Annotated in this window: 95 protein-coding genes and 5 pseudogenes (1 of these 100 cut by a window edge); 40 read left to right on the top strand and 60 right to left on the bottom strand. The window is 72.8% G+C overall.

What is annotated here, in order from left to right; genetic code table 11:
* A protein-coding gene (locus AB0H53_RS17095; protein ID WP_362113131.1) for a TipAS antibiotic-recognition domain-containing protein crosses the window boundary here: on the top strand, positions 1–299 show its 3' portion. Its footprint begins 106 nt before the window's first position; the window shows 299 of its 405 coding nt (coding positions 107–405); its start codon lies off the left edge, out of view; it ends in the stop codon at positions 297–299.
* Positions 300–670: 371 nt separating this feature from the next.
* On the opposite strand, the gene AB0H53_RS17090 is transcribed toward AB0H53_RS17095, so the two are convergent.
* The 9 genes from AB0H53_RS17090 to argJ all read right to left on the bottom strand — a co-directional run bounded on the left by AB0H53_RS17090 (position 671) and on the right by argJ (position 11,189).
* Positions 671–1,801 carry a chitinase gene (locus tag AB0H53_RS17090; protein WP_362113128.1) on the bottom strand — a complete coding sequence of 377 codons (1,131 nt, stop codon included), beginning with the start codon at positions 1,799–1,801 and terminating at the stop codon, positions 671–673.
* 52 nt (positions 1,802–1,853) lie between these two features.
* A complete protein-coding gene (locus AB0H53_RS17085; protein WP_362113125.1) occupies positions 1,854–2,444 on the bottom strand; it encodes a lytic polysaccharide monooxygenase auxiliary activity family 9 protein in 591 nt (196 codons plus the stop codon).
* A gap of 795 nt (positions 2,445–3,239) precedes the next feature.
* Positions 3,240–4,112 (bottom strand): TauD/TfdA family dioxygenase, encoded by an 873-nt coding sequence (locus tag AB0H53_RS17080; RefSeq protein WP_362113122.1) that lies wholly within the window; start codon positions 4,110–4,112, stop codon positions 3,240–3,242.
* Complete coding sequence (locus AB0H53_RS17075; RefSeq protein WP_362113119.1) at positions 4,109–5,383, bottom strand: asparagine synthase-related protein; 1,275 nt, start codon at positions 5,381–5,383, stop codon at positions 4,109–4,111. Before AB0H53_RS17075 ends, AB0H53_RS17080 begins: the two co-directional genes overlap by 4 nt.
* Positions 5,384–5,511: 128 nt before the next feature.
* Positions 5,512–6,309: an enoyl-CoA hydratase/isomerase family protein gene (locus AB0H53_RS17070; RefSeq protein ID WP_362113116.1), complete on the bottom strand. Its 798-nt coding sequence runs from the start codon at positions 6,307–6,309 to the stop codon at positions 5,512–5,514.
* A 101-nt stretch (positions 6,310–6,410) separates the two neighbouring features.
* Positions 6,411–7,643, bottom strand: a complete 1,233-nt coding sequence (locus AB0H53_RS17065; RefSeq protein WP_362113113.1) for an MFS transporter — start codon at positions 7,641–7,643, stop codon at positions 6,411–6,413.
* Positions 7,640–8,893 (bottom strand): ATP-grasp domain-containing protein, encoded by a 1,254-nt coding sequence (locus AB0H53_RS17060; RefSeq protein ID WP_362113110.1) that lies wholly within the window; start codon positions 8,891–8,893, stop codon positions 7,640–7,642. Before AB0H53_RS17060 ends, AB0H53_RS17065 begins: the two co-directional genes overlap by 4 nt.
* Positions 8,890–9,993, bottom strand: coding sequence for a GNAT family N-acetyltransferase (locus tag AB0H53_RS17055; protein ID WP_362113107.1), 1,104 nt, complete (start codon positions 9,991–9,993; stop codon positions 8,890–8,892). Before AB0H53_RS17055 ends, AB0H53_RS17060 begins: the two co-directional genes overlap by 4 nt.
* 41 nt (positions 9,994–10,034) lie before the next feature.
* Entirely contained in the window at positions 10,035–11,189 is a 1,155-nt protein-coding gene (gene argJ / locus AB0H53_RS17050) for a bifunctional glutamate N-acetyltransferase/amino-acid acetyltransferase ArgJ (protein ID WP_362113106.1), read from the bottom strand.
* 263 nt (positions 11,190–11,452) lie between these two features.
* Between argJ and AB0H53_RS17045 the strand changes: the two genes are divergently transcribed.
* The 3 genes from AB0H53_RS17045 to AB0H53_RS17035 are packed head-to-tail and all read left to right on the top strand — an operon-like array spanning position 11,453 to position 14,680.
* Positions 11,453–12,154, top strand: a complete 702-nt coding sequence (locus tag AB0H53_RS17045; RefSeq protein WP_362113103.1) for an NRDE family protein — start codon at positions 11,453–11,455, stop codon at positions 12,152–12,154.
* A gap of 11 nt (positions 12,155–12,165) precedes the next feature.
* On the top strand, positions 12,166–13,563 hold the full coding sequence (locus AB0H53_RS17040; protein ID WP_362113100.1) for an aldehyde dehydrogenase family protein: 1,398 nt from the start codon (positions 12,166–12,168) through the stop codon (positions 13,561–13,563).
* Positions 13,564–13,576: 13 nt separating this feature from the next.
* On the top strand, positions 13,577–14,680 hold the full coding sequence (locus tag AB0H53_RS17035; protein ID WP_362113097.1) for an AMP-binding protein: 1,104 nt from the start codon (positions 13,577–13,579) through the stop codon (positions 14,678–14,680).
* 543 nt (positions 14,681–15,223) lie between these two features.
* On the opposite strand, the gene AB0H53_RS17030 is transcribed toward AB0H53_RS17035, so the two are convergent.
* Positions 15,224–15,802, bottom strand: coding sequence for a Type-2Aa cytolytic delta-endotoxin (locus tag AB0H53_RS17030; protein WP_362113094.1), 579 nt, complete (start codon positions 15,800–15,802; stop codon positions 15,224–15,226).
* A gap of 152 nt (positions 15,803–15,954) precedes the next feature.
* Between AB0H53_RS17030 and AB0H53_RS17025 the strand changes: the two genes are divergently transcribed.
* Positions 15,955–17,070: an AI-2E family transporter gene (locus AB0H53_RS17025; protein ID WP_362113091.1), complete on the top strand. Its 1,116-nt coding sequence runs from the start codon at positions 15,955–15,957 to the stop codon at positions 17,068–17,070.
* Between the two features lie 143 nt (positions 17,071–17,213).
* On the opposite strand, the gene AB0H53_RS17020 is transcribed toward AB0H53_RS17025, so the two are convergent.
* From AB0H53_RS17020 to AB0H53_RS17000, 5 genes are all read right to left on the bottom strand, one after another.
* Positions 17,214–18,041, bottom strand: a complete 828-nt coding sequence (locus AB0H53_RS17020) for a tyrosinase family protein (RefSeq protein WP_362113088.1) — start codon at positions 18,039–18,041, stop codon at positions 17,214–17,216.
* Between the two features lie 18 nt (positions 18,042–18,059).
* Positions 18,060–18,473 carry a tyrosinase cofactor gene (locus AB0H53_RS17015; RefSeq protein ID WP_362113086.1) on the bottom strand — a complete coding sequence of 138 codons (414 nt, stop codon included), beginning with the start codon at positions 18,471–18,473 and terminating at the stop codon, positions 18,060–18,062.
* A 504-nt stretch (positions 18,474–18,977) separates the two neighbouring features.
* A complete protein-coding gene (rocD, locus tag AB0H53_RS17010; protein ID WP_362113083.1) occupies positions 18,978–20,240 on the bottom strand; it encodes an ornithine--oxo-acid transaminase in 1,263 nt (420 codons plus the stop codon).
* Positions 20,237–21,055, bottom strand: coding sequence for a dimethylargininase (gene ddaH, locus AB0H53_RS17005; protein WP_362113209.1), 819 nt, complete (start codon positions 21,053–21,055; stop codon positions 20,237–20,239). The genes rocD and ddaH overlap by 4 nt, the downstream gene beginning before the upstream one ends.
* A 174-nt stretch (positions 21,056–21,229) precedes the next feature.
* Positions 21,230–21,757 (bottom strand): Lrp/AsnC family transcriptional regulator, encoded by a 528-nt coding sequence (locus tag AB0H53_RS17000; RefSeq protein WP_362113080.1) that lies wholly within the window; start codon positions 21,755–21,757, stop codon positions 21,230–21,232.
* Between the two features lie 209 nt (positions 21,758–21,966).
* On the opposite strand from AB0H53_RS17000, the pseudogene AB0H53_RS16995 reads away from it, so the two are divergent.
* Positions 21,967–22,172: pseudogene (locus AB0H53_RS16995) on the top strand (ABC transporter ATP-binding protein); the annotation flags it as partial.
* Between the two features lie 227 nt (positions 22,173–22,399).
* Here AB0H53_RS16995 and AB0H53_RS16990 read toward each other — a convergent pair.
* From AB0H53_RS16990 to AB0H53_RS16960, 7 genes and pseudogenes are all read right to left on the bottom strand, one after another.
* On the bottom strand, positions 22,400–22,624 hold the full coding sequence (locus AB0H53_RS16990; protein WP_362113077.1) for a hypothetical protein: 225 nt from the start codon (positions 22,622–22,624) through the stop codon (positions 22,400–22,402).
* 13 nt (positions 22,625–22,637) lie between these two features.
* Positions 22,638–25,960 (bottom strand): annotated as a pseudogene (locus tag AB0H53_RS16985) (RHS repeat-associated core domain-containing protein).
* Positions 25,961–26,348: 388 nt separating this feature from the next.
* The gene (locus AB0H53_RS16980) at positions 26,349–27,158 is read right to left on the bottom strand and encodes a TetR family transcriptional regulator C-terminal domain-containing protein (RefSeq protein ID WP_362113074.1); all 810 of its coding nucleotides are present in this window, start codon (positions 27,156–27,158) and stop codon (positions 26,349–26,351) included.
* 115 nt (positions 27,159–27,273) lie between these two features.
* Positions 27,274–27,546 carry a DUF3253 domain-containing protein gene (locus AB0H53_RS16975; RefSeq protein WP_362113071.1) on the bottom strand — a complete coding sequence of 91 codons (273 nt, stop codon included), beginning with the start codon at positions 27,544–27,546 and terminating at the stop codon, positions 27,274–27,276.
* Between the two features lie 797 nt (positions 27,547–28,343).
* Positions 28,344–29,522 (bottom strand): Cmx/CmrA family chloramphenicol efflux MFS transporter, encoded by a 1,179-nt coding sequence (locus tag AB0H53_RS16970; protein WP_362113068.1) that lies wholly within the window; start codon positions 29,520–29,522, stop codon positions 28,344–28,346.
* A 355-nt stretch (positions 29,523–29,877) separates the two neighbouring features.
* On the bottom strand, positions 29,878–30,387 hold the full coding sequence (locus AB0H53_RS16965; protein WP_362113065.1) for a serine hydrolase: 510 nt from the start codon (positions 30,385–30,387) through the stop codon (positions 29,878–29,880).
* A 106-nt stretch (positions 30,388–30,493) separates the two neighbouring features.
* Positions 30,494–30,586: pseudogene (locus AB0H53_RS16960) on the bottom strand (serine hydrolase); the annotation flags it as partial.
* Positions 30,587–30,805: 219 nt separating this feature from the next.
* On the opposite strand from AB0H53_RS16960, the gene AB0H53_RS16955 reads away from it, so the two are divergent.
* Complete coding sequence (locus AB0H53_RS16955; protein WP_362113062.1) at positions 30,806–30,958, top strand: hypothetical protein; 153 nt, start codon at positions 30,806–30,808, stop codon at positions 30,956–30,958.
* Here the strand turns inward: AB0H53_RS16955 and AB0H53_RS16950 are convergent.
* Positions 30,928–31,503 (bottom strand): GNAT family N-acetyltransferase, encoded by a 576-nt coding sequence (locus AB0H53_RS16950; protein ID WP_362113059.1) that lies wholly within the window; start codon positions 31,501–31,503, stop codon positions 30,928–30,930. The two genes, AB0H53_RS16955 and AB0H53_RS16950, sit on opposite strands and share 31 nt — an antisense overlap.
* Before the next feature lie 669 nt (positions 31,504–32,172).
* On the opposite strand from AB0H53_RS16950, the gene AB0H53_RS16945 reads away from it, so the two are divergent.
* Positions 32,173–32,706: a choice-of-anchor C family protein gene (locus AB0H53_RS16945; RefSeq protein WP_362113206.1), complete on the top strand. Its 534-nt coding sequence runs from the start codon at positions 32,173–32,175 to the stop codon at positions 32,704–32,706.
* 223 nt (positions 32,707–32,929) lie between these two features.
* The gene (locus AB0H53_RS16940) at positions 32,930–33,496 is read left to right on the top strand and encodes a putative immunity protein (protein ID WP_362113056.1); all 567 of its coding nucleotides are present in this window, start codon (positions 32,930–32,932) and stop codon (positions 33,494–33,496) included.
* Positions 33,497–34,011: 515 nt separating this feature from the next.
* Here AB0H53_RS16940 and AB0H53_RS16935 read toward each other — a convergent pair.
* From AB0H53_RS16935 to AB0H53_RS16925, 3 genes are all read right to left on the bottom strand, one after another.
* Positions 34,012–34,281, bottom strand: a complete 270-nt coding sequence (locus tag AB0H53_RS16935) for a hypothetical protein (protein WP_362113053.1) — start codon at positions 34,279–34,281, stop codon at positions 34,012–34,014.
* 100 nt (positions 34,282–34,381) lie between these two features.
* Positions 34,382–35,191, bottom strand: a complete 810-nt coding sequence (locus AB0H53_RS16930; RefSeq protein ID WP_362113050.1) for a PRC and DUF2382 domain-containing protein — start codon at positions 35,189–35,191, stop codon at positions 34,382–34,384.
* Positions 35,192–35,480: 289 nt separating this feature from the next.
* Complete coding sequence (locus tag AB0H53_RS16925; RefSeq protein WP_362113047.1) at positions 35,481–35,711, bottom strand: hypothetical protein; 231 nt, start codon at positions 35,709–35,711, stop codon at positions 35,481–35,483.
* A gap of 365 nt (positions 35,712–36,076) precedes the next feature.
* Here AB0H53_RS16925 and AB0H53_RS16920 point away from each other — a divergent pair, with 365 nt between their 5' ends.
* The 4 genes from AB0H53_RS16920 to AB0H53_RS16905 all read left to right on the top strand — a co-directional run bounded on the left by AB0H53_RS16920 (position 36,077) and on the right by AB0H53_RS16905 (position 39,355).
* Positions 36,077–36,586, top strand: a complete 510-nt coding sequence (locus AB0H53_RS16920) for a hypothetical protein (RefSeq protein ID WP_362113044.1) — start codon at positions 36,077–36,079, stop codon at positions 36,584–36,586.
* An 82-nt stretch (positions 36,587–36,668) separates the two neighbouring features.
* Complete coding sequence (locus tag AB0H53_RS16915) at positions 36,669–37,511, top strand: DUF4097 family beta strand repeat-containing protein (protein WP_362113041.1); 843 nt, start codon at positions 36,669–36,671, stop codon at positions 37,509–37,511.
* Positions 37,512–37,589: 78 nt separating this feature from the next.
* Positions 37,590–38,567 carry an ATP-binding cassette domain-containing protein gene (locus AB0H53_RS16910; RefSeq protein ID WP_362113038.1) on the top strand — a complete coding sequence of 326 codons (978 nt, stop codon included), beginning with the start codon at positions 37,590–37,592 and terminating at the stop codon, positions 38,565–38,567.
* Positions 38,564–39,355: an ABC transporter permease gene (locus tag AB0H53_RS16905; protein WP_362113035.1), complete on the top strand. Its 792-nt coding sequence runs from the start codon at positions 38,564–38,566 to the stop codon at positions 39,353–39,355. The genes AB0H53_RS16910 and AB0H53_RS16905 overlap by 4 nt, the downstream gene beginning before the upstream one ends.
* Positions 39,356–39,609: 254 nt before the next feature.
* Here the strand turns inward: AB0H53_RS16905 and AB0H53_RS16900 are convergent, their stop codons facing one another.
* The 3 genes from AB0H53_RS16900 to AB0H53_RS16890 are packed head-to-tail and all read right to left on the bottom strand — an operon-like array spanning position 39,610 to position 41,870.
* Positions 39,610–40,317: a phenylalanine--tRNA ligase beta subunit-related protein gene (locus AB0H53_RS16900; RefSeq protein ID WP_362113032.1), complete on the bottom strand. Its 708-nt coding sequence runs from the start codon at positions 40,315–40,317 to the stop codon at positions 39,610–39,612.
* A gap of 39 nt (positions 40,318–40,356) precedes the next feature.
* A complete protein-coding gene (locus AB0H53_RS16895; RefSeq protein WP_362113029.1) occupies positions 40,357–41,004 on the bottom strand; it encodes an FMN-binding negative transcriptional regulator in 648 nt (215 codons plus the stop codon).
* 29 nt (positions 41,005–41,033) lie between these two features.
* On the bottom strand, positions 41,034–41,870 hold the full coding sequence (locus AB0H53_RS16890; protein ID WP_362113026.1) for an EamA family transporter: 837 nt from the start codon (positions 41,868–41,870) through the stop codon (positions 41,034–41,036).
* A gap of 117 nt (positions 41,871–41,987) precedes the next feature.
* Between AB0H53_RS16890 and AB0H53_RS16885 the strand changes: the two genes are divergently transcribed.
* The 7 genes from AB0H53_RS16885 (at position 41,988) to AB0H53_RS16855 (ending at position 47,617) form a co-directional block, all read left to right on the top strand.
* A complete protein-coding gene (locus AB0H53_RS16885) occupies positions 41,988–42,572 on the top strand; it encodes an XRE family transcriptional regulator (protein WP_362113023.1) in 585 nt (194 codons plus the stop codon).
* 237 nt (positions 42,573–42,809) lie between these two features.
* Positions 42,810–43,262, top strand: coding sequence for a hypothetical protein (locus tag AB0H53_RS16880; protein WP_362113020.1), 453 nt, complete (start codon positions 42,810–42,812; stop codon positions 43,260–43,262).
* Positions 43,263–43,500: 238 nt separating this feature from the next.
* The gene (locus AB0H53_RS16875) at positions 43,501–44,151 is read left to right on the top strand and encodes a CatB-related O-acetyltransferase (protein ID WP_362113017.1); all 651 of its coding nucleotides are present in this window, start codon (positions 43,501–43,503) and stop codon (positions 44,149–44,151) included.
* 145 nt (positions 44,152–44,296) lie between these two features.
* On the top strand, positions 44,297–44,542 hold the full coding sequence (locus tag AB0H53_RS16870) for a DUF3072 domain-containing protein (protein WP_362113014.1): 246 nt from the start codon (positions 44,297–44,299) through the stop codon (positions 44,540–44,542).
* Positions 44,543–44,845: 303 nt separating this feature from the next.
* The gene (locus tag AB0H53_RS16865) at positions 44,846–45,694 is read left to right on the top strand and encodes a YwqG family protein (RefSeq protein ID WP_362113011.1); all 849 of its coding nucleotides are present in this window, start codon (positions 44,846–44,848) and stop codon (positions 45,692–45,694) included.
* A gap of 259 nt (positions 45,695–45,953) precedes the next feature.
* A complete protein-coding gene (locus AB0H53_RS16860; protein ID WP_362113008.1) occupies positions 45,954–46,415 on the top strand; it encodes a hypothetical protein in 462 nt (153 codons plus the stop codon).
* A gap of 287 nt (positions 46,416–46,702) precedes the next feature.
* Complete coding sequence (locus AB0H53_RS16855) at positions 46,703–47,617, top strand: GNAT family N-acetyltransferase (RefSeq protein ID WP_362113005.1); 915 nt, start codon at positions 46,703–46,705, stop codon at positions 47,615–47,617.
* Between the two features lie 192 nt (positions 47,618–47,809).
* Here AB0H53_RS16855 and AB0H53_RS16850 read toward each other — a convergent pair whose 3' ends face one another.
* Positions 47,810–48,811: an NAD(P)/FAD-dependent oxidoreductase gene (locus AB0H53_RS16850; protein ID WP_362113002.1), complete on the bottom strand. Its 1,002-nt coding sequence runs from the start codon at positions 48,809–48,811 to the stop codon at positions 47,810–47,812.
* A gap of 97 nt (positions 48,812–48,908) precedes the next feature.
* On the opposite strand from AB0H53_RS16850, the gene AB0H53_RS16845 reads away from it, so the two are divergent.
* Together AB0H53_RS16845 and AB0H53_RS16840 are read left to right on the top strand one after the other, a co-directional pair.
* Positions 48,909–49,523 carry a helix-turn-helix transcriptional regulator gene (locus AB0H53_RS16845; RefSeq protein ID WP_362112999.1) on the top strand — a complete coding sequence of 205 codons (615 nt, stop codon included), beginning with the start codon at positions 48,909–48,911 and terminating at the stop codon, positions 49,521–49,523.
* 87 nt (positions 49,524–49,610) lie between these two features.
* The gene (locus tag AB0H53_RS16840) at positions 49,611–50,798 is read left to right on the top strand and encodes a low temperature requirement protein A (protein ID WP_362112996.1); all 1,188 of its coding nucleotides are present in this window, start codon (positions 49,611–49,613) and stop codon (positions 50,796–50,798) included.
* Between the two features lie 315 nt (positions 50,799–51,113).
* Here AB0H53_RS16840 and AB0H53_RS16835 read toward each other — a convergent pair whose 3' ends face one another.
* The gene (locus AB0H53_RS16835) at positions 51,114–52,223 is read right to left on the bottom strand and encodes an LAETG motif-containing sortase-dependent surface protein (protein ID WP_362112993.1); all 1,110 of its coding nucleotides are present in this window, start codon (positions 52,221–52,223) and stop codon (positions 51,114–51,116) included.
* Between the two features lie 412 nt (positions 52,224–52,635).
* Here AB0H53_RS16835 and AB0H53_RS16830 point away from each other — a divergent pair, with 412 nt between their 5' ends.
* Positions 52,636–53,040 (top strand): hypothetical protein, encoded by a 405-nt coding sequence (locus AB0H53_RS16830; protein WP_362112990.1) that lies wholly within the window; start codon positions 52,636–52,638, stop codon positions 53,038–53,040.
* Between the two features lie 211 nt (positions 53,041–53,251).
* Here the strand turns inward: AB0H53_RS16830 and AB0H53_RS16825 are convergent, their stop codons facing one another.
* From AB0H53_RS16825 to AB0H53_RS16790, 8 genes and pseudogenes are all read right to left on the bottom strand, one after another.
* Positions 53,252–53,473, bottom strand: a complete 222-nt coding sequence (locus AB0H53_RS16825; protein ID WP_362112987.1) for a Trm112 family protein — start codon at positions 53,471–53,473, stop codon at positions 53,252–53,254.
* Positions 53,460–54,371: a hypothetical protein gene (locus tag AB0H53_RS16820; protein ID WP_362113203.1), complete on the bottom strand. Its 912-nt coding sequence runs from the start codon at positions 54,369–54,371 to the stop codon at positions 53,460–53,462. Before AB0H53_RS16820 ends, AB0H53_RS16825 begins: the two co-directional genes overlap by 14 nt.
* Positions 54,372–54,379: 8 nt before the next feature.
* Positions 54,380–55,108: a class I SAM-dependent methyltransferase gene (locus tag AB0H53_RS16815; RefSeq protein WP_362112984.1), complete on the bottom strand. Its 729-nt coding sequence runs from the start codon at positions 55,106–55,108 to the stop codon at positions 54,380–54,382.
* 13 nt (positions 55,109–55,121) lie between these two features.
* Positions 55,122–56,444 carry a condensation protein gene (locus tag AB0H53_RS16810; protein ID WP_362112981.1) on the bottom strand — a complete coding sequence of 441 codons (1,323 nt, stop codon included), beginning with the start codon at positions 56,442–56,444 and terminating at the stop codon, positions 55,122–55,124.
* The gene (locus AB0H53_RS16805; RefSeq protein WP_362113200.1) at positions 56,441–60,862 is read right to left on the bottom strand and encodes an alpha-(1->3)-arabinofuranosyltransferase family protein; all 4,422 of its coding nucleotides are present in this window, start codon (positions 60,860–60,862) and stop codon (positions 56,441–56,443) included. Before AB0H53_RS16805 ends, AB0H53_RS16810 begins: the two co-directional genes overlap by 4 nt.
* Complete coding sequence (locus tag AB0H53_RS16800) at positions 60,859–61,584, bottom strand: class I SAM-dependent methyltransferase (protein WP_362112978.1); 726 nt, start codon at positions 61,582–61,584, stop codon at positions 60,859–60,861. Before AB0H53_RS16800 ends, AB0H53_RS16805 begins: the two co-directional genes overlap by 4 nt.
* 364 nt (positions 61,585–61,948) lie before the next feature.
* Positions 61,949–63,073 (bottom strand): annotated as a pseudogene (locus tag AB0H53_RS16795) (glycosyltransferase family 4 protein); the annotation flags it as partial.
* Positions 63,074–63,283: 210 nt separating this feature from the next.
* Complete coding sequence (locus AB0H53_RS16790) at positions 63,284–64,261, bottom strand: DUF3068 domain-containing protein (RefSeq protein ID WP_362112975.1); 978 nt, start codon at positions 64,259–64,261, stop codon at positions 63,284–63,286.
* A 176-nt stretch (positions 64,262–64,437) separates the two neighbouring features.
* Here AB0H53_RS16790 and AB0H53_RS16785 point away from each other — a divergent pair, with 176 nt between their 5' ends.
* The 3 genes from AB0H53_RS16785 (at position 64,438) to AB0H53_RS16775 (ending at position 68,571) form a co-directional block, all read left to right on the top strand.
* On the top strand, positions 64,438–64,590 hold the full coding sequence (locus AB0H53_RS16785) for a hypothetical protein (RefSeq protein ID WP_362112973.1): 153 nt from the start codon (positions 64,438–64,440) through the stop codon (positions 64,588–64,590).
* Between the two features lie 6 nt (positions 64,591–64,596).
* Positions 64,597–65,844 (top strand): helix-turn-helix domain-containing protein, encoded by a 1,248-nt coding sequence (locus tag AB0H53_RS16780; RefSeq protein WP_362112970.1) that lies wholly within the window; start codon positions 64,597–64,599, stop codon positions 65,842–65,844.
* Positions 65,845–66,174: 330 nt separating this feature from the next.
* Positions 66,175–68,571 carry a SpoIIE family protein phosphatase gene (locus AB0H53_RS16775; protein WP_362112967.1) on the top strand — a complete coding sequence of 799 codons (2,397 nt, stop codon included), beginning with the start codon at positions 66,175–66,177 and terminating at the stop codon, positions 68,569–68,571.
* A gap of 265 nt (positions 68,572–68,836) precedes the next feature.
* Here the strand turns inward: AB0H53_RS16775 and AB0H53_RS16770 are convergent, their stop codons facing one another.
* Entirely contained in the window at positions 68,837–70,549 is a 1,713-nt protein-coding gene (locus tag AB0H53_RS16770; RefSeq protein ID WP_362112964.1) for a dihydroxyacetone kinase family protein, read from the bottom strand.
* Between the two features lie 298 nt (positions 70,550–70,847).
* Between AB0H53_RS16770 and AB0H53_RS16765 the strand changes: the two genes are divergently transcribed.
* The gene (locus AB0H53_RS16765; RefSeq protein WP_362112962.1) at positions 70,848–71,645 is read left to right on the top strand and encodes a hypothetical protein; all 798 of its coding nucleotides are present in this window, start codon (positions 70,848–70,850) and stop codon (positions 71,643–71,645) included.
* 199 nt (positions 71,646–71,844) lie between these two features.
* Here the strand turns inward: AB0H53_RS16765 and AB0H53_RS16760 are convergent, their stop codons facing one another.
* Entirely contained in the window at positions 71,845–73,884 is a 2,040-nt protein-coding gene (locus AB0H53_RS16760; RefSeq protein ID WP_362112959.1) for a pectinesterase family protein, read from the bottom strand.
* Positions 73,885–74,217: 333 nt separating this feature from the next.
* Positions 74,218–75,219 carry a nitronate monooxygenase gene (locus AB0H53_RS16755; RefSeq protein WP_362112956.1) on the bottom strand — a complete coding sequence of 334 codons (1,002 nt, stop codon included), beginning with the start codon at positions 75,217–75,219 and terminating at the stop codon, positions 74,218–74,220.
* Positions 75,220–75,647: 428 nt separating this feature from the next.
* Here AB0H53_RS16755 and AB0H53_RS16750 point away from each other — a divergent pair, with 428 nt between their 5' ends.
* Complete coding sequence (locus AB0H53_RS16750; protein WP_362112953.1) at positions 75,648–76,067, top strand: subtilase-type protease inhibitor; 420 nt, start codon at positions 75,648–75,650, stop codon at positions 76,065–76,067.
* Positions 76,068–76,571: 504 nt separating this feature from the next.
* On the opposite strand, the gene AB0H53_RS16745 is transcribed toward AB0H53_RS16750, so the two are convergent.
* Positions 76,572–77,423, bottom strand: a complete 852-nt coding sequence (locus AB0H53_RS16745) for an aldo/keto reductase (protein WP_362112950.1) — start codon at positions 77,421–77,423, stop codon at positions 76,572–76,574.
* Between the two features lie 788 nt (positions 77,424–78,211).
* Here AB0H53_RS16745 and AB0H53_RS16740 point away from each other — a divergent pair.
* The 3 genes from AB0H53_RS16740 (at position 78,212) to AB0H53_RS16730 (ending at position 82,939) form a co-directional block, all read left to right on the top strand.
* Positions 78,212–78,934, top strand: coding sequence for a VOC family protein (locus tag AB0H53_RS16740; protein WP_362112947.1), 723 nt, complete (start codon positions 78,212–78,214; stop codon positions 78,932–78,934).
* 1,020 nt (positions 78,935–79,954) lie between these two features.
* Positions 79,955–81,217 carry a lycopene cyclase family protein gene (locus AB0H53_RS16735; protein ID WP_362112944.1) on the top strand — a complete coding sequence of 421 codons (1,263 nt, stop codon included), beginning with the start codon at positions 79,955–79,957 and terminating at the stop codon, positions 81,215–81,217.
* A 141-nt stretch (positions 81,218–81,358) separates the two neighbouring features.
* The gene (locus tag AB0H53_RS16730) at positions 81,359–82,939 is read left to right on the top strand and encodes an FAD-dependent oxidoreductase (RefSeq protein WP_362112941.1); all 1,581 of its coding nucleotides are present in this window, start codon (positions 81,359–81,361) and stop codon (positions 82,937–82,939) included.
* Positions 82,940–82,974: 35 nt separating this feature from the next.
* Here AB0H53_RS16730 and AB0H53_RS16725 read toward each other — a convergent pair whose 3' ends face one another.
* From AB0H53_RS16725 to AB0H53_RS16710, 4 genes are read right to left on the bottom strand one after another with little or no spacing between them, the layout of a single operon-like run.
* Positions 82,975–83,982 carry a DUF5914 domain-containing protein gene (locus tag AB0H53_RS16725; protein ID WP_362112938.1) on the bottom strand — a complete coding sequence of 336 codons (1,008 nt, stop codon included), beginning with the start codon at positions 83,980–83,982 and terminating at the stop codon, positions 82,975–82,977.
* Positions 83,979–85,010 (bottom strand): phytoene/squalene synthase family protein, encoded by a 1,032-nt coding sequence (locus AB0H53_RS16720; RefSeq protein WP_362112935.1) that lies wholly within the window; start codon positions 85,008–85,010, stop codon positions 83,979–83,981. The genes AB0H53_RS16725 and AB0H53_RS16720 overlap by 4 nt, the downstream gene beginning before the upstream one ends.
* Positions 85,007–86,497, bottom strand: a complete 1,491-nt coding sequence (gene crtI / locus AB0H53_RS16715; RefSeq protein ID WP_362112932.1) for a phytoene desaturase family protein — start codon at positions 86,495–86,497, stop codon at positions 85,007–85,009. The genes AB0H53_RS16720 and crtI overlap by 4 nt, the downstream gene beginning before the upstream one ends.
* The gene (locus AB0H53_RS16710) at positions 86,494–87,852 is read right to left on the bottom strand and encodes a polyprenyl synthetase family protein (RefSeq protein WP_362112930.1); all 1,359 of its coding nucleotides are present in this window, start codon (positions 87,850–87,852) and stop codon (positions 86,494–86,496) included. The genes crtI and AB0H53_RS16710 overlap by 4 nt, the downstream gene beginning before the upstream one ends.
* 659 nt (positions 87,853–88,511) lie before the next feature.
* Here AB0H53_RS16710 and AB0H53_RS16705 point away from each other — a divergent pair.
* Positions 88,512–89,075: a sigma-70 family RNA polymerase sigma factor gene (locus tag AB0H53_RS16705; protein ID WP_362112927.1), complete on the top strand. Its 564-nt coding sequence runs from the start codon at positions 88,512–88,514 to the stop codon at positions 89,073–89,075.
* Between the two features lie 266 nt (positions 89,076–89,341).
* Here the strand turns inward: AB0H53_RS16705 and AB0H53_RS16700 are convergent, their stop codons facing one another.
* The gene (locus AB0H53_RS16700) at positions 89,342–90,067 is read right to left on the bottom strand and encodes a dienelactone hydrolase family protein (protein WP_362112924.1); all 726 of its coding nucleotides are present in this window, start codon (positions 90,065–90,067) and stop codon (positions 89,342–89,344) included.
* A gap of 422 nt (positions 90,068–90,489) precedes the next feature.
* Between AB0H53_RS16700 and AB0H53_RS16695 the strand changes: the two genes are divergently transcribed.
* Both AB0H53_RS16695 and AB0H53_RS16690 read left to right on the top strand, forming a co-directional pair.
* Positions 90,490–90,918: a VOC family protein gene (locus AB0H53_RS16695; RefSeq protein WP_362112921.1), complete on the top strand. Its 429-nt coding sequence runs from the start codon at positions 90,490–90,492 to the stop codon at positions 90,916–90,918.
* Between the two features lie 350 nt (positions 90,919–91,268).
* The gene (locus AB0H53_RS16690) at positions 91,269–91,622 is read left to right on the top strand and encodes a VOC family protein (protein ID WP_362112918.1); all 354 of its coding nucleotides are present in this window, start codon (positions 91,269–91,271) and stop codon (positions 91,620–91,622) included.
* Between the two features lie 70 nt (positions 91,623–91,692).
* Here the strand turns inward: AB0H53_RS16690 and AB0H53_RS16685 are convergent, their stop codons facing one another.
* The gene (locus AB0H53_RS16685; protein ID WP_362112915.1) at positions 91,693–92,175 is read right to left on the bottom strand and encodes a hypothetical protein; all 483 of its coding nucleotides are present in this window, start codon (positions 92,173–92,175) and stop codon (positions 91,693–91,695) included.
* Between the two features lie 214 nt (positions 92,176–92,389).
* On the opposite strand from AB0H53_RS16685, the gene AB0H53_RS16680 reads away from it, so the two are divergent.
* Positions 92,390–92,866 (top strand): hypothetical protein, encoded by a 477-nt coding sequence (locus AB0H53_RS16680; protein WP_362112912.1) that lies wholly within the window; start codon positions 92,390–92,392, stop codon positions 92,864–92,866.
* Between the two features lie 224 nt (positions 92,867–93,090).
* Here the strand turns inward: AB0H53_RS16680 and AB0H53_RS16675 are convergent, their stop codons facing one another.
* Positions 93,091–95,187: an MMPL family transporter gene (locus AB0H53_RS16675; RefSeq protein ID WP_362112909.1), complete on the bottom strand. Its 2,097-nt coding sequence runs from the start codon at positions 95,185–95,187 to the stop codon at positions 93,091–93,093.
* Positions 95,188–95,331: 144 nt separating this feature from the next.
* Between AB0H53_RS16675 and AB0H53_RS16670 the strand changes: the two genes are divergently transcribed.
* Positions 95,332–95,778, top strand: a complete 447-nt coding sequence (locus AB0H53_RS16670; RefSeq protein WP_362113197.1) for a MarR family transcriptional regulator — start codon at positions 95,332–95,334, stop codon at positions 95,776–95,778.
* A 109-nt stretch (positions 95,779–95,887) separates the two neighbouring features.
* Here AB0H53_RS16670 and AB0H53_RS16665 read toward each other — a convergent pair.
* The 4 genes and pseudogenes from AB0H53_RS16665 to AB0H53_RS16650 form a co-directional block, all read right to left on the bottom strand.
* Positions 95,888–96,124: pseudogene (locus AB0H53_RS16665) on the bottom strand (GyrI-like domain-containing protein); the annotation flags it as partial.
* Positions 96,125–96,162: 38 nt separating this feature from the next.
* Complete coding sequence (locus AB0H53_RS16660) at positions 96,163–96,462, bottom strand: hypothetical protein (RefSeq protein WP_362112906.1); 300 nt, start codon at positions 96,460–96,462, stop codon at positions 96,163–96,165.
* Positions 96,463–96,835: 373 nt separating this feature from the next.
* The gene (locus AB0H53_RS16655; RefSeq protein ID WP_362112903.1) at positions 96,836–97,579 is read right to left on the bottom strand and encodes a class I SAM-dependent methyltransferase; all 744 of its coding nucleotides are present in this window, start codon (positions 97,577–97,579) and stop codon (positions 96,836–96,838) included.
* A gap of 203 nt (positions 97,580–97,782) precedes the next feature.
* Positions 97,783–98,043 carry a hypothetical protein gene (locus AB0H53_RS16650; RefSeq protein WP_362112900.1) on the bottom strand — a complete coding sequence of 87 codons (261 nt, stop codon included), beginning with the start codon at positions 98,041–98,043 and terminating at the stop codon, positions 97,783–97,785.
* 550 nt (positions 98,044–98,593) lie between these two features.
* Between AB0H53_RS16650 and AB0H53_RS16645 the strand changes: the two genes are divergently transcribed.
* Positions 98,594–100,354 carry an NlpC/P60 family protein gene (locus AB0H53_RS16645; protein ID WP_362112897.1) on the top strand — a complete coding sequence of 587 codons (1,761 nt, stop codon included), beginning with the start codon at positions 98,594–98,596 and terminating at the stop codon, positions 100,352–100,354.
* Between the two features lie 228 nt (positions 100,355–100,582).
* Here the strand turns inward: AB0H53_RS16645 and AB0H53_RS16640 are convergent, their stop codons facing one another.
* Together AB0H53_RS16640 and AB0H53_RS16635 are read right to left on the bottom strand one after the other, a co-directional pair.
* Positions 100,583–101,341 (bottom strand): carbon-nitrogen hydrolase family protein, encoded by a 759-nt coding sequence (locus AB0H53_RS16640; RefSeq protein ID WP_362112894.1) that lies wholly within the window; start codon positions 101,339–101,341, stop codon positions 100,583–100,585.
* Positions 101,342–101,437: 96 nt separating this feature from the next.
* Entirely contained in the window at positions 101,438–102,328 is an 891-nt protein-coding gene (locus AB0H53_RS16635) for a LysR substrate-binding domain-containing protein (protein WP_362112891.1), read from the bottom strand.
* A 131-nt stretch (positions 102,329–102,459) separates the two neighbouring features.
* Here AB0H53_RS16635 and AB0H53_RS16630 point away from each other — a divergent pair, with 131 nt between their 5' ends.
* Both AB0H53_RS16630 and AB0H53_RS16625 read left to right on the top strand, forming a co-directional pair.
* A complete protein-coding gene (locus AB0H53_RS16630) occupies positions 102,460–103,362 on the top strand; it encodes a DMT family transporter (RefSeq protein WP_362112888.1) in 903 nt (300 codons plus the stop codon).
* Between the two features lie 249 nt (positions 103,363–103,611).
* On the top strand, positions 103,612–103,881 hold the full coding sequence (locus AB0H53_RS16625; RefSeq protein WP_362112885.1) for a hypothetical protein: 270 nt from the start codon (positions 103,612–103,614) through the stop codon (positions 103,879–103,881).
* Positions 103,882–104,029: 148 nt separating this feature from the next.
* Here AB0H53_RS16625 and AB0H53_RS16620 read toward each other — a convergent pair whose 3' ends face one another.
* The 4 genes from AB0H53_RS16620 to AB0H53_RS16605 all read right to left on the bottom strand — a co-directional run bounded on the left by AB0H53_RS16620 (position 104,030) and on the right by AB0H53_RS16605 (position 111,169).
* Positions 104,030–104,380, bottom strand: a complete 351-nt coding sequence (locus AB0H53_RS16620) for an SH3 domain-containing protein (RefSeq protein WP_362112882.1) — start codon at positions 104,378–104,380, stop codon at positions 104,030–104,032.
* Positions 104,381–104,537: 157 nt separating this feature from the next.
* Positions 104,538–108,443: a helix-turn-helix domain-containing protein gene (locus tag AB0H53_RS16615; protein ID WP_362112880.1), complete on the bottom strand. Its 3,906-nt coding sequence runs from the start codon at positions 108,441–108,443 to the stop codon at positions 104,538–104,540.
* Positions 108,444–108,869: 426 nt separating this feature from the next.
* Positions 108,870–109,514 carry a trypsin-like peptidase domain-containing protein gene (locus tag AB0H53_RS16610; RefSeq protein ID WP_362112877.1) on the bottom strand — a complete coding sequence of 215 codons (645 nt, stop codon included), beginning with the start codon at positions 109,512–109,514 and terminating at the stop codon, positions 108,870–108,872.
* A gap of 644 nt (positions 109,515–110,158) precedes the next feature.
* Positions 110,159–111,169, bottom strand: a complete 1,011-nt coding sequence (locus AB0H53_RS16605) for a questin oxidase family protein (protein ID WP_362112874.1) — start codon at positions 111,167–111,169, stop codon at positions 110,159–110,161.
* Positions 111,170–111,414: 245 nt separating this feature from the next.
* Here AB0H53_RS16605 and AB0H53_RS16600 point away from each other — a divergent pair, with 245 nt between their 5' ends.
* The gene (locus tag AB0H53_RS16600; protein ID WP_362112871.1) at positions 111,415–111,687 is read left to right on the top strand and encodes a hypothetical protein; all 273 of its coding nucleotides are present in this window, start codon (positions 111,415–111,417) and stop codon (positions 111,685–111,687) included.
* Positions 111,688–111,775: the final 88 nt, after the last annotated feature.

Genomic DNA, 111,775 nt, shown 5'->3' with positions numbered 1-111,775 from the left:
ACCAGGACTGGGACCTCCTCTACAGGGAAGTCGCTGCCCGCCTGGACGACTCGCTGCCGGGAGACCAGCACATACAGGAGCTCGTCCACAGGCACTTCGGGATAGCCTGCCGCTTCTACACCCCCACCAAAGAGGCATACATCGGTATGGCGCTCCTCTACGCGGAGGACGCACCCATGAGGGAGTTCCACAATGCCTATCACCCCGGAATGGTGGAATTCCTGGGTGAGGCGATGAGGATGTACGCCGAGCGGGGTGCCGGTTTCTCCTCGTGGGGCCGGGAGGCCGACGCCGCCTGATCCCGCCTGATCCCCGTGTCTCGTCCAGTGGTTGGTCGTGGGCTGCCGCACGTCGCGCGCATCCGCTCGCGGTTGCCCGGGTGCGGAGCGCGTCGGAGTTCGGAACGGGCCGAGGACCCGCCGGGTCCGTATCAGCCCAGCACTTCCCGGAGCCAGGACCTTCCGCGTGTCGCAGTCGGCTCTTCCTGGGCGCTTCCCCGGTCGCCCGGACCACCTCGGTACCTCCGACCTCGTCCACGACCCGGGCGTCCGCGGTCCCGGACAGCGCGCGGTGGGATCTTGACGGATCCGAACGCGCCCGCGCCGGGGCCTTCCCGCCCCCGCCCGTACCGTCACGGGCGGGCGGGGGGGGCGGGGGCGGACGGCGGGGCTCAGCGGCGCTGGAGCGCCTTGACGTTGTCGCCGAAGGTCCATCCCCGGGAGCCGTCCCAGTTGATCGACCAGGTCATCAGGCCCTTCAGCCTGCCGCCATGGGCGTTCCAGGCCTGCGCGACCTGGGAGGGCGCCATATGGCCGCCCCCGGCGCCCGGTTGGGCGGGCAGCCCGGGGACCTGCTTGTCGAGGGGGACCCTGATGGTGGTGCCCTGCACGGTGAGGCCCCGGTCCAGGCAATCGGTCTGGGCGGTGAACCCCCGCACGGTGCCCGCCTCGTAGGAGTCGCCTGAGCATCCGTACATGCTGCCGTTGTAGTACTGCATGTTGAGCCACCACAGCCGGCCGTTGTCGGCGTACTTCTTGACGACCGGGAGGTACGCGCCCCAGATCGAGCCGTAGACCACGCTGCCGCCGGTCACGTACGCCGTCTCGGGTGCCATGGTCAGCCCGAAGTCGGGTGGCATGGCGGCGAGTACGCCGTCGATGATCCGGATCAGGTTGCTCTGGGACGGCGAGAGCCGCTTGATGTCGCCGCTGCCGACCAGGCCGGTCTCGATGTCGATGTCGATGCCGTCGAAGTTGTTCGCCTTGAGGATGGGGACGACCGTCTGCACGAACCGGTCGGCGACGGCGGCCGAGCCGAGGTCGATGCCGGCGGTCGCGCCGCCGATGGACAGCAGCACGGTCAGGCCGGCCTCCTTCGCCCGGCACACCTCGGCGGGGGTGGGCACCCGCACGGTGGCGTCCATGCCGTCCTCCCACAGCACGGTGCCGTCGGAACGGATGACCGGAAAGGCCGCGGTGACGACGTTGTAGCCGTGCGCGGGGATGCGGGCGTCGGTGATCGGGGTCCAGCCGAACGGGGGGTGGACGCCGTTGGCGGCGCCGTCCCAGTTCTCCCAGTAGCCCTGGAGCACCTTCCCCTGGGGACGCGGCTTGGTCGCGCAGGTGGCGGAGGCGGAGGGGTGAGCGGACGGGGCCCCGGCGGTGGCCGGGGCGGCGCCGAGCAGCCCGAGGGCGAGCGCGGTGGCCGCGAGAACGGCGGCCACCGGCCGTGCGGCGCGCGTGCCGCCGGCCCCTGACGTCCTCGGTGGCGTCGTCCGCGTGGTGCGTCGGAGTCGGAACATGGGGAGTCTCCCTTCTACGGTCCCGGTGTGCGGGCCTGGTCCGCGGCCCGGCTCAGAACCGCACGTCGGAGCAGGCGTAGAAGGCGTTGCCGGTGTCGGCGATGGTCCAGACGCCGAGGACGAGGTGACGGCCGGTCTTCTGCGGCAGTACGCCGGTGTGGCTGACCGTGGCGCCGGGGAGCCGGCCGCCGAAGGGCACCGTGAGGAAGGGCTGCGGGTCCAGGTCGGCCCGGGTCAGCGGCTTGGTGGGGTCCCAGCCGTCCCTGGTGACGTAGTAGCGGAAGTCGGTGGTGGCGTGGCGTGCGGTGATCCGCCACACGAAGGTGTGGTTGCGGCCCGCCGTCAGGGCGGTCGCGGGCCATGTTCCGCCGCGTGGGTCGTCCAGCTCGGAGAAGCGGGCGTTGCCGCCCGCGCAGATCCGTCCGTCGGCCGGGCCGCGGCCGGGGAAGCCCTTGGGCCCCTCCACACTGGGCGGCTCCCACTGGATCTGCCCGCAGTCACGGACGGTGCCGTTGCCGCACAGCTGCTGCCGGCTGACGGGTGAGTCGGTGTAGCCGTGGCCCTGGGCGGTGCCGGCGGTGGCGAGGAAGGTGCCGCCGAGCAGCCCGAGGCCGAGGAACAACGAGGTGAGCTTCCGCTGCATGGTGCGCTCCTGTGATCCTGGAGTTCCGGGTGGGGGCCGGACTTGGTGCTCCGGGTGCGCTGCCGGGTGGAGCGGCGGGAGTGGGGGCGGCAGCGCAGGGATGCCCGGAGGACGGTCGCCCGCTGCGGTCTGGACCAAGTATGAGGCTAGGCCCGCCGGTTCGACATGTCCATACCAATCCCGGGCTCCGGGCCGAGCCAGCCGGAAAGGGTGAGGGCCGTGCGCCGGCGGCACGCCGGCCGGGACGGTCACCGAGACACGCAGTTCGCGCGGCGGCCGCAACAGAGCCGTACGGCGGGCAGCCCGACGGCGCGGGCACGACGCGCGGCGCGAGCCGGCCGTACGGCGGCACGGCGGGGCCCAGGTCGGGTGGCGCCCGCCCCGGGACGGCCGTCACGATCACGAGAGCGCCGGTGCCGCGGGGCGGGGAGGGCTGGGCGGTGCCGGGCCGGGCGGCCCCCGCGCGTCCGGCCCGATCGGCGCCGGCAGTACGGGCCGCGGCCCCGGTCGTGGTCCACGTCCCGCTTGCGGCCCCCGCCCTTCCGGCCCACTCGCCCCACGGGGTCGCGCGGGAGCCGCGTCCGGTCAACCGGCGCGGCAGGAAGCCGTCGCGAGCCCCGGCCGCGCGGGCGACGGCCCTGATCCCGCCATGGCCCGGCGACCGCGCGCCCGTTCCTCCGGCCGGCGGCGCCGCCGCGCGTGCCCCTCCGGCGGCACGGCGACAGCGCCGCCGGGCTGTGTCACCACACCCGCGACCCGGCTCGGCCTTCGGCCGCCCCGGGCATCAGCGGGTGGTCACACCGGGCTCACCTCGTGCACGGCCCCGCCCGTGATGGCTCCCGGCGCGCCCGCCACCTCCGCCAGCGTCACCTGGCCGCGCAGCAGTTTGCGGCTCGCCGAGTCGGCGAGGCCGCGCCTGCCGTGCAGCGTGCGCTGGTTGTCGATGACGACGAGATCGCCCGCGGCCCAGCGGTGTTCGTAGAGGTAGCGGTCCGCCGAGAGGTGCGCGCGCAGGGCGGTGAAGAAGCGCTCCGACTCCTCGGCCGACACGTCCGGCACCCGCACGTCCCAGCTCGCCAGCGCCTCGTCGGCCTGGAACGGGAGGGCGAGGTTGAGCGACTTCACCCGGCCGTAGTCACGGAACGTGGGTATCCGGTACCACCCCTCGGGGACGCTCGTGAAGTAGCCGCGTTCGGTCGCCATGTACTCCAGATGGCCGCGGTCGAGCACCGCGCGCAGGTCGTCGGGCAGTTCGTGCCACGCCTTGATCTGGTCGCACACCAGGGTCGCGCCGTCGGCCCTCAGCTCGCGCACCTCGGCGGCGTACAGGACGATCAGGTCGACCTGCGTGCCGAGGAGGACCCCGTCGGTGTGCAGCGGGAGGCCACCGCGACCCGTGATCACCTTGCCCTCTTCCCGGGTGCCGTCCAGGTGCAGGATGTCCGTGAACCCGTACCCGACGCCGTCGTTGTCGTCATAGGAGACCTTGTCGCCGAGGCCCGAGACGAACTCGCGGAACCCCTCCTTGGTGAACCTCTGGTCCTTCACGACCGCGACGCCGGACCGCAGCGCGAGCTCGCGCACGGTTCTCGGGTCGGCCTGGGTGCCGTCGTCCCACAAGGCTCCGAACCCGGAGGGGGTGAGCGCTGAAACACCGGACTGGGTCATCGTGTACCGCCTTCGACGCTGATGAGGTGTTGGTGGGAACCGCCGGCCACCTGGGCGACCGCACGGTCGTAGGCCTCACGGCCTGTCAGGGAGGCCAACGGGTTGTGCACCGCGGTGGCGATCTGCGAGGCGAGCAGGGCGCGGTGGACGAGTGCCGTGCCGCCGGGCACACCGGTGTGGGCGTCGATGAGCCGGGAGAGGTTGGCACCGAGCCCATTGCCGTGGTGGATCGCGGTCTTCCGGCGCCACGCCACGTCCTCGGGCAGCAGTGCCCGAGCCGCGAGCCGCAGGTGGCCCTTCTCCCTGCCGCGGAACGTCTTCACGGCCGGATCGGTCGCCAGCGCCGCGTCCAGCACCCCGGGGTGCCAGTACGGGTGTGTCAGCCGGTGGCCGCGTCCGTCGCCGAGCGCCCAGGTGAACTCCGACGAATAGCGGGTGCGGTGCATCGCTTCTCGCACCTTGGCGCCGATGTCGCCGTCGATCTCGTCGGTCGTCGCCATCCCGGAGTTCAGCAGGTCCGAGCCGTAGCCGGTGAACAGCAGCCGTTCCGCCGCGTACCCGCCCCGGCAGAACGCGGTCAGCGCGACGCCGATCGCGATCGTCTCCGGCTCACCGTGGCCGAACGCGCGCACCGTGGCCGGAAGGGCCGCGACGATGTCGTCGGCCCCCAGTGCCGTACGCCGCAGGTCGAGCCCGACAGCTCGCGCGGCCTCGGCCGCGTGCTCGTATTCGTCGCCCCACTCGGTGCCGATGGTGTAGGCCGTTGCCGGTGTGCCGGACTCGGCGACCAGTGCCGCCACGAGCCCGGAGTCCACTCCCCCGGACACCAGTACACCGGCGTTCTTCTCCGTGGACAGGGCATCCGCGATCGCCACGCGCAACGCGTCCACCTGGGCCTCGCCCGCGAGCAGCGCGTCGTGGAACCTGATCGGCGGCTCCACGAGCTCGGACCGTCGGGTCCGGGTGCACTGCCACGTCCCGCCTTCCGGCCGCAGGTCCAGTTCGACCAGGTGCTCCAGGCGCTCGACGCCGACGACCGAGGACAAGGGTCCGCAGTGGACACCGATGTCGTCCCGCAGCGCCGCGGCCGTCCCGGTCAGCGACGCGAAGGCCGCAGCGGTCGTCGGCAGGTCGGTGCCGAGGACGAACCGGCCGGTCGCCGCCTCCGCCGCGAAGTACACCGGGGTGGTGTTCTGACCCGACACCGCGACGCGCACCCGGTCGGGCTCCAGGTGGATGGACGTCCCCGCCGCCTCCACGGCGAAGGTCATCCCGTCCCCACCGGGAACGGGCGACCACGCTGACGTGTGCGCCCGCACGCTGCCCAGTGCGACGGGTGACAGGGCCTCGTCGAAGCCGGGAATCGGGCAGTTCGACACCACAAGCCACGGCGTGCCGGTCATCGGCCCACGCCGGCCAGTTCGGAACCCGCGCCGATGACACGGTTCATCCTGCGCTGCGCTTCCCCGGCGGCGAACGCCGCCCGATGGGCCAGTTTCCCGGCCACCCTGGTCCGCTCCAGCCCTTCGATGTAGCTCGCGTTCAGGTACGGCTTCGTCGTACGGAAGCCCGCCGCGGTGAATCCAGCGGCATGCTCGGCGTGGCGCAACGCGGCGTCCCGGAGGTCTTCCGCCGGAACGACCTCGTGCAGCAGGTTGTCCTGCTCCGAGCGTCCGGCGTCCCATTCCGCACAGGACATCAGCATCTTCTGCATCACCGCCCGGCCGACCACCTTCTCCAGCATGAAACCACCGAACGTGCACGCGATGCCGAGTTCGAATTCCGGCATCTTGAGCACGCAGCGGCTGCTGCCGATCCGGTAGTCCGCGGTGAGCGCTATCTGCAGGCCGATGCCGATCGCATAGCCGTCGATCGCCGCGATCAGCGGCCGGTCCAGCCGGAGCGCCGCGATGTAGAGATCGGTCACCTGGTCGATCCATGCGTCGACCTCGTCACCACCGGTGAACTTCGCCGTCTCGTGGAAGCTGCCGCCGACACCGAACGACCGGCCGAGGCCGCTGAACAGGACCACCGAACGAACCCGGTCATCACGTCCGAACTCCGTCAGCAGCCGGGTGAGCCCGGCCATGCGCGGCATGGACCACGGGTTGTGCCGATGCGCGTCGTCGAACTCGACCAGCGCGACCCCGTCCGTCACGGTCACACCGAAGTCGAACGATCCGTAGTCGTGGGTCATCACAATCTGCCTCCAGGTTTTTCTCGAATGCTTGCGCAGGGGAAATCGGCAGCAACAGCCAGTGGCGCCGGCAGGCGCCTGTCAAGCGACGTTCGGGGTGGTCACTGTTTTCCCCCCGTGCGTGCCAGGAGCAGTGGGCGCGCGGCCACCACGGCGACGGAGGTCGCCGCCGTGAGCGTGGCCATGAGCCACCACAGCCCGGCGGGGGCCGAGTCGAGCGTCGCGGCCACCACGAACGGCACCAGCGCGCCGGAGATCCCGGTCGCGACCTGGTTGAACGCCAGGAACGAGCCGAGTTCGGCAGGTGGCGGCAGATCGGTGAGCAGGGCCTGACGCGCGTGCGTGGTCGCCAGTTCGCCGCACGTGTAGACCACCATGCCGAACACCAGCAGGACGACCAGCGCGGTTCCGGTCAGTGCTCCGGCCAGCGCCATGGTCACCAGGAAGAGCGTGCCGAGCAGTGTGCCCGCGACGAGCACCGAGGTGTTCCCCCAGCGCTCAAGCGTCGAGGTGAGCGGCAGCTGGAGGACGATCAGCAGCCCGGTGTTGACAGCGAACAGCGTGCCTGCCAGCCAAGCGGGCGCACCGAGTGAGCCGACGAGGTAGGCGGACATGCCGGTCTCCACCGCCAGCGCGACCAGCCACAGCGCGGAGTTGAACGTGACGGCGGCGAGGAACGGCCCGTCGCGCCACGGTCCGCGACTCGGCCGCGCGCGCTCGGCGGGCGGGACCGGTGCCGGTCGCAACGGCCACAGCATGATCCCCGCGACGAGGAAGCTGGCGGCGTTGGCCAGGCCGAGCCACACCAGTGCCGCCTCACCGCCGACGATCAGAGTGCTGCCCAGCATCGCGCCACCGCCGATGCCCGCGTTGAAGACCGTACGGGAGAGCGCGAGCCACCGGTTGCGATCGCCCTCCGGTGCGAGCGCGACCGCGAGCGCGGGTGACGCCGCCTGCTCCGCCCGGTTGCACAGCGCGATGACGACACTGAACAGGGCGAACGCCGCGACGTCCCGGATCGTCACGTACCCGGTGAACCCGGCGGAGCGCAACAGCGACGCCGCGATCAGCACGGGTCTCGGGCCGATCCGGTCGATCAGCCGCCCGACCCAGAACATCCCCGGCAGGGCGGCCAGCGCCGTGACGGTCAGCACCAGACCCACCTGCGTGAGCGGAATGCCGAGCAGGGCGGGGAAGAACAGGAGCGTGTACGGGTAGAACACGCCGGTGCCCACCGCGCTCACCAGGTGGGACAGTCCGAAGGTGACCACTCCGCGCCCGTGCGGCAGTACGGCCCGTAAGCCCTTGGGCGGTGAGGTGTCCGTGGCGTTCACGGCAGCACCTCCACCTGTATCTGGCCGAGCGCGGCGTCGGCCAGCCGCACCGTCTCGGCCGCGTGGGTACCGACCGCGACGATCCGGCCGATCACGTCCATGTTGCTGGTGGGGCACCGGACCTCGTCCCCCACCGCGGCCTCCAGCTCCACCTCGATGCCGTCGGCGACCCGGCGGGCCAGCTCGACTCCGCGCACGGCGTGCACGGTTCCCGTCGCACCGGCCGTGACACACCGCGACGCGGCCGCCCGGTTCCGCACGGGTGTGACGTCGGCGGGCAGGCCGGCGTGCATCCGGACCACCTGGAGCGGCAGGTCCACCCCGGTGGCCTCGGCGATCAGCCGGGTGATGTCCGCACCGGCCGGCCGCGCGTTGATCTCCACCAGCTTCGGGCCGGTGGTGGTCACCTTCAGCTCGACGTGCGCCGCGCCGAAGTCGTGCCCGATGGCGTCCAGCGCGGCTTCCGCGATCTCGGACGCGTCGCGGGTCACCGACGCGGGGAGCGTCGACGGGAAGCTCTGGCCGAGTTCGACGAAGTGCGGGTGGGCACCGAGTACCTTGTCCACCACGCCGAGGGTCCTGCGGCGCCCGTCGACCAGCACGGACTCCACGCTCACCTCGTAGCCGACCAGGTACTCCTCGACGAGTGCCCCGACGGGCTTGACCTGACCCCGGAAGTCGCGCTCGTCCGACGCCAGCGCGCGGAAGTGCTCCCGCACCTCGTCGGCGTCCCGGCACAGCCGCACACCGATGCTGCCCGCCTCGGTGGCGGGCTTGACCACGCACGGATAGCCGATGTTGCCGGCTTCGGCGACCGCGGCCTCCTCGGTGGCCGTCCAGGCGAACAGCGGCGCGGGCACCCCGGCCTCGGCACATGCCCGCCGCGTCCCGAGCTTGTTGCGGGCCCGGTGCGCCGCGTCCGGCGACAGCCCGGCCAGCCCGAGCTCCCCGGCGGCCTCCGCGACCACGCCGACGCTGTAGTCGGTGAACGTGCACATGCCGCGTACCTCGCCCATGTCCGCCGTGGAATGGGCGGCGGCCACCACAGCGGCGGTGTCACGGGTGTCCGCCCGGACCACGTGGTCGGCCAGGTCACCAGGTCCGATCGACCCGCGGGGCCCGGCGTAACGACCGGGGTCCCTGGTCACGAAGACGCTGCGGAGGCCCAGTTTCCGCGCCGCGACGAGGGGACTCAGCCCGAAGTGGGAGAGCTGGGTCTCCACCACCAGGAAAACGCCCTCGTGGTTCACCCGCGCCGTCCCAGCGGCAGCACGTGGCAGGTCAGCCGGCTCGACCCGCAGCCGCGGGATCGCTTCGCGGTGTCGCTGCCGATGCCGTACTGGATGGCCGCGACTCCGAGCTCGGCGGCGCGTTCCACGGCGAAGTAGTAGAGGAGCTCGTAGTAGAGCGGCACCTTGCCGAGGAACCCGTAGTCGAAGCCGCACTGCCGGGCGTACCACTGGTCGCCGCGGCGGAGCATCAGCGCGAACCCGCGTACGTCGCCTCCAGCCCGGCCGAGCAGCACCGACGCGTCGTCTCCGAACCGGGCGGCGGCGGTGCCGATGGCCGCGGCGGACCGCTCGGCCGGCCAGGTCAGCCCGTACTTGGCGAGCAACCGCACCTCCAGTTCGGCCAGTCGGCCGACGAGGTCCGGCGTGACCGGCTCGTGGGTGACCTCCAGGCCCGCCCCGCGCACCTTGCGGCGTTCGCTGAGCACGCTCAGCCGGCGTTTGCGCGGCAGTGCCGCCGCGTACGCGGGGAATCCGGCCGGGTCGACCGGCAGCCAGTGGTAGTTGCCCGAGGTGAACGAGGAGTAGTCCCGGTCCCGCAGCACCCCGTCGAGCACGGTGTCCCGCTCGTCGACGTACGGGAACGAGACCGACGCGCAACCGGTGCCGGCGGCCAGTTCCTCGGCCTCCGCGACCAGCAGCTCGACGTCCTGGCGCGACGCGTGTTCCGGCCCGGCGGCGTGCAGCACGCGTGTGCGGCCGACGTGCCTGCCCCCGGAGTGGACGGTGGGCAGCAGCGCGCCCGCACCGCCCTCCAGCCGCCGCAGGAGGCCGGCCGCGCCGTCGAGGCCCTCGTCGGCGCAGCGGTCGAGCAGGTGGTCGACCCGCCCGGACACCCACGGCACGTCCGCCGTCGCGAGCGCCGTGGCCAGCGCGGCGACCGGCTGGCCGCCGCGCCGCACGCACAGGTACCGCATCGGCGTCCGGGCGGTCTCCTCGGCCACCCGCAGCCAGCGGTGGGACAGGAACAGGTCGTCCGGACCGACCAGGCCGTCCCAGTCGTCCACCGGTATGTCCGCGGTGTGCTCCCAGCGTATGAGGGCGTTCTCGCCGCTCTGCATGATCCCCCTGACCCTTGCCGCCTGCTGCCCGTCGGAATACGTCAGGTCGTGTAGTCGGCGTTGATCCTGATGTATCCGTCGGTGAGGTCGCAGCCGTAGACGGTGAACTCACCCGACGCGATGCCCAGGTCGATGGTGATCAGGACCTCGTCGCCCTTCAGATGCGCCGTGGCGGCGGCCAGCACCTCGTCGCTCGAGGGCGCCGGGTAGGTCTCCACGTCACCGAAACGGATCACCACGTTCGCCGGGTCGATGTCCAGGTCGTCCTCGCACTTGCCGATCGCCATCGCGACACGGCCCCAGTTGGGGTCGGCGCCGTGTACGGCGGTCTTCACCAGCGGTGAGTTGACCACGGTCTTGCCGACCCGCTTCGCCTGCGCGTCGTCGCGCGCGCCGACCACCCGAACCTCGATCAGCTTGCTGGCACCCTCGCCGTCGGCCGCGATCTCCCGTACCAGCCGCAGGGCGGCCTGGTACAGCACGGCCTCGAACGCGGCCTCGTCCACCGGGCCCGCCAGGCCGTTGGCGAGGATGACGGCGCTGTCGCTCGTGGAGGTGTCGGTGTCGATGCTCAGCGCGTTGAACGTCCGGTCGACCACCCGACGGAACACCCGGTCCAGCACCGGCTGGTCCAGCCGCGCGTCGGTGAAGAAGAACGCCAGCAGCGTCGCCATGTTCGGCTCGATCATGCCGACGCCCTTGGCGATGGCGGCGACGGTCGCGTCACCGCAGGGCAGCACCACGTGCTTGGCGACTGTGTCGGTGGTCATGATCGCCCGCGCGGCCGCCTCCAGATCCGCTTCCGGAAGCGGCCATGGGAGCTTCGCCAGCCCGGACCGGACCCGGTCCATCGGGTACTGGCGCCCGATGACCCCCGTGGACGCGATCAGCAGCTCCTCGGGCGCGAACCCGGCGGCCTCGGCGACGGTGGCGCGTACCTCACGCGCGTTCGCCATGCCCTCGGCACCGGTGGCGACGTTGGCGTTGCGGGCGACGACCACGACACCGCGGGCCGTGCCGGCGGCCGCCGACTCGCGGCTCAGCGTGACACTGTGCCCGACGAACCTGGACCGCGTGAAGACCGCCGACACCGCGGCGGGCACGTCGGACAGGACGACGGCGAAGTCGTCCGCCTCGTCCTTGATTCCCAGTGCCGCTGTCCGGCTGCGGAAACCTCGTGGGCCCGGTGACGACATGACGTCGTGTCCTCTCATCTGGCGCGTCGGGGAACTCGCATGGGAATACGCATATGCACTGCCATGAATGACGATACCTCAAGCCGCATCCCTGTGCGGGAACCAAAGCCTGAAGAGCGCCGGCAATACCGGTGATGAGGGTGACAGTTGACGCAACAACACTGAGGGCACTGTGACGGGCACCACACAGGCTGGACAGGTTGCTGCATAAGCATGCACTGTCGGACCCGAGAAGAAAGATCACCGGCCGACGGGGGCAGCTGATGTGCACCATATTCCTCCGCGTCCGCGCGCGCCCGGACGCGACCGTCGTGCTGGCAGCCGTGCGGGACGAGTTCCTGGACCGGCCGTGGGCGCCACCGGGCACGCACTGGAACGATCCGCACCTGACCGGCGGGCTGGACCTCGTCTCCGGCGGCACCTGGCTCGCCGTGCGCACCGACCGGCCCTCGGTCGCGGTGCTGGTGAACGGTCCCGGCGAGCCCCCGGGCGAGCCCGGCAGCCGGGGCGTGCTCCCCCTGCGGGTGCTCGACCGGGGAGAGCCGACCCGGCACGACGTCACCGGGCTGCCGGGCTTCCACCTGCTGCACGCCGAACCGGGCCGGGCACGGCTGGTCAGCTGGGACGGGCGCGAACTGTGCGCGGCGGACGTGCCCGAAGGCGACCACACGCTGACCTACGGCGGACTCGACGACCTGGGCCATCCCCGGGTCCGCCGCTTCCTCCCACGGCTGGCCGGCCTCACCGACGGCGCGTGGCCGACCCTGCTCGAAGACCCGGAGCCCTTCCCCGCCGCTCAGGAAGCCCTGCTCGTCGACCGGATCGAGGGGGGCCGGCCGTACGGCACGACGTCGGCGGCGCTCGTCTCCATCAGCCGGGACCGGCTCACCTACGACTTCACCGCAGATCCGCGGAACCCCGGCGCCTTACGCCGGGTGACCGACCGTGTGCTCAACCACCGTTAGGGAGAATCACTGTGTCGCAACCGTCACCCACCACCCGGGAGCCGGTGCCCGCCGTGCCCTCCTGGGTGGGCGCCGAGCCGACCTGGTCGTCCGCCCGCCCCGCCGAGCTGCTCGGCTGCCGGGGCGAGGTCGTCGCCACCGTGGACCACGCGAGCCGCCTCGTGCAGCAGCGGATGGTGAACCGCGCCAAGGCAGCCGTCGCCGCGATGCGGTCCATCGAGGACGACGAGTGGTTCGCCCTGTTCCGCCGCGCCGCCGAGATCGTCCGGCACCGGATCGAGAGCGGCGCGCTCGCCGATGAGCTGGCCGCGCTCGCCTCGGCCTGTGGTCTGCCGGTGCGCCGGGCCACCCGCGGGATCCTCGCCGTCGTGGACCAGATGCTGTACCTGGACAAGATCATGGCCGTGCAGTCACCGGACGGCACCACCGCCCCGTACCGCACCGGCCACACCGGGCGCGGGTGGTCATGGCTGCCCGCCGGGCGCACCGCGATGGTCAGGGTGCCCGCCAACTTCCCGACGATCGCCATCGAGTGGCTGCAGGTCCTCGCCAGCAGGCGGCCGACCCTGGTCAGTACCACGAGGCACGACCCGTTCGTGGCGGCGATCTTCGTCGAGGCGCTCTACGAGGCGGGGCTGCCCGACGGTGCCGTGTCGGTCTGCCACGACAGCGCCGAAACCTTCCACCGGCTGGCGGACCAGGTCGTGTGGCCGGGTGAGCAGTATCCGCCGGGTCTCGACCCGACCAGGCTGAAGCTCTACCACTTCGGCCGCAGCAAGGCCGTGCTGCCGCGGGATCCCGGTGACGACACGTGGGTGCGGCTCGCGCGGCTCGCGTTCCAGGGGTGCGGGCGGCTGTGCACCAACGTCAGCAGCATCGCGGTCCCGTGGTCCGCGCACGAGGCGGCGGAACACCTCGCGGCGAAGTTCGCGGAGTTCCCGGTGCTGCCCCTGGCGGATCCGGCCGCGAACGTCCCCGCGTTCACCGACCCCGACGACTGGAACTACGTGGCCGGGCTGGTCGAACGTGAGATCGCGGCGGGAGCGGAGGACGTCACGGCGCGGCTGACCGGCGTTCCGCTGCGGGTGGAGCTGGACGGGACCCGGTTCCTGCGCCCCACCGTGTTGCGGGTGGAGCCGGACTCGCCGCTGGTCCGCATGGAGTTGCCGTTCCCGTTCGTCACGGTGACCGAGGTGCCGCGCGAGGAGCTGGCGCACACGTGCCGGCAGTCGCTCATCGTGTCGCTCACCGGTGAGGACGCCGAACTGCTCGACCAGCTCGTCGCCGAGCCGTCCATCTCCAAGGTGTTCCACGGCGAGCAGTTCGACCGGGGGTACGACCCGATCGACCCACAGGAGGGCTACCTCGCCGACTTCCTCTTCCAGAAGAAGCCCGTACTCCCCAACTGACCTGGAGACGCTCATGGTGAACCCACCACCGCTGCACGCCGTGTCCGACGAGCACGTGCGCACGATCGTGCGACGCCACCTGCACCCAGAGACCGGGTCGCCGTTCTGGTTGGAGCGCGACCGCAGGCTGGGCGCCAACGCCTACTCCCGGGTGGACGGGTGGGCGGCCGCCCAGGAACTGCTGGCCTTCCGCGACGACGCCGACCAGGAGATCTTCGAGGAGGCGAGCCGTCGCCGTCCCGCCGAGGACTTCATCCCGGCCGACGTCGTGCACGGCGACGACTTCCTCTGGGCGGCGCAGACCGGCGGTACGACCGGTCTGCCCAAGCACGGCACCTGGGGCGGCGCGTACTGGAAGCACGTGCGCGACTTCTCCGACTACGCCATGGACACGCACGGCATCCCGCGCGGCTGCAATTGGCTGTACATCTCGCCGATGGGCCCGCACACCATCGGCAGGCTCGTCGTCGACTGGGCGGAGACCCGGGGCGGCATGTGCTTCTCGATCGACCTCGACCCGCGGATCGTGAAGATCTTCGGTGAGGAGGGCATGACCGCGGCGTACGACCGGTACGTCCAGCACATCTGGGACCAGGTGAACGCGGTACTGGAGTCCCAGCGCATCGGCGTCATCTACGGGACCGCCCGGCTGCTGGAGATGCTGCCCGAGTACGTGGACGCCAAGCTGCTCAAGGACGTTCGGGGAGTCGTACACGCGGGCACGACCATGCCGGTGCAGTCGCACAGGTTGCTGCGCGAGGACGTGTTCCCGGACGTGCCGATCCTCGGCATGTACGGCTCGTCGACCACCAGCATCAGCTGGCAGAAGCCGTTCGAGCCGGAGGACGAGCACCGGCTGGTCTACATCCCGAGCTCGCCGTGGGTGACCATCGACATGGTCGACGACGACAAGGTCCCGGTCGCCTTCGGCGAGGAGGGCCGGGTGCGGGTGTGGCGGCTCACCGACGACCAGCTCCTGCCGGGCTTCCTCGAACGCGACCGGGCCCGGCGGGTGGAACCGTACGGCGCGGCCGCCGAACTGTTTCCGTGGCCGTGGATCGGTGACCCGTTCAGCCCGGAGTTCACCGAAGGCAGGCGGGTGGAGGGCGTGTACTGACGGCTGACCTGGAGCGGTGGGGCGGCGGGACCGTCGCGTCCCGCCCGGGCCGGGCAGGCGATCAGCCCGGTGCCGACCGAGCGGGCGTGACGGCCCGGTTCGCCGACGGCAACGTCTTCGACCGGTGGGCGGGCAGCACGCGGGTCACGGCGGTGGGGACAGCCGGGGACGGCACGGATCGTTGCGGATGTGGCCGGCGCACCGGTGGCCAAGGCCCTCCCGGCTTGCCGGTGGCGGCTGCCACAGCGGCGCCCCGACGGCCTCGGAGGGGTGCCGCCCGTCGGTGCCCGTCTGCTCAGGGGCCCGGCGCGGCGGGCCGTAGCGGAGAGCGGGCCGGCGCGGTTCGGACCGCGTGGCCGGCGAAGCGGCGCGGGTCCGCAACGATCGCCGTCGCGGCGGGTGCCGCTGTCGTCCACGCTGCCGCGGAGGTGCGCGGCGGGGACGGCCGGCGCGCCGCGTCCGCCTCGTCGATGGAGGCGCTGCTCGCGGCCGGAACGGCCCGGGACGGCGGGCCGGTACGGGGCGTTGCCCGCGGGGCGGCGGTCAGGCCGCGAGGTGGAGCTCCTGGCGCACCACGATCGCGTTGAGCCGGATCGCGTACGGAGCGATGTCCTCCACACCCAGGCGGCCGACCCCGGCCTTGTCGAGGCCGACGGTCACGTCGATGCAGAAGGCGATGGCGTACATGTGCGTGCCGGTCTCCTCGTCCTGGAGGGCGAAGAGCAGGTCACGGTAGTAGCCGGTGCGCTCGTCCGACTCCTCGTAGTACGACAGTCCCGGCTCGCCCTCCTGCGCGGCGAGGCCCGTGAAGGCGCGGGTCAGCTCCCGCTCGATGGTGTCCCAGAACGCGGCCGTGGCGAACGTCTCCGGGAGGGCCTGGCGGACGGCCTCCCGCAGGGAGAGGACCATGACGTGGACCGGTGCGGTCTCCTGAAGGCCCCAGCCACAGACCATTTTGACGATCTCGCTGTCGGGTATGGCACCGACCGCCTTCCGGATGTTGCCGAAGTCGAAGCCGACGGTGGCCGGGGCGATCGCCTGCTGGAACGTGCGGTCGATGCCCCGGGCCTGGTCGAGGTGGTCCGGCCCCACCTCGATGACCGTCTTGAAACTGGCAGCCATGACGGGCTCCTCCTGTGCCGTGCTGTGCGAGCACCCGTGGTGGTGTCGCCGCGGAGGGGTCAGTATGCCGGTGAGCCGGCGGCTGCCGACCCGCGAGGGGGATCGGCGGCAGCGTTACCGGAGTACGCCCGGAGCGCCCATAGGGTGGCCCCATGTCTGCCACGCTGAACTCCAGAAAAGCCGCCGCCGCGCTGCGGGCATCGGCGCGTGTCTCCGTCGAGTTGCTCCTGGTCCTCGTCTCGGTCTCGGTGGCCCTGTGGCTTCTGGGCCGGATGTGGTCGGTCGTCTGGCCGCTCATAGTGGGACTGCTCCTCACCACGCTGACCTGGCCCCTGGCGCGCCACCTGCGTCGGCGCGGCTGGCACCCCGCCCTCGCCGCGTCGGTGGTGACCGTGCTGTTCCTCCTGGTCGCCTCGGGCATCGTGGCGTTGATCGCGGTGCCGGTGGCGTCCCAGTCCGGTGAGCTGGCGGACGGCGTGGTCGAAGGCATCCAGAGGCTGCGCGAGTGGGCCGCCGGGCCGCCGCTGCACATCGGCGACGACCAGATCACCGGCGCCACCGACGCCGCGACCGATCGCCTGCAGAAGGGCGTCGGCAGCATGGTCACCACTGTCGTCACGGGCGTGAGCACCGTGTTCAGCGGCCTGGTCACCGCCGTGCTGGCGCTGTTCCTGATGTTCTTCTTCCTCAAGGACGGCCCGCGGTTCCTGCCGTGGCTCGCCCGTCAGCTCCCCGGCAGGCTCGCCACCGACGTCCCCGTCGTGGCCGCGCGCGGCTGGGAGACCCTGAGCGCGTTCGTGCGTTCCCAGGCCTTCGTCGGCCTGCTCGACGCCGTCTTCATCGGCCTCGGCCTCTGGATCCTGGGGGTGCCGCTGGTGCTCCCGCTCGCCGTGCTGACCTTCGTCTCCGCGTTCGTGCCGATCGTGGGTGCCCTGTTCGCCGGTCTGGTGGCGGTGCTCATCGCGTTGGTCTCGAACGGCCTGACCGACGCGCTGATCGTGCTGGCGATCATCGTCGTGGTCCAGCAGCTGGAGGGCAACGTGTTCCAGCCCATGATCCAGAGCCGGGGACTCGGCCTGCACGCGGCGGTGGTCCTGCTCGCGGTGACGCTGGGCGGCAGTCTCGCCGGCGTCGTGGGCAGCCTGCTGGCCGTACCGGCGGCCGCGCTGATCGCGGTGGTCTGGAACTACGTGCGTGAGCAGCTCAGCGACCCGCCGTACGAGCGGAAGGCCGCCACGACGGACAACGGGGCCGCCGTCCCGTCGTGACGTCCGTGCGACCACGGCGAGTCGAACCCTCGCATCCCCACGGGCCCGGTACGGCGGGTACGGCCACGGCCGGCCGCCGTACCGGGCCCACCCCGTGCAAAAGCGCCCACTGCGGTCCGGGGCGCTCGGGCACTGGGGCGGGGTCAGGCCGCCGTGTCGTACGTGTAGTGGCGGGTGTGGTCGAGCATGTCGGCGGGCGTCACGTCGTTCCAGGGACGCATGGTGTCGTTCAGGTCCACGACGTTGGGCGTGCCGGCGGCCGGCAGGTACACCGAGCGGGGGTGGCGTGCCTGCCAGTCGGCCCAGAGCTTGTCGATGAAGGCGTGGTGCAGCCAGAAGACCGGGTCGTTCGGGGAGACTCCGGTGCCCATCTGGCCGCCGACCCACATGTGGACGCGGTTGTGCAGGTTGACCCCGCGCCAGCCCTCCAGGTGGTTGCGGAATCCGTCCGACGCGCTGTTCCAGGGTGCGGTGTCGTACGTCTCCATGGCGAGGACCGAGTCGACCTCCACGCGGGTGGGGAGCTGCCGGCCGCCCGCGCCGAGCGCTCGGCGCAGGAAGTCGCGCTGGTCGACGCGGACCGTGACCGTCCACCGGCTGCCGGTCCGCGCGAACGGGCCGTCCATGACCTGCCCGTCCCTGCTCCGGCCGGTGCCGCCGAGGAAGTCGGGCGCCCACAGGGAGGCGCTGGGGGTGCGGGCCGCCGTCCAGTCCCAGTACGGCAGGGCGACGGTGGGGTCGACGGCCTGGAGGGCCCTCTCGAACTCTATGAGGAATCTGCGGTGCCAGGGCAGGAAGGACGGCGAGCGGTGACCGACCCGGTCCCCGCTGTCGGTGTCGCTCATGATGAAGCCGTTGTGCGTGGTCACGAAGGTGTCGTACTGCCCGGTGCGCTTGAGTTCCAGCAGGGCGTCGACGAGGCGTCGCTTCTCGGTGGCGGTGAGCTGCGCCTGGTTCTTGCGTACGGTCATGGTGGTACGGCTCCCGGATCAGGCGGTGGCGACGGCGAGGGGGACGAGTGCGGAGCCCTGGAGCTCCAGGACCGCGGCGCGGGCCACGGCGCGGGGCGTGGCGAACGGCTCGTAGTGGTTGATCACGCTGATCCAGGTGCCGTCGGCGTTGCGCATGACGTGCAGTTCGCGGCCGTCGACGAGGACGGAGTAGCCGGCCTCGTGGTGCCCCCCGTGGTGTCCGCCGCCGTGCGGTACGGGCCGGCCCTGGATGCGGCGGCCCTTGAACACCTCGTCGAACGGTCCGGGTGCGGCGGCGGCCGCCGCCCGTCCGGACCGCGGCGCGGTCCTCGTCGTACGCGCCGGGTCGGCCGAGGCCTGGCCGGTGGCGGCGAGGCCGAGAGCGGCCCCGGCGGCGACGCCCAGGGCATGGCGGCGGGTGATTCTGGACATGGAAAACCCCCAGATAACGCAGTGGTCGGATGGAACCGGGGGTTGGTCAGGCCCCCGGCACATGCCATGGCTACCTGGGTGTGAGGAAGGGGCGAAATCGCATCGAACAGGTTGGTCCTGAAGCGGACATGTCCCCATACGTGGTGCAGAGTTGAACAAAGTTGATCTTGCTGTGCGGCACTTCGCACCGCCACGGAGGCGAACATTCCGCGGCGACCGGGATGTTTTTAAGAAGTATTTACTGACGCGGGGCGACTGGTGTGGCCCACCTCACGTCAGCAACCTGTCTGAAAAAAGCCCCTCGGTGGGCGGTCCCGACCGGGACCGCCTCCCCCGACGCGCGGGTACCCGGCCACCGCATGACTGCCGCTCCAGGCTCTGCTCGCACCGGACCCGGCCCTCCGGACGGCGCAGCCGCTCCAGGGCATCGCCCCGGGCCGTACACCCGTGCACGCCGGAACGGCCGGGCGCGGGTGCGCGGGTGGGCGGGCCTGGGCGCCGTGGTCAGGCCAGGGCCTTCTTCAGGGCCCCGAGCGCGAACCGCAGCTCTTCCTCCGTGATGGTCAGCGGTGGCGCCAGCCGGACAGTGGAGCCGTGGGTGTCCTTCACCAGCACGCCTTCGGCCAGGAGGCGTTCGCTGATCTGCCTCCCGGTACCGAGCGCGGGATCGATGTCCACGCCCGCCCACAGCCCCCGGGCACGGTAGCCCGTGACGCCCTCGCCGGTGAGCGCGGCCAGACCGCGGTCCAGCACGTCGCCCAGTTCGGCCGCCCTCCGCTGGAACTCACCCGTGGCCAGCAGGTCGAGGACGGCCGAACCGACCGCCGCGGACAGCGGGTTGCCGCCGAAGGTGGAACCGTGCTCCCCGGGCCGCAGCACGGAGAGCACGTCGCGACGGGCGACGACCGCCGAGACCGGAACGATGCCGCCGCCCAGGGCCTTGCCCAGGAGCAGCATGTCCGGAACCACCGATTCGTGGTCGACGGCCAGCGTGCGGCCCGTACGCCCCAGGCCCGACTGGATCTCGTCGGCGATGAAGAGGCACCCCGCGCGCCGAGTCAGCTCGCGGACACCGGTGAGGTATCCCTCATCGGGGATGACGACGCCCGCCTCGCCCTGGATGGGCTCGATCAGCACGGCGGCGGTCGTCTCGTCCACCGCGGCTTCGAGTGCGGCCAGGTCGTTGTACGGGACGACACGGAAGCCGGGTGTGAAGGGCCCGAAGCCGGCGCGGGCCGTCTCGTCCGTCGAGAAGCTCACGATCGTCGTCGTGCGACCGTGGAAGTTGCCGTCGGCGACCACGATGGTGGCCCGCTCCGGCGTGACGCCCCTGACCTCGTACGCCCATTTGCGGGCCACCTTGACGGCGCTCTCCACGGCCTCGGCGCCGGTGTTCATCGGCAGCACCATGTCCAGGCCGGTCAACTCCGCCAGGCGCTCGGCGAACCCGGCCAACCGGTCGTTGTGGAAGGCGCGCGAGGTGAGGGTGAGTTCGTCGAGCTGGCGGTGTGCGGCGTCGATGAGGGCGGGATGGCGGTGCCCGAAATTGAGGGCCGAGTAGCCGGCCAGCATGTCGAGGTAACGGCGGCCCTCGACGTCCTCGACCCAGGTGCCCCGGGCTCGGGCGACGACCACGGGCAGCGGGTGGTAGTTGTGCGCGAGCACCGGGCCCTCGGCGCGGATGAGCTGCGCCGACGAGCGCTTCTCGCACGCGGTTCCGGACGCGGCCGGGGAAACGGAGACGGCGACGGGGGCGGGGCTGGTCATGAGCGGATCTCCAAGGTGCAGCACTTGATGCCCCCGCCTGCCTTGCGGAACTCCGACAGGTCGACGGGGACGGGAACGTATCCACGGTGGGCGATCTGAGCGATGAGGCCGTGGGCCTGTGGGGCGACGAAGACATGACGGCCGTCGGAGACGGAGTTGAGGCCGAACGCCAGGGCGTCTTCCTCGTCGGCGATGACCGCCCTCGGATAGAGCCACCGGAGGACCTCGCGGGTACCGGGAGAGAACGCCTCGGGGTAGTAGGCGATGTTCCCTTCGCCCCCTCCCCCGCCGTCCCGCTCATCGCCTTCGGCGCCCTCCTCCCCGAGGAAGAACAGTGCGGTGTCCAGGTGGTAGAAGCGGGGATCCGTCAGCTCGAGGCTGATCGTCGGCCGGCCGAAGAACTCCTGCACCTCGCGGTGCGCGGACCTCTGGGTACGGAAGCCGGTGCCCGCCAGCACGAAGCGGCCGGCCGGCACGATGTCCCCCTCGCCCTCGCAGACCGACGCGGGCTGGCGGACGTCGTACCGGGCCTCCTTGAACCAGGTCTCGTACGCGAAGGACTCCGGCCGACGCTCGGGCGCGTGGAAGAAGGAACCGAAGACCCGGCCCCCCACGATCACCGCCGCGTTCGCCGCGAACACCATGTCGGGCAGGTCCTCGACCGGAGCCACCGTCTCGACCGTGTGGCCGTGGTCGCGGTACGTCCGGACGAGAGTCCGCCACTGGTCACGGGCGAGCGCCAGGTCGACCGGGTCGTCGGTGTTCATCCACGGGTTGATGGCGTAACGCACATCGAAGTACCGGGGCTCGCACATCACATAGCGCCGGGGGCGGCTACGGAGGTGCGAGGCGGGTCCTACGGGCACAGAGGATCCCTCCGCCTTCTGCGGTGCCGATGGGGGGTGCTCCCAACCGTAGAAAGCGGCCGGTACTCACGACAAGGAGGAAGAACTGCGAGTGCGCGCAGGAACGCTGCGTGCACAAGCGGGTCAGAGCAGCATTCCTGCGTCCCCCGCCGAGCCGCCGGTGAACGCTTCCGGCGCGGACCCGCTGGCCCCCGCCTCCAGGCTCTCCGGCAGCAGATGGGACAGCACCATGCAACTGATCGTCTTGCGAATGAAGGGCTCGCTGCGGATCTGCTCGAGCACCTCCTCGAAGTGCCCGACATCCGTGGCCCTGATGTGCAGCAGCGCATCGGCCGCGCCGGTCACCGTCATGGCCGACGCGATCTCCGGGTACTTGCGCGCCACCTCGGCGATGCGCCGCGGCGACGCCGCGCTGTCGCAGTAGACCTCGATGTACGCCTCCGTACGCCAACCGAGCGCGGCCGGCCGGACGGTGGCCCTGAACCCCGTGATCACATCGGCCTTGCGCAGCCGGTCCACCCGGCGCTTGACCGCGGTGGCCGACAGACCGATGGCCTTGCCGATCTCGGCGAAACTCGCCCGGGCATTGTCGATCAGGATGGTGATGATCTGTCGGTCGAGTTCGTCGAACGACGGGGATGTGACGGTCATGGCGGGCGATCTGCTCCTCGTTCTGCTCCACGTGGTGGCCGGCTGCCCTCATCTTTGCCGAAGCGGCCTCCATGCCCCGCACGCCGGTGCCCCCGGGCCGGCACGAGCCGCACGCGGGGACGGTCACAGCGCGGCCGGGCGGGCCGGGCGCAGCCCCGGCGTCCACCCCGGTTCGGTGATCCCCTGCCGGATCGGAGCCCGCCGTGGACCGGGTCTCCCTCGCCGCCTGGAACGGCACCGAGCTCGCCGAGGTGGCCCCCGCCGCGGTGTGGGCGAACACCGGCCTGGTGCCGCGGACCTTCGTCCAGTGGCCGCTGCGGGTCCGCGAGAACGTCACTTCCGGCCGGCCCCGCGCCCACGACGACGGACCCGTGTGGGAGGCCGTCGACCGATCGGCCTGCGTGAAGCGGTCGACGCCGGAACCGAGCCGGAACGGGCGGGAACGGGCGGGAACGGGCGGGAACGGGCGGGAACGGGCGGGAACGGGCGGGAACGGGCGGCTCCCGCCGGTCCACGGAGGGACCGGCGGGAGCCAGGATCGGGGCCGTGCCACCGGCACGGGGTCAGGAGCGCAGCGGCACCCACGAACCCGCCGGCCGCGTATGGACGAACGTGACCTCGACCGGCGGGCTCACGGCCCGGTCACTGCTTGCGGCCCCTGAGGGCCAGGGCGGTGCCGACGGAGCAGACCGCGCCCGCTGTGATGATCCAGACGGCCGGCGCCATTCCGGCAAAGGCCGCGGCGATGCCGATCAGCACCAGGCCGACACCTGCCGCGAAGGCGATCCAGAGGCCGACCGAAGCGACCGCGGGTCCGGCACCTCCGCCCTCGTCGAGCATCTCTCCACCATCAGGGGCGTTACTCACGTGCCTGCTCCTTTCAGGACAGGGAGTCCTTCATGGCATCGGTTGTGACATTGCTGACCGTGTCGGCCGCGATCCCGCACCCCGCTGTCGTCAGCGGAATCAGGTACGGAGCGCCCGCGGCGGAGGCCATGGTCGCCGTGCCCGCGGTGCAGAGTCCACCGAATACGGCCCCGGCGGCGATGCCCACGCTCTGGGACACGAGGGCCTTCGGGTCGTTCCTGTTCTGCCAGATCTCCGCGACGTCCTTGGCGCCGAAGACACCGTCCACGAAGGTCCCGAAGCTGAGCGTTCCTTGCGGGTCGATGCGGTTGACGGGGTCGCCTTCGGCGTAGAGGTAGGGGTTCTTCTCCTGGCCGGAGGGGTCGGGCGAGTTGAAGCGGCCGACGTTGGCGTCGTAGTAGCGGGCGCCGAAGTGGTACAGGCCCGTGGGGTCCTGGTAGCCGCCGGCGAACCGGTAGGGCTGCGGCACCGGTTCCGTCGACCGGGCCAGGAGACGGACGCCGCGGGGGCTGTAGGTGTAGCTGTTGACCTTGGTGCCCGTCTCGTCGGCCACACCGATCACGCTGCCGATGGCGTCGGTGAGGTAGTAGTAGGACTTGCCCCCGGTCGTCATGGAATTCAGGGTGCCCCCGGGCTCCCGGTTGAACCCCATGTCCACCCCGGCCGTGGTCTTGGCCGACAGGCCGAGCGGGCCGTTGTGGAAGAAGGTGTCCCCGAGCTTGATCCGCTCGGACTGGTCGGTGGAACCGTACTGGCCCGGGTACGTCTTGCCGGCCACGGTGACAGAGGTCAGCTGCGAGTGGTCCGACCACGTCTCGCCGGTGCGGGTGTACTCGGGGGTGGAGGCTCCGGCGGTCTCGTTGCCGGCCTTGTCGTACGACCAGTTCGTCGCGGAACCGTTCTTCGCGGTGATCTGTTGGGCGTCGTTGATGGTGTAGGTGGTGCCGCGCGGGCAGCCGGGGTCGGTCCCCTGGGAGGTCAGGTTGCCCGCCAGGTCGTAGCAGTACTGCCAGGAGTCCGTGATCGCGCCGGCCTTCTCCTCCTTGGCGTAGGAGAAGCGGCCCTCACCGTCGTAGGTGTAGGTGATCCTGTGTCCCGAGACGGCGTCGGTGCGGGTGCGGATCTTCGCCCCGTCCTTGGTGCCGTCGAGGTAGGAGTAGGACAGATCGGTCAGCGTGCCCTTGGGCGAGGTCGCCCTGATCTTCTCCGGGCGGCCGGACTTGTCCGGGGTGACGGTCTGTACGGTGCCGCCCGGGTAGGAGGTCTTGGTGCGCAGGTCGTTGTTGTCGTACTCGTACTTCGTGACCTTCCCGGTCGGATCCTTCAGCTCGGCGAGCTTGTTGACCGCGTTCCAGGTGTAGTCGGTGACGCCTTGCGGGTCGGTGTAGGTGTCGACGTTGCCGGCCGGGGTGTACGTCAGCTTCGTCTGCGAGCCGTTCTGCAAGGTGCGGACCGTCTCCCGGGACAGCGGGTCGAAGTCGTACGCGATGACACCCGAGCCGTCGGACCGCTGCGTGAGGTTGCCGTCGCCGTCGTAGGAGTAGGCGACGGTCGCGTAGCCGGAGGTGTCGACCTTGGTGATGCGGTCTCGTGCGTCGTACGCGAACAGCGTGGTGACCCCGCGGCCGTCCCTCGTCGTCGCGGTCCGGCCCAGCGCGTCGTAGGTGTAGGTCGTGACGCCCAGCGGGGCGGGCGGGGTGACCTTGCTGAGGTTGCCCTTGGCGTCGTAGGCGAAGGAGGTGGAGACCGACTTGGTGTCGGACATCTTCGCCGTCACCTTGCAGCGCTGGCCCTGGAAGCCTCCGCAGGTGGGTGTGGCGGGGTTGTAGTCGAAGGACCGGCTGCCACCGCCCGTACCGATCACGGCGACGGACTTGGTGTTGCCGGCCGTGTCGTACGTGTACTCGGTCTTCTCGTTGTCCGCGCTGGTCACCGTGCCCGGCAGGTCGGTGCCCGCGACGGTCTGCCAGGCGGCCGTGGCCGTCGCGCCCGTGGGCAGCTTGGCGGAGGTGGGATTGTTGCGGGCGTCCCACCCGTACGCGGTGACGTTGCCTCCGGTGCCGTCCACCCCCATCGCGTCGGTGGCGGTGTCGATGTTGTGGTTGGCGTCGAACGTCCGGGAGCGTGAGTGGCCGAGCGCGTCAATGACCTTGGTGACGCCGCCGTCGGCGTTGTGCTCGTACTTCGTGGCTGCTGCTCGGGGTCGGTGACCGTGGTGGTCCCCGCCTCCGAGGGGTCGATGTTGGAGTAGGCGTAGGTGTAGGTGGGTCCGGTGTGGCTGGTGGTGTTGGTGCCGGTGGCGCGCAGCATGGAGCGCACCCGGTTGTGTTCGTCGTAGGTGAAGGTCGTCACCCGCCCCTCCGGCGTGGTGATCTTCACGACGCGCCCGTCGGCGTCGAAGGCGTAGCCCGTGGTCTTGCCCTCGGTGTCGGTGGTGCGTGACAGGTTGCCGGCGCCGTCGAGGTCGAAGACGGCCGTGCGTCCGGTGTGGTCCTTGGCCTGCCACTGGTTCGGGTAGGTCTTGACGAGGTCGACCCAGCGGCCCGAGCGGGTCTCGGTGAGCTTGAAGCCCTTGTGCTCACCGGCCTCGTCGTGCTGGTCGACGGTGATCGCCCCGTTGTTCTTGTCCGTGACCTTCGTCAACGTGCCGGAGGTGTTGTAGGTGTCCTTCAGCCCCGACTTCCGAGCCGTCAGCGTGTAGGTGCCGTCCGCATGGCGTTTGAGGTCCTTCGAGTAGCCCTTGGGCGTGGTGAACGTGCCGTCGGCGTTCCTGGTGAAGCGCGGCGCGTTACCGGTCGCGTCGTAGAGGACGACCTCGGAGGTGTCGATCACCAGGTATCGCTCGTACTCCTGCCACCACCGCTGGGACACCTTTCCCCACGGCGCGTCGAAGGAGTTGTAGGTGCGGGCCAGGCGGAGCTTCTGCCCCACGCCCGCCACCTCGAAGTCGGTGGCCGCCAGCATCAGATTGCCGTTGGACAGGTTGATCCGAGCGACCAGCGAATCGGTGATCCGGAAGTCGGAGATCTGATGCCATGGGACCGCACCCTGGCCCTCGGGCCGGTACGGCGTGCCCAGCACGGTCATGTCGGACTGCCGAGCGGCCGGTGCCCCTGGGCCGACCCGCTTCCTCTGGGCCGCACGCCACGCAGCCACCTCCGGCGCTGCGGGCGCCTGCGCCTCGCTGGGAACGGGCTTGGTGGAGCCGACCTGGACCGGTGGCACCTCGAAACGGGGACCGCTCCTCCCCCACACCGAGGACGGCCCCGGGTCGGCCGGATCCGCGATCGCCGGTGTCACCGCGCCGGACAGCGAAAGCGCGGCGAGCGCGGCCACCAGGCCGTACCGGGACGATCTGCGGGCACGCCGAAAGGACGTGCCCGAAGCACGTGAGTGCATTGACTTCCCCCCACAGGAAATACTCCGTCACGGCAACCCCAGTGGTCACCGGGTGCTCACACGCTGCCATGGATGGGCTCAAACGTTCGAGGAGTTACCCAGAAAGCAGCCGATCACGCGCACCACATCAAGCCGAACCCTCGGCAGGCGTCGGCCGTGCCGAATCGATTCCGGAGGGAAACAGTGCTGCGCAGCCCGCGTCGCCCCACTCGCGGAACCTGGCCTGAAACATCCCCGCACCTTGCGCAGGAGGAGGCGCAGCCGCAGTCGGAGCCCACTCGCGGGAGCGGCAGGGTGATCCGGGGAGGGCGTGCGCGGGTTTCCCTCACCCACCTGAGGAATGTTCGGCAACTGCTGATCCGCTCCGAGCGGGCGGCAAGCCTGGGGCCGGCGCGTGCCGACGCCATGGGCTGGAGGCGTCAGCCGGGGCCGGTCGCGTCTTCCAGCAGGTGGTCGAGGTGGCCCTGGAGCGTGGCCAGCGCCGTGGCCGGGGAGTGGTGGCCGCCAGGACGTGGACCGTGAGGCCGTCGGCCAGGGCGAGGAGCGTATGTGCTTCGCGTTCCGGGTCGACGTGCTGGAGAATCTTTCGGGTGTCCTGGCCGTAGCGGATGAGCCACGCGATGAGGCCGTGGAGCTCGACATAGGTGTCACGCAGGACGGCGGCCAATTCCTCACTGGCGGGCGCATGCGTGACGAAGGCCAGCCAGACGTGGGCCTGTGTCCTCGATTCCTCGTCCAGCGGAGCGAGTTCGGCCAGGGTGTGGGACAGCAGCGTCGACGCGGCCTGGGGGTGGAGGTAGCGGCGATCCGCTGGTTGGCGCGTTCGCTGACGTGCTGGGAGATGTGCTCCGGCGCGAAGTTCACCATGGTGTCTCCTGGTGCCGTGCCGTCCTTTGTGGGTGAGCGGGAGGCTGCCGACGGCCAGGCGTCGCAGGAGGCGCACGACGTTGGGGGCGCGAAGCCGGATCAAACGGCTCCTGAGCCGGTTCAGCTCCAGCGAGGTCGTGGCCAGGGGCAGGAGCTCAGGGGCGATCCGGCCAGTGCCGTCGTCGGGGAGGCGGGTGAGTCGAAAGATCGTGTGACGACAGACGGCCCGCGCGTCCAACGAACTCGCGCGTCCGCGGCTTCGCGGCATCCCGAATCCCCTCGGATCCGATGGTGCTCGCTGGCAGGGTTTGACGACAGCCCGGGTCCGATCCTCCGTTGGAGGGGGCCCTCGGTGGCGAACCACCTGCCGCGTCCGGGGTGCGTCATCGGGCGCGGCGGATACGGATCGGGCCACGGGCCGTGGCCGGATCGACGGGACGGCCACCCTGCGTGATCTCCACCTCGCCGGCCGTGACCAGACGCCGGGCCGCGCGGCGGGTCGGTTCCATGAGGGCGCGCCAGCCGTCGTCGCCCCCTGCGTACACCGCCCGCGCGGCGTCGGAGGGGCAGATCGTCGCGGCCGGGCCGCGCTTCTCCAGCAGCTCCAGGATGGCTCGTTCCAGACGCCGGTCCATCTGCCGTTCGATGTCCGTCACTCCTCCATTGTCGCAACGGCGAGGTTCCGGTGGCCGGCCTGGGAGATCGGCCGCCCGTGTCGTCGGCCGGAGCACCCGGGTGGCTGCCGGTCCTCCGGCCCGAGGCCTCGGGCGCCACCCGACGCGCTCGCCGTGGAGGGCCGGGCGCTCGCCGTGGAGCACCGGGCATCGAGGGCGGCCGGGCCACCCGGAGGGAGACCGGGGAGGTGGACGAGCTGAAGGCGACCCAGCCGCGGCGACGACATCCCGGGCCGCAGGGCGACCGAGAAGTGGAGCCGCGGTGGTTTCACCATGGTGCGCAACAGCTCCAACCGCAACATCACCGTGGGCACCGTCACGACCGGCGTCAACCGGTCCGTCGACTCCTTCGACGCCACGTACTTCTACCGGGTCTGCCGGACCGACTTCTGATCCGCCGCGGGCTGTCTCGCCCGGGCCGAGTGGTCGAGGGTCTCCTGCGACCGTTCGGGGCCAAGCGCCCGGGCGCTGTCTCGGCGGGGAGGGGGTCCTTGTCGGCCGGCCAGTCCCAGTGCTCCTCGGTCCGGCCCCTCACCCGCCGGAGACACCCAGCACGGCCCCGACGGCCACTCGGCCGTGACCCGCGCACCGGGCTGTCCCACCACCCCGGCCTGGGTGGAGCGCGCGAGTTCGCGTGTTCCTGAGCGGGGCAGTGCGAGATACCCGTACGCCGAACCCCTGTCATGATCGGTCCGGTGTACGGGTTCCGCCTCCGGCGCGCCCCGGCCGTCAGTTGGCCGCGCGACACGCGGGCGTGGCCTTCTCGGCAGGGGCGCGCGTCAGGGGAGCGCCTCGCTGTTCCGGCCGGCAGCGATCAGGCCGCGCGCGGGAATCGCCACGAGGAGGGCGAGCAGGACGAGGAGTCCGCTCGTCCAGAGCGGACCGAGGTCTCCGGCCGCGGTGTTGAGGGTCGTCGCCGCGATGAGTGGTCCGGTGGCGGCGCCGATGTTGAGTGCGGCGGTGGCATACGAGCCGGCCATGGTGGGAGCTCCTGCCGCCTCGTGGAGGACCCGCGTGATCAGCGTGCCGCCCAGCGCGAACGACAGCGCGCCCAGGACGAATACGAGGGTGAGCAGCGCGACCGGCCGGTCGGCCCACACGGCGAGGGCCGGCCAGCCGATGAGCAGCAGCGGACCGCCGGCCGCGAGGACCGGGCCGGGGTGCTGGTCGGACAGGCGCCCAGCGGCACTGACTCCGAGGAAGGAGCCGCAGCCGAAGAGCACCAGGGCGACGGAGATCCACAGTTCGCCCAGCCCGGCGATTTCGGTGACGACAGGGGCGAGAAAGGTGAACCCGGCGAAGGTCGCCGCGTTCACCAGGGCGCCGAGCAGCATGGCCAGAAGCAGCCGCGGACGTTTGAGCTGGGCGAGCTCCGATCGCAGGGCCGGCCCGTCAGCCGTGCCCTCGGGCCCACGGCGCGCGGGGACCGCTGTGAGGATGCCGATGATCGCGGGCAGGCAGCAAGCGGCCACAGCCCAGAAAGTGGCCCGCCAGCCGAGCAGGGTGCCGAGCACCGCTCCCCCGGGTACACCGGCGATCGTGGCCACCGTGGTGCCCGACAGCAGCACAGCGAGGGCGCGGCCCTTCTTGCCGGACGGGACCAGTGTGACGGCGGTGGTCAAAGCCACGGCGAGGAAACCGGCGTTCGCGAGCGCCGCGACCACCCGGGTCGCGAACAGGACGGGGAAGCTCGGGGTGGCAGCGCCCACGACGTGGGCCGTCAGGAACACGAGGACGCAGCCGAGCAGGCTGGACCGCCCCGGCCAGTTACGTGCGAGGCCGGCCGTCAACGGGGCACCGACGATCATTCCGATCGCGAAGGCGGTGGTGAGCGTGCCGGCTGTTCCGACGGTGACGTCGAGGTCCGAGGCGATGTCCGGCAGGAGGCCGCCGAGCATGAATTCCGAAGTGCCCATGGCGAAGACCGCCATGGCGAGCAGATGGAGCGGAAAGGGCATCGAGTGACTCCGAGGTGAGGAGAAGCACGAGAGGGTCAGCTCGTCACCGCGGTCAGCGCCCGGAGGCATGCTCGTCCGGCCGCGGGACGCGGCGAGACGGCAGAACGACGAACTCAGTGGTGCCGGGGGCTGACGGCGTGACCGAAAGCCCCCACCTCATCCGACTCAGGACTCGACATGCCCCGCACGGTACCCGACCGATGCCCGCCCCGAGAACCGGGTGTCACCGCTACCGGCATGCGTCACCGACGTCATGTCCCGCGAGGGAACGAGGACGCGTTCATCCGCTGCCGCCCGCGGATCGACCGCCGCCGCGCATCGGGCACCGCAACCATCGACTGTTCCCCCGGGAGCCTCACTGGCCGGGGAGCCGAGAGGCCACGAGGGCTTGGCTGCCCAGGCGGTCCGTGCCGGTGGGGGATCCGCCGAGCCGATGGAGGAGTACCCATCGCCCGTCGGGGAGCGCGGCAGCGAAGACGGAGGCACCGTCAGTGGCACCGTTGTGCCAGGTCACGGCGCCGGTTTTCTGCCATGTAGGGGCAGGCGGCCCGAGGAGCTCGTCCACGAGCAGCCCGGTCAGCAACCGGGCCGCGGCCCGGGGGGTGGCCCAGAGGCCGCCCGCGGGCAGAATGGCGCCCTCCATGGCCCATGGCGTCCGGGGGCGGTTCAGCAGTCGGGTCGTCGCGAGCAGCCGCTGGTCGGCCGGCGGACGTGCCGTCATCTCCCGGATCCCCAAGGGCTCCAGGACGTAGGTGCGTACCACCTCTTCGTACGGGGCCCCGGCAGCGGAGGACAGGGCCGCACCCAGCAGTGCGTATCCCAGGTTGGAGTACTCCTCGGACGCGCCGGGCGGAGCCGTGGCCATCTCGCAGAGTGGGGAGCAGCGCGTCCAGGGCCGCCCGGTCGAAACCGCCGTAGGGGTTCTTGCGCGGCAGGCCCGGGGGCTGCCGGGGCAGCCCGGATGTGTGGTCCGCCAAGTGCCGCAGGGTGATGCCGCTGCCGGGCGGTGTGTCCAGCCAGCGTTCGATGGCATCGTCCACACCGAGAACGCCGGCCGCGGCCATGCGCGTGAGTGCGGTGCCGGTGACGACCTTGGTCAGCGATCCGATCTGGACGTAGCCGGCGACGTTGTGCCCGTGGGTGACACGAGGTTCGATGCCACTGCCGAGAAGGCAGCTCGGGGTCCGGAAGACGGTGGTTCTCCTTCGCGGGCGGGTGCCGGGGGTGGGGCAGGGCGCAGGTGGTCGGACTCCCGGGTACACGTGGCCCATGGTGTGTTGCCCGTGGCTGACCGATCACTGCGCGCCCGCCTGCGCACGGGCGTGCGCAGCGGGCCGTCTGTCGGCAGCGTCACGGTCGACCAGGGCGACGGCTCCTCCCCCACCGTCAGCCGCCTGCTGTCGGCTCAGGGACAGGGACAGGGCATGCTCATGTAGAGGGCCTGCTCCCCCTCGGACGCCGTGCCGTCGTAGAGGGCGGTGTCCAGCCCGCAGAAGGTGAACCCCATCCGCCGGTACGCGTGGATCGCCGGGGCATTGACGTTGGTGACCTCCAGCCAGACGTGCCCGGCGCCCCGCTCCCGGCCGAACTCCACAGCCTTACCCATCAATTGCCTACCGACGCCCCGGCCGCGGTGCTCCGGCCCGACCTCGATGTCCTCGATGGTGAGCCGCCGGTTCCACGAGGAGTACGAGACGGCGACGAACCCCGCCAGTGCCCCGTCGGCGTGCACCGCCACGAACGTCCGGCTGTCCGGCCCCTCCTGCCCGTCGCCGGACTCGTCGTCACCCGCCTCCTCGTCGGGGAACACCTTGGTCAGGGGCGGCTCAACGGGAACCTCCCGCAACGCGAACACCTCGTCGGTCACCTCCACCCGGAAAACGGTTCGGGTGGTGAACGACCCGTCCAGGCTTTCGATGGCCTCGGCGTCCTCGGGGCGGGCAGCACGGTACTCGTAAACGGCGTCCTGAACAGCGGTCATGCCACGACGCTACGACCGTCCCTGCCGGCTGGGGCTCCTTTCGGCCGGACACGGCGAACCGCCGCCCGAGCCGACGTGTGTTCGCCGCCGGCCCGTGGGCCCGCTCGCGCACCCGCCCGCGGAGGGGTCCTGGACCTGCTCGATCGACTGGCGCCGTCCGTCCCCCATGGGGGGCGCCGCTCCATCGGGGCCGCTCGATCCGCCTCCCGACCCCGCCCGGGATCCGGTCGCCGGCTCCACGGGTTCCGCTCGCGTGGGCGCCGCCTGCCCCGAGCGCCGCACAGCGAGGGGGCGCGGGCAGGGGGATGAGGCGCATTCATATTGTCCTATTACTTTTTCTCCGGAGCACTCCGGAGCTCACGTCACAACCCCGCTCGACCCTCGGCTCACCTCCGGAACCCCGGAGCCCGCACCCCGAGCGGGGTGGTACCGGGCGGGCCGGGCACCCGGCACCGCACCTCGGCAGACGCGGTACCCGGCCGGCCGCCGGGCACGCACGTACGGGCAAGCCCTCAGCGCACTCCGGTGCGCCGGTCGCCCACTCTTGGCACCCGCTCGGTGGTCATAGGAGATTTTGATCCCACAAGCCGACCGGGCTTCACCCCTCTGTGATCAGGAGGATCCGTGCTCCTCAAGCGTGTCTGCCTCACCGCGGCTGTCGCTGCCGCCCTGTTCGTCTCCGCGGGTACCGCGACCGCGGCTCCCAGCCGGTTCGACGACGGCAGCTTCGAGTACCCCGCCGCCCCCGCGAACTCCTTCCGGACCTACGGCTCGGGGGCGTCCATCGGCCCCTGGAAGGTCGCCACGGGCGCGGTGGACCTGATCGGTGCCGGCTTCTGGCAGGCGGCCGAGGGCGACCAGTCCGTCGATCTCAACGCCACCGGCCCCGGCACCGTGACCCAGACCTTCACCACCACCCCGGGCAAGAGCTACACGGTGACGTACTCCCTGGCCGGCAACCCCGGAGGCAACCAGCCGCTGAAGACCGGCAGGGCGCTGATCGACGGGCAGTCCTTCCAGGACTTCACCTTCGACACCACTGGCAGGACCATGGCCAACATGGGTTACGTGACCCGGCAGTTCACCTTTGTCGCCAACAACACCACAACAGCTCTCGCCTTTTCCAGCACGACTCCCCGCAGCGCCCACGGACCCGTCATCGACGACGTACGGGTCCACAGCTGCGATTCCTGCTGCCGCTGACCGTTCCGGGCCCGCTCCGCGGGACCCTCGGCCGACGGCGCAGCGGAGCCCCGACGCGGACACGTATGCCGTCGGGGCTCCGCCCTCGCAGCGCCGCGCGGACGTACGTGGGGCCTGTCCAACGGATCACGGGACGGGGCCGAGCTCGGCCCTCTCGCCCGGCCCAAGGGGCGGGGCCTGCCTGCGAGCGTGCCCCACTCCTGCATGTGGGACGATCGGCTTCGTGACGAGCGTGAGCGGTGACTTCGACCTGTCCATGGACGAACTGCGAGTCGTAGCGCGCTATGTCGCCGAGACAGCGCAGGAAGTCCTCCCGGTGTTCGAGGACGCCAACCCCGGTGACACCCGACCGCGGGCGGCCATCGATGCGGCATGGGAGTTCGTCAATGGTGCGCCCCGGACCAGGCTTCAGCGCGTCACGTCGATGGACGCTCACCGAGCGGCGCAGGAGACCGCCACCGAAACCGCGCGTCTCGCCGCGCAGGCCGCCGGCGATGCTGCATCCGCCGCTTACCTGCACCCGATCGCGAAGGCTCACCAGGTGGGTCACATCCTGCGCGCCGCTGCGAACGTGCCACGCATCGCCGAAATCGACGCGGGCGAGGATCCCAGTGCCGGGAACAGGGCGATCGAAGAGGCCCGCGAACGAGCCACACCAGTCCTGATCGACATCCTCCAGCGGTACCCTCTCGCGCCCAGCGGTAGGAGCCGCGCTGCGCAGCTCATGGCCGCTCTGGACACCTCCCTCCGTGGGTCCTCACCAGCGGGGACTGCACGCACAGGCGGCTAGGTCCTGTTCGTGACAGATCTTGTGACTGCTGGGGACTCCGGTCGTTGGCATGTCCATGGGTCAGGGGAGCTCCGAACGCAGAATGGGGCCTGACTGAAGCCGCATCTGCCGAAGTCCGCCAGCTGGGGCGGCCGTTGGACAAGCCGAGCGCGAATGAGATCCATCATGGTCGGGCGTCCTGCCCCCCGGCTCTCCCGACGATGACGACGATGACGAGGAGGACCGACGCCTCGCCCCCTCCCTGGACCGGCCCCCTGGACGCCGTGCAAGCCGCGCGGGCGCCACACCGTCGGCGTCAGCGACCGCGCCGGAGGGTGGACCGTCCGAGTTTCGCTGCCCCACCGGATCGGTGACCGGCGGCGCCTCCGCCCGGTGGTGGGCAGAGGCGCCCGAGGTGGAGACCGCCTACAGCCGACCGCCGGCCCCGCCGCGCGGCCGGTGCGTCCCCGTCCTCGCCACGGCGGAAGCCGGGCGAACGGTGACTCTCCACGACGGGGCGGGCAGCATGGCCGGGGTCAGCTGCCGGTAGCGGTGACTCCGAACATCAGGGTGCGGCGGGCGACGTCGTAGTGGACGGTGCCGGTGTTCACCAGCAGGTCCTGCAGGACGTCCGCGTCGCTGGCGTCCACGGTCAACACCTCTTCCCAGGCACCCTCGTCCAGGACGAGCTGGAGGGTGAAGGTGCCGGGCGCGCCGGGTTCGTCGGCTACCCAGCTGAACTGGTAGTGGCTCAGCTGGCGGACCTTGATGCTGTCGTCGGTGAGTGGTTGCTCGACCTTGGCCATGGGTGCTCCTCGTGCAACAGGCGGTGCGGGGGCGGTATGGGGTAGGACCCGGTGGGATTCCGGGCGAGCGATCGGTGCCTGGCCCGCGGAAGGCGGGCGGTCAACGTTCGGTGTCGCGGTCGCGGTCGGGCGCATCGGTTTCGATGCGCTCCTTGCGCACTTGGCCGCGGACCGCCTCTTCCTCGACGTGTTCCTCGGTGCCCAGGCGCACCCGTTCCACCGGGACGGCCTCGGTCTCGACGACGGGGCGTTCGGCGTGCAGGGTGACCTCGTGCTCGGCCTCGGTGATCTCCGGGCCGGACAGGGCGGCGTCGCGATTGGCGTCCGTGATCGGCTCGCGTTCTATCCGGACTTCCTCATGCCGCACGGGCACGGTCTGCTGGACCTCCTCAGTGACCACGTACTTGCGCAGTCGGGCCCGGCCGACTTCCTGCCGCTCGGTACCGACGCGCATCTGCTCCTCGGAACGGGTCATCGCGTCGTCACTGCTGCGCTCCGCGGCGGCAGGCCTGGTCCCGCCGGCGGCACCCGTGGTGCCGGAGTGGGCCCAGCCCTCCTCGTCGGACCGGTTGGCCTGCTGCCACGCGTCGTCCCACGCGATGCCGTAGTGCTCGTACAGGCGGTGTTCCTCGTCCTCCGACAGGTGGCCACCCGCGTCGACGTCCACGTTGGGGGCGTCCTTGACCTTGCTCTTGTCATAGGGCACCTCCAGGTGGTCCTCGACCACGGCGGCGTCCTTGATCGGCACGAACGATTCACTGGTGCCGAAGATTCCGGTCTTGACACTGACCCAGTCCGGACGGCCGGTGACGTCGTCAAGGAAGACGTGTTTGGCTTCACCGATCTTGCTGCCGTCGGCGGCGTGGACCGGATGGTCGAGCACGGTCGGGATCTGCTCTCGGGTGATCATGCGACCCTCCTGCTTCCTCGTATGGGGGCTCCCCGTCCGGCTCACCGATCCCGATGGGATGAAACTCCTCATAGTCGACAAAAGGGTCTTCTGTTTCGGCCACGTCAAGCGCCGCAGCAGGCCCGAACCCGGCCCGACCGGCGGATTGGCACCCCCCGGCACGACCAGCCCACCCAGCCGGGGGTGCCCACGCCCGGCCGGGACGAGCCGCCGGGGCCACAGGCCCGGCCGCGGCAGGCCGCGACGACCGCCGGCGGGTCCGACCCGGACCCCCGTACCGGCATGGAGCTCACCGCCCGGCCTCGCGCTGGGCGAGTTCCTTCAGTTCCATGCGAGCGGCCGGCGTACCGCCCGGGCCGGACCAGAAGGGGTGAGCGGCGATCCGGGCGGACAGCTCCAGCAGCTCCCGGCGGCCGGCGGTCGGACTGGTCGCCGGCGCGGCGCCCGCGAGGCGCTGGTAGGCGATGTACCAGGAGGTCTGGGCCTGCAGGAGGTCGGGCGGGAAGTCGTACGCGTGCATGGCTCCGATTAGATCGCATGTTCGAATTTGGAGGCAACAGGACCCGCCCGGGCCCCGCCGGGACGACCGGGTGGCCTGCGCCATCCCCCCGGCACGCGGCCGGCGGGTCTCCACTCGACGTGCGCTCGCGCCGGCGGAGCGGGCGGGGCGGTGGCCGGCATGCACGCGTGGCACCACTTGGCACCACCCGGTGCCGACCGGTGCCATTTCCTGCCCGCAAACTCCGGACGAGCACATATGGCACCACTGCCACTTCAGGCCGGTCCTCACGTTTGCCCAGTTCAGCATGGGTGCCGCCGGCCGAACCGAGCGCGCGGCACCACTCGGGCTTGCGCATGGCGCCATAGAGGTGCCATGATGGCGCTATGGACCTCACCCCGTATGTCGACACCCTCCGCCGCGAACTCGCGGTGGCCGCCGAAGCCGGCGGTGACGAAGCCCGCGAGCTGGCCGAGAGGCTCACCGCTCCCCTGGAATCGGCGACCCGGCTGACCATGCTCCACGTGCTCTCCGCCGCCATGGACGAGATCACCCGCGAACTCGCTCCCGGGTCGGTCGACGTACGGCTGCGCGGTCTCGAGCCCGACTTCGTGGTGACCCCGCCGCCCGCCGGCGGCATGCCTCCGGAGCCCGCCGCGCCCGCCGAACCGCTCAAGGCCCCGGCCGACGGCGACGAGGGGGGCACCGCCCGGGTCAACCTTCGTCTGCCGGCACACCTCAAGGCGCGCGCCGAGGAGGCCGCGAGCCGTGAGGGCCTGTCGGTCAACGCCTGGCTGGTACGGGCCGTGTCGGCCGCGGTCGACGGCGGCACCCGGCCGCGTACGACGGAGAAGGCCCAGACCGTCGGGCAGAGCTTCACCGGCTGGGTGCGCTAGCCGCACCCCCACCCGCGCCACTTCACCTACCCCACGTCCCACCAGCGGGGACGTCCTGAAGACCCATGAGGACGGGACAGCCATGCCTTCTTTCGACACACCCGAACCGATCTCGGTCACCGCACGCGTGGACGCCGGCTCGATCCAGTTCACCGCGAGTGACCGGCTCGACACCGTCGTCGAGGTGCGGCCCCGGGACCCGAAGCGGGACCAGGACGTACGGACGGCCGAGCAGACCGAGGTCGCGTACACGAGCGGCGTACTGACCCTCAGGACGCCCAAGGCCAATCTTTTCGGCCGCACCGGCACCGTCGACGTGACGGTCGAGCTGCCCACGGGCTCGAGCGTCGACATGACCGGCGCCTGGGCCCAGGTGCTCGGCGAGGGCCTGCTCGGGGAGGTCCGAGTGAAGACCTCGTCCGGCGACGTCCGCCTCGACACGACCGGCCCGCTGAAGCTGACCGCGTCGCACGGCTCGATCACCGTGGACCGGGTCGAGGGCGGGGCCGAGATCACCACCAGCTCAGGCAGCCTGCGTGTCGGCCTCGTGGACGGTCCGGCCGTGCTGAAGAACTCGCACGGCACCACGACCGTCGGCGCCGCGACCGGCGAGCTGCGGGTGAGCGGCGCCAACGGCGACATCGAGATCCGGCGCGCCGAGGACTCGGTCACCGCCACCACCGCCCACGGCACCCTGCGGGTGGGGGAAGTGGCCCGGGGCCACGTCCAGTTGGAGACCTCCTACGGAGCGATCGAGGTCGGCGTGCGCGAGGGGACGGCCGCCTGGCTCGACGTCAGTTCGAGCTCCGGCCAGGTGCGCAACACGCTCACCGTGTCCGAGACCCCGGAGAAGACCGAGGACACCGTCGAGGTCCGCGCCCGGACCCGGTACGGCAACATCGACGTCCGCCGCGCCAAGCTCTGACCCCGGAGGAACCGGCCTCCCCCACTCGTTTCCTCACCACTCCAGCCTTCAACGGGAGGACCCATGCCCTCTTTTGTCATGCCCACTTCTAGTCTGCCGGGCGGTCGCCGGCCGGCCGCCGTCTCCACCGTCGCTCTGCGCAAGTCGTACGGCGACAAGACCGTCCTCGACGGCATCGACCTGCGCATCCCGGCCGGATCCGTGTTCGCGCTGCTCGGGCCGAACGGCGCCGGTAAGACCACCGTCGTGAAGATCCTGTCCACGCTCATCACCGCGGACGGCGGGCAGGCCCAGGTCGCGGGCCACGACGTCGCCACGTCACCGGACGGGGTGCGCGCCGCGATCGGCGTCACCGGTCAGTTCTCCGCCGTCGACGGCCTGATCACGGGTGAGGAGAACATGCTGCTGATGGCGGACCTGCACCACCTGTCCAAGCGCGAGGGGCGGCGGGTCACCGCCGAGCTGCTGGAGCGCTTCGACCTCGTCGACGCGGCCAAGAAGCCCGCTCAGAGCTACTCCGGCGGCATGAAGCGGCGCCTCGACATCGCCATGACCCTCGTCGGCGACCCGCGGATCATCTTCCTCGACGAGCCGACCACCGGCCTCGACCCGCGCAGCCGTCACAACATGTGGCAGATCATCCGCGAACTGGTCTCGGACGGCGTCACCGTCTTCCTCACCACCCAGTACCTGGAGGAGGCCGACCAGCTCGCCGACCGCATCGCCGTGCTCAACGCCGGCCGGATCGCCGCCCAGGGCACCCCGGAAGAGCTGAAACGGCTGATTCCCGGCGGGCACGTACGGCTCCGCTTCTCCGCCCCGGCCGCGTACCGGAGTGCCGCCCACGCGCTGCGCGACGTCACCCGGGACGACCAGGCGCTCGCGCTGCGGATTCCCAGCGACGGCAGCCAGCGTGCGTTGCGCTCCCTCCTCGACCGGCTGGACTCGGCCGGCGTCGAGGCGGACGAGCTGACCGTGCACACCCCCGACCTCGACGACGTCTTCCTCGCCCTGACCAGCGGCACCGACCAGTCCCTCCAGGAGGCTGTCCGATGAGCTCCCTCTCCCTCGCCCTGCGCGATTCGTCCACCATGCTGCGCCGCAACCTGCTGCACGCGCGACGCTATCCGTCCCTCACCCTCAACCTGCTGCTCACGCCGGTCATCCTGCTGCTGCTCTTCGTCTACGTCTTCGGCGACGTGATGAGCGCCGGCATCGGTGGCGGCGGTGCCGACCGCTCCGAGTACATCGCCTACCTCGTGCCGGGCATCATCATGATGACCATCGGCGGCACCGTGGTCGGGACCGCGGTGTCCGTGTCCAACGACATGACCGAGGGCATCGTCGCGCGCTTCCGCACGATGGCCGTCCACCGTGGATCCGTGCTGATCGGGCACGTCGTCGGCAGTGTGCTGCAGTCCGTCATGAGCGTGGTCCTGGTCGGTGCCGTCGCCGTGGCCATCGGCTTCCGGTCCACGGACGCCACGGCCCTGGAATGGCTGGCGGCGCTGGGACTGCTCGCGCTGGTCGCGCTGGCGCTCACCTGGATCGCCGTCGGCATGGGCATGGTCAGCCCGAACGCCGAGGCCGCCAGCAACAACGCGCTGCCGCTGATCGTCCTCCCGCTCATCTCCAGCGCCTTCGTGCCGGTCGAGGCGATGCCGGGCTGGTTCCAGCCGATCGCCGAGTACCAGCCGTTCACGCCGGCCATCGAGACCTTGCGCGGTCTGCTGCTCGGCAGCGGGATCGGCCACAACGGGTGGCTCGCGGTCGCCTGGTGCGTGGCCCTCACCGTGCTCGGTTATGTCTGGTCGAAGGCCGTCTTCAACCGCGATCCGAAGTAGCCGGGACCACCGCCGGGCCGCCTCCCGCGGCTCGTCCCGCCCGAGGGCGGCGCACTCCGGCACCGTGCCGGCGTACGCCGCCCCCGTCGCGCGTACGCCGGCGCCGCCCGCCGGGCCGGCGCCGCCGGCATCGCCGGCTGGACGCGCACCGCGCCCGCCTCCCTGCACCCGGCACCTCGCCCCGGTCCGCCGGGGCCGCGGCCGGCGCGCCGCACGCGCGCGGCACACCGGGCACCCCGTCGATGGGCCCGTCGTCAGGCGGCGACCCCGGGTCGTGCGGGGTCGAGGTAGCGCACGGCGGTCTGCTCGGCATGCTGGGCGAGCAGGTCCCGCAATGCGTGCGCGGCGGTCCTGAGGAGGTGGCCGTCGCGGGTGGCGCGCAGGGTTTCGAGTACGAAGGCGACGCGGGTGGAGTCCTCGGTGACGCGGGTGCGGTGGGCGTCGCGGTGGTTCCAGTGACGGGTCAGGACGCTGGTGGTGTCCGCGTAGACGATCTCCCCCGGCCTGGGACGCTCGATGGTGCCGGGTTCGCCCAGCGGGGTGAACTCCTCGGTGCCGTCCGCGTGGCGGATCTCGACATCGCCGGTGACGTGGTCCAGGTCGAAGGCGCCGGCGGGCAGGCCGTGACGGACGGAGACGGCATTGTAGGAGTCGACGGCCGGGTTGACACGCGGCAGGGAGCCCTTCTTCGCCAGGCGGCGGCCGAGCGCGTCGACACTGGGACGGACGCGGCGGGGGTTGGTGCCGAAGGAGCGGTAGGCGGTGTGCCACGCCTCGATGCGCGGGTCGTGCTCATCGGCGGGCTGCCAGGTGCCGTCGGCCAGCTGCCGCTCCAGTTCCGCCAGGGCGGCCGTCGTGTCGGGCCAGGGTTCGTGGCCGCGCAGGCCGGTGGCGGTGACCACGGCGATGAGGGTGTCGGGGAAGGCGTCCACGACGGCGGGAGCGAGGCGGAAGGCGGTCATCGGCGGTGTTCCGTTCGGGGTGTCGGGGCGGGGTGGCGGTCAGGGCTTCCAGGGGCCGACGCGGCCCAGGCGGCGGAGCTGCTGGCGGGCGGCCGGAACGTCGAGGTCCCGGCCACGTTCCATGAGGTGGTCGGCGACGGCGGTGCGGTGCTCCACGGGTTTGTGGTCGTCGTACTTGAACTTGGCCCGGACGTCGGTGACCTCCAGGCGCAGGCCCCGGATGCCGGGCAGCATCCGCCCGTACGGGGGCTGGTCGACGGCGACGGAGGCGTGGTCACCGTCGGGCTGGAAGTGGGCGAGCTGGCGGCGCAGCAGGTCGGCCTTGGCCTCGGCGTCGTCGATGACGTGGGCGCGGCCGGTGAACTGGACCACCGTGTAGTAGCTGGTGGGGACGCCGTCGGTGGGCGGGCTTCCGGGCTGGGCCCGCCAGGGGCCGGGGATGAAGGCGTAGTCGCCGAAGACGGTGAAGGTGACGTTCGGGTCCCGCTCGATCACCTTCCAGACGGGGTTGGGGCGGGCGAGGTGGATCAGCAGGTGACCGGGGTCGCCGGTGAAGTGGGTGGGAACGGTGACGGGTGGCCGGCCGGGAGGGCCGTTGACGCTCAGCAGACCGAAGTCATGGCCTTCGGCGATCCAGGTCTGCCATTCGGCTTCGTCCAGACCGGCGTCCCAGGGCTGGATGAACATGCTGGGCTCCTTGCGGGGTGGAGGGTGGGTCAGGTGAGGGCGAGGAGGCTGACGGCGACGGCTGCGGTGCCCAGGCCGACGAGTTGTCCCCGGTGGATGCGCTCGGCGAGCACGCTCCGGGCGAGCAGGACGGTGCCGGCCGGGTACAGGGCGGTGATCACCGCGACGACGGCGAGGTCGCCGCTGCGGGCGGCGAGCAGGAACAGCAGGTTCGCGACCGAGTCCAGCACGCCGGCGGCGGCCGACATCGCGTACGCGGGCTTCTCGGGGCCCAGCTCGCGGAACATGAGCCCGGCGGCGGTGAGGGTCACGACGGAGGCGACGGCCCGGCCGATGATCAGGGGGGCCACGCCGCTGTCCGACGGCGCCTGGTGCAGGAAGATCAGCTGGAGGGCGATCGCGGCGCCCGCGCCGCAGGCCAGCAGGAGCGCGGTACGGGAGGGGCGCGCCGTGTCGGCGCCGTGTCCGGCGCTGACCAGCACCACCGCGGACAGTGCGAGCGGCAGACCGATCAGCCCGGCCACGCCCAGGTGCTCGCCCTGGGTCAGCCCCACGCCCACGGGCAGCACGGCGGAGATCAGCGCGGTCACGGGCGACAGCACGTTCATCGGGCCGATCGCCAGGGTCCGGTAGAGCAAGGCGAACGCGGCGGCCGAGGCGACGCCGGACGCGGCACCCCAGCCGAGGGCGCCGGTGCTGAACGAGGCGCCGAGGAACGGCCACAGCAGGACCTCGACCGCGAGCGAGGCCGGGGCCGCGATCAGCACGGTGCGCAGCACGTGCGCCTTGCGGGCGCCGAGGCCGCCGAGGAAGTCGGCGCATCCGTAGGCCAGGGAGCTGCCCAGGGCCAGCAGCAGAGCGATCACAGTTCATCCCTTACTATTCAGTGGAACGACCAAACCGTACATCCAACCGACCGGGGTTCGTCAACCGAACGACCACACGGTGCAGTGAAGTGACCCACTGATGAGGAGGGGGACCGGATGGGCGAGACCGAAGCGGCCCTGCGGACGCTCGCGCACAACGTCAGGGCGGCCCGCACGCGTGCCGGGCTGTCCCTGGACGAACTCGGCCGACGCGCCAAGGTCAGCAAGGGCGCCCTGGTCGCCCTGGAGAAGGCACAGGGGAACCCGAACTTCGCGACCCTGGTCCGGCTGGCCGACACCCTGGGCGTCTCCGTGTCCGCGCTCATGGAGGGACGGGTCGAGGGTCGCGTCCGTGTGGTGTCCGCCGACACCGTGATGCCGCTGTGGACCGGCGAGCGGGGCGGCGAGGCCCGGCTCATGCTGACGACATCGGGCCCCGCCCCGACCGAGGTCTGGCGCTGGCGGCTCCAACCGGGGGAGGAATACCGCAGCCATCCCCACCAGCCGGGCGTCGTCGAAACCGTCAGTGTCACCGCCGGACGGATGACGCTCGTGGTCGACGGCGCCGAGCACCTGGTCGAAGCGGGACAGACCGCCGCCTTCGACGGCGACGCCGCCCACACCTACCGGGGCGCCGGCACCGGAACCTGCCACCTGATCATGACCGTCCACATCCCGCCGGGACCCACTTCCACCACCTGACCCCGCACGGACGGAAAGGGCACCGCGCCCGCGCTCCGGACGGGCCGGGCCGTCCGGCCCCCGTCGCACCGCCACGCCGCCGGCCACCGCCCGGGCCACGGCGCACCCGTCACCCGCCGCCTCCCGGCACACCCGACCGCGGTCCGCGCCCCCGCCACTCCGTACCGGCACGGTCAGGAACGAGCCTCAGCCCCTTCGGCAGCGGCCATGGGTGCGGGCAAGCCTTAGGGTTCCGGCATGAGCATGAGTGAAAGTCGCGTGCTGGCAGCGGAGTTGGCGCAGTGGCTCCGCCGGCACGGAGCGTTCCAGCGGTTGACCTCGGTGGAGGTCACCGGCCACTTGACCTCTGTCGTGACGGCGTGGGGGGCGAGCCACGGGTGGGCGGCGCGGCGTGAGGCCGCGGCGGGTATCACGGCCACCGCCAGGAGCGGACGGACACGCACGGGCATGCTGGACCTGTTGTTCCACCGGCCCGGCGGGTCCCGACTGGCCGTCGAGATCGACCGGGGCAACAAGCGGTGGTCGCTGGAGAAGCTCATCCACCAGGCCGACACCGGGGGGTGCGCGGTCTGGCTGCGATGGGACACGAAGCCGTGTCCGGTCGTGATCCCTCCCCAGGTGGGCCTGGTGGAACTGCGCGTCCATCAGCACCGGGTCAGCGACGGCCGCCGGCGATACTCGCTGGTGTAGCCCCTGCCCGCCAGAGGTGGCGAGGCGCTGCGGCTCTGGAACGACAACCGGTCCCCCGGCCGCGCCGCTGTGCACCGGCCCGGTCGGGCCACGCCGAAGGCGGGCAACGCCGGCGGTTCGTGGACGCGTCCGCGCAGAGGTGTGTCGGTTCCGCGCAGGGGGTAAACCGGTGGCCCGGCACGGCTCCTCATCGCGATCATGGACAGTCACGGACATCGACCGATGAGGAGGCCTCGCCATGCCTGTGCCCGCCGACCCGACCGTTCTCCATCCGATGCCCGAGCAGCCCAGAGTGGTCCTGCTCAAGCCGCTGGTGAGGTCCCCGCTGATCGAGGTCGGGGAGTACTCCTATTACGACGACCCGGACGACGCGACCGCGTTCGAGACGCGCAACGTGCTCTATCACTACGGCCCGGAGAAGCTGATCATCGGCAAGTTCTGCGCGCTGGGCACGGGCGTGCGGTTCATCATGAACGGCGCCAACCACCGTATGGACGGACCCTCGACCTTCCCCTTCCCCACCATGGGCGGCTCCTGGGCCGAGCACTTCGACCTGCTGACCGGCCTGCCCGACCGGGGTGACACCGTCGTCGGCAACGACGTCTGGTTCGGCCACGGCACGACGGTCATGCCCGGCGTCCGCATCGGTCACGGCGCGATCATCGCCACCGGCGCCGTGGTCACCACGGACGTGCCCGACTACGGCGTCGTCGGCGGCAACCCGGCCCGTCTGATCCGCACCCGCCACCACGACCACGACATCGCCCGGCTGCTGGCGGTGGCCTGGTGGGACTGGCCCGCCGAGCACATCACCGAGCACGTCCGGACGATCATGTCGGGCAGCATCAGCGAGCTGGAGGCCGCCGCCCCGGACACGCCGAACCGGTGACGCGCGGGCGGGATCGCCGCACCCGGGCAGCGGCGGCGTACGGGCCCGGTGACAGCGCCGGACGCGCTGGTGCCCCGGCCCGCCGCCCACAGGACGGGCGGGCCGGGGCTGTGATTTCCGCGGAGAGATCGGGTAGCGGTACAGCATGAGCGATGCGCAGGACCCGAACAAGGATGTCGAGGACTGGGTGACGGGCGACGAACCGGCCACCGGTCCGCAGCTGAGCTACCTGCAGACGCTGGCCCGTGAGGCGGGCGAGGAAGTACCGCCTGAGCTGACCAAGGCGGAGGCGTCGAAGATGATCGACCGCCTCCAGGGAGCGTCGCCGCGCACGGCGAAGGACCCCTCCTCCGGCGCGGCGGACGGTCCCGGCAGTGACACCCGCCCGTGAGGGCTCCCTGAGGCACCCCGTCGCCCGCGCCACCGGCTGGCTGACCGCGGAAGTGTTCAGCCCGTCGGCAGTGGCCCAGGTCGGCCCCAACGCCTCGGCCGTCCCCCCGCAGCGCACCGTCACGAGGCCCGGCCAGAGGGAACAAGTGGCCTGTACGGCTGCTCGTCCAACGCGAGACCGGTGACTGTTCGCCGGCCGGCGTGACCCCGCGCCGTGCGGGTGGAGGCGGCACGCCCCCGGTGCGGGACGGAACCGGGCCGTGCGGTGGTCCGACTGTCAGTGGGTGCGTGCATCATCGACGCCATGACACAGAGCACCACGGACACCCTGCACACGCTCGCACGCGAGCACCTGCCCCAGGAGATCGCCGAGCGGTGGATCAGTCTGCTGCGGCCGAGCGTGCGCCTGGAGAAGGCCACGGGCACGGGCACGGCCGTCGGCCGGCTCGGTGGGCTGCCGGAGTTGCCGGAGACCGAGGAGTGGCCCGTGTGGGAGGGGCACGGCCCGCTCGCCTTCGTCGCAGCGCTCGACTGCGCCTCGCTCCCGTCCGCCGACCTCGACATCCCGCTGCCGGCGGAAGGCACGCTGGCCTTCTTCTACTTCGACGGGCAACTGGACGGCGGAAGCGCGGTGGTGGCCCCTGATGAACCCGACACCTGGGCGGGCGCGCGCGTCCTGTACGTACCGGCGGGCACTCCCGTCGCCAGGCGAGCCGCGCCCGAGGACATCGAACCGTACGCGGAGGTGCCGCTGACGGCCCGGGTGGAGGCGACGGCCCCGTACCTCCACCATCCGCTGGTGCACCGGGAGTTCGGATCGGCGCGGGACGACCACCCGGTGTACGGCGAGAACTTCGAGCACGCTCTGTGGGACCACGTCGAAGGCACGGAGCACCGCGTCGGCGGTCACGCGAACCCGGTGCAGGACGCGGTGGAGCACGAGGTGGCCCGCGGCGCCCTGGGCAGCCCGCCGTGGGACGACCCCCGCATCGGTGAGGAGGCCCTCCGCTGGGTGCTGCTCGCCCAGTTCGACACGGACGACGACGCCGACATGATGTGGGGTGACTGCGGTGCCCTGTACTGGCTCATACGCCCCGAAGACCTGGCCGAACGCCGCTTCGACCGGGCGATGTTCACCTGGCAGTGCGGCTGACGGGCCCCGCGGGACGCCTCCCCGCGGCTCCCCGGCGCGGCCGGGGCGCCGTACTGCGGGAGTCCGGCCGGCATGTGCCCCGGCTCCTGGGCGTCCGCCGTCTCAGGCCCGTGAACGGTGGGCCCCAGGGTGACAACAACGGGACGGACCGGGCAGCCGGCGCCCATCACCGAGCAGGGGCCACGGACAGCGATGAGTTCCAGCTCTCCAGCCGGTCCACCCATGGACAGCACCCCGACAACGCCCGAGGAGACCCACGATGAGCGAGAACCGAACACCGCCCGCGCGCCCGGAGCCGAGCGCGCGGGTGCGGGCGCTGGACCGCCTGGTCGGCACCTGGCGGGTCAGCGGCGGCGTCGAAGGCACGGTCACCTACGAGTGGGCGCCCGGGGAACACTTCCTCCTCCAGCACGTCGACCTCCACCAGGACGACAGGGACATCCGCGGCCTGGAAGTCATCGGTCACCTCTTCAACCCGTTCGCCGGGCACGACAAGCCCAGTGCGGACGTGTGGTCCCGGTTCTACGACAACCACGGCAACACCCTCGACTACGTCTACGAGATCGACGGCGACACCCTGACCATCTGGGGCGGTGAGAAGGGATCACCGGCCCGCATGCGCGGCACCTTCGACGCCGGCGGCGACACCATGGACAGCGAGTGGGTCTACCCGGGCGGCGGCGGCTACACATCGACCATGACCCGCGTCCGCCCGAACTGAACGTCTCGCGCACCTGAGCCCAGGACGGGCCGGACGGGGCGGCAAGGATCCCGCGCCGTCATCGCGTCGGCGCCCGGGTATCGAAAAGCAGCCCCCGGCCCCGGCCCGGTGCGTCCGGTCCCGCCCTCCGGGGCGGCCGGTTCACCGCGTGCCGCATGGCACGGCAACCGGGTCGCGCCAACGGCCAGTTGCCGAACCCTCGCCCACCCGGGAGTACCCGGGCGTGGAAGCGCACCGGCAGCGGAATCACCGGCGCAGATCCACGACCACGTGACTAGTGTGCCCGGATGACAGAATTCAAGATCCTGGGTGACAGCACGGAATGGCAGCGGGACTTCGAACGGCGGCTACGCGCCTCGTACACCGCGGCCGGGCTCGCCGCCGCCCCGGCGGAGCGCATGCTCGAGAAGGTGCGTGCCGGCATCGGTGACTGGACCGTCGCCGAGATCATGGACGCCGGCACCCGCGTGGGACACGTCGCCGTGGTCGTGACCGGCGGGAACAACACGTGCGCGGGCCGCATCGGTGACCTCCGTGTCGAAGCGCCCCACGCCGGTCGGGGACACGAGCGGGCCGCCCGGGACTGGGCCGAGGACTGGTGCGCGGAGCGCGGCGCACGCCGGCTGGAGATACGGCTCACCGAGCCCGCCGGCGATTTGTTCGACGACTACGGCGTACGCGGCCAGCTCCGGACGCGGCGCGTCAGCTCCGTGCCGGAACCCATCGGCGGCGTCACCGCACGGCCGATGACGCAGGCCGAGTATCCCGAGTGGCTCACCACCGAGAAGGCCTCCTACGTCAGCGGCATCGTCCGGGCGGGTGCCCTCAGCCCCGAGGAGGCCGTACGCAAGTCCGACCGCGACTTCGCCGAGTTGATACCCAAGGGTCTGGCGACGCCCGACAACACGTTCCTGGTGTTCGAGGCGGCGGGTGAGCAGATCGGCACCGGCTGGTTGAAGCACGGGTACCTCCCGGGGGTCACCTACGGCTACTCGCTGTACGTCCAGGGGCGGCATCGCGGAAAGGGGTACGGGCGGGCCGCGATGGCGGCCGGTGAGCAGGCGGTGCTCGCAGCCGGCGACTCGGCGCTGATGTTCACCGTGTGGGGTGCCAACGAGGTGGCGATGAACCTGTACACGAGCGCCGGTTACCGAGTGGTGGAGGAGAACCGTTCCATCGGCCTCCCCCGCCGCGCGACCTGACTGGGCGGAGCGACGGCACCGGCCGAACCGGTCACCGATGACGCCGGGCGGCACCCGGATCGCCGGACCCGGGGGGTCACCTGTCGGTGCTGCACCTGACGACAGCGGACGGGGCCGGCGGCGCCGGCCGAAGGCACTGGCAGGAGAGACTCCTCGCGGAACGTCGGGTGGGTCCGCGGGGCTCGTGGATCGTCAGGCGCCGAGGAGTGTCCCGTTCAGAGCCGCGTGGGTGTCGGCGGTGGCGAGGTCGGCGTTGATGTGGGCGCCGGCCAGCGCTCCGGCCGCCGCGGAGGCGCCCACCTGAGCGGTCAGGTCGGTGGCGTTCCCGGCCACCCACACGCCGGGGACCTCGGTCGTGCCGGCCGTACCGGTGGCGAAGTGGCGGCCCATGCCTCCGGGCAGTTCCCGCACCGGCAGCTTCAGCTCGTCCAGGCCGTCGGTGCGGGCCTGCATGCGGGTCGCCACCGCGAGGACGCGACGGGCCACGACCTGTGTGTCGGCCAGGCGCACGCCGGCGATGGTGCCGTCCTCGGCGGCGTCGATCGCGGTCACGGGCGTGTCGACGACGCGGATGTCGCGTGCGGCGAAGCGGGCGCGGGTGTCCCGGTCGAGGCCGGTACCACGGGTGAAGTAGACCAGGTCGTCGGTCAGCTGGCGGAACAGCAGCGCGTGATGGACCGAGGCCGGCCCCGCCGCCAGGACTCCGATGGGTTCGTCGCGCACCTCCCAGCCATGGCAGTACGGGCAGTGCACCACACCGTGTCCCCAGTGCTCGGCGAGTCCCGGGATGTCGGGCAGCTCGTCGCGCAGTCCGGTGGCCACCAGCAGACGCCGGGCCCGCAGGGTGCGTCCGTCGGCCAACGTGACGGTGAAGCGCGGGTCACCTTCGGCAGAGGCGGTGGCCGGGGCGGCGGAGACCACCTGCCCGGCCACGACCAGGCCGCCGTAGCGACGGACCTCCTCGGTGCCCTTGTGCAGGAGCTCCGCCGGCGGCGTACCGTCCAGGCCGAGCAGGCCGTGCACCCCCGCGGCGGGCGCGTTGCGCGGTGTGCCGCTGTCGATGACGACGACCGAACGGCGGGAGCGGGCCAGCATCAGGGCACCGCTCAAACCGGCGGCGCCACCCCCGATCACCACGGCGTCCACGGTGCTGTCCGGCAGCTGGTCGGTCACCTGTGCGGTGGTCGCAGACATGACGTCGTCCCCTCTCATTGCTCTCTCCGGGCGTTCTCCGCGCCCTTTCCCGAGTGACGCTAAGCGAGCCTTGCGGGACGGTCATACAGTCTTGCCCATGACGCAAGACAATGACGGGCTGGACAGCCTGGTCCGCAAACGCATCCGCGCTCTGCGCGTGGCACAGGGCTGGTCGCTGGAGGAACTCGCGACCCGCGCCCACGTCAGCCAGTCGACGCTGAGCCGCATCGAGAACGGGCAGCGACGCCTGGCCCTCGACCAACTGGTCACCCTCGCCCGCGCCCTGGGGACCACCCTGGACCAGCTGGTGGAGAACACCACGGACGACGTGATCTCGAGCCCGCAGATCGACAGTGCGCACGGGCTGATGCGCTGGCCCGTCAAGGCCGACCCCGGCATGACCGTGGTACGCCAGCGCCTGACCGAACCGCCCCCGGACAGCCCCGCACGGCTGCGCGCCCATCCCGGTCGCGAATGGCTCGTCGTCCTGTCCGGCACGGCGATCCTGCTGCTGGGCAACCGGCGCCTGCGGGTCGTGGCCGACCAGGCGGCGGAGTTCCCCACCATGCTTCCGCACGCCATCGGCACCGCCGGCGGCCCGTGCGAGATCATGGGCATCTTCGACCGCGACGCCCGGCGCGGCCATCAGCGTGGCGACGAGCACGGCTCCCGCGGCCCGGGGCGCGAAGACCGGGACCGCCCGTCGGCGTGAGGGCCGCGTCAGGTGTTCGGCGGGCCGGGCGGCCCGTTGGGCGCGGTACGGCACTGCGGCGATCCGGGTGTGGTGACATATCGGGTCATGACGCGACAGAAGATGCCTGACAGCGCCTCAGCCGTACCGGAACCGGAGGGCAGTCGGCACGCGGGGTGGCTCGAGCTGTTCTTCGACCTGGTCTTCGTGGCGCTGGCCGCCCAGCTCTCGCACTCCTTGCACGGCGATCCCGGACCCACCGACTTCGGCATCTTCCTGGCGCTCTACTTCCCGCCCTGGTGGGCGTGGATCAACCTCACCGTGGCGGCCAACGTCTTCCACGAGGACACCGTCCGCCGGCGGTTGCTGATGCTGAGCGCCATGCTGTGCCTCGCCGTCATGACGGTGGCGGTGACGGAGGCCACGGGGGACAGGTCCGTGGCGTACGCCCTCGGATACGCCGGGACCCGCGTCGTCCTGCTCGGTCTGTGGTGGCCCTCCACGCGCCGGGCGACCGAGCCCGGAGGTCCCCTCGTGCCGCGGTGGCGACCGTTGGGCTACTGCCTGGTATCCGCTCTGGGCTGGACCGGATCCGTCCTCGTACCCGTGCCGTGGCGGTTCGCCGCGTGGGCCGTGCTGCTCGCCGCCGAGCTGGGCGTGCTGCTCACGGCACGGGGCGGCGGGCTGCCCCGGAGGCTGCACGTGGGCCACCTGGTCGAGCGCGTGGGCCTGTTCGTCATCATCGTGTTCGGCGAGTCCATCGTCGCGCTGCTCACGTCGCTGGACGCGGCGTGGACGGGCCCGGCGGGATGGGTCGGGCTCATCGGCTTCGTGATGCTCGCCGCGCTGTGGTGGTCGTACTTCGACTTCGGGGCGGTGTCGGCCGAGATGGTGCTGGGCGCGGCTTCCGGTCCCCAGGCGTTCTCCCTGGCCCGGGACGTGACGGGGTTCCTGCACTTCTTCGTGACGGCCGCGGTCATCTCCGTGGCCGGCGGGCTCGCCACCGCGGTGGAGGAGGCGGGGCAGGGGCACCGGCACCTCGCCCATGGGGCGGTGATCGCCCTGGCCGGCGGGCTGGCCCTCTACCACGCGGCACACGCGTGCATCGCGCTGCGCTTCGGCCGCGGCCCGCTGAAGGTGGCGGTGTGGGCTGTGCCCGGTATCGGCGTTCCGCTCGTGGTCGTCGCGGTGTCGGGGCACCTCGCGCCCTGGCAGGTCGTGCTGATCCTGGCGGCGGAGGTGGTGGCACACCTGCTGTACGCGCGCAGCGCCGTGCGGCGCCGGGCCGGAGCGTGAGTGCCGCGAGCGTGGCTTCCGGGTCGCCCGCCAAGGGCCTCACCGTCCGCCGGACCGTCCGGCCCACTCCCGTCGGCGGGCCGTCGATGTTTCGCAAGCCGCCCGAGCCCTCAGGGCCCGCAGGGCCGGCCCCGCAGCACGCGGGACCGGCCGGCCCGCGGGGCCCTCGCCTCTTCCGCCGAAGAGGCGAGGACCATGGGTGCGATGCGCGGCCGGCGGGCTACGGGGTGGTTCCGTTCGCCGGGCGGCCGGGCTTCACCTCGGTCGCGGCGTCGGCGCGGTCGGCCGCCGGGGCCCGGGTGATGCCCGTACGGGTCAGGCGGTCACGCCACCACGACGGCGCTTCAGCGCGAACACGACGCCGGCACCGGCGACGACGGCGATGCCGCCGGTGATCCCGATGGTCGGCAGCATGGAGGAGGAGCCCGTCTCGGCCAGGTTGCCCTCCACCGGGATCGGCCTGGCCTCGCCCTGCGGCTTCACGTCCGGCCGGGGCTTCTGGCCGGTCGGCTTGGAGTCCTCGACGTCACCGCTGCCGGCGGCACCGGCCTTGACCACGGCGAACGGGTACATGTCGCCGTTCTCGAAGCACTCCTCGCCCTTCATGTAGCCACCGGCGGCGATGGCCAGGCCGTCACCCGCGGGAGCGGCCTTGTCGATCCTCAGACGCAGCTCGATGGTGGCCGTCTCGCCCGCGTCCAGCGAGATGCTGGCGAAGAAGACACCGTTGTTCATGCCGGAGCCGGCGAGGTCGTCGACCCACTCCCCGGACTCGGGGTCCTTGTACTCGAAGTGCGCGTACCTGCCGAGGAGGAGGTCCCCCTCCTTGTCGTTCACCACGTTGTCCTTGTAGCCGGCGACGGTGTAGACGTCGAGGCTCTCGATGTTCCCCTTGCCGGTGTTCTCCACGTCGAACGTGAAGGTCTTCCAGCCGCTACCGGCGACGATCTTGTTCGGGAAGCCGCCGAGCGAGACCTTGATGGAGGCCTCTTCACACGCCAGGACACCATCGGCGCCGTCGTCCTCGGGGTCGGCCGGCCCGGCGTCCCCGGCGGGCTCGGGGTCCGTGCCCGGCTTCGCTGCCGGCTTGGTGGACGTGCCCCCGGCTCCCGGCTCGGTGGGCTCGGCCGGCTTGGTGTCCTCGGCCGGCTCCGCGGCCGGCTCGCCCTCCCCGGACGGCGTGCCGCCCTCGGCGGGCCCGGTGCCCTCCGCGGGCTTCACGTCCTCGGCCGGCTCCGAGTCCTCGGCGGGCCGGGTGCCGTCCGCCGGCTTCCCGGCCGGGTCCGTGGTGGTGTCCGTTCCGCCGGTCGTGCCGGTGGTGGTGGTCGTACCGTCCGCCGCGTACGCGGCCGGAGCCGCCAGGAGAGCGGCGGGGGACATGACGGCGGTCGCGGCGGCGAGCGCCATCGCGCGGCGGAGCTTCATCTGAGACCTCATGGTCCGGGGTACCGCGTCGGCGGTACGGGCGTGGGGGCCTCCCGAGGTGGGGGTGTCACGGGTGAGGCCATTGGTTCCGCATGCATGACCCTCCGGTTGCGGGTTCGGTTGTACGGGCCTCAGCCCTTCTTCACATGGCGTGCGTCACACGCCGGCGGCCCGAGAGCACCGGGAACCGCGCGGGCCGGCGGAGTTCGGCGCGCCGGATCCACCTGGGGGTGGCCATGAGGCCTCGCGCTACGATGCCCGGCCGGGGGGCCTCGTCTTCGCCCGCCACGCCTCCCCCAGGAGGTGGGACCACACCGACATCGCCACCGCTGCGGAGGGAGACACCATCACCGTCAGCCGGCCTGACAGCAAGAGGCGTGCGCGGGGGCCCCGGTGTCTGGCCGGAGCCCTCGTGCTGCTGCTCAGTGGATGCGACGCCCTCTCCACGGACAAGACGCCGCACCGGTGGCGGGACGGCACGGCTCACCTCGAGCTGAGCGTCACCGGGCACCCCACCCCCGGCAGTCTCGCCACGACCGAGCACGTCCTGGCCCGGCTGAAGGCCCAGGACGCCGACGGTCTGGCCGAGCTCGCCGGGGAGGACGGTGGGACGAGGAAGGACGCGGAGCGCTGGGTGGCCCGCTGGGGCGACGCCGCCCGGCGTCCCGTCACGGCGGACTTCGCGTCCCCGGAGAAGGGCACCAGCGTCGATCTGCGTTTCCGTGGGGAGAGGTCCGCACTGACGCTGTTGTTGGTGCCGAGGAACGAGGACACCCCCTACGACGACCAATACGCACCGCTCCTCGGGAAGCTGTGAGGAAGGCGGGTCGGTCACCCGGTCGCCCGGGCCACCCGGTCGCCCGGCCGTGCGAGCCCCCGGCCGGTCTCCCCGCGCCGGGCGTTTCGCGTTGTGCCCACCCGGCACGCGTAACGGCAGGCCGGCACGGGCGGCCTCTCCGTCCGACTCCGGCCCGCGATCGTGGCGCCGCCCCGACGGAGTAGCCGGGGATTCCCCGGCGGACCGCACGTCAGGAACGGGGGGAGGGCTCCGCGCCGCTGACGAGCCGCTCGTGTTCGTCGTCCGACACCGGCACCCCGGAGGACGGCAGGAGTTGCGGTACGCCGTCCACGACGGGGTAACGGCGGCGCAGGCGCGGGTTGTAGAGGGCGTCGGCGGCGGGCACCAGGGTGAGCGGCCCCTTGTCGAGCGGGCAGACCAGGATCCTCAGCAGCGGGTCATCGGGCGTCATGGCTCGGCCTCTCCGTTCTCTGGGCGGGCTGGACGGACAGTGCGAGGAGTACGGACACCGCCAGGCCCGCCCCGCAGAGCAGCAGGGCCAGGCGCAGCGGGTCCTCCGGCAGCGACTCGCCGAACGCGAGGGTGCCCAGGGTCGCGGTGTACAGGCACGAGGTCGTGGTGCACACCGGCACGACCAGGGAGGCCCGGCAGCGTTGCAGTGCCGTCTGGGACAGGACCAGGCCACCGGCCCCCGTGACCAGCAGCAGGTACGGGTACGGGGTCGCCGCCAGCGCGAGCGCCGAGGTGAGCGGTGCGTCGGGGGCGAGCCGCGCCGAGACACCCTTGATGGCCAGGGAACTCACCCCGTAGATCAGGCCGACGGCGACCGCGTACGCGATGCCCGTGGCGGGTGCCGCGTGCCGGCGGCGGGCCGTGCGGCGTTCGGCGGCGACGTACAGCGAGAAGCCGCCGGCGAGCGAGACGGAGCCGAGGAGGAGGATGGCCCCGGCGGACGCCGTGTCGCCCACCGCGTCCGTGTCCTGGCCCAGTGACGCGACCACCATCAGCAGCGCGGCCAGGATGCCGGCCGTCGCGTACCGCTCACGCGGCGACAGGCGCTCGCCGAGTACCAGCGAGGACAGCAGGAGCAGCAGGACGAGCCCCGAGACGAACAGGCCCTGCGCGGCGGCCATCGGCAGGGTCCGGTACACGACGAGCTGTGCGCCGAACCCGGCCGCCAGCGCCAGCGAGCCGCCGATCCACAGCGGGCTGCCGAGCAGCAGCCGCACCAGGCGCAGGGGGCGGCGGACGCTGAGCGCCGGGATCGTGGACAGGGCGCGCTTCTCCAGCACGAATCCGGAGCTGTAGAGGACGTTCGCGGACAGGGCGGCCACCACACCCCACCACATGGCGCTGCTCACCTCGCGCGCCGGGCGTGCACCAGCAGGATCGAAGCCGCGCTCGGCACCGCGCAGGCCAGCCGGTCCAGTGGGCGCAGGGCGCGCGGTACGCCGTGGAAGGGGGCGCCGGCGACGCGGACGACCCGGAAGCCGGACGCGGTGAGGAACTCCCGCAGGGCCCGGGCGGTGTAGAGGCGCAGGTGGCCCACCACCTCGGTACCCGGACGGCCGTGGACGCCGCGCAGGCTCACCTCGGAGAACACCGGCTGGACGCCGGCCAGGAGCAGGGCCCGGTTGTACCAGGCGGCCAGGTTCGGGGTGGAGAGCATCAGGTGGCCGCCGGGGGCCAGGACGCGGCGCAGTTCGTCCAGGGCGCTGTCCGGGTCGACGAGGTGTTCGACCACCTCGCTGAACAGGATCGCGTCCGCCGCACCGTCGGCGAACGGCAGTCCGCCGCCGCCCAGTTCGCCGCGGACGACCGTACCGATGCGGGGCGCGGCCCGGCGCAGCGCGTCCTGCGACCAGTCGACGCCGACGATCCGGTGGCCGGGGAGCAGGCCGGCCGCGACGGCCGCCGCGGTGCCGTCGCCGCAGCCGACGTCCAGCACCGTGGCGCCGGTCCGGCCGCGCAGGACGTCGGCCAGCATGGCCGCCTGGCGGCGGCTGCGGGCGTCGCCGGAGGCGACGGGGACGGCCGGGTTCTCGTAGAAGTCACGCAGACCGCCCGGGGGCCGCACAGTGGTCATAAGGGTGGCTCCCTCATCCGGTGGAGCGGGCGCGGTCCGGTCCAGCCGGACCGGTCGCGTCGAGGTGGTGGGCGAACAGGTCACACAACCGGGCGCCGTCGTCCGGGCCGAGCAGTGCGGCCGACCAGCGCAGCGCCAGGTGCAGCCGCCCGCCGGTGCTGGCGGTGGTGACGGTGAGCCCGCGCGGCATGCGCGCCGGGGCGGAGAACCAGACGGCTTGCGCCCTGCCCACCCCTTCGCCGAAGTCGAGCGGGTAGGGCACCCGGCCGATGTTGCTGAGGAGGGTGGTGGACGTCCAGGGCGCCAGGGCGCGGCGTGCCGTGCGCGCCATCAGGGAGCGGACGGCGACCGGCAGGGCGGGGGCGGTCAGCAGGGCGGCGCCGCGGCCGAGTTGCGGGCGGCGCAGCGCCTTGAGGGCGCGGGTGCGGGCGGCGGTCAGGCGGAGCAGCTCGTCGGTGGGCCGGTTCAGCTCGGCCGGTGTGAACGGGACCTCCACCAGGCGGGTGCCATTGCCGATGGGCATGTCCATCCCCCGTGTTCGGTCGTCCACGGGCATCGTGATCCGCAGCGGGCGGGGTGGGCCGCCGCGCTCACCGTTCCAGTGGGCGATCATGCGTGCGGTGGCCACCATGAGCTGGTCGTTGACGGTGTACGGAGCGTCCTTGGGCCGCCGGGGCACGTCCAGTTCGGCGACCAGCATGCCGTTGGCGCGCCCGGCGCCCGGGGTGCCGCGGGCGACCCTCGCCACCCGGGCGAACCCGGTGCCGCCGGCCTCCGTGAACAGGCCGCGCGGCGCGGCGCCGGCCGGCGGGCGTACCGGAGGGGTCGCGGGTGAGTTGTCCCGGCCGCCGTAGAGTTCCGCGGCGGTCGCCAGGACGCGGAGGCAGGCGGGGCCGTCCAGGGCGGTGTGGTTGATGGTGAGCAGCAGGACGCGGTCGATGACCTCCAGCCGTACCGGCGGGGACGCGGTGAGGGGCGGCGCGTCGCTCAGGGCCCGCCGGCGTGCCCGGTCCAGGGCGCCGGGACCGGTGGCGGGTACGGTCACGACCTCGGCGCCGGGGTCGGGGCCGCTGGTGAGCTCCCACTCGTAGCGCCTGCGGTACCAGGGGCCGGGCGCCTCGCGCATGAGGACGCGCGGGTGGCGCCGCAGGGCCTCGGTGAAGGCGGCCCTCAGCCGTGCGCTGTCGGGACGGCCCGGCAGGTGCACCTCTATGTGGACGGTCTCCGGCTCGTGGGGTGTCAGGCAGTGCCGGGTCACCTCGTCGACGGTGGAGAAGGGCACCCGGGCGAGCGGTTCGCGGCCGCCCCGCCGGGCGGGATGGTGCAGTGCCGTCATCGGCCGTTCCCCTCGTCTCGTGGTCCCGTCCCGTCCCGGGGGCCCGGCGCGGGAGGTCGCCGCCGGGGCGGCGGGTCGGTGCGGGCACCGGGCGGGGTGCCGGGCACCGGTGGCGGGGTGCCGCGGTCGGGCGCGCGACCGTCGGGGGTGTCCCCGGGGCCGGACGGTACGGGAGGCGTATGCGCGGCGCGGGACGGCTCCGGCGCCGCCGGCGGGACCGGTGACCGGCCTGGCGCACCGTGGCCACCGGCGAGGGCGGGATCCCCGGGGGCACCCCGGGCGGCACCCCGCCGCCGGAACGCGTCACCCGTCGTCACCACCGCGGCCGCCAGCGCCGTCACGGCGAGGAACTGGGCCGTCGGCCCGAACGCCCCCTCACGCGCCGCCGGCAGGGCACCCGCGTCCCAGGCGGCCACGAGCCCCGCGGCGGCCATCGCGGCCGGCGCCAGGATCACCAGCAGCGAGCGCCGCAGGTGCGCGACCACGGCCAGGGCGGGTACGACCAGCACCACCCACCCGGCGACCAGCGCCACCACCACCGTCAGCGCCACGACACCCAGCACCGGTCCCGGCTCCGGGGCACCGGCCGGCCCGGCGGCGCCTCGCCGGCCCCGCCCCAGGACCAGTACCAGGCCCACCAGGAGCAGGACGCCCACCGCGCCGCCGATCAGCCCGGCGACGTACCACCGTGCCGGGGTGAATTCCAGCCGCACGGTCCCGCCGTCGCCCTCCGGGACCAGGAAGCCCTGCTGCCAGCCGTCGATCCGTACGGGTGTCAGCTCGCGCCCGTCCAGGGTGGCGCGCCAGCCGTCGTTGTGGTTCTCGAACAGCTGGAGGTAGGAGGCCGGGCCGGTGCCCACCTCCACGGTGCGCCGGTCGCCCGGCCAGTCGCGGACGGTCACCTCCCGGCGGTCCGCCGCCGTGGCCGGGGCGGTCGCGCCGCCCCGGGTGAGGAGCAGGTCGGTGATGGCGAGGGGACCGGTGTCCCCCGCCTCCACCCGGTGGGTGCCGGCCGCCAGCCGGGTGGTGCCGCCGCGTTCGGCGCCCGCGCACAGGCGCACGTCGACCGGACGGCGTTCCGTCAGGTCGCGCACCTTGCCGCGCGCGCTCGTGGCGTGCAGCGTGCCGTCGATGGACAGCACCGGGCCCTGGCCGCAGGGCAGTGCGAACGACGTGCCGGGGTCGGGTTGCGGCACGCGGTAGTCGTCGAGGGCCGGCAGGTACACCTCGCTGAGCCCGACCGGCAGTTGCAGCCGGCCGTCGGCGACCGGGTTGTGGACGGTGAGCGGTGCCGTCCGCGACACGGTGATGTCGAGCCGGTCCGTCCTGATCGGCTCGAAGCGGGCGAGGCCGTTCTCGTCCACCGCCGCGGTCGCCGCGCCGTCCGGTGAGCTGATCTCCACGTGCTGGGCGCGGGCGGACAGACCTCCGGCGGGGGCGAGCACGATCTCCGAGACCGCCCGCTTCTCGGGCCACCGCAGGTGGATCACGGCACGTTCCCCGGCGATCCACGCGGTGGTGAGGTCACCGTCGACGAGGTTGCGCGGGCTGAGGGAGGATCCGAGCCTGGCCGTCGAGTCGGCGGTCGCGGTGAGCCTCTTGCGCTGCTCGGGTGCCAGCCGGTACAGCAGCTCGTCCAGCGCCTGGCCCGGTACGGGCAGCGCGGTCGCGCGCAGCCGGTACGCGCCGGCGGTCCGGGTCAGGAACTGCCGGTGCAGCCCCACCTCGGCGGACGCCGGCGACAGGCCGCCCGGGTCGCTGCCCCGGTGCAGGGAGAAGACCTCCTCGGGCGCGCTGTTCCCGGACGCGGCGTCCTCCGGGAGCGCCAGCAGCCGGGTGACCGTCACGCCGGGGATGCCGACCGACGAGAAGCCCGCTCCGATCAGCCCCGGGCGGCCCTGCTGGGCGCCCTCGATGGTGATCTTCAGGTATCCGCTCTCCCCCGCCGGCACCCGCACCGTCTGCGGCGTGCCGTCCGGCCGGAGGGGGCTGACCTCGCTGCCCCGGTCGGTCTGGACGCGTACGGAGGTGGCCGCCGCGCGCAGCCCGCCCGGCGGCAGTGGCGTCAGCGTCATGGAACCGGGCAGGGACAGCTCGCGTTCGAAGTCGACGCGCAGCCACTGCCCGACCGGGGAGTCGGCGCTGCCCTCGGTCCAGGCGGTGTCGGGGTTGCCGTCGAACGCGTTCACCGGGTCGTGCTGCGGGAGGTGGAACAGCCAGTTGCCGCTGCTGGAGGCGGTGACCGACGCCGCGCCGCGCAGCACGGCGGTCGTCTGGTGGCGGATGCCGTCGGTGGGCAGGATCTGGCGGGGCGGGCGGCCCGGGTCCTGGACGCTGCCGGACGGATTGCGCTCCGTCGCCGTATAGGTGTGGGAGGTGTTGGTGTTGACCAGCCCGAACCGGGTGTCGGCGCGGCGCAGTCCGTCTCCGGCGGCCCGCACGGGCGGTGTACCCAGCCCGGGGGTGGCGTCCCCGGCCAGTACGGCGGGCCGGTTCCTCATCAGCGGGTCGGCGGAGAGCCGCAGCAGGGTCTCGGGACCGCCGCTGACGACGGCCGTGTCCGCGACGGGCTTGAGGGCGGCCCGGCCGGGGGGCTCGGTCCCCCTGGGCGGTTCGTAGATCTCCACGGCTTGCTGGCGTGGGTAGAGGCCCTCGATCTGCACGGGGGTGTCGTCCGGGATCCGGCCGCCGGTGAGGACCGGCCCGAAACCGGTGACCCTGCGGTAGCCGGAGGCCTCCAGGGTGCGTTTCACGGTCTGCGGCGGGACGTAGCCGATCTGGTCGGGGTCGAGGTCGTTGCGTACGACGACGTGGTGGAGTCCGGCCCGGTTCAGGTAGTCGCTCAGGCCCGGTACCTCACCGCCGGACAGCAGTGCCTGCTCCACGGCGTCCAGTGCCCGCCGGTTGCCGGGCGTGCCGAACGGCACGTAGTCGCGCTGGGCCCACGGGGATCGGGCGAGGACGTCGAGGGGCTGGTCGATGGTGGTGCCCCAGGTGTAGGTCCCGTGGGCGGTCGCGGGGACGACGAGGGCGCGGGTCGTCGGTGAGTGCTCCCTCAGCCAGTCGGCGGTGCGCTCCCAGTGGGTGGGCAGCTTCCGGAAGGCGCCCGGCTGGAGGATCGTCCCGTTGACGTACGGCAGGATCAGACCGGGCAGGACGAGCGCGGCCGCGATCAGCGGGACGTACGGGCGCCGTCGGCGCGCCGCCCGTTCGCCCCGTGGACGCCCGAGGACCGCGGTCGCGTGCGCGAGCCCGAGGACGAGCGCGAGCGCGAGGCCCGGCTGGAACTTGTAGATGTTGCGGAACGGTACGAGCCCGCCGTTCAGCCAGTCCCGCACGGTGCCGTGGAAGGGCCCGCCGAGCGGCCCGCCGTACCCGGCCAGGGTCACCAGGGCCACCGACAGCACCACGAGCAGCAGCCAGCGCCGCTCCGGGATGTCCCGCCGGGCGAGGCCCGCCAGCCCCAGGGCGGCGGCGAAGGCGGACCCGAGCACGGTCAGGGCGGAGGTCGCCACCGTCCAGCCGGCGGGCAGCCAGGCCTCACCGAAGTTGAGGTAGGCCACCCAGTTGCCCGCACCGCGCAGCAGCTCGGTGGCGGACATGGTGGCCGTCGTGGTCTCGGACTGTTCCACGTACGGCAGGAAGTTCTCGCCGTACAGGCCCAGCAGGAGCAACGGGACGACCCACCAGGCGGTGGCGAGCAGGACACCGGGGATCCACCAGGCGAGCAGGGACCGGCGCCGCGGGCCGGCCGGCCGGCTGAGCAGGTACAGGCCGACGGGCAGCAGGGCGGCGAGCGTCGAGGCCGCGTTCACCCCGCCCATGAACGGGACGAGCAGCGCGGAGCGCAGGGCCGCGGCCCGTGCCGGGGTGCGCGGGTCGGCGAGGGGAAGGAGCACCCAGGGCAGCAGGGCGCCCGGCAGCGCGGCGGCGGACGTGGAGCCGACGACGACGGTGAAGACCGGCCACAGCGCGTAGGCCACGGCGGCGGGCAGCCGGGTGCGGGCACCGCCGATGTCCAGCCGCTCGGCGAGCCGCAGCGCGCCCCAGAAGGCGGCCGTCACGATGATCGACATCCACAGCCGCTCGGCCAGCCACACCGGCAGCCGCGCCAGGTCGGCCAGCGCGTAGAACGGCAGCATGGGGAAGGCGTAGCCGACGTACTGGTCGAAGATGCCGCCGAACCCGGCTCGGCTGTGCCACAGTTCGCCGAGGTCGGCGAGGAAGCGCAGCGGGTCGAGGGCGACGCCCAGTTTCGTGTCGAACGTCGTCCGGCCCGGTGCCACCGCCGCGAAGGCCGTCAGCACGGCGGCCCAGAACCCCCACAGCCAGCGTCGCGACCTCGGCCCGTCGGCCGGTTCCGCGGGTGGCCCGCCGGGCGCGGGGGTGAGGGGAGGCGCCGGGATGGTGGTGGTCATGGGCACCGCCGGAGTATGAGGAGGAGGTTCCAGGTGGCGAACTCGCGCAGCAGCGGGACTCTGGTGACGAGACCCGGCAGGAACGGCCAGTAGCGTGCGCGGGCGGACACCACCGTCACGTCGTCACGGGCCCGGACCTGGCGCAGCGTGGGGCCGACGTGGACGGGGAAGAGGTTCTCGCCCAGGACGTGCTTGGCCGGGCGGCCGGCCCGCCGCTCGTAGCGGCGGCGGGCCCGTTCGGCGCCGAGGTAGTGCCAGGGCGCCCACTCGTGACCACCCCAGGGCGAGAGCCAGTTGGTGAAGGACACGTAGACCAGGCCGCCGGGGCGGGTGACGCGGATCAGTTCGCTGAGGAAGGTGCGCGGGTCCTCCACGTGCTCCAGCACGTTGGAGCAGAAGCAGATGTCCGCGGCACCGTCGGCCAGCGGCAGCAGGTACCCGTCGGCGACGACGGCTCCCTCGGTCGGCCGCCGTGCCGCCGCGAGCTCGCCCAGGTCCGGTTCGAAGAGGAAGCCCTGGGCGCCGCGCCGGCGGAACTCCTCGGTGAAGTGGCCGCATCCGCCGCCCACGTCGACGACCACCTGTCCGGCGAGCGGCATGTACCGCTCCACCTGGTTCGCCGCGTCGCGGGCCAGGAGCTCGTAGAAGCCCCGTGGGTCGGACGGTTCGCGCAGGAAGCCGCGGAAGAGGGTCACGGAGCGGCGCAGGGAGGGATCCTTCACCGGCTCATCCCCGGCGCGGGACGGCCGGGGCCGCCGTCCGTGGCAGTCCGCCCGGCGCGGGGTTCCCGCCGGGCCGGTACGGGGCGGGAGCCGGCTCCCCGGCGTCGGGCTCGGCGCCCTCGGGGACGCCCGGGCCCGCGAGGCCGGCGTGGCGCGGGCCCGGGTCGTCGAGGGCGCCACCCCGCACACCGGTGCCGTGGACGCCCGTCCCGTGCGGGCCTGCGGCGCCGGCGGTCGCGCCGAGGAGCACCGGGTCCTCACCGGGGCCCGCCCCACGGCCGCTGACGGCAGGCGCGGTGGCGCCGTTCCGTCCACGGGTGCTCCGGCGGGCGGTCGTGCCGTCGCGCGCGGTGGCGCGGTGCCGTGCGGCCGCCTCCACGGCGACGGCCCTGAAGCGCCGTACGGTCGTGGCCCACCGGTAGTGCCCGGCCCGCGCCGCGGCGGCCTCACCCATGGCTTGCCGCCGCTCGTGGTCCAGTGCCAGCGCGCACCAGGCCGCCGCGAAGGCGCTCTCGCCGCGTACCAGCTCCCCGGTCACGCCGTCATCGACGGAGTCCCGCAGGCCCGGTACGTCGAAGCCGATCGACGGTGTGCCGCGGGTCGCCGCCTCGGTGACGACCAGACCCCACCCCTCGACGGCGGAAGGGTGGAGCAGGAGCCAGGAGGCGCACAGCAGCCGGTGCTTCTCCTCGTCCGGCACCCGGCCGGCGAAGACGACACCGGGACCGGCGAGGGCTTCCAGCCGCTCGCGCTCGGGGCCGTCCCCGACGATCACCAGTTGTCCCCCGGTCACCGGTCGCACACGTTCCCAGAGCCGCAGCAGCAGATCGATGCGCTTGTACTCGACCAGTCGGCCGACCGCCAGGAACAGCGGTTGCGCCGAGCGCGGTGTCCTGGGCCCCGGCTCCTCGACCCCGTTGTGCACCACCCGGATCCTGCCGGGGTCGATGCCCAGTGCGCCGAGCGCCGAGGCGGTCGACTCCGAGACGGCGACCAGGAGGTTGTCGCGCTGGGCGGCGGACAGTGCCCAGCGCTCCAGCCGTCGCCCTATCCCCGCGGCGGGGCGTGGATAGCGCATGCCCCACAACTCGGTGTGCACATGGTTGACCAGGCACAGTGTCGGGCCCCGGTGCCACAGCGGGGCCAGGTAGGGCAGGCCGTTGCAGACCTCGACCAGCAGGTCGCAGTCGCCCACCTGCCGGGTGAGGGCACCGGGCGCCCGGAGGAAGTGGCCGAGGTCCCCGCCCGCCGAGACGACCTGGTAGTCGCGGTGCGCGGCCGGGCCTCCGCACAGCAGTGTCACCTGGTGGCCCAGTCCCGTCAGGCCCTCGGCGAGCCGGTCGACGAGGAGTTCGGAGCCACCCGCGGCCGGGTTGCCGAGATCCCGGCGGGAGAGGAAGACGACACGGTGAGGGGGACGGAGATCGTTCTGGGGTGACCGGGCGCCCCACAAGGGTGCGGTCGGCGTGGGGGGTACGTGCTGGGGCATTCGAGCTCCAACTCGTTCGGGTCGGTGACCGGATGGCGGGGCCCGGGCCGGAGAGCGGTCGCCGGCGCCGGATGGGGGACGGAGCAGGTCGTGGAACGTCCGGGGACGCGGATTCGGTGGTGCGGTGGGCTGGTCAGTTTTCGGCAACCCCGCCCGGACAGCTACTCACCCGGGTGACAAATTCGGCCCGGATCTCCGCGTGGCGGGCCGTCACTTCGCTGGCGCGGCACCGTGGTCGCGCCGTGCGCGCCCCCTCCGGCCGCCCCGCGCGAGCAGCACGGTGCCGGCCGCCGTCAGCAGGGTGCCGAGGACGGCCGCGCCGAGTGGCGCGGTTTCCCCCAGCAGCCGCAGTCTGCGACTGTCCGCCGAGGCCAGCGCCACCTGCGCGCGCTGGGTGGCCGGGGTGAACTCCATGCGCCGGCTGTCCAGCAGCACCACGGCGTCCTTGGCCGATCCCGGCCCGCGCAACACCTTGCGCGGACCGGTCACCGCGTTGACGATGCGCCCGGTCCGCCGGTCGACGACGAGTTCGATGCCGTGGTTGGAGTACCACTCCTCGGCGAGCACCTGCGGCCGGTTCGGCTGTCCGACGAGCCGGCCGGGCACCATCCGGGTACCCGTCTTCGCCGGTGCCACCGTGCCCGTGAAGCGGATGCCCTCATAGCCCTGGATCTTCTTCGTCCCGTTGAAGCGGAGCGTCACCGTGCCGCCGAGTGTGCCGTCCCACCAGCGGTAGGACCGCTTCTCCACGTCGAAGGGGAACTTCAGGTAGGCCTCGCCGTCGAAGGTCGGTGTCTCCTGGCAGCAGTGCACCGGTTCGTTGGTGCGCCGGTCGGTGACCCAGCGTTCCAGGGTCCACTGGAGCGAGTCGTGCGTGGCCGCGGCGGGCAGGGTGTGGTCGGCGTCCACCGAGGTGGAGACGTCCCAGACCGCCCGTCCGCTGCGGACACTGTCGGCCACGTCGCCGCGGACCTGGCGCGTGATGGTCAGCGGGCGGCCGGTCACCGTTTCGATCCGGCGGGTGTCGAAGTAGCTTCCCGTACCGGTGAACACGGTGACGGTGTCGACGTCGACGGGCGTCACCTTGGCGCGCGGTTGGACGTACCAGACGAGCAACGGCGCGAGGACCAGCAGGAACACGCCGGTCCCGAGCAGGGTCAGGGACAGGGGCGAAGCGGTGCGACGCATTGCGGGACTCCGTGGGGGCCGGGGCGGGATTGCGCGGCGTATACGTGCACTCCGTATGGGCCGGGAACCGTAGGGGGCCTCTTGACGGACTGTCAATGCACTGATGCGATGGGGTCGCCGCCGTCCGGGGTGGCGGACTCGTGGTGGGGTTCCAGCGTCAGAAAGGCTGCCCGACCATGCCCAGACTGCTCGCCGCCGCCCTCACCGTGGTTCTCGCCGCGGCTCTCGCCGTGGGAGCGGCCCTCGCCGTCGTGGCCCTGCTCGAAGCTCCCCCGGAACAGCCCAATGTGCCGCTGATCAGCCATGAGACGGCTCTGCCCCGGGGGTGAGGCGAGTTGACCGCAGTGGACACGCAGGCACCGGCCGGTGACCGGTCGGCGTGGGCGGACCTGCCCCAACGGCAGGTGCGCGAGTTCGCCGACCGCGCCATGGCGGAAGTACCCGCGCTGGCCCAGGAGATCCTGGACACGATATGCCGCGAGCATCCCCGGATGCCGCTCCTCGTCGACGAGTCGGGCGAGCTGGTCGCCCTCGTCGGGATCCGGCGCGCCCTGGAGGAGTTCCTCCAGCACCTCGTCCGTGGCTCGGGCAGCCCGCAGCTCCACCTGGAGGTCTTCCAGGACTTCGGCCGGGGGGAGGGACAGCAGGGCCGCACCCTCGACTCCCTCCAGGCCGTCTACCGGCTCGGAGTGCGTCTCGCCTGGCGACGGCTGGCGGAAATCGGCCATGGCGCCCGGATCCCGCCTCCCGCGATGTACGACCTCGCGGAGGCGGGCTTCGCCTTCCTGGACGGCCTGGTCGACCAGACGGTACGCGGCTACGCGGAGGCCGCGGCCCGTCACGCGGGCGAACGGCTGCGGTTGCAGCGCAAGTTGACCCAGGCGCTGCTGGGCGAGCGCCGCCCGGACCGGTCGCGCTCCCTGGAGGAGTACGCCGCCCACGCCGCGCGGATCGGCTGGCCCCTCCCCCAGCGGGTGGCCGTGGGGGTGCTTCAGCGCCCGGCCCGTGACAGCGTGGCGCCGGCCGTGGGAGCGGAGGTGCTGCTGGACATGGAGAGCGAACAGCCACTGCTGTTCGTGCCTGATCCGGCGGCGCCGGGCCGCCGTGAGCAGTTGCACCGCGCGCTGCGGGGGTGGACGGGGGCCGTCGGCCCGGCCGTCGACCTCGCGGACGCGGCGGCCTCGCTGCGCTGGGCGACGGAGGCGATGGGCCTCGTCGAGCGCGGCCTGTTGCCGTCGGGCGAGCTCCTGCACTGCACGGAGCACATCGACGCCCTGGTGCTGCTGCCGCCCGAGGAGCTGATCGAGGCGCTGGCCGACCGGTGCCTCGCCCCGCTCGCCGACCGGGGCCCGACCCAGCGGCGCCGCCTGGCGGAAACCCTGCTGGCCTGGCTGGAGACCCGGGGCGGCGCCCCGGAGATCGCCGCGCGGCTGGGGGTGCATCCGCAGACGGTGCGCTACCGGATGCGGCAGATCAAGGAACTGTGGGGTGACGAGGTCGAGGACCCGGACCGCCGCTTCGAACTGGAGCTGGTCCTGCGGGCACAGCGATTACGCGGCCGGCTGTCCCTGCCGGGACGTTGAACGGCGGTGGGCGCGCGCGGCGGCGGCCGGACGGCGTGAGACAGGCGGGGCGTGGCGGGCGCGGCCATCACCCGCGCCGCCACGGCCGGGTGCTGCCGGGGGCTGACGCCCGGCTCCTCGCAGCACCGCCTGCCCGGCCGCCCCGCGCCACGGCACCGGCCCGCTGGAGCCGCACGCGGATACACCCCGGTGGTGATCGGCCCACGGGCGTGAGTCCTCCGCCCCGCCTGATCGGCCACGGTCCCGGTACCCGCATGGCGGCACCGGCTCGTTCGATCCCACCGGATGGAACACACTGAGGTGAAGCGCGAACGAATCCGGAGTGCTCGCATGGCACCGCAGGAACCAGCCCGGGAGGCCCCACCCCCACCGCTGCACGGCGTCGTCGCGGCGTTGATCGACGAGCAGGGCCTGATCAGCCACTGCACACCGTCCCTGGCGGAGCTCCTGGGCCGTACCGCGGCCGACCTGACAGGAACACCGGCACGCGGCCTGCTCCACGCTCGGCGGCCCGCCCGGTCGGGGGATCCCTCGGGCGGCGCGCCCGGCGGACGGGTCATGCCGCTGAGGCACCGGTCGGGACGGCCCGTCGACGTATGGGTGCGGCTGTACCCGCTGAGTGGGACGACCGCGGTGCTCGCGCTCGGCCTGACCATGGAGGCACTGTCCGCGTGGAGCGACGAGAGCGCGCTCGGGAGGGCCCTGCTGACCCAGCAGGCCTGGCAGATCGCCATCCACGGCCCGGATCTGCGGGTACGGCGCGCCAGCCCCGCGGTGGCCCGGGCCGGCCGGCCGTCGGCCGGGGGCGACGACCCGTTGTGCGACATGCCGTCGATCGAGGGCGGCGGCACCGGCGCGGACCTCCTGCGCCAGGTCATGGAGACGGGGACCCCCGAGGTGGCCGCTTCCGCCGTTCTGTGCGCTCCGCGGCCGGGAGCCCGCGACCGCCTCTATTCCATGACCGCGGCCGCCCTGCACGACTTCCTGGGGCGTCCCGACGGCGCGATCTCCTCGCTCATCGACGTCACCGAGCGCTACCGTTCCATGCGCCAGCTCGACCTGGTCTACCGGGCCTCGCACAGCATCGGAGGCAGCCTGAACGTCGAGCGGACGGCGCAGGACCTGGTGGAACTCCTGGCGCCCGCGCTCGGTGACCTCGCCGCCGTGGAGATCTCCGAGGCCGCGCTGCGCGGCGGTGAGCCGCCCAGCACCGTCCAGGGCCTGCGCGGCGACTTCCGGCGCGTCGCGGTGAAACACACCCACGGCCCCTGGCCCGCCAACCAGCTCCAGGCCGGTGAGCTGCTGCCGCACATCGCCGACCAGCCCGGCTTCCGGCGCCTTGAGCGGGGCGAGGTGCTGGTCGCCGAGAATCCGCACGAGTACGCCGCGTTCCTCGGCGGCGATCCCGGCTCGGCACGGATGATCCCCGACGGCATGCACGCCTCGATCGGCGCGGCACTGGTGGCGCGCGGCCGGGTTCTGGGGTACGTACAGGTCTACCGGACACGCCAGCCGTACTCCTTCGACGGGCAGGACGCCAAGCTCCTGAAGGAGATCGTCACCCGTGCCGCGCTCGGCATGGACAACGCCCGCCGCTACACCCAGGAACACCGGATGGCGGTGATGCTGCAGAACAGCCTCCTGCCACCGGTTTCCGGCAGCACGGCCGCCGTCGAGACCGCCGGTGTCTACCTGTCCGCCGAGGGTGACGCCGGTGTCGGCGGGGACTGGTTCGACGCGGTCTCCCTCTCGTCGCTGCGCACGGCCCTGGTGGTGGGCGACGTGATCGGCCACGGCCTCGGGGCGACCGCCACCATGGCCCGCCTGCGCACGGCGGTGCAGACCCTTTCCGACCTGGACCTCGGTCCCGACGAGCTGCTGGCGCGGCTCGACGACCTCGTGCACCGCATGGCCGAGGAGGCGGAACATCCCGACACCGTGGGAGCCTCCTGCCTCTACGCCGTCTACGACCCCGTCAGCCGCCGCTGCTGTCTCGCCAGCGCCGGTCACCCGGCCCCCGTCGTGGTGCTCCCGGACGGGACCACACGTTCCATCGACATCACGTCGGGACCCACGCTGGGTGTCGGGGGCATGCCCTTCGAAGTGACCGAGGTGGAACTGCCGCCGGGCAGCGTCCTCGCCCTCTTCAGTGACGGGTTCATCGAAGCCACGAGCACGCCGGGGGGCGGGGACGACCTGCACGGCCGGCTGCGCGACGCCTGTCGCCCGGGCCGGACACTGCACGGCATGGGCCGCGAACTGACCGCACCGGTCCGGGCCGCGCCCCACCCGGCCAGGGACGACGTCACCCTCCTGCTGGCACGGACGCGCACCATCCCGGCCGCCCACATGGCGGACTGGCGGTTCCAGCCCGAGCCCACCGCGGTGGCCCACGCGAGGGAACTGGTCCGCGACCGGCTCAGGCAGTGGAACCTCGAAGAGGCGCTGTTCAGCACCGAGCTGATCGTCAGCGAGCTGGTCACCAACGCCATCCGCTACGCCCAGGGACCGGTCGGGCTGCGGCTCATCCGTGATCGGGTGCTCATCTGCGAGGTCACGGACTCCAGCGACAGCCAGCCGAGACTGCGCCGGGCACAGACCACGGACGAGGGGGGCCGCGGCCTGTTCCTCGTCGCCCAGGTCGCCACCCGATGGGGCAGCCGGTACGGGATGTCCGGCAAGACGATCTGGACCGAGCAAGCACTGGCCCCCGCCGAGTCGCACTGAGCCTGCCCCGTGGTCGTGCCCCGCCCCGCGCGCCGACGAGGCCCCGGGACGAGGAGTGCCGTCACCACCGTGGCCCTGGGGGTCGGGCGGCCGTTCCCCTTCCGGAGGGCGCGCCGGTCCGCTCGTCGCGCGGGGGTGGGCCGTCGCGTCCCGGCCGCAGCGGCGGCCCGGTACGGTGCCCGGTCCAGAGGGCCGGGACCGGCTCGGAGCCGGGCGTGCCGCCGGGCCCGCGAACCGACCGGCGCTGGGGACGGAGCCGGTCGGGTCAGTGCAGGGTGAGGTAGCCGGGGGCCGGCAGCCGGGTGGCCTCGGTCGGCTCGTGGACGTCGGCCATCGCGACGAAGAGCAGGGCGACGGCGAGGGCACCCGGGTCCGGGACGCCGATGGCGTGGTCCCCCACATAGCTGGCGCGCCCCCGCCGGGGGCGCAGGGAGGCGGTGGCCAGTGCGCCGCGGACGGCGGCCTGTGCCGCCGCGGTGAAGGGCATCCCGGCGGTTTCGTCACGGGCGGGGTCGGCCAGGGCCTCGGCGGCGGGGGCGAGGGCGTCGACCAGGGTGCAGTCTCCGGGACGGGCGCCGCCGACCCGCCGCACGGCGGCCAGGCCGGCCGCCGTGGCGTCGGCCAGTGCCGTGCGGGACGGTGCCTGATCGCCCGGCGAGACGGAGGCCAGGTGCTGGAAGAGCAGCCCGAACAGCGGGCCGCTGGTGCCGCCGACGTCGTTCAGGAACGCCTCGGCGAGGGCGGCCGTGCCGCCGGCCCCGGTCTCGTCGGCCAGTCCCACCGCGCGCCGCACGCCGCCGGCGAGGTTGTCCCCGAAGTCGCCGTCGCCCACCAGTTGGTCGAGCCGGGTGAGGTTGTCGCGCACCTGGGTGACGATGAGCGCGTAGCGGTCGAGAACAGCCCGGCCTCCTTCGGCGCGCCGCTCGGTCACCCCGGGGCCGCTCCGCCGGGGCGGGGCCGGCGGCGCGCCGGCCGCGGCGAGGGTGCGGCGCGGCAGGACCAGCGGGGTCTCGGTGGGGGCGGTCCACAGCTCGGTCCAGCCGGCCTCGAGCCGGGTGAGGGTGAGCGAGAACCCGGCCATGTCGAGGGCGGCGGTGTAGGTGCCGGGGACGATGACGACGGGCCGGAGGTTCCGGGCGAGGAGCTGGTCGTTCAGCAGAGTGCTGATGGCGTGCAGTTCCAGGCTGGTGGTGGCGCCCAGGCCGTTGACCACGGCGAGCACCTCGTCGGGGCCCGGCGGGAGGGCGTCGAACAGGTCGTCGGTCATCCGCCGGACGAGTTCCCCGACCGGCGGGTGGGCGATGGTCCGGGTGCCGCGTTCTCCGTGGATGCCGACGCCGTAGTCCAGTGTGCCGGGGTTCAGGGTGAACGCCGGGGCGCCCGTCGTGGGCGACGTCTGGGCGCGGGCGGCGACCGCGACGCTGCGGGAACGTGACACGACGTCGGCGCCGAGGGCGGCCAGCTCATCCAGCGGGGCGCCCCGGTCGGCGGCGGCGCCGAGCAGCTTCTCCACCACCATCGTCGCCGCGGTGCCCCGGCGGCCGGTGGCGCTGTCGGCGGCACCGGTGGCCACGTCGTCGTCGACCAGGACCGTGGCGACGGGGATCCCGTCGTGCCGCAGCCGCTCCGCGGCGATCTGGAAATTGATCACATCGCCGGTGTAGTTCTTGACGATGTGCAGCACCCCGTCGCGCCCGGCGGCCGCCACGCTCGCCTCGTAGATCTGCCGGTTGTGCGGGGAGGCGAAGATCTCGCCGGGACAGACGGCGTCCAGCCCGCCGCGCCCGAGGAGTCCGGTGTGGAGCGGCTCGTGGCCGGATCCGCCGCCGGAGACGAGGCCGACCCGGCGGTCGGGGTGCGGTGCCCGCGCCCGCAGGTACAGCGGGGCCGGGCTGACCTCGATCATGCCCGGGTGTGCGAGTGCCAGGCCGCGGGCGGCGGTCAGCACGGGGTCGGTCTCCGGCAGGAAGTAGCTCATCGAGGCGTTCTCCGTCAGGGTGCGGGTGGGGCGGGCGGTGGACGCGTCACGGGACCGCGGCCGTGCGCCATGGGCTGTCGGCCGCCGGCTGTGGGCCGGTGGCCGGGGGCCCTGGAACGGTTGCCCCACCATGACTGCCCTTCACCCCCCAAGATCGGCACTGAGAGGTTCCGGTAGTCGTGGGTTCCGGTCGGAACGCCGGTGTGCGATGCTGCCACCTGCGCCGATTCGGGCGACACCGGTGCAACGCACCTCTGGCTCACCGGTGGGCGACTCCATCTTTGCGAGGTATTTACTGATGGTGGACGCGCGACGCGAGGATCTCGGCCGGATGCTGCGCGCCTGGCGTATGGCGAGGGACCCCGAGCTGATACCCGCCCCGGTTCCCTTCCGCGGTCACCGGACCTACCTCACCCAACTGGACATGGCGCTTCTGCTGGGGGTCTCCGAACGCTGGTACCGCGCCCTGGAGAAGGGCGAGGACCGCAGGTACGGCGTGGAAATGATCGCCGGCGTCGTACGCATCCTGGACCTGTCCCCCGGACAGGCCGCAGCCCTGTACCTCGGCACGGGCCACCAGCCACCACGGCGCCCCACCGCCGCACGGCCGGCCCCGGCACTGGTACGCCTGATGCACCAGCAACGCTGCGTGAGCTTCCTCGCCGACGAGGCGTGGGACGTGGTGGGGGCCAACGCCGTCGCGGCCCGGCACTGCCCGTGGCTGGTCCGCGACGGCGCCAACGTCATGACGTGGGCGCTGTCGGGCGAAGCCCGCTATCAACTGCGCGACGGGGAACAAAGCTGGGTGGTGGTGCTCCTGGAGCGGCTCCGGCTCGACTGGCAGCGCCGGCCGGACAACCGGCGACTGGACGAGGTGGTGCGGACGGTGCGCCGCCTGCCCGCGATCCGTGCACTGTGGGATGCCCCCGCCGCCGTGGCGCCCTCCGGCGGCGACGGGGCGGTCATGCGCATGTACTTCCCGCTGGTCGCACCCGAGCCCATCGCGGTGCACGTCACGGCCTGCTCCCCCTTCGACGACCGCTCTCTGAGGTGGGTCGTGATCGCGCCGGTGGACGGGACCATCGACTTCCCCTGAGCCGGCCGCTGCACCGGATCCACCGGATCCACCGGATGCGGCCGTACCCGGAGCCACCGGCCGGTGAGGGTGCGCCGGCCGGAGCTGACGAAGTCCTGGACGACGGGACCGGAATTGCTCGGTCCGTCGCCGAGCGGCACCGGCTGGCTGGTACCGACCGGTGACGGGACGGGTCAGGTCCGGGCTCCTCCCCCACCGATCACGGGGTCCAGTCGCCCAGCCAGTCCGAGACCTCCTGGGACGCGGCCTGGTGGTCGGTCAGGTGGGGCCGGTCGGTGCTCTTCGGGCCGGCACCCGGACCGGTGTTCATGTACTCGGCGAAGCGGTCGTCCTTCCAGGGGAAGCCGCCCATGTCGGTCCAGGGCGTGCGCTTGATCGCGGCGCTGAGCTTGGAATTCCGGACGGTGACCTGCGGGTCGGCCGCCCTGTCGCCGCCGGGGTGCCAGTTGCGGCCGAGGTGGAAGGAGGAGGCGGTCACAGCACCGTCGATCGTGGAGCGGTGGATGAGGATGCCCTTGCGGCCCGCCTGGGTGCTCGGGGCGGTGATGTAGCCGGCCGAAGTGCCGTTCCAGCGCTTCTTGAGGGTGATGACCGACTGGTCGATCACGGCGGTGGCACGGCCGAAGATGAAGTCGACGTTGCCGACGATGTGGGAGTTGGTGACGTGGACGCGGCCGGGCTTGTCCCTGGCCGCGGTCTCCAGCTCCAGGGTGTCCTGGTCGCCGGTGACGATGACGCCGTTCAGCACGATCCTGTCCGCGGTCGTGAGCAGGGCGACCGCCTGGTGGTCCTTCAGGGACTGGTGCGCGGCCTCGTCGAAGTCGTTGGCGACGGTGAGGTTGCGGAGCTGGGAGTCGTCCGACCGGATGGCGACCGTGGCGCTGCCCGGAGTGCCGTACGCGCCCGACCCGTCCGGCTTGCGCATGCCGGCCGCGTTGCCGTACACGATCACGGTGTCCTTGCTGGTGCCCGAGCCCTGGATGGTGACGTGCGGCTTGTTCGCCGGGACGTTCACCGTCTCGCGGTACGTACCGGGCTTCACGGAGATGACCACGCGGGAGGGGTTGTTGACGGGTACGGCGTTCACGGCGGCCTGGACCGTCTTGTACTGGCCGGTGCCGTCCTTGGCGACGGTGAGGGTCCGGGCGGCAGCGGTGGTGGCCGCTCTGCCCAGGGAGACCCTCGGACCGGCTCCGGATTTCACCAGCGCCGGCACGTCGCCGGCGGCGTCCAGGGTGTAGCCGTAGTACTTCTTCGGGTCGAAGGCCGTGCCGCCGCCGTTCTCGTTGCGTCCGCTCGTGCCGGAGAAGACGTTGCCGCGCTGGGTGAGGGCGGCGGTGGCGTCCCTGGTCACGGGGTTGTTCATGCCCAGGAAGTAGGAGTTCTCCAGCAGCATCCGCGTCCTGCCGCGTGCGTAGTTGCCATAGGAGGACTTGATGGACGTGCCCGGGGCGTCCTCCATGAAGTTGTTGTAGAGGTGCGCGTGGGCGGCGTTGTCCGTGGACGGGTTGCGCTGCTCGGTCTCGCGGATCCAGTTGTGGTGGATCGTGATGTCGGTGACGACGTTCTGGGTCCATCCGATACCGAAGGCCTTGTTGGCGTTGCTCAGCCTGTTCCAGGACACCGTCACGTACGTGCTGTCCTTGCGGACGTCGATCAGTCCGTCGGCGGTGTGCCGCAGGTCGTTGTGGTCGATCCACACGTGGTGGGCGCCGTCCATCTGGATGGCGTCGAAGTCATGCTCCTTGTCGTTCCACACGCCTTGGTAGGAGTCCCGGATCGTCAGGTTCCGGATGATCACGTTGTGCACGCCCCGGCCGAGGAAGAAGCCCCCGCCGACAATGTGCCCCAGGGTCCCGGAGCCGATGATCGTTTTGTCCGAGGCGACCTTGATCTCCTTGCCGACGGGGTCCATGTCGATCGTGCCGGCGACGACGATGACGTACGGCTCCGAGGCAGTGGCGTACTTCTCGAGGTCGGCGAGCGTCTTGACGGTGACGGTCCGGCCGCCCCGGCCGCCGTATGTGCCGTTCTGCCCAAGGGCGTTGGCCGAGGCGAACCCGTCGGCGGCGGCAGCCGCCCCGGACGGAGCCTCCGCCGCTGCGGCCCTCTCCTCCTCGCCCAGTCCGAACACGGACCCGTACGCCAGAACTCCGGAGGCGGCCAGCGCCACCGGCACGCCGATTGCCAGGGCCCTCTGCGGTCTGCGGTGACGGGCCGGGCGGCGGGTCGAGCTCATGTGTGGTTTCCGTTCTGTGAAGGAGCGACGATCGACCTACGGTTGCCGCCGGGGCCGCAAGGGTTGCCGTGCTCCTCGCACAACACGAAGTGGTCGTCGGGGGGGGTGCGTGCGGTGGCGCTGAACGTTCCGACCGGACCGGGCGACCGCCCTGGCTCCGCGAGGCGCCGCGCATCCGGGGGATCACCCGGCCGGGCGGGTGCGCCGGTACAGGACCCCCCACGGACCGGCGACCGTGTGGGCCTGGCTCCGCGGTTGTGCGGTCGCTGCCGGACGGCAGGCACCCGACCTCTGGTCCCGCCCCGCCGGCCCGGGCGGGCAGGTCCCGATGCGTCAGGGGGCTGTCGGTGAGCCGAGCAGCGAACGGGGCCGCTCCTTCAGGATCGCCTCGGCATCGGTACTGATGCCACGGACCACGGCCGCGGCCGGGCGGACGGCCTCCACGAGGGAGGCTGACTGACCGTAGGAGATCGCGCTCGACTCGGGGTCGGGTGGGGCCTCGAACGGGTTGACCCCTTGCGGGGGTGCGAACTCCTCTCTGCGCTCCCGCAGCGTCGCCTCACGCTCCGACCACTCGTCGGTGAAGCGATTGCGGCGCACGCGCGCGCCGACGGCCGTCGGCCATGGCAGCCCCGAGACGATGTCGTAGGCCCGCGTCCACACGGTGTCGCTGCCGTCGCTCTCGACGATCAGGCGCTTGTGGATGTCGTGCACCTCGACTGCCTCGGGCGTGGCCAGGAAGGCCGTGCCCAGCCAGGCACCGTCCGCGCCGGCGGTGAGAGCGGCCGCGAGGGTTCGCCCGTCGGCGATGCCCCCAGCAGCCAGCACCGGGACCTCCGGGTACCGCCTCACCACCTCGGCCAGGAACGGCAGCAGTCCCATGGTCCCGGTATGGCCACCGGCCTCGGTTCCCTGCACCACGAGGACATCGGCCCCCGCCGCGACGGCCGTCTCCGCGTCCTGGTAGCTCTGGACCTGGCACATCACCCGGGCACCCGCCTCCTTCGCCCGGCCGAGCCACGGCCGAGGATCGGCGAACGACAGCGCGACGACTTCCGGTCGCTCCTCCAGCGTGGCGTCGAAAAGCGGCTCGGTGAAGGAGAGGAACGGCGTGATGAAGCCGACTCCGAAGGGCCGGTCCGTGCTCGCGCGGATGGTCGCGATCTCCGAGCGGATCCAATCCGGCCCCCGCCCGGGATGCGTTCCCCCGAAGCAGCCGAGCCCGCCGGCGGCGGAGACCGCGGCGGCGAGTGTCCCACCGCTGTGCAGACTCATGGGAGCAGACATCACCGGATACGTGAGCCGGAACATTTCGGTGAATCTCGTGCGCAGCATGGAGCGAAGCTAACGAACCAAGCGGACCGCACCCACGCGCAGCGCGGCACCGGGCCAGGATGCGCACCCGGCCGGCGTCCCGTTTCGCGACGCGTCGTGACACCTCTCCGAGCCCACCCGGGCGGGATACCGGCGTTATCCGGTCAGCCTGGGTGGTTGCCGGATAAACCATGCGTGACCGACCGCAGGTCAGGCGCCCGGGGGCGGCCGCGGCGCAGGGGTGACCCTGGGTCAGCGCCCGGTCGCGCAGCGCGGGCCCCCACGCTGAGCAGCCAGAACGACCATTCGGTCGCCCGGCATGGACGGGATGTCTGCAAATCGGTCATCGATGTGCACCCGGCCTTCACTTCCGCCAAACTCAGCAGCGTCCAGACCACAAAGGGCAGACAACTTCCGCGTCTCGCCTTTGAATTGAAAGGGATCTCCTCATGCGTCGCCACCTCGCAGCTGTCTCCGCCGCCACCCTTCTGGGCCTGGCCTGCGCCACCGGCGTCGCGCAAGCCAAGCCGGCCAGCCTCTACGCCCCGTCCGCCATGGTCCTCACCGTCGCACAGGGCGAGGACCAGGCCACCGTCGTACGGGCGTCCACCCTCAGCTGCGCACCGACCGCCCAGGGAACGCACCCCGATCCCCAGGCCGCCTGTGCGGACCTCGCCGCCACCGCCGGTTCCCTGGACACCCTCCTGGCCGCGCCGGACTCGAACCGCGCCTGCCCGATGCACTACGACCCCGTCACCGTCACCGCGGACGGGGTATGGCAGGGCAAGCGCATCGCCTGGAAGCACACCTTCTCCAACGCGTGCACCATGTCCGCGACCCTCAACGGAAACTCGGTCTTCGCGTTCTGAGGCACCGCCACGACCAAGCGTCCTCCCGCGCGCGTCCACCGGGCCGGGCCCTTGCGCGGCCCGAGGCCAGGTCCACCGCGACGTGGTCGTGGCCGTGCACGGCTGGTGCCCTCCCCCGCGAGGCACCGCGCCCGGCGAGGGCGGGAAGGCGACATCCGGCCCGGACGGGCCACGGACCGGACGCCCGGCAGGTTCCGGCCCGGTGGCCGGACGGTTCGAGCAGCCGCTGAGCCACAGCACCGGCCCGCCGATCCACACCGCCGACCGAGCGGGCACGTGCGACGGCTCCACATCGCCGTGGCCGAGGCGCGGCTGGAGCGGCGCGCCTTCGGCGCGTCGGCGCAGCGCACCCACGGCGCCCTCGGCCCCCGCGCTGTACGAGGGGACGGGGCGCCGTCGCTGAACCGGACACCGGTGGCCTCGCCGTCGGCGGTCGGCTCGGACCCCCGCCTCACGGCGCCGGGGCGTCCCCTGCCGCGGGTGGTGCCGAAGACGCGGGGCGGGTCAGGCGTCGACGCGGAGCTTGACGAGCCAGTCGACCATCGCGGGGTCACGGTGGTCGAAGAACAGCGACGCTCCGGTTTCCAGGGTGGCGACGGCCGCCATCTCGTCGTCCGTGAGCGCGAAGTCGAAGACGTCGATGTTCTCCGCCATACGCTCGGGCCGTACCGACTTGGGGATGGCGACGACGCCGCGCTGGACGAGCCAGCGGAGCACCACCTGGGCGACCGATTTGCCGTGCCCGGCCCCGATCTCACTGAGCAACGGATGGTGGAACAGGTTGTTCCTGCCCTCCGCGAAACCGGCCCACGACTGGATCTGCACACCACGCTCGCGCATGAGCTCCTGGTCGGCGGTGCGCTGATGGAACGGATGGGTCTCGACCTGGTTGACCGCTGGGGTGATCTCGTTGTTGGCGATCAGGTCGACCAACCGGTCGGGGTGGAAGTTGGCGACGCCGATGGTCCTGGCGAGGCCCTCGCGGTTCAGGGCTTCCATGGCGCGCCACTGGCCGTACACGTCACCGTAGGGCTGGTGCATCAGGTACAGGTCGACGTGGTCCAGGCCGAGCCTGGCCAGCGACGTCTCGAAGGCCCGCCGGGCGTTCTCCTGGGCCGGGGCGTCCTGGATCCACAACTTGGTGGTGACGAACAGTTCCTCGCGCGGGATTCCGCTGTTCTTGATGGCGCGGCCGACGGCCTCCTCGTTCCCGTAGGCGGCCGCCGTGTCCAGCAGCCGGTAGCCGGCGGCGAGGGCCTGGGTGACGGCCTGCTCGGTCTCCTCCGCCGGGATCTGGTAAACGCCGAAGCCGAGGATCGGCATCTCGGCGCCGTTGTTCAGCGTGACGTTCCGCATGGGTGGTCCTTCCATCGGTGACAAGGGACGGGGCCGTGAACCGGTGCCGGATCGGTGCCGCTCCGGCGGGAGCGGGACCCGCCGGCAACCACCGTCGCGTCTTTTCGTCCTCGACGGTAGGCCGGGTGGGTCGAGGAGGTGTCGAAGGGCGGTGGCCCGGAGGCACGTGAGAAAAGCGGTTGCGGCCGGTCGGGGTCGACCCCCGAGGATGACCCTGTGCGAGTCGGAGTCGTGGGTCTCAGGAGGGGGACTCCACCTGGCGGTGTGGTGCCGCAGGGTGGGCATGGACGTAGTGGCGGCCTGTGACCGCGCCCCTGAGCGCCGTACGGCGTCGGCGGCGGAGTTGGAGTCGGTCCGCGCGCCTGGCGAGCGGGCCTGGGCGGTCAGGATCAGGACCGAGGGCTGGGCGGCAGCGGACGGCCGCACCCGTGAGGAGGGACGCCTGCCGGCCCGGTTGTTTCTCGCGGGTGAGCCGGTGGATCGCGGAGTCGAGGGAACGGTGCGATTGCTCCAGGCGTTCCGGGCAACGGTGGCGGAGGGCAGGCCTCCGCTGGTTTCCGTACGGTCCGCCGTGGCGGCGTCTCCGGTGGGCGTGCTCGGCGCGCAATCACTGGCGAGCGGTTCCCGCCCGGTCCCGATGCCCCCGTCCCGGGTGTGGTCCGCGGAGTGGCAGCCATGGTGCGCCCCATGGGCGGCCCGACACCCGCCGGACGCCCCGCTGTTGACGAGTTGAGCGCATGGCGCGGGCTGGGCAGGCTCCAGCCACGACCTGGAAGAAGATGCCCAACATGACCTCTCACCTGTACGCGCTCTGCTTCGATGCGAACGACCCCGTCCGTCTCGCGCGCTTCTGGGCCGGTGTCCTGGGCTGGGAGACGGCCGACGACTCCAGCGACGGCGTGACCCTCCTGCCGAGCGATGACACCGGCTTCCGGATCCGCTTTCTGCCCAGCCAGGAGCGGAAGACGGGCCAGAACCAGACGCACTTCGATCTGACGAGCACGTCCCACGAAGACCAGCAACAGATCGTGGCGAGGTCGCTCGCGCTCGGCGCCCAGCACATCGACATCGGTCAGGGTCCGGAGGAGGACCATGTGGTGCTCGCCGACCCCGAAGGCAACGAGTTCTGCGTCATCGGGCCGGGCAACGACTTCCTCACCGACTGCGGATTCATCGGAGCGCTCGCGTGTGACGGCTCCCAGGAAGTCGGGTACTTCTGGAGCCGAGCGCTGGGCTGGCCGTTGGTCTGGGACCAGGACCAGGAGACCGCGGTCCGCTCGCCGCACGGCGGTCCCAAGATCACCTGGGGCGGTCCGCCCCTGATGCCGAGGACCGGGAAGAACCGGCTGCACTTCGACCTCGCCCCGCCTGCCCATGGTGATCAGCAGGCGGAGGTCGACCGCCTCGTCTCCCTCGGGGCGACTCGAATCGGCATCGGCCGGGACGAGGTCGGCCGGGTGGTGATGGCCGATCCCGACGGCCAGGAGTTCTGTGTGCTGCCCCCGCGATGACGCGTCCGGCAAACGGCCGCTGCCTCGCCGGGCGGTGGCCCCAGGCTTCGGCCTCCGGGCAAGCGCGGGTACGCCGACAGCACCGCTGACCCCGGTCCCGGTCCTCGTGTCCGCCAGCACGGGGCGACCCCATGGGCAGGGGCGCGGGCGTATTGGTCACGTATGCCGGCACGGGCACCCGTGCGCCTGATCGTCCTCACCCTGAGGGCTGACAGCTCCGCGCGCGAGGCCCCGGCACGGCGTGTCCGGGGCCTCGCCCGGGCGGGAGAGCGGGGCCGGGACCGTCCCGGACGCGCCCGGGCCGTCCGGGACGGGCACGCCCCCAGCGCGGGCTCCGGCCCCGGCCGCATACAGCGCTCGCGTCGGCGGCGGCGTCTGCTTCTGCTTCTGCTTCTGCTTACGGGCGAGGCCGTCCTGGACGGCCTCGTCCGGGGGTGGGCGGCCTCGGGGAAGTGCCGGGTGGGGACGGGTGACGGTCACCGGTGCACACGGACGCCCTCCGACAGGAAGGTGATGTCCACGGCCCCGGGGCACGGCGCCCGACATCTGGTCGCGGCCGGCGCTTGACGCGCGGGCGTCGTCGGCGGCGGGGCGCCACGTCCCGCGGCGAGGGCGGGGCCACGGGTCCCCGTCCGGACGGGGACGGCCCGGCTCGTCGGGACCACCGGCGCCGGAGGGGCACGGACCTGGTCGATTGCTGCATCCGGGCGGCCCGTTCGCCGGGAAGGGGCGGTAAGGGCCCGGTACGGGGATGGAGTGCAGCATGGACTGCGAAGGCGCGCGGATGAGGGCGGCCGGTGCGACCGGCGGGATCGGTGGTGCCGTCGCCGGCCGGCGCGGACGACGTGGTTCCGTGCCCGCTCCCCCCGGCCGGCACGGCGGGCGATCGGCCGGACCCCCCACCGCTGGCCTACAGTGCCCCGGCGTCGTGGGCGGGGTGGCCGCCGTGCCGGGGCCGGCCGGAACGTACTCGTCCTCGTGTGCCGGGCAGCGCCCTCCGGCCCGCGTGCGGGAAGGCGCATGAGCGGCGAGCGTACCGCGGGTGCCGGGGCCGGCGCGGCGGCGGACGGGGAGGCCGACGTCGTGATCGTCGGGGGCGGGGCGGCGGGGCTCTCACTGGCCCACGCCCTGACCGCCCCGGGCGCCGCCCGCCCGCTGTCGGTCACCCTGGTGGAGACCCCCCGGCGGTCCCTCCGGCCACCGGCACGCACCTGGTGCTTCTGGCAGGAGGGCCCCAGCGGCTTCGACGAGGCCCTGGTGGCGTCCTGGCGGCGGCTGCGTGTGCGGGGCCGGGACGGTGGCGTCGTCGACGGGGAACTCGGCGCCATGCGCTACCACATGCTCCGGTCCGACACCTTCGAAGCGCTGGTGACCGCCCGGCTCACCGCGCGCCCCCGCGTGCGGCTGCTCACGGCGACGGCCGAGGCGGTGCGCGACGTACCCGGTGGCGCGGAGGCCGTGTGTGTCACGGCGGACGGGCGCCGGGTCACGGTGCGCGGCCGGCACCTGTACGACTCCCGGCCGGCGCGTACCCTGCCGCCCGCCCGCAGCACCCTGTTGCAGCACTTCCGCGGCTGGTTCGTCCACACCTCGGAACCGGTCTTCGACGGGGACGTCGTGGAACTGATGGACTTCCGGGTGCCGCAGCCACCCCACGGACTGGCATTCGGCTACGTGCTTCCGCTCGGTCCCGCGCACGCCCTCGTCGAGTACACCCAGTTCTCCCCCACCCCGCTCGCCGGACCCGCGTACACAGCGGCCCTGCGGCACTACACCGACGAGGTCCTGCGCCTCGGGCGGTTCACCGTGAGCGCGGTCGAACAGGGGGTCATCCCCATGACGGACGCGCGCTTCCCCCGCCGGACCGGTGCCCGGGTCCACCGGATCGGGGCCGTCGGAGGTGCCACCCGGCCCGCGACCGGCTACACCTTCTCCGCCGTACAACGGCAGTGCGGGGCGGTCGCCTCGGCACTGCGCGCGGGCGACGAGGACGGGCGGCTTCCCCCGCCGCACCGGCGCCGCTCCCTCGCCATGGACGCCGTCCTGCTGCGCGCCCTGGACACCGGACGGGTCAACGGCCCCGACTTCTTCACGGCGTTGTTCCGCGACGTCCCCACCGAACGTGTGCTGCGTTTCCTCGACGGCCGCAGCACATGGTGGGAGGACCTGCTCATCGGCTTCTCCACTCCCGTCGTGCCGATGCTGCGCACGGGCGCCGAGTTGCCCTTCCTGCCCCGCAGGCCCCACCCCGGGCCACCCGGAGGGGGCCCGGGTGGAGGCTGACGCGCGGCGGCCCCAGCCGCCCGGACCCGGCCACGCCGGCGCCTTCGTCCGGGCGCCCCGTCCCCGCGTGTCCCCGCGTGTCCCCGCCCGTTCCCCGGCCAACCCGTCCGTGCCGTCCGCGTCCGCAGAAGGGACACCCCGATGAGCCGTTCCATGTCGTCCGTACCCCGCAGGGGACGTGACCGCAGGGCCGAGGTGCTGATGCCGGCCCCCGGGCACGCGGGCTTCAACCGCTACGGGCGTTCCGGTGGCCCGGCGCCGCGTGCCGCAGTGGTGGGCGGCGGCATCGCCGGCCTGGCCACCGCGACGGCGCTGGCCGAGCGGGGGGTGCGGGTCACCCTCCACGAGAGCCGGCCCGTGCTCGGAGGCCGCCTGGCCGGTTGGCGGACCGAACTGGCGGACGGTACGACGGTGACCATGAGCCGGGGCTTTCACGCCTTCTTCCGGCAGTACTACAACCTCCGCGGGCTGCTGCGCCGTGCCGATCCCGCTCTCTCCGCGCTGCGGCCACTGCCCGACTACCCACTGCGCCACAGCAACGGTCTCGCCGACAGCTTCGCCGGCGTCCCCCGCACTCCCCCGTGGAGCGTGCTCGGCTTCGTGGCCCTCAGCCCGTCCTTCGGCTGGCGCGACCTCACGGCCATGAGCCCCGGGGCGGCCCTGCCGCTCCTGGACGTCCGCGTACCCGATGTGTACGCCCGCTTCGACACCGTCAGCGCCTGGGACTTCCTACGGGCGGTCAACTTTCCGGAAGCCGCCCACCACCTGGCCTTCGAGGTCTTCTCACGCAGTTTCTTCGCGGACCCCCGCGAGCTGTCCGCGGCGGAACTGCTGCTGATGTTCCACATCTACTTCCTCGGCTCCTCCGAAGGGCTCCTCTTCGACGTGCCGGACGAACCCTTCCCGCAGGCGCTGTGGGAGCCGCTGGCCCGCTACCTCGACCGACTGGGGGTGCGGGTGCTCACGGACACAGCCGTCACAGCGGTGCGCCCGACGGCCGGCGCGGAGCTGCGGGTCGAGACCGAAGGCGGGTCCGCCGAGTACGACGCCGTGGTCCTCGCCCTCGACGTCGCCGGGCTGCGGCGGCTGGTCGCCGCGTCACCCCGGCTCGGGGACGCCGAGTGGCGTGCGGGCGTCGACGCCCAGCGGTCCGCGCCGCCGTTCCTGGTGTCGCGGCTGTGGCTGGACCGCCCCGTCGACGCGGGCCGCCCCGGTTTCCTCGGCACCAGCGGCTTCGACGGGCTCGACAACGTCAGCGTCCTGGACCGGTGGGAGGGCGAAGCCGCCCGCTGGGCGCGGCGCACCGGCGGCAGCGTGGTGGAACTGCACGGCTACGCGGTCGGCGAGCGGGCCGACCGCCGGCGGGTGGAGGGGACACTGCTCGACCGGCTCCACGCCCTGTACCCGGAGACGGCGGCGGCCCGGATCGTCGACGCCCGTCACGAGTGGCGGTCGGACTGTCCCCTGTTCCCGGTGGCCGGACATGCCACGCGTCCCTCGGTGGACACGCCCCACCCCGCCCTGAAACTGGCCGGGGACCTGGTGCGCGCGGATCTGCCGGTGGCCCTGATGGAGCGGGCGGCCACCACCGGCTTCCTCGCCGCCAACTCCCTGCTCCGGCGCTGGGGGGTACGCGGCCATCCGCTGTGGACCGTGCCCAGGAAGGGCCGTTCGCCGGTCCTGCGGGGGCTCGCCGCGCTGGCCGCCGGCCACCGCGGCTGACCGCCCGTCCTCGTGGCCCCCGCCACGGCCGTCCGTCAGCCCGGGAACCGCCCCGTGCTGCGCAGCAGCCACCGGCGCTCCGCGTAGGCGAGGTCGTCGCGCCACAGGCGCCCCGCCGCCCACCGCATCAGCGGACGCAGGGCCGGCGCCGCCGCCCGGGCCACGGCGAAGCCACGGCGGTCGGAGACGGCGACGACCGCCTCCGTCACCGCGGTACGGGGAAGGCCGTCCGCGCCCGGGCCGAGCGGGGTGGCGTGCGTCTCCACCACCGATGTCGCGCCCTCCCCCTCGGTGATGTGCATGACCACCGTCCGGGGCTCGGGGGCGGTGAACACCGCCCGGACCGGGACGACGAACCGGCCCGCGACCCGGAACGACACGTCGACCGTGAACGAGTCGTCACCTCCCTTTCCCGCCGGGGCCCGCAGAACCCTCAGCCCGACGAAGGAGTACGGGTGGAACCAGGACCCGTGCCACGGGTCCAGCCGGTTGGCGACCACGTCCTCGGGCTCGCACCGCCCCACCGTGCCGAACACCGCCTCGACGGCGCCCCGCCGGGGCCGGCGCGGCACGACGGGCCGGTCGAGCGGCGCCTCACCGCCCACCTCGTCCAGGCGCACCCAGGCCAGCACACCGTCGTCGTACGCGGGCAGGGGTTCCCAGCCGGCGAACGGACGGCCCCCCAGCGCCAGTCCGTGCCAGCGGCACACGACCGTCCCGCACACGACCCGGCCGTCCGTCAGTGGCGCGCCGAGGTGCGGACACGCGCCCGGGCCCGCCCTCAGCTCGCCCGTCCCGGTGCGCCACAGGACGACCTCGGTACCGGCCACGGTCCGGCCGAACGGCCTGCCGCGTGCCGCGATGTCGCGGGAGGCCCCGACGACGTACCAGTTGCCCGAGGGGCGTGCCGCCGAGCGCTTCAGGGCGTCCGCGATCAGAGACGGTCTGGCCTCACGCCAGGTGGGTGCCTGCTGCTCCCAGCGCACCCGCCGCCCCGCGCGCAGCGGCAGCCGGCGCCCGCCGGGGCTCCGTGCGTCCGTCATCGTCCGTACCCCTTCCGCTGTGCCGCGGCCACCCCGCGGGTGGTCGTCGTGCCCTCCGGTGACGGCCCCCGGCCGGCCGGCGGGCGGGGACGCGCGTCCGGGCGCAGCCGCGCGGCCAGGATGCCGGCCAGCCCCGCCGCGGCGACCGACGCCCGCCGCCGCCGGGGTACCACGGACCGCCGGTGGACCACGGTGTAACCGTCGTCCGCGATGGCGTCGAGGATGCCGCCGTACAGGGTGCGGGCGGTGCGGATGCAGGGCCGCACGCGTGGTTCCAGCATGTCGATGCCGGGCTCCGCCTCCCGGTACACGCTCCGGGTCAGGTCGGCGGCGGCCCCGAGCGCGGCGCGGACGCGCGGGTCCCGCCGGCCGGTGGCCCGGCACCACTCCAGCAGCGCGCGGTCCGCTCCGTACGCCGCCAGCAGGTCGGCGGGCAGGTACACCCGGCCCCGGTCGAGGTCCTCTCCGACGTCCCGCAGGAAGTTCGTCAGCTGGAAGGCGACGCCGAGCGCGGCCGCGTGCGGGGCCGCCTCCTGACGGGGCACGACCGTGCCGAGCACCGGCAGCATCTGCAACCCGATGACGGCCGCCGAGCCGTGCATGTAAGCGCGCAGGTCGTCATAGGTCGGGTAGTCGGTGACCGTGAGGTCGCTGCGCATGGAGACGAGGAAGTCCCGGAAGTGCTCGTGCGGGATGTCGTACGCGCGTGCCGTGTCCGCGACCGCCCGTACGACCGGCTCGGCACTGCGTCCGGTCCGCAGACCGTCGCGGAGCTCGCGCTCCAGCTCGGCCAGTCGCTCGTCCCGGGCTCCCCGCTCCGCCCCCGTGGCGAGGTCGTCGACGATGTCGTCGGCCCAGCGCGCGAAGCCGTACAGGGCGTGCACGGCCGGCCGCCGGTGCGCCGGCAGCAGCCGGGTTGCCAGGAAGTACGTCTTGCCGTGCCGGGCGTTGAGCCGCCGGCAGTGCAGGTATGCCGCGCGCAGTGCGGGTTGGGTGATGCGGGCCGCGTCGAGTTCCCGTCGGGTCATGGCCGCCGCCCTCCGGTGATGCGGGCCGCCGCCAGCTTCCCGCTGATCAGTACGGTGGGGACGCCCACGCCCGGGGTCGTGCCGCAGCCGGCCAGGACGGCGTTCTCGATGCCCGCGACCAGGTTGCGCGGCCGGAAGGGGCCGGTCTGGGCGAAGGTGTGGGCGACGGAGAACGGCGTTCCCGCCGCATGCCCCTGGGCGGTCCAGTCGGCGGGGGTGACCAGCACTTCCTCCTCGACGGAGTCGGCGAAGCCGTGCAGCCCCCGCTTCTCCAGTTCCTCGACCAGCCGGTCGCGGTAACGCGGCCCGATACGGGCCCACTGGGACGCCGACGGTCCGATGTCGGTGTTGGGGCAGGGAGCGAGCACGTAGTGCAGGTGCCTGCCGTCCGGCGCCAGCCGCTCGTCGTGCGTGGTGGGCCGGGTGATGAGCAGCGAGGGATCGCTCATCAGCCGGCCGGTCCGGGTCAGCTCGTCGAAGGTCTGTTCCCAGGCGCCCCCGAACGAGAGGGTGTGGTGCGACAGTTCGGGCCACGTCCGGCGCGTCCCGGCGTGCAGGACGACCGCGGACGGGGAGTGCCTCAGCGGCACCGGACGGCGCGGCCGGCGGCCCAGCAGACGGTGGACGACCGGCAGGTCCGGTGTGAGGACCACCGCGTCGCAGGCCAGTTCCTCCCCGTCGCGGAGCCGGACGGCTCTGACCCGGCCCGCCGACGTCCGCAGCGCGGTGACCGGACTGCCGTACCGGAACTCCGCCCCCGCCTCCTCCGCGGCGGCCGCCATCGCCACGGGCAGCGCGTGCATCCCTCCCTTGGGGAAGTGGACCCCTGCCACGGTGTCCATGTACGCGATCACGGCGTACGCGGCCAGAGCCCGGGCGGGCGGCACTCCCGCGTACAGCGACTGGAAGGAGAAGACGCGGCGCAGCCGCCCGTCCTTGAGGTGGCGGCCGATCCGGGCGTCCAGCCGCCCGAAGCCCCCGAGCGCCGCGAGGCGGGCGAGGTCGGGGTGCAGCAGCCGGAAGGGGGAGTCGAAGTTGGTGTCGATGAACCGCCTCATCTGCGCCGCGTACAGGGACTCCAGCCAGCGCCGCAGCACCCGGTACCCGTCGGCCTCCGCCGGACCGGCGAAGGCACGGATCCGCTCGGCCATCACCTCGCCGTCGGTGTGGACGTCGATGCTGGAGCCGTCCGCGAACCGGGCCCGGTAGGCCGGGTGCAGCGGGACCAGCTCCACCCGCGCGGCCAGCGAGTCGCCCACCGCGGCGAACGCCTCGTCGGCGAGGTGGGGCATGGTCAGGACGGTCGGGCCGGTGTCGAGGAGGTAGCCGCCCGCGCGCACCCGCCCGGCCCGGCCGCCCGGCAGGTCCTCGCTCTCCACCACCGTCACGCTGCGGCCGCTGCCCAGGAGGTGCAGCGCGGCGGCCAGACCGGACAGCCCGGCTCCCACCACGACCACATGGTCGGTGCGGCCGGGGACGGTCCTCATCGGGCGGTCCCCCTCTGCGGCGCGGTGCCCCGGCGGGGCGGGGTGTCCTTCCCCGGTGCGCCGGCCGCGTCCCGGCCGGGGCTCGTCGTGGGCGCCGTACGGCGCGGTCCGGTGCCCGGGGGCGCCCCCGGCGTGTCCAGGCCGCCCGCGGCACGGACGAGGCGGGCGAGCGCCGCCACGGCGGCCGGGTCGCCGGGCAGCACGGCCAGACGCCGTTCACCGAGCCGGACCAGCCGCCCGATGGCCTCCTCGACGACCTTCCGGGCGCCGGTGTCCTCCAGGGCGGCCCTGGTCCGCTCGACCTCCTCCACCCGCGACGCGCCGGCCGCCCTCAGCAGGCGGCCGGCCGGCGTGTCACCCGCCTCTTCGGCCAACCGCAGGGCCACGGCGCGCAGATAGGTCAGCCTGCCCTCCCGAAGGTCGTCGTCGGCGGGTTTGCCCGTGCGGCACGGGTCCCCGAAGACGCCCAGGAGGTCGTCCCTGAGCTGGAAGGCGACCCCGGCGCAGCGCCCCACCGAGCGCAGCAGCTCCGTGGTGCGCGGGTCGGCCCCGGCGAGGGCGGCGCCCATGGCGAGGGGCCGTTCTACGCTGTACAGGGCACTCTTCAGGGCGGCGATGCGCAGGGCCTGGTCCGGGCCCGTCTCCCCCGCTGCGGCGGCCCGCACGTCGAGGTACTGGCCGGCGGCCATCTCCGACCGCATGGCCCGCCACTCCGCGTGCAGGCGCGGCCCTTCGGGCACGGCCAGGGCGGTGGCGGTCAGCAGGTCGTCCGCCCAGGACAGGGCGAGGTCGCCGACGAGGACGGCCCCCGCCGTACCGAAGGAGTCCGCGTCGCCCCGCATCCCCGCCCGCCGGTGCTGACGGGCGAAGTCGACGTGTACGGAGGGGCCCCCGCGCCGTACCGGGGAACGGTCCATGACGTCGTCGTGGACGAGGGCGCAGACCTGGATGAGTTCGAGCGCGACCGCGACGTCCAGCACCCTCGCGGCCCGCTGACCGTCCGGTGAGCCGCCGCTGACGCGCCACCCCCACCACAGGAACTGCCCCCGGGCGCGTTTGCCGCCCCGCAGGGCGGCGTCGCGCAGCCGCGTGGCGACTTCCTCGGCGAAGACCGGGTCCGTGGTGGCGGCTTCCCCCAGCCGCTCGTCCAAGTGGGCCCGCAAGGCCGCTTCGACCGCTTGGGGCACGACGGGGTCATCCACCGGTACCGGTACGGCCGGGTCGTTCCGCACGGCGTGGCCGTTCCGCGGGGCGGGGCCGCCCGGGACGGCACGGTCGTCCCGCTGGGCCGTCACCGGTTCGTGGCGGTGCCGCGCCAGGCACGGAGCGCCGGGATCGTCCTCTGTCACCCGCATGCCGAGCATGCAGCCCCCTTCCGGGCTCCAACGACTTCGTCGAACACCGCCTCTTCGGGGCGAGGAGCGCGTTCGGATGCGGCCATGACTGTCCCGTTCGCCGTGCGGGGTGTCGCGGAACGTACGAATTGACGTCGTGTGCCTCACCCGGTTCACCGGATTCGCCGTGTCCGGCGGCCGGCGGCCGGCTCCGGGGTACGGGGCGGCTGTCCCGGCCGCGACCGCCCGGGGTGGCGGCCCCGTCCGGCCCGTCCGTCCGGTCCGGGCGCCGGGGCGCGCCGGGGGCGGGCGGCGGGCTCAGACGGCCAGCAGCGCGCCCACCGCGTCCACCGCCTCCTGGAGGCTCAGGGGTCTGAGCGTTCCCGCCACGAACGGCGGCGTCCAGCCGGGTCCCGCGGTCACGACGGCGGGGTGTCGCCGGGCCCCTCGTCGCTCGACCAGCGCGGCGGCCAGCGCCTCCAGCGGCAGGGTGTGCGTCTCGCCCGGCGAAGGGTGGCCCCGCCGCGTGGACGCGCGGACGCGGGCCGGGGTCCGCCCTCGCCCGGCAGCACGCTTGAGCGACCGGGTAGCCGCGCGGCTGCCGGGGACGCGGACGTCGAAGGAGCGCCTTCTTGCAGGCAATACCGGTGAGGACAGCCGCCGTTACGGCACGCCCGCCCGTGGCGGAGACGTGCGAGCCCGAGGAACTGGCCCATGGCCTCCTGCTCGGGGACGAGCAGTCGTTCGCCGCGATCCACCGGCGGTGGGGCGCTCTGGTGCACGCCATGGCCGCCCGTTCGCTGGGGGACGCCAAGGAAGCCGAGGACGTCACCCAGCAGGTGTTCCTGGCGGCCTGGCGGGGGCGCGCCGGGTTCCGCCCGGACCGTGGTCCGCTGGGAGCGTGGCTGGTCGGCATCACCCGGCGCAAGGTCGTCGACGCGCTGGCGGCGCGGACCCGCCGCCTGGAGCTGGCCGGGGCGGCCGGGGCGGAACCGCCGGTGCCGACCCGCAGCCAGGGGTCGGCGGAGACCGTGCTGGACCGGGTCCTCATCACCGAGGAACTGCGCAGACTGCCCCTCCCCCAGCGCCGGGTCCTCGTCCTCGCCTTCTACGAGGACCTCACCCATGTCCAGATCGCCCGGCGCACGGGCCTGCCGCTGGGCACGGTCAAGAGTCACGCCCGGCGCGGCCTGCGCCTCCTGCGACGCCGTATCGAGAACACGTACGTGCGTGAGGTGCCGTGACCTGCCGCCGCGCGAGGCGCGGGCCCGGGCGGTACGCGCCCGGACAGTACGCCGCCGGCCGGGTGGCACGCGCCCGGCCGGGTGGCGGGCCGGGGCGATGAGCCGCGGCGGGTGGTGCGGCTGGTGCGGTCCCGGTCCCGTGGTGGGTGGGGCCGCAGGGCCGGCCGGCGGCGAGGACGCGTCCGGCGCCGTGACGGCCGGCCTGGTGGTGGTGCTGCGAACCGGGCGGCCTGCCGGGTGCGGGGCGGACGGGTTTGCCGGCCTGATCACTCCGTCACGGGCAGGCACTCGGCGAGCAGGGCGACGATGTCGCGCCAGGCCCGCCGCGCGTGCTGCGGGTGGTGGCCGACGCCGGGGAGCACGGTCTGGTCGACCGGCGGGTGGTGGAAGGCGTGCAGAGCGCCGCCGTAGACCACGAGGCGCCAGTCGACGCCCGCAGCCTGCATCTCGGCGGCGAAGGCGTCCCGTTGCGCGGCCGGCATGATCGGGTCCTCCGACCCGACACCGGCCCACACCGGGCAACGGATGCGCGCCGCCTCGCCCGGTCGGCCCGTGGTCAGTCCGTTCACCGTTCCGATCACGCGCAGGTCGACGCCGTCGCGCCCGAGTTCCAGCGCGATGGCGCCCCCGGTGCCGTAGCCGATGGCGGCGATCCGGCCGGGGTCGGTCCGCGGTTCGGCGCGCAACACATCGAGCGCCGCGTGGCCGATGTCCCGCATCCGGTCGGGGTCGGCGAGCAGGGGGGTCAGGCGCGCCAGCATCTCCTGGGGGTCGGTGAACCAGCGCCCGCCGTTGATGTCGAAGGCCAGCGCCACGTATCCCAGCTCGGCCAGGGCGTCGGCCCGGCGGCGCTGGACGTCGTTCAGCCCCGGCCCCTCGGGCCCGAGCAGAACCGCGGGACGGCGGTCGTCACCGGCCGGGAGGGCGAGGTGCCCGATCATCGTCAGGCCGTCGGCCGGGTACTCGACCGTACGAGTGGTAACCGTTGTCATGCGACCGGACTGTAGTGATCACCGCGCCCGGTCGGGCCGGTGTTCACCCCCGGCGGAAGGGTGCCGGTGTGCCTCCGCGGGGCGGCGACGGCGCACCGGATCCGTCATCGCACTCCGCTCCCGTAGCGGCGTTGTCGGCTCACCGGGTGGACCTGCCGGACCTTCCGGCCCCCCGCGCAGGCGTGCCGGCTGGCGGCCGCCGGACCGGCACGCCGGTGGCGGAACGGGAGGACGAGGGCGCGAGGGGCTGGGCCGCGACCCGGGGCCACCGATGGGCTCCGCCACCAGGGTCGCGTCGTCCTCGTGGGCTGTCCGGCTCGATCACCCGGCGTCCGGGACGCCGCAGGGCCTGACGGGATCGGGGGCGGACCCCCTGGGGAAATGAGCGGCAGGGTCCCAAGTCCCCTTGCTACGGTGCACGGATGTCGGCGATCAGGAAGTTCCAAGTCACCTTCGACTGTGCAGAACCGATGCGTCTCGCTCGTTTCTGGTGCGAGGTGTTGGGGTACGTCATACCGCCGCCACCCGAGGGGTTCGCCACTTGGGATGATTTCACGCGCTCGCAGCCACCTGAGCAGCGGGATTCATGGTTCGCCTGCGTGGATCCCTCAGGTGTGGGCCCGCGGCTGTACTTCCAGCGCGTCCCCGAGGGGAAGGCCGCCAAGAACCGGGTGCATCTCGATGTGCGGGTCGGCACCGGACTCGTGGGTGAAGAACGCCTCGCCGCCCTTGAGGCCGAGTGCGCACGGCTGGTCCCGCTCGGCGCGGTACACGTACGAACGCTGTATGACGGCAATGACTCGTGCATCCCGATGCTGGACATCGAGGGCAACGAGTTCTGCATCGACTGAGCGTTGGGGCGGGAGTGACCCGTGGGGACGAGGTCGGGCAGCCGAGCATGGCGGTGTGAACGCCGTCGTCCTTTCCGGCGGCAGTCTCGAAGTATCCTTCCAGTGACTTCCCTCGCTCCGGCTCAGCGCTGACCAACGCGAAGGCCGTGGTCGGGAATCCGGTGCGGCAACGCGCAGCACGGGATGCCCACGTGGTGTGGGACCGGCTGCGCCCTCGGCCGACCCGCCAGGCCGCCCGGATCGAGGAATCACCACCGGTCACGCGCCACGACGGCGGACGCGTCCTCGCCACTGGCCGACGACGAGGTCCGCACCCGCCGCCGCGGCCCCGTCAGCTCTAAGCTCGACGGATGGCCTTGGAATGGGAGCAGGTAGTCGTCGACTCGGTGGACCCGGTGGCCCTGGGGCAGTGGTGGGCCGCGGCTCTTGGCTGGGTCGTGGTCGATTCCTCCGCCGAGGAGTTCGAGATCCGCCCGGAGCCGGAGCGCCTGCCGGGGTTGCTCTTCGGCCGGAGCGATGGAGACAAGACGGTGAAGAACCGGCTGCACCTCGACTTCAGGCCGGATGATCAGGACGCCGAGGTGGCTCGTCTCGTGGCGCATGGCGCACGACGTGTGGACATCGGCCAGGGCGACACGCCTTGGGTTGTTCTGGCGGACCCGGAAGGGAACGAGTTCTGTGTCCTCGGCCGGCGACGTCAATAAGCATGCTTTCCGCCCCATGACCCCGGCAGGCGAGCGCCGCCGGGGCGTGCCGCTCGCCGGGGTCTCTTGATCAGCGGGCGGGGAAGGACGCCATAGCGAGGTCCCACTCGTCGGCCGCGCGAAGGAGCGCGGCCGTGTCCAGCCGCACCTCCACGGCGTACCGGTGCGGCTCCGCGCCGCCCTCAGCACGCCCCCACGGCGGCGCCCCCTCCGAGGAGAGATGAACGCGCGGCACCACTCCGCCCTCGCTCCGGTCGGCGAGGCCGAGAGCCAGCACCGGCTCGATGAACGACAGGTCCGGGGACGCCGCGCCGGGGGCGTCGGGACCGCTCACCGGAACCGTGCCCGCTGCCACCGACCGCAGCCAGGCGGCCACCTCACGCGCCTCATCGCTGAGCAGACAGGCGTCGGCGAATGACCAACCGCCGTCGGCAGTCCGCACGGAACCGCCGATGACCAGCCAGTTGTCGTCGTAGGAGTAACCCCTGGCCTCGGGGAACTGATGGCCCGGCGGGCGGAGTTCGACGCTGTTGGCCTGATCACTCAGTCGCACCTCCGCAGTCCGTCCCGCGCGTCCCCCGGCCCGCGCCGGCGGTGGCAGCGGCAAGGTCCTCGCCCTCCCCGGCGCGCACGGCCCGGGGTTGGCGGTCAGGCGCCGGGGGCGATTCCGCCCGCGAAGGGGATCCGGGCGGCCGGCGCGGCGGGGCCGGCTGGCACGGCTTTCCGCCGCGGAGCGCAAACAGATCGTCGACGAGTTCAAGGAGGAGGTGTTCGGCGGTCTCGGGGCCGACCCGCGTCTGCGTGACCGCGTGCGCGCCTTCGGGATCGAACTGCCCGAGGACCCCACACCCAAACAGGTCGACGCCTGGATCGAACTGGCCGAGCTGGTGCGGGACCCCGGCTTCCGCGCCCGGATGCGCGCCCTGCTGGAGCTGAGCACCCCGGTCCCGGGGCGGAGCCGTCCCCCCGGGGCGTCCATATGGTGGGCCAGGAACGTCGTGCGGACTGTCGCCGAGGTCAGGGAACGGGGTGTCGTCCCGGAGGGACGGGAAGCGGCCGAGGTGCTGACCGAGCTGTTCGGCGACGACGATCGGACCGCCGTCCTGCTGTGCCTGGAGGCCGGCGTCGCGGCGGGGATGGAGCGCTACCGCGGGCTCGTCGCCCGTGTGCGCGGGCAGTACGCGTCTCCCGACGCGACCGGGGAGTTGGAGTGGCTGGCGCGGGCCCTGCGCGCCCGCCGATAGGGCCTGACGGGCGGTGCCCCGCGCTGTCCCGTGCGGGTTGGCGCGGGCCGGGGCGAGCCGTGGTGCCGAGCGCGGCAACGCCGGGCGGTCGGCCGTCCGTGACACTCGCTCCCGAGCGCGCCCGGGCCCGGCCGCATGGCCGCCCCGGTCGTGCGGCCCGACCGGGGCGGGCCCGGCGCCGAGCGCGCCCGGGCCCGCCCCGTGCCGGTCAGGGGCGGGTGCGGTCAGGCACGGTGGTGGCGGGCGGGCCACCAGACGGTGGGCCCGATGTGGCGGACCAAGGCGGGAACGAGCAGGGAGCGGACGACAAGGGTGTCGAGAAGGACACCGAAGGCCACGATGAAGGCGATCTGCGCCAGGAAGGCCAGGGGGATGACGACGAGGGCGGCGAAGGTGGCGGCCAGGACCACGCCCGCCGAGGTGATGACGCCTCCGGTGGCGGTGAGGCCCTTGAGGACGCCGGCGCGGGTGCCGTGCCGTTGGGCTTCCTCCCGGACCCGGGTCATGAGGAAGATGTTGTAGTCGACGCCCAGGGCGACGAGGAAGACGAACCCGTACAGCGGCACGGAGGCGTCGGTGCCGGTGAAGCCGAAGACATGGGTGAAGACGACGGCGGCGATGCCGAGGGTGGCCAGGTAGTTCAGGGCGACGGTGGCCACCAGGATCACCGGCAGCAACAGACAGCGCAACAGCCCGATGAGGATGAGCAGGATGATCCCCAGGACCACCGGGATGATGAGGGTGCGGTCGTGGACGGCGGTCGTCCGCGTGTCGTACTGCTCGGCGGTGTAACCGCCCACCAGCGCGTGCGCACCGTCGACTCCGTGGACCGCCTGGCGAAGACGGGGGATGGTGTCCTTGGCGGCGTCGCTGTCGGCGGCGGCGGTGAGGGTGGCGTCGATGCGGACCCGCCCGTCGACGACCACCGGTGCGCCCTGACCGGGCCGGCCGCCTCCGGTGACGGGGAGGGCTCGTGCCACGCCGTCGGTGGAGTCGGCGGCCGCGATGACCTGCCGGGCGTGCTCGGCGTCGGCGATGATGACGGCGGGGTTGCCCGAACCGCCGGGGAAGTGCTCGCCCAGGGCCTGCTGACCGGCCACCGAGGGGGCGTCGTTGATGAACGTCTCGTCCAGCGGTACGCCCTGGGCCTTGAGCAGGGGCGAGAAGGCCGCGCAGGCGACCAGCGCCAGCAGGGTGGTGGCCCAGATGCGCCGTGGCCGGGCGTCGACCGCTCCGGCGATCCGGTCCCACGGCCCCCGCCTGCCGGGGCCCTCACCGGACGGGGACGTGGCCGTGCCCGTGGGCCGCGGGCGAGCGGGCCAGTAGGCGGTACGGCCGAGGAGTACGAGGACCGCGGGCAGGAAGGTCAGGGCCGATACGACCGCGCAGACGACACCGATGGCACCGACGGGACCGAGGGCCTGATTGTTCGACAGGTCGCTCAGCAACAGGGCGAGCAGCCCCAGCGCGACGGTGGCGGCGCTGGCGGTGATGGCCCCGAGGGAGCGGCGCCAGGCGGCGCGCATCGCGGCGAAGCGGTCCTTGCCCGCGGCCAGTTCCTCACGGAAGCGGGCCGTCAGCAGCAGGGCGTAGTCGGTGGCGGCGCCGATGACGAGGATGAACAGGATGCCCTGGACCTGCCCGTCGACCCTTACGACGTCATGGTCGGCCAGCCGGTACACCACCGCGGAAGCCAGGGCGAGGGCGAACACGGCACTGACGATGACGATCAGCGGCAGCAGCACGCTGCGGTAGACGACGAGCAGGATCAGCAGCACCACGGCGAGCGCCACACCGAGCAGCAGGCCGTCGATGCCGGCGAACGCCTCCGACAGATCGGCCTGGGTGGCCGCCGGACCCGTCACGTACGCCCGTGTTCCCTCCACACCGCCGGCGACCTGACGCACGGTGTCGACCGTCCGGCCCACCGTCTCCCCCAGGTCGGCCTTCAGCGGGACGATGCCCTGCACGGCGCGGCCGTCCTCGGACAGCAGGGCGGGGCCGGTCCGCCCGGCGGCCCCCTCGACGGCGGCGGCTTCCTTCAGGACCTGCTGTGCCTGGCCACGCTGCTCAGAAGTGATCCTTCCGTCCCGGGCGACCCAGACGAGGATCGCGGGGACGGTCTGGTCCTTGTCGAACGCCCGGCGCGACTCACCCACCCGCGTCGACTCCGCCCCTTCCGGCAGGAAGGCGGCCTGGTCGTTGGTGGACACCTCCCCCAGCTTGCCCGCGTACGGGCCCAGGGCTCCGCCGGCCAGCAGCCAGATGAGAACAACCAGGGCGGGGATGAGCCACCGCCGGCGGCCTGGTCGAGCTGTCATGAGAAGTCCTCCACCACGGTGATCCGGCGTTCCTCGGCCCCGGCTACCCGCCGGGCATCCGAAGAATCTCAATGATTGAGATTTCTGTAGGGTACGGGGGTGCCGCCCACCGACTTGCAGACCTTCGCCGTGCTCCTGCGCAGGATGACGTCAGAGTTCCACCAGATCGCCCATGACTTCGCCCAGACCTACGGGCTGCATCCCACCGACGTCCAGGCACTGATCATCATCCTCGACGGTCCCGCCTCCGACCCGCTCACCGACACCCACCCGCGCCCCCCGGTCACCCCGGGCATGCTGCGCGAACAACTGCGCCTGACGTCCGGCGCGGTCACCGCCTGCCTGGACCGGCTGGAGAAGGCCGGCCACATCCGCCGGGTGCGCGAGGCCACCGACCGGCGAGTGGTCCACCTGCACTACCAGCCCCGCGCCCGCGAACTGGCCCGAGCCTTCTTCACCCCCCTGGCCCGGGCCACCGACGCAGCGCGCGGCCGGTTCAGTGAGGAGGAACTGCGGACCGTGGTGCGCTTCCTCGCCGCCATGAACACCGAACTGACCCGCATCCGGGACACGGATCCGCCGACGGAGTGACGCCGCGAGCACGCCGGGCCGCCGGTGTGTCGGCGAACGCCCCCGAGCGCTTCGGCCGGCCCGCCCGGCCGGCCGAAGCGCCCACTCGGGCAAGGAGTCCGGCCCTGGTTCAGCCCTGCTCCCGCTCCACCGGAAGCCACAGTTCGGCGTCGGCTCCGGTTCGGTCCGGTGACAGGCGGGTGCGCAGGATCTCGGGGCCGGGGCGGCTGCGGTACGGGTTCGACGGGAACCACTCCGTGAACACGTCTCGCCACAGGTTCTGGATGGCCCGGGGCGTCGGCCCGGAGGTGGTGAAGACCGCCCAGGTGCCGGCCGGGACGGGCAGGGCGGTCGTACCCCCGGGCGCGGCCGACCTCCCCGCCCCACTCCTGTGGAGGTGAGCGGTCAGGCGAACGGCTGGGCCGCCGGCTTGGCGTCGGAGTCGTGGATGAGCTCGGCGAGCTGGATGAGGAAGCCGTACGTCGCCAGACGCCCCCGGACGCGAATGAAGTACGACCGGCTGGAGCACCTGAAGACCTCTCGGCGGCGCACCGTCCAGAGGTTGTGGTCGTACGCGTGCGCCGTCCGCAGGAGAGCCGCCTCCGCCTCTTCCGCGTTGCCTTCGAATTCCGTGACGGTCCGCGTCTGACGATCCGTCTCCGCGACACCGTCGACAGGTATGGCCAGCACTGTCCACCGGGGCATCCCGCGATCAGCTCCTTCCCCCTCGGTCGCCTGCGCGACACGCAGGACACAGTGTGGCAGCCCAGCCGGGGCACTGGTCCACCGCCGCAGCTGCCGGGGCGGTGCCGGGACACCTCGTGGAGCGGCCGGGAGTACGGGAATCTCCCGTGGTGTCCAGGCCGTGGAGACGGTCGTCGCCTCGCGGATGGTTCCGCGCCGCGAGCCGAGCCGGCCCCTAAGGTCGGACATCTCGTCCCGGCCTCGGCTGCCTCCGACAGCCCCGACTCGGTCGCGCGGTGGAGCCCTCGGCACCGAGCATCAGCGCCTGACGGCCTTGGCGGCCCAGCCCCGTACGGCGCTGCCAACTGCCCGTACCACCGGGCCCGGTCGGGCGTCAGGCGCGGCAGCGCAGCATCACCAGCGGCGGGTTGGCGAGGAGGTCCGCCCAGTAGTCGGTACCGAACGTACGCAGGCCGGTGTCGGACACCTTCAGAGGGACCCAGGTCACCGTGCCGAAGCCGGCCGCACGCAGGCACCGTTCGTAGACCTCGCGGCGCGGGCAGGTGGTCACGAACTCGACCGGTGGGTCGAGCAGTGCCGTGATCCGGACCCCCGGTCCGGTCTCGGTGTGCTCGCCGGTCGGCTCGCAGCGAAAGCCGTACTTGTCCAGGGGCGGGCCGTCGAAGCGGTACTCGGGTGTCTGCGCGAGCACGAAGAACTCGGCGCCGGGCAGCAGGCTCCGGTGCACGTTGCGGCACATCCGCTCCATGGCGGCGATGTCCCGCGCGTAATTGAGCAGCTGGACGGCCGTGGCGACGTCGAAGCGCCTTTCCAGGGGCCGCAGTTCGGACACATCGCCCACCTCGTAACGCACCCCCAGCGGATCGCGCTCCTCCAACCCCTCGGCGACGGACACCATCACACTGGATATGTCGATTCCGAGCACTTCCGCGGCGCCGCGTCGCTTGAACTCCCTGCTGTAGAAACCGGTGCCGCAGGCCAGGTCGAGCACGGTCCTGCCACGCACGTCCCCGACCATGTCCAGGAAGCCGGGCACCTCCCCGTACTGTGCCAGCGGCAGGGCCTTGAAGCCCTCGAACGCCTCACCGATCTCGTCGTACTGCTGCGCGTTCGCCATGCGGTCCTCCCGTGTGCTTCGTCACATCCGTGCCCCAACCCGCCCCCTGGGCGCGCCGGGGCCTCCTGCGGGCAGTCTCCCCGCACCTGGGCGGACCGTCGCACTGGCGGAAACCACGAAGTTGCGGACCTCGTACCGGCTCCAGACACGGAGCGGGAAAGGGGTTCGCCGGTCCCGACGCCGGCTGAGCATGTGTGGGCCGGCTACCGCGCTGTGCCCCGCAGGTACTCGGTCAGCGCCTTCCCCGGCCGGAATGCCGCCGTGCCGTCGGCACGGTCGAACCCACCGAAGCTGCCCAGCACCACCGACTCGCCCCCGGCCAGCGCCTGCGCGATCGTGCCCGGGCGCTCCACGGTCCCGAACAGAGCGTCGAGCACCCGCTCGACATCCGCCGCCTCCAGCGGCCGCGCGGCCCCCTCCCCCGCCGCCTCCGTGGTCGCTTCGATCAACCGCGACTTGTCCATGTGACCCACCGTTCCCATCCAGCCAGTGACGCGACGCCATGCGGTCGCCAACCCGACGAGCCTGACCGTCCGGCCCGACGACCGCACGCGGACCGGTCGATTCCGCGCCCTCGTGGGGGGCCGGTGCGGCCGTTTGGGTCAGCGGCGGTCCCGGTGCTCCGACGTGCCCGGGTACGGGCCGGCCGGCGGCGCCGAGAGGGAGAAGCCGTCCGTGGCCCGGTGCTGCCCCATGGCGTGGCACGGCTGTTCGATCCGGGTCGGGACGCCCCGGTCCACTCGTCCGTCACCCCGCCGTCGAGCCACCGGACACGGTCAGCGGCCGGGATGCCGTCGGGTACGGCTCCGGCCCCGTCGGCGCGAGGAGGCACACCGGGGGGTATCCGGACCGTCGCGTGGTACGCGTCGCGGAGCGGTCGAGATCGTTCTCGGTCGATTCCACGATCGGCCATACAAAACCCCCACACCGGGACGCTAGGCACGCGCGGTACGAGAACGGGCTTCGCACAGGGGCGATGTGATCCTTCACCAGACCTGCACCGATCATGAACTCATGTCTCACACTTCACGGCGGAGCCTGCTCGCCATCTTCGCGGCATCGGCCGCCACCGTCCCGCTCAGCGGTCTGGTCGCCACCCCGGCCCAGGCCGCCGGGGCGGTACCCGTTCCCGTCGAGCCCTTTCCCGGCCCGGCGGGTCTGACCTCGGCCCGTTCCTCGGTGACGCTGCCCCCGCTGAACGCCTCGTACTTCACCCCGGTGACGCTGAACACCCCGCTCACCGCCATAGTCCTTCCCGGGTCCCCGACGCGCACCGAGGTCACCTCCGGCGGCAAGCGCGTGGCGCTGCTGACCCACGGTGCCCGGACCGTCGTCCTGCCCGGTCCGACGCGTACCTTCACCGAGAACAAGAAGCCGTTCGTGGACGACTTCCAGCGCACCCTGCCCGACACGTCGCTGCCGGTCGCGGACCGGCGGTACTGGGGGACCTCGCCGGGCGGCGGCAGCTGGTCCACCCTCGGGCCCGCCGACACCGACTACTCGGTCCTGCCGGGCACCGGCGTCATCGCCCTCACCACCGACTTCGCCAGCCGCCACGCCACCCTGCGGGACGACGAGATCACCGACGTGGACGTGCGGTCCGTGGCCCGGTTCGACAAGGTGCCCACCGGCCAGGCCTGCTCCTACGCCCTGTCCTTCGGCTACCAGGACACCCACAACAGCTACCGGGCCCGGCTGTCCTTCCTCACCTCGGGCGCGGTCGAGCTGCGTGTCGAGAAGGAGGTGGCCGACACGGTCACCCAGCTCGCCACGGCCGTCACCCTCGCCACGGGCGTGCCCGCGGGCACCGACTGGACCATCCGGGTGCGCCGCGAGGGAAGCCGCATCCAGGTCAAGGCGTGGCGTTCCGCCTCCGCCGAGCCGGCCGCGTGGGCGGTGGACGTGACCGACTCGGCCTTCGGCAAGGGCCGCGTCGGCCTGCGCGCGCTCGCCAACGACGGCTGCACCAACCTTCCGGTCAAGCTGCTCGTCAGCCGCTTCGAGGTGGACGCCGCCAACTGGGCGGTGCCGCCGAGCGTCCGGCACGGGGACTGGGTGCGGGTGCTTCCGGAACCGTTCAACGGCACCTGGACCCCGGCGCTGGAGCAGACCGTCCGTGGCTGGGCAGGCTCCACGGCGCCGGACGTCCTCGCTCACGCGGCGATGTTCCTCGCCGGCGCGCCGGCGGTGACGAGCGGTGCCGGACCGGCCAAGGACAAGCAGGTCCTGGGCGAGGCGGGATACGGCTACCTGGACCCGCAGGGCTACCGCTACGAGGGCGCCGACTTCCACGAGTACATGAACGTCGGCTGGACCTTCCCGGACGGCGCCTACACCGGGCCGTCCAGCAAGCAGGTCGGCAACCTCGACTGCTCCGGTTACACTCGCATGGTCTACGGCTACCACATGGGCGTGCCGCTGGCCGCGGGCGAGGACACCTCCAAGACCCGTATTCCGCGCAAGTCGCGCCACATGGTCGACTACGCGCCCGGTGTACGCGTCGACCAGACGCCCGACGGCACGACGCCGCCCGCCGCGGCTCTGCTGCAGCCCGGCGACCTGGTGCTCTTCAACGCCGACTCGGGTGACGACAACCTGACGATCACGGCCGACCACGTCGGTATCTACCTCGGCAAGGACGCGGCCGGCAAGCGCCGCTTCCTCTCCAGCCGCAAGACCGTCAACGGCCCCACCATGTCGGACCTGGGCGGCGCCTCGCTCCTGGACGGCACGGGCACCTACGCGAAGAAGCTGCACACGGTCCACCGCATCTGACAGCGCGGCGGGCCGAGGACCCGGGAGGGGGCGGCACAGCGGCCGGAGCCGGGGGCACCTGCTTCCCGGCCCTGGCCGTGTCCCCGCCCAGCCGGCCCTCCCGGCTCCGGCAGGGCGCGGTACCGGGCCCGGAACACCCGGGGAGCGGGGGCGGTCCGGCGTGTCGCGGCAGTCCGGGGGCCGTGGCCGTGCGTCGCGGCGAGCACGGCCACGCCGGGCCGGGGACCGTCACCGCCGCCGTGCCGCTGGTCCGGCTCCGCCGCTGATCCGGGCCGCGTTCCGTCCGACCTCGGCGACAACCACCATGGGTGTGGTGGCGTCGGCCCGCGCGAGCGGGGCACCGCCCGGGGCCCACAGCGCGGAGCGGCCACAGCCGGTCCACGCGCCGGCCGGGCCGACGTGGTTGGCCACGACGACGTGCATGCCGAAGTCCTTGGCGATGCCCGGGTACACCGTCGCCAGCTCCTCCACCCCGCCGCCCGTGCCGTACAGCGAGCTGGCCAGGTGAACCTGGCACCCATCGGCGGCTCCCCGGGAGACCAGCTCGGAGAAGTGGTTGTCGAAGCACGTGGCCAGGGCGAAACGCAAGCCTCCGTACGCGAAGCGGCCGTCGTGCCGGCCTGCCACGAAGACGTCCCGCTCGTGCGCGAACAGGTGCTGCTTGCGGTACGTGGTGACGAGTTCGCCGTCGGGGCCGAAGACCAGCGTCTCGATGGCAGGCCGGTCCTCGTCGGTGGCCGCGGCACAGTTGACGACACTGGCGACACCGGACGCCCGGACCGCGTCCAGGCGCGGGTCGTCCGCCCGCACCCAGAGGTCGCGGCGGGCCCGCAGGGCTTCCAGCTCATATCCGGTCAGCGCCAGCTCGGGGAAGACCACCAGCTCGGCCCCCCGCTCCCGCGCCTCGGCGGTGAGGGCGGCCATCTGGCGCGCATTCGCGGAGATGTCAGCGGGGACACACGTGAACTGGGCTGTCGCGATCTTCATGGATCTCAGCATGTCACCCCGCCCTGCCGACCCGCCCGGGCCGTCGGGCAGGGCACTGCCCAGTCCGCGTGCCCGAGGAGCACGGCCCGGGCGGTCTCACGCCGCGGGGACGTCCTGGAGCGCCGCGAGCAGTCCGCGGAGCGCGGGCCGGCTGAGCGATGTCTCCCGCACCGCCGCGTGAATGACCCTGATCGGTTCCGGCCCGCGCACCTTGCGCACGACCACGCCGGGGTGGCGGTTGGCCAATCCCATGGCGGGGACGAGGCTGATCCCGAGCCCGGCGGCGACGAACCCCTGGGCCGTCGTGTAATCCTCGCTCTCCACCACGTGGTGCGGGCTGAAGCCCGCGGCGGCGCAGCCCTCCGCCACGGCGTCCAGGCAGGGGCCGGGCCCGTCGCTGCGGACCCAGGGCTCGTCAGCGAGGTCGGTGAGGTCCAGCACGCGTTTCGCGGCGAGTCGGTGTCCCGTGGGCAGGACGGCGCGGTAGGGGTCGTCGAGCAGGTGGACGAGGTGAACACCGTCGTGGAGCCGGCCGCGCGGTCGGACCACCACGGCGAGGTCGGCCCGGCCTTCCGTCACGTCCGGCAGCGGGTCCCGGGGGTCGGTCATCCTGAGGTCGACCCGTATCTCGGGGTGCTCCTGCCGGAGGCGGGCGAGCGCGGGGGCGATGAGGGTGGCGCCGGCCGTGGCGAAGTACCGGATCGACAACAGTCCGGTACGGCGGGCCCGCAGATCGGTCAGCGCCGTCTCCGCCTCGGCCACCTGTCTGCTGATGACGGCCGCGTGCTCGCTGAGCAGCCGGCCCGCCTCCGTGGGCCGGACGCCACGGCCGACCCGTTCCAGCAGCGGAAGCCCGGCCTGCTTCTCGAGCACCGCCATCTGCTGGCTGACAGCGGACGGGGTGTACCCCAGGTTCGTGGCCGCCGCGGTGATCGACCCACTGGTGACGACCGCGCGGAGGATCTGCATACGTCGCACGTCAAGCATGTAGCTGAGCTTAAGGGTTGGGCGGAAACCTTCGCTTGTCCTGTGCTTGTTCCCCCGGGCAGCATGCGGATCCGACCGTTCGTGCGGGGAGGCGGAAAGTGATCGACAACCGACGTGGCTCGCTGGTGCGCATGGCTGGACTCGCGTTGCTGTGGGGTTCGGCGTTTCTCTGGATCAAGCTGGCCCTCAACAGCGGCCTGACGCCTTCTCAGATCGCATTCGTCCGCTCGGCCCTCGGCGCGGCCGTCCTGCTCGTCCTGGCCCGGGGCGCGCGCCAGCGTCTTCCGCGGGACCGTCGCACGTGGGGACGGCTGGCCGTGGCCGCCTTCTTCTGCAACGCCCTGCCGTTCCTCCTCTTCGGGATCGGCGAGCAGACGGTCGACTCCGGACTGGCCGGTGTGCTGCACGCGACGACCCCCCTGTGGTCCGTGCTGATCGGCACCGCCATCGGGACGGAGCGCGCGATCCGCCCGGTGCGCCTGGGCGGACTGCTGCTCGGATTCGCCGGGACGCTGGTGATCTTCGCCCCCTGGCAGACCACCGGGCTCCTGAGCACGGGCGCGCTCGTCCTGCTCGGGGCCTCGGCGAGCTATGCCGTCGGCTTCGCCTACATGGGGGCCCGGCTGACCGGCCGGGGCGCCGCCCCCCTCGCGCTCTCGGCGGCCCAGCTCGTCGCCGCCACGGGACTGGCCGCGCCGGCCGTGCTGGCCGACGGTGTGGTGCCGGTGGACCTCGACCTGCGGGCCGTGCTGGCCGTCACCGTCCTCGGCGTCTTCAGTACCGGTTTCACCTTCTACCTCAGCTACCGGCTCATCGCGGACGAGGGCGCCACCAGCGCGGCCACCGTCGGGTACCTCCTGCCGGTCGTCTCGGTGGGGCTGGGGGCGCTCGTCCTCGACGAGGCGCTCGGTCCACGGGTCATCGCGGGAGCGGCCGTCGTGCTCATCGGGGTCGCGGCGACGCGGTGGCGGAGACGTCCGCCGTCGCCCTCGGACGGCGCGGACACCGCGGAGCTCGTCGCTCCGGGGAAGTGAACGGGATGCGACACCGCCCGCCCCGGCCTGCCCGGCGGTCGTCTGCGGACGCCGCCGCGGGAACCGGCTCCCCGTGGCGCGCAGGCGACGTCCGCACCCTGGTCACCGGCGACCGTCCTCAGCCAGTTTCGTCACCAGCACCGAGGACGTTCCCCGCTCAATGACCGTGCCGGCACGGGGAAATGTCAGTGCCGTGCGGCATGATCCCTGGCACGGTGGGGGCGGAGTCGACAGAGGGGGATGACGGACATGCAGACGCATCACTGGGTCCGGGGGGCCGGCGAGACCGAGATGGCCGAACTGGAGAAGTGGCTGGCCGAGCGGGGATGGGAGGTCGACCCGACGGTCTACATGGCGGGCGCCGGAGGGGCCGCGGTCCAGATACGCCGGATCGGCGCCGCGTGGGAGGACGGCGAGCCGGGACTGCTCATCCTGCCCAACGAGACCGTGCAATGGGACGGGCAGCGGATGCGGATCGCGTGTGGGGGCGCCATCTGCACACCGTGCGGCGCCTCGTAGGCGGCACGACTCGAACCAGCGCTTCCCGGTGACGGCCGAGTGCCGCGCGGCCGTTCGGACCAAGGCGATCGGCGGAGGGCGGCGTACGCGGCCGGGCCGCCGTCGGTGAGGACGGCGGCCCGGCGTCAGGAGCGGTGGTGGCACCGGCTCAGCAGCGACCCACACTCGTCTGGCCGGCTACCAGCGAGGAGTGGACGTAACCCTGGCCCTTGGCGCTGTTCACCTTGAACCACCGGTTGGAGGCGTAGTTCGAGCTCGGCGGGTAGACCCACTGGCTGTCGACCCAGCACAGCATGGACACGCCGGACCCGTTGGACAGGTAGCCGAGCGAGGCGCAGCCGGTGTTCGGGCAGGTGCGCACGTTCGCGCCGCCGCTGTTGGAGGAGATGTAGCTGCCGGCCGCCTCCGCCGTACCGGCACCCGTCATGAGGCCCGTGAGCGCCACGGCCGCCGCCGTGGCCAGTCCGGCGCGTGCCCGGACGGTGGTTGATACGCGCATGGTCGTTCCCTTCTGGAAGGTGCGCCCTTGTGGCGCTCCACCAGAAGGCCAGCCCGGACGGGCCTCGGGGAAGCGGAAAACCGCAGGCCGGACAGGTCCGTACGGCTGGCCGTACAACTCCGTACACGGCGAGGGCGTTCTTCCCACGGCGGGGCGCTCAGCGGCACGGCGGGGCGTACGCCAGTCCCGGTGCCAGCCGCGACCACTCGGCCCGGGTGATCGCCGAACCGGCCTGTGAGCAGATCGAGCGTTCGATCGCGGCCTCGCGCATCGCCCAGAGCACCGCCTCCGGGCCGGCGCCACCGGCCGCGAGGGTACGACCGTCCGGGCTGTGGGCGATGGCGTACGCCTTGTCGCCGAGCCCGGTGAGCACGGCGTGGAGACGTGGTCGGCGGGTGTCCGCGGTGTCCCACATCCATACCGTGCCGTCGGTGCTGGCCGCGGTGAGGCGCCGCCCGTCGGGCGCGAACGACAGCGCGTACACATAGCTGCTCGGCCCGGTCAGCGCCGGGCCGGTGAGTGCCGGTCGTGGACCGGTGACGTCCCACAGCCACACGTCCCGGTCGGCCGTGCCGGCCGCCAGTGTGCGGCTGTCCGGACTGAACGCCACGGCCATGACGTAGTTGCCCGGGCCGCGCAGGGTGGTGCGCAGCACCGGGCGGCGGCCGTCCACCCGCCACAGGTGCACGACCTTGTCCACGGTCCCCGCCGCCAGCCACCGGCCGTCGGCGCTGAAGGCCACCGACGAGACGTAGTTGGTCGGCTCGGTGAGCTCGGCCCACAGGGCGGGCCGTGCCGGCTCGGACGTGTCGAAGATCCGTACCGTCCGGCCCTCACTGCCGACCGCGAGCCGTCGGCCGCCGCGGTCGAAGGCGACGGACTGGACGGTTCCGGCACCCCCGGCCAGCGCCGGGCCGCCGTACCGGCGCGGACGGGCGGGGCGGGTGAGGTTCCACAGCCGCACCCTGCCCTCGCGCTCACCCACCGCCAGTGTCCGCCCGTCAGGGGTGAAGGCGACCGCGCCCGAGTACCCGGTTTCGCTCGGCAGGGCGGGGCCCACGGTCGTGGGTGCTTGCGGGTCGGAGACGTCCCACAGGTGGGTGTCCCGGCCGGCTGTCGCCAGCAGGCGTGAGTCGGGGCTGAACGCCAGCGCGTTCGCCGTCCCCTGGAAGCCGCGCAGTTTCCGCGGCGGCAGGTGCCACAGCCGTACGGTCCCGTCGGCCGCCCCGGTCACCAGGCCCCGTCCGCCCGGCAGGAAGGACAGGGTGGTGACCGGGGTGGGGTGCGGCAGGACGGCGGCAGGCAGGAGCGAGCGGTCACCGTGGATCCGCACCTGGTTGTCCGCGCTGCCGGTCGCCAGCCAGCGGCCGTCCGGGCTGTACCCGAGCGCGTTGACGTAGCTGGCCGGTCCCTCCGGGACGGCCGGGGCGCCGCTCAGCAGCCTGGCGCCGGCTGGTGCCCGTCCGGGAGCGGGAACCGTCCACACCCGCGTGGAGCGGTCGAGGCTGCCGGCGGCCAGTGAACGGCCGTCCGGCGTGAAGGCGACACTCAGCACCGGGCCGGTCGCGCCGGTCAGCGGGTGCGCGTGGGGAACCGGCGCCCCCGTCCCGGACGTGTCCCACAGCCGTACCGCCCCGTCGGCGCCCCCCGCGGCCAGCGTCCGGCTGTCGCGGCGGAAGGCGACGGTGTGCACGGCGGCCGTGAAGCCCGTCAGCCGCAGCGGGGTGACACGCCCCGGGCCAGCGGCGGAGCCCCGCCCGCCGCGGAGCGGCCACACATGGACGCCGCCGTCGGCCGAGCCGGCGGCCAGCCGCCGTCCGTCGGGGCTGAAGGCCAGCCCGTACACCGTGGCCCCCGGGCCGCTCAGCACCGTCGGCGCCACCCGCTTGGCGCGGGAGGACACGGCCGGTTCCCACAGCCGTACGGTGCCGTCCCCCGTCCCGGCGGCGAGCCGGTGCCCGTCGGGGCTGAAGGCCAGGGCGTACACGGTGTCCTTGAAGGCGGGCGTGGACACGGGCAGCGCCCGGGGCCTGCGCGGGTCCCGCACGTCCCACAGGGCGACCCGCCGGTCCAGCCCGCCGGCGGCCAGGAGCCGGCCGTCCGGGCTGAGGGCCACCGACTGCACCACGCCCCGGAAGGCGGTGATACGGGTCAGCGCGGTCTGCGCGGAGGCGTTCAGGAGCGCGGCCCGCGCCTCGGTGGTCGGCGCGGTGCGGTGGGCCACCACACTGAGCTGGGCGGCCAGTGCGGGGTCGTCGCCACGCAGGCGCTCGGCGTTCGCGGCGACCAGGCGGGACAGGGCGACGGCCTGCTGCCGCTCGGCGTCTTGGCGCTGCTGTACGGCCACACCGCTGAGCAGCGCGGAGAGCACCACGAGCACCGACAGCACCGCGAGCAGCTGCCGCCGGTGGCGTGTCCGTCTCCTCTCCCGTTCCAGCCGTCCTTCCTCCGCCTGCCGGCTGCCGGCCAGGAAGTCCGCTTCGCGCGGTGTGAGGTCCGGTGCCCGGCCACTGCGTTCGGCCCACGTCAGCGCGACCGTGAGCTGCGCTCCCCGGTAGAGCAGGGACGGGTCGCGGTCCAGCGCCTGCCACCGGCCGGCGTCCCGGGTGAGTTCCTGCCACACCAGGTGACCGGCCCGGTCGGTGTCGATCCAGCGCCGCAGCCGTGGCCACGCCGTCAGCAGTGCCTCGTGGGTGATCTGCGCGCCGTCGTCGTCCACGGTCACCAGCCGCCGGTCGACGAACCGCTCCAGCACGTCATGGGCCTGCCCCGCCCAGGGGTCGGCCGGGACGCCCTGGTGCGGAGGGGGGAGCGCGAGCAGCCGCCGGGTGTCCGCCGTGTCCTCGCCGACGCTGACCATGCGCAGGAAGAGGGTGCGCGCCATCGCCCGCTGGGCCTCGGTGAGTTCGGCGCAGGCCTCCTCGGCACTCTCCGAGATGGCGCCCGACAGCCCGCCGCCCGCGCGGTAGTCGGCAACCGTGAGAGTCGTGCCGTGGCCCCGTTCCCAGGTCGTCAGCCGGGCGTGCGAGAGGAGGGGCAGCGCCCCGGCCTCGTGGGCGGCCGTGCCGTCGCCCGAGGCACGTAGGTCCGCCAGCAGTACGTCGACGAAGCCCTCGTCGACTCGTAGTCCCGCCTTGGCGGCGGGGCCGGTGACGGCCGCGCGCAGCTCCTCCTCGGACAGCGCCCTGACGACGGTCTGGTCGCCCTGGAGGGCCACGGCCAGCAGGGGATGGTCGAGGGCGTGGCCGTAGAAGTCGGCCCGCAGGCCGCCGACGACCCGCACCCGCGGCGTGGACAGGGCCTGGAGGCAGGTGAGGAAGCGTTCACGTTCGCCCGGGTCGTCGCAGACGGTGAACAGTTCCTCGAACTGGTCGACGGCGACGATCACGCGTGTCCCGTTCGTCCCGGCCCAGGCGCGCACCTGTGCGGCGAGCGCGTGCGGGTCCCGGGTGTCCGGCCGCGCGGTGGAGCCTCCCATGAGCCCGGCGAGCGCGGCGGCCAGCGCCGCCGGCGGGGCGCCGCCGGGGGTGAGCAGTACGGGGGTGAACCCGTGGCCCGTGCGCAGGGCCGGCAGGACGCCCGCCCGCAGCAGGGACGACTTGCCGGAGCCGGACGCGCCGACGAGCAGGTGCGGCCCGGCCGCCGCCCCGCCCGAGAGCCGTCCCACGACCATGTCCCGCAGCCGGTCCCGTCCGAAGAACCAGTCGGCGTGCGCCTCGTCGAAACTGGCGAGACCCCGGTAGGGGACGACCCCCCGGGCGGTACGGGGAGACCGGGCGCGCCGCACCCGGCGCAGCCGCTCGTGCCAGTGGTCGACCTGCTGCGGGTCGTCCACTCCGCACACCCGCAGGACCGCTGTGAACAGCGGCAAGGAGCTCATCGAAGGGAGGCTCCGGCCGGCGAACCAGCCCCCGACGGTGGTGTGCGCCCCCGGCATGTCCACCAGCGCCGCCACCTTGCGTACCGTCAGTCCCGCTTGCTCGCGCAGGCGCGTGAGCTCGGCGGCGAACTCCTCGCGCGGGGACGGCGGCGTCGGTAACGCCTGGGTCGAGGGGTCTCTCATCCGGCCTCCAGGGTGAGCGTGTCGGAGGGAGGTGGTGGCCCCACTCTCCTCCCTCCACGCCGTGTCCGGGCCAGAACGCGGCGCTCCGCGACCTACCGCAGCAGCCCTCGTCATCCGGATCCGCACGCGATCACCCGAATCGCCCCCGGGAAGTCGACATGTACATTGTCTCGCCGTGATCCAAAATGTGGGTGGCCCTCGCATCGAGTTCGTGATCCCGGTCAACCGGCTGAAGGGAATTCAATGGACTCACCGTCGAGCGTGAGTGCCTGAAGGGCACAGGAAAGGGTGACGGCACTGGATTTCGTTCTGCACCATGAAGTCGACGTGACCGTGGTCGCGGCGCGGCCAGGAAGGCCCCGCCGGCTCCGGGTTCGGCCCCTTCCCCTCCCCTTGGCGCCGCCGTGGACCGAGCCGGACCGGGGGTCAGCCGCGCTGGGCCCGCTCGTACACGGTCTTGGCCGTGGCCCCCAGTGCGGGCCCGTACATCTTGGTGATGGACTCGAGCGCGTCGAGCTGGCTGTTGACCGAGACCAGAACGCCCTTGCCGGTCGCTTCGTCGAAGTCGGCCAGCCACGGGCCGCCGCTGGCCCCGCCGGTCATGTCGCAGGGGATCGACTGCACGTCACCCTCCTTCTTCGCCGTACCCACGCAGCGCAGCAATTGCTCACCGAGCTGGGGGCGGGTGGCGGGATAGCCGAAGGCGGAGATCTTCCCACCGACCGGGCGGCCGAAGGCGACCACCTGGCCTCCCACGACGTCGGTGAGCTTGCGGCGCTTGCTGTCGGCGTCCACGACGAGCGCGGACACATCGTCGGTGGCCTCCTCGGCCCAGCCGCGCGGGGTCAGAGCGGTACGGACCGCGAACACGCCGTACGGCCGGTTGCCCTTGTCGTAGCCGGGGACGAAGACCATCGTGGTGTTGGTGTTGGCGGGCGAGGCACCACGGCGGACGCAGTGTCCCGCCGTCATCACCACGGAGCGGTTGGCGCTCCGCACAGCGGTGGCCGTGCACCAGGTGTCAGCACCCCTGGGGTTGACGAAGAAGAGCCGGCCCACCGTCTTCATCATGGTCCCGCTCCACCGCGTGGCCTTGGGCCCCGTGGGGCCGAGGTCCACTGACTTGCCGACGGCCTTGATACGGCCGGGGTCCAGTAGGCGAGCGCCACCTTGCGTTCCTCGTTGGTGTACAGCACGGCGGACACCGGATCGGCCGATGCCGCCCGGGGCGCGGCGACCACGGCCTCCGCCGGCACCGGGACGACGACCGCCAAGGCGACTCCGGCGGCGAGCGCGGCGATCCCGCGGCTGAGGCGCCGGGGCGTGGAAGTGGATGTGGATGTGGACGTAGGCGTGGGCGTGGGCGTGTCGGGCATGACGGACGGCTCCTCGACTGGTGCGGACAGCGGCGGTCGGCGGGGCCGGCGGGCCCACAGTCCAAGAGAGACAAGCGCCTCTTCCGGTTGCGCGTGGGCCGGTGCCGCCCACCGGTCTTCGACCGGAGGACAGCGGAACGGCGCGACACGGCCGAACCCCCTGCGCCGAGCCTGCGGCCGGCGCGGGCAGCGCCGTGGTGGGCGCGAGCCGCGACGACCGCGCCGGGTGGGGCGCCACCCCCGTCCGCCGCTCCTTCTGCCGCTCCTTCGGGCCGCCGCCATGGCGATGTCGCCCGCGACGGGCAGCGGCGCCGGGGTGACGCGACGCCGCCAGCCGGATCAGACCAGCGGTTCACTCAGCTCGACGCAGCGCAGAGCCGCCACGAGTGCCCGCTCGTCGCCGACATCGAGGGCCGCGTCGGTGAACTTGATGACGTGCTCGTCACCATGCGCCACCGCCCTTTCCAGCACCGCTTCGGGAGACAGGGGCCCCGGTGGGCCGTACCTGACGGGGTGACGGGGTGCGTACATCGCGGTCACCGCCGCGGATGCCGTCCAGGCGGCCCGCAGGCTCGGTGCCCACAGGGCGGGCGGGAGGGCGGGCAGGACGCGGAGCACGGCGTTGGGGGCCGTGGCCGCGTGGACCAGCATCGTCGCCTCGCCATGGCCGTGGGTGGCGTACCGATGGGTGGCGGCGCGTACCAGCTCGGTGAGGCGGTGGCGTGCCTCGCCGGGGTCCGTGATCGCACCCGGCCACACCGGCAGGCCCGTGACGTGGCCGAGCCGTACGGCGAAGGCGCCCTCCTGCTCGGGGATGGGCGTGACCGCGTCGAGGGCGGCGGCGGCGGTGTCAGCACCGGGCAACGGGGCGGGTTCGGCGACGGGGTGGTGGCGGGCGGCCCAGTAACCGAGGCCGTGGGCGAGCTCGGCCAGACGCGGCTCGGTGCTCTCGCCGGTCAGGAGGGTGCGTACGGCGTGGCCGACCCGGATCGCCGGATGCGTCGAGCCGCCGTACACGCCGGGCAGGAGACGGGGCCACCACTCGGCGAGGACCAGGCGCCAGGGGCGCTCGGCGACCTCACGGCCGAAATAGGTGATCCAGTCGGCGGCGCGGCGCGGATCACCCAGGGCGGAGCGCCAGTTGGCGTCCGTCACGGGTTCCACGCCACAGGGGCGCTCCTCCAGTTTGGGCGCGTAGAGGTCGAGCCACCGGTGCACCGAGTGCGCCCGGCCGCGCGAGACGAGGGCCTCAACTGCCATGGGCGCGTGATTGCTCAGCCGTCCGAGTCGCTCCGGGCCCGAGCCGTGCAGCCGCTGGAGCGCCTCGTCGAGAATTCCCGTGGTGTCCATGGCGAGGACGGTAGGTGAGGCGTGGATGCCGCGTATCGGGCTCAAGGCCTAGGGCCGGCAGCGAAGCCCTGCGGCTTGGGGATGGGGACCGGCCCTGAGCACCGGATCCGGCCCCTGCCCATGCCATGCCTCCACCTCTGCCTCTGCCTGTGCCTGTGCCTGTGCCTCTGTTGAGCCATCGGCGGCGACTCCCCCTTGCTAGGATCAGCAATCGTTGAACTCGTTCAAAAAAGGGGGAACAGGTCATGCCCGAGCCGACCACACCCGACCGGTCCGACACACCCGCAGTCGCCCTGGGCCCCACCGCATTCGCTCTGGGCGCCGCCTCCGTCGCCGTCGCGCATGTCATGTTCCCCTGGGCGATCCTCTCCGGAGCCCTCGCCGTCACCCTCGGCGCGGCGGGGATCCACCATGCCCGGCAGGGCACCGGCCGCCTGTGGATCGCCGTCACCGGTACCGCCCTCGGCGGCCTCGGCTTCACCGGCGCCACCACCCTCCTGTGGTCTCTCGGCGGCTAGGCAGTTTCGTTTGGATCAGTCGGTCGTTGGTCCGGGTGTGCCGTTGACTGATGCGCAGTGGGCGCGGATCGAGCCGTTGCTCCCGGAC

The organism is Streptomyces sp. NPDC050856 (assembly GCF_040653855.1).
Classification (GTDB): Bacteria; Actinomycetota; Actinomycetes; order Streptomycetales; family Streptomycetaceae; genus Streptomyces.
Note: the sequence above shows the minus strand (reverse complement) of the source record. Positions and strands in the feature narration are given on the sequence as shown.

What these genes read in the sequence shown, in the direction of transcription:
- AB0H53_RS17090 (WP_362113128.1), bottom strand. Translation starts at nt 1,801, where the DNA reads ATGTTCCGACTCCGACGCACCACGCGGACGACGCCACCGAGGACGTCA.
- AB0H53_RS17085 (WP_362113125.1), bottom strand. Translation starts at nt 2,444, where the DNA reads ATGCAGCGGAAGCTCACCTCGTTGTTCCTCGGCCTCGGGCTGCTCGGC.
- AB0H53_RS17080 (WP_362113122.1), bottom strand. Translation starts at nt 4,112, where the DNA reads ATGACCCAGTCCGGTGTTTCAGCGCTCACCCCCTCCGGGTTCGGAGCC.
- AB0H53_RS17075 (WP_362113119.1), bottom strand. Translation starts at nt 5,383, where the DNA reads ATGACCTTCGCCGTGGAGGCGGCGGGGACGTCCATCCACCTGGAGCCC.
- AB0H53_RS17070 (WP_362113116.1), bottom strand. Translation starts at nt 6,309, where the DNA reads ATGACCCACGACTACGGATCGTTCGACTTCGGTGTGACCGTGACGGAC.
- AB0H53_RS17055 (WP_362113107.1), bottom strand. Translation starts at nt 9,993, where the DNA reads ATGCAGAGCGGCGAGAACGCCCTCATACGCTGGGAGCACACCGCGGAC.
- argJ (WP_362113106.1), bottom strand. Translation starts at nt 11,189, where the DNA reads ATGTCGTCACCGGGCCCACGAGGTTTCCGCAGCCGGACAGCGGCACTG.
- AB0H53_RS17045 (WP_362113103.1), top strand. Translation starts at nt 11,453, where the DNA reads ATGTGCACCATATTCCTCCGCGTCCGCGCGCGCCCGGACGCGACCGTC.
- AB0H53_RS17035 (WP_362113097.1), top strand. Translation starts at nt 13,577, where the DNA reads ATGGTGAACCCACCACCGCTGCACGCCGTGTCCGACGAGCACGTGCGC.
- AB0H53_RS17030 (WP_362113094.1), bottom strand. Translation starts at nt 15,802, where the DNA reads ATGGCTGCCAGTTTCAAGACGGTCATCGAGGTGGGGCCGGACCACCTC.
- AB0H53_RS17025 (WP_362113091.1), top strand. Translation starts at nt 15,955, where the DNA reads ATGTCTGCCACGCTGAACTCCAGAAAAGCCGCCGCCGCGCTGCGGGCA.
- AB0H53_RS17020 (WP_362113088.1), bottom strand. Translation starts at nt 18,041, where the DNA reads ATGACCGTACGCAAGAACCAGGCGCAGCTCACCGCCACCGAGAAGCGA.
- AB0H53_RS17015 (WP_362113086.1), bottom strand. Translation starts at nt 18,473, where the DNA reads ATGTCCAGAATCACCCGCCGCCATGCCCTGGGCGTCGCCGCCGGGGCC.
- rocD (WP_362113083.1), bottom strand. Translation starts at nt 20,240, where the DNA reads ATGACCAGCCCCGCCCCCGTCGCCGTCTCCGTTTCCCCGGCCGCGTCC.
- ddaH (WP_362113209.1), bottom strand. Translation starts at nt 21,055, where the DNA reads ATGTGCGAGCCCCGGTACTTCGATGTGCGTTACGCCATCAACCCGTGG.
- AB0H53_RS17000 (WP_362113080.1), bottom strand. Translation starts at nt 21,757, where the DNA reads ATGACCGTCACATCCCCGTCGTTCGACGAACTCGACCGACAGATCATC.
- AB0H53_RS16980 (WP_362113074.1), bottom strand. Translation starts at nt 27,158, where the DNA reads ATGCCGCGAAGCCGCGGACGCGCGAGTTCGTTGGACGCGCGGGCCGTC.
- AB0H53_RS16970 (WP_362113068.1), bottom strand. Translation starts at nt 29,522, where the DNA reads ATGCCCTTTCCGCTCCATCTGCTCGCCATGGCGGTCTTCGCCATGGGC.
- AB0H53_RS16965 (WP_362113065.1), bottom strand. Translation starts at nt 30,387, where the DNA reads ATGGCCACGGCTCCGCCCGGCGCGTCCGAGGAGTACTCCAACCTGGGA.
- AB0H53_RS16950 (WP_362113059.1), bottom strand. Translation starts at nt 31,503, where the DNA reads ATGACCGCTGTTCAGGACGCCGTTTACGAGTACCGTGCTGCCCGCCCC.
- AB0H53_RS16935 (WP_362113053.1), bottom strand. Translation starts at nt 34,281, where the DNA reads ATGGCCAAGGTCGAGCAACCACTCACCGACGACAGCATCAAGGTCCGC.
- AB0H53_RS16930 (WP_362113050.1), bottom strand. Translation starts at nt 35,191, where the DNA reads ATGATCACCCGAGAGCAGATCCCGACCGTGCTCGACCATCCGGTCCAC.
- AB0H53_RS16925 (WP_362113047.1), bottom strand. Translation starts at nt 35,711, where the DNA reads ATGCACGCGTACGACTTCCCGCCCGACCTCCTGCAGGCCCAGACCTCC.
- AB0H53_RS16920 (WP_362113044.1), top strand. Translation starts at nt 36,077, where the DNA reads ATGGACCTCACCCCGTATGTCGACACCCTCCGCCGCGAACTCGCGGTG.
- AB0H53_RS16915 (WP_362113041.1), top strand. Translation starts at nt 36,669, where the DNA reads ATGCCTTCTTTCGACACACCCGAACCGATCTCGGTCACCGCACGCGTG.
- AB0H53_RS16910 (WP_362113038.1), top strand. Translation starts at nt 37,590, where the DNA reads ATGCCCACTTCTAGTCTGCCGGGCGGTCGCCGGCCGGCCGCCGTCTCC.
- AB0H53_RS16905 (WP_362113035.1), top strand. Translation starts at nt 38,564, where the DNA reads ATGAGCTCCCTCTCCCTCGCCCTGCGCGATTCGTCCACCATGCTGCGC.
- AB0H53_RS16900 (WP_362113032.1), bottom strand. Translation starts at nt 40,317, where the DNA reads ATGACCGCCTTCCGCCTCGCTCCCGCCGTCGTGGACGCCTTCCCCGAC.
- AB0H53_RS16895 (WP_362113029.1), bottom strand. Translation starts at nt 41,004, where the DNA reads ATGTTCATCCAGCCCTGGGACGCCGGTCTGGACGAAGCCGAATGGCAG.
- AB0H53_RS16885 (WP_362113023.1), top strand. Translation starts at nt 41,988, where the DNA reads ATGGGCGAGACCGAAGCGGCCCTGCGGACGCTCGCGCACAACGTCAGG.
- AB0H53_RS16880 (WP_362113020.1), top strand. Translation starts at nt 42,810, where the DNA reads ATGAGCATGAGTGAAAGTCGCGTGCTGGCAGCGGAGTTGGCGCAGTGG.
- AB0H53_RS16875 (WP_362113017.1), top strand. Translation starts at nt 43,501, where the DNA reads ATGCCTGTGCCCGCCGACCCGACCGTTCTCCATCCGATGCCCGAGCAG.
- AB0H53_RS16870 (WP_362113014.1), top strand. Translation starts at nt 44,297, where the DNA reads ATGAGCGATGCGCAGGACCCGAACAAGGATGTCGAGGACTGGGTGACG.
- AB0H53_RS16865 (WP_362113011.1), top strand. Translation starts at nt 44,846, where the DNA reads ATGACACAGAGCACCACGGACACCCTGCACACGCTCGCACGCGAGCAC.
- AB0H53_RS16860 (WP_362113008.1), top strand. Translation starts at nt 45,954, where the DNA reads ATGAGCGAGAACCGAACACCGCCCGCGCGCCCGGAGCCGAGCGCGCGG.
- AB0H53_RS16855 (WP_362113005.1), top strand. Translation starts at nt 46,703, where the DNA reads ATGACAGAATTCAAGATCCTGGGTGACAGCACGGAATGGCAGCGGGAC.
- AB0H53_RS16850 (WP_362113002.1), bottom strand. Translation starts at nt 48,811, where the DNA reads ATGTCTGCGACCACCGCACAGGTGACCGACCAGCTGCCGGACAGCACC.
- AB0H53_RS16845 (WP_362112999.1), top strand. Translation starts at nt 48,909, where the DNA reads ATGACGCAAGACAATGACGGGCTGGACAGCCTGGTCCGCAAACGCATC.
- AB0H53_RS16840 (WP_362112996.1), top strand. Translation starts at nt 49,611, where the DNA reads ATGACGCGACAGAAGATGCCTGACAGCGCCTCAGCCGTACCGGAACCG.
- AB0H53_RS16835 (WP_362112993.1), bottom strand. Translation starts at nt 52,223, where the DNA reads ATGAAGCTCCGCCGCGCGATGGCGCTCGCCGCCGCGACCGCCGTCATG.
- AB0H53_RS16825 (WP_362112987.1), bottom strand. Translation starts at nt 53,473, where the DNA reads ATGACGCCCGATGACCCGCTGCTGAGGATCCTGGTCTGCCCGCTCGAC.
- AB0H53_RS16820 (WP_362113203.1), bottom strand. Translation starts at nt 54,371, where the DNA reads ATGTGGTGGGGTGTGGTGGCCGCCCTGTCCGCGAACGTCCTCTACAGC.
- AB0H53_RS16815 (WP_362112984.1), bottom strand. Translation starts at nt 55,108, where the DNA reads ATGACCACTGTGCGGCCCCCGGGCGGTCTGCGTGACTTCTACGAGAAC.
- AB0H53_RS16810 (WP_362112981.1), bottom strand. Translation starts at nt 56,444, where the DNA reads ATGACGGCACTGCACCATCCCGCCCGGCGGGGCGGCCGCGAACCGCTC.
- AB0H53_RS16805 (WP_362113200.1), bottom strand. Translation starts at nt 60,862, where the DNA reads ATGACCACCACCATCCCGGCGCCTCCCCTCACCCCCGCGCCCGGCGGG.
- AB0H53_RS16790 (WP_362112975.1), bottom strand. Translation starts at nt 64,261, where the DNA reads ATGCGTCGCACCGCTTCGCCCCTGTCCCTGACCCTGCTCGGGACCGGC.
- AB0H53_RS16785 (WP_362112973.1), top strand. Translation starts at nt 64,438, where the DNA reads ATGCCCAGACTGCTCGCCGCCGCCCTCACCGTGGTTCTCGCCGCGGCT.
- AB0H53_RS16775 (WP_362112967.1), top strand. Translation starts at nt 66,175, where the DNA reads ATGGCACCGCAGGAACCAGCCCGGGAGGCCCCACCCCCACCGCTGCAC.
- AB0H53_RS16770 (WP_362112964.1), bottom strand. Translation starts at nt 70,549, where the DNA reads ATGAGCTACTTCCTGCCGGAGACCGACCCCGTGCTGACCGCCGCCCGC.
- AB0H53_RS16765 (WP_362112962.1), top strand. Translation starts at nt 70,848, where the DNA reads ATGGTGGACGCGCGACGCGAGGATCTCGGCCGGATGCTGCGCGCCTGG.
- AB0H53_RS16760 (WP_362112959.1), bottom strand. Translation starts at nt 73,884, where the DNA reads ATGAGCTCGACCCGCCGCCCGGCCCGTCACCGCAGACCGCAGAGGGCC.
- AB0H53_RS16755 (WP_362112956.1), bottom strand. Translation starts at nt 75,219, where the DNA reads ATGCTGCGCACGAGATTCACCGAAATGTTCCGGCTCACGTATCCGGTG.
- AB0H53_RS16750 (WP_362112953.1), top strand. Translation starts at nt 75,648, where the DNA reads ATGCGTCGCCACCTCGCAGCTGTCTCCGCCGCCACCCTTCTGGGCCTG.
- AB0H53_RS16745 (WP_362112950.1), bottom strand. Translation starts at nt 77,423, where the DNA reads ATGCGGAACGTCACGCTGAACAACGGCGCCGAGATGCCGATCCTCGGC.
- AB0H53_RS16740 (WP_362112947.1), top strand. Translation starts at nt 78,212, where the DNA reads ATGACCTCTCACCTGTACGCGCTCTGCTTCGATGCGAACGACCCCGTC.
- AB0H53_RS16735 (WP_362112944.1), top strand. Translation starts at nt 79,955, where the DNA reads ATGAGCGGCGAGCGTACCGCGGGTGCCGGGGCCGGCGCGGCGGCGGAC.
- AB0H53_RS16730 (WP_362112941.1), top strand. Translation starts at nt 81,359, where the DNA reads ATGAGCCGTTCCATGTCGTCCGTACCCCGCAGGGGACGTGACCGCAGG.
- AB0H53_RS16725 (WP_362112938.1), bottom strand. Translation starts at nt 83,982, where the DNA reads ATGACGGACGCACGGAGCCCCGGCGGGCGCCGGCTGCCGCTGCGCGCG.
- AB0H53_RS16720 (WP_362112935.1), bottom strand. Translation starts at nt 85,010, where the DNA reads ATGACCCGACGGGAACTCGACGCGGCCCGCATCACCCAACCCGCACTG.
- crtI (WP_362112932.1), bottom strand. Translation starts at nt 86,497, where the DNA reads ATGAGGACCGTCCCCGGCCGCACCGACCATGTGGTCGTGGTGGGAGCC.
- AB0H53_RS16710 (WP_362112930.1), bottom strand. Translation starts at nt 87,852, where the DNA reads ATGCGGGTGACAGAGGACGATCCCGGCGCTCCGTGCCTGGCGCGGCAC.
- AB0H53_RS16700 (WP_362112924.1), bottom strand. Translation starts at nt 90,067, where the DNA reads ATGACAACGGTTACCACTCGTACGGTCGAGTACCCGGCCGACGGCCTG.
- AB0H53_RS16695 (WP_362112921.1), top strand. Translation starts at nt 90,490, where the DNA reads ATGTCGGCGATCAGGAAGTTCCAAGTCACCTTCGACTGTGCAGAACCG.
- AB0H53_RS16690 (WP_362112918.1), top strand. Translation starts at nt 91,269, where the DNA reads ATGGCCTTGGAATGGGAGCAGGTAGTCGTCGACTCGGTGGACCCGGTG.
- AB0H53_RS16675 (WP_362112909.1), bottom strand. Translation starts at nt 95,187, where the DNA reads ATGACAGCTCGACCAGGCCGCCGGCGGTGGCTCATCCCCGCCCTGGTT.
- AB0H53_RS16670 (WP_362113197.1), top strand. Translation starts at nt 95,332, where the DNA reads ATGACGTCAGAGTTCCACCAGATCGCCCATGACTTCGCCCAGACCTAC.
- AB0H53_RS16660 (WP_362112906.1), bottom strand. Translation starts at nt 96,462, where the DNA reads ATGCCCCGGTGGACAGTGCTGGCCATACCTGTCGACGGTGTCGCGGAG.
- AB0H53_RS16655 (WP_362112903.1), bottom strand. Translation starts at nt 97,579, where the DNA reads ATGGCGAACGCGCAGCAGTACGACGAGATCGGTGAGGCGTTCGAGGGC.
- AB0H53_RS16650 (WP_362112900.1), bottom strand. Translation starts at nt 98,043, where the DNA reads ATGGACAAGTCGCGGTTGATCGAAGCGACCACGGAGGCGGCGGGGGAG.
- AB0H53_RS16645 (WP_362112897.1), top strand. Translation starts at nt 98,594, where the DNA reads ATGTCTCACACTTCACGGCGGAGCCTGCTCGCCATCTTCGCGGCATCG.
- AB0H53_RS16640 (WP_362112894.1), bottom strand. Translation starts at nt 101,341, where the DNA reads ATGAAGATCGCGACAGCCCAGTTCACGTGTGTCCCCGCTGACATCTCC.
- AB0H53_RS16635 (WP_362112891.1), bottom strand. Translation starts at nt 102,328, where the DNA reads ATGCTTGACGTGCGACGTATGCAGATCCTCCGCGCGGTCGTCACCAGT.
- AB0H53_RS16630 (WP_362112888.1), top strand. Translation starts at nt 102,460, where the DNA reads ATGGCTGGACTCGCGTTGCTGTGGGGTTCGGCGTTTCTCTGGATCAAG.
- AB0H53_RS16625 (WP_362112885.1), top strand. Translation starts at nt 103,612, where the DNA reads ATGCAGACGCATCACTGGGTCCGGGGGGCCGGCGAGACCGAGATGGCC.
- AB0H53_RS16620 (WP_362112882.1), bottom strand. Translation starts at nt 104,380, where the DNA reads ATGCGCGTATCAACCACCGTCCGGGCACGCGCCGGACTGGCCACGGCG.
- AB0H53_RS16615 (WP_362112880.1), bottom strand. Translation starts at nt 108,443, where the DNA reads ATGAGAGACCCCTCGACCCAGGCGTTACCGACGCCGCCGTCCCCGCGC.
- AB0H53_RS16610 (WP_362112877.1), bottom strand. Translation starts at nt 109,514, where the DNA reads ATGATGAAGACGGTGGGCCGGCTCTTCTTCGTCAACCCCAGGGGTGCT.
- AB0H53_RS16605 (WP_362112874.1), bottom strand. Translation starts at nt 111,169, where the DNA reads ATGGACACCACGGGAATTCTCGACGAGGCGCTCCAGCGGCTGCACGGC.
- AB0H53_RS16600 (WP_362112871.1), top strand. Translation starts at nt 111,415, where the DNA reads ATGCCCGAGCCGACCACACCCGACCGGTCCGACACACCCGCAGTCGCC.